The sequence below is a fragment of the Mycolicibacterium agri genome (assembly GCF_002553505.1).
In the GTDB taxonomy this organism is placed as follows: Bacteria; Actinomycetota; Actinomycetes; order Mycobacteriales; family Mycobacteriaceae; genus Mycobacterium; species Mycobacterium agri.
In genome coordinates, this window is sequence record NZ_PDCP01000003.1 from 1 (window position 1) to 115,071 (window position 115,071).

Below are 115,071 nucleotides of genomic sequence, written 5' to 3' on the forward strand. Positions count from 1 at the left end.
AGGCCGCCCAGCATCACAACCACTCACCTGCACCCACAAAGAACCTCAATCGAGCGCCAGGTGAAAGATCGAGGCTAGGCGGTCATTAACCTGAAGCGATGTCCGATCGCGTTCTCGTGCAGGTCGAAAACCACGTCGCCGTCGTCACCGTCAACGACCCGGATCGCCGCAACGCCGTCACCGCCGAAATCTCGGCGGCCCTGCGTGCCGCGGTCGACGCGGCCGAGGCCAACACCGACGTGCATGCCCTCATCGTCACCGGCGCGGGCAAGGCGTTCTGCGCAGGCGCGGACCTCTCGGCGTTGGGTGAGGCGACTGAGGACGGCCTTCGCACCATCTATGACGGCTTCCTCGCGGTGGCCAACTGCGCGCTGCCGACGATCGCTGCGGTCAACGGTGCCGCCGTCGGCGCCGGGCTCAACCTCGCGCTGGCCGCCGACGTGCGCATCGCCGGCCCCGCAGCGCTGTTCGACGCCCGCTTCCAGAAACTCGGCATTCATCCCGGCGGCGGGGCGACGTGGATGCTGCAGCGCGCTGTCGGCGTGCAGGCGGCCAGGGCCGCGCTGCTGTTCGGGATGCGTTTCGACGCCGAGGCCGCCGTGCGGCACGGGCTTGCCCTCGAAATCGCCGACGATCCGGTCGCGGCCGCCAAACAACTGGCCGCCGGACCTGCGGCCGCGCCGCGTGACGTCGTGCTCGCCACCAAGGCGTCCATGCGCGCCACCGCCAACCCCGGCGTGCTGGACGTCGACCAGCACCGCATCGCGGTCGACACCGAGCTGAAACCGCAAGCGGCTTCGATCCTTTCACCGGAGTTCGCCGAACGGTTAGCCGCAGCCAAGCGCAAATAGCTGCATGCCCGACGCCACCGGAGGAGTGTTCGCCCAACACACGGACATGACGATCGCGGGCGGCCCGGTGCGGGTCTACCGCTCCGGAGACCACGGCCCAGCCGTTTTGCTGCTGCACGGCGGCGCGCTGGACACCGCCGAAGGCGTATGGCGCAGCGTCGCACCGACGCTCGCGCGCGACTACCGCGTGTACGCCATCGACCTGCCGCGCCACGGCGCGAGCCGCCCGTGGCGCGGCAACCTCGACACCGACTTCTTCGACACACTGATCGCCGAGTTGCTCGACGCACTCAACCTGCCGCGAGTGGCGATCGTCGGCCTGTCACTCGGTGGCGGCATCGGCATCGGATTTGCGCTTAATCATCCCGACCGAGTCTCGGCCCTGGTCGTCATCGGCCCGGGCGGCATCGGCGCGAAACGCAGATTCCACTTCTTCACCTGGCTCGTCGTGCACACGCCCGGGCTGATGCGTCTGAGCGCGAAATATTACGCGCGCAGCCCGAAGAGACTGCGAAAGTCATTGGCGGACTCGCTGACTGCGGGCGCCGACACCCCCGGTTTCGACGCGATAGTCGCCTCGGCGATTGAGGAGGCGAAGGCCAAATCTCGGCACGGCGAGCGGGTGCTGGACGACTGGATGATCAACGCCGTCGGGCCGTTTCGGATGCGGCTGGACTACACACCAGAGGTGTCTCGGCTGCGTGTCCCCAGCCTGTGGCTGCGCGGTGAGCGCGATTCGCTTGTCAGCCATGCCGATCTCGCCGCCGCGGCGTCGGCAGCGCCCGGGAGCGAGCTGGCGACCATTCCCGGCGCAGGCCACATCGCGACCTATGACCGGCCTGACGAGGTCAGCCGACTGGTCGGCGACTTTCTCTCCCGCACGGTCGAGAACTAGCTGTCGAGCAGCGCCAACTCCGGCGCCTCGATGAGTCGACGCAGTTCGCCGAGGAACGCGGCGGCCTGCGCGCCGTCGGCGATGCGGTGGTCGAACGCACACGTCAGCGTCATCGTCGGACGCGCCACCACGTCGTCGCCGATGACCACCGGCCGCGGCTTCAACGATCCCATGCCCAGAATCGCCGCCTCGGGATAGTTGATGACGGGCACACCCTCGTCCAGTCCGAGCGCACCGAAATTCGACACGGTGAACGTAGAACCCTGCAGCTCGGCGGGTTTCACGGTGCCGGCTCGCGCCTCGTCGATCAGACGTGACACCGCTGCCGCCAGTTCCCGTGTCGTCATGTCCTGCGCGTTCTTCACCACCGGCACCAGCAGGCCACGCGGCGCCGCAACCCCGAAACCCAGGTGTACGGCGGAGTGGATGTGGATGTGCGGTTCGCCGGCGGTGTCCACCCACGTCGAGTTGAGCAACGGGTGGTGGGTCAGCGCGATCGTCAGCAGCCGAAGGGTGAGCACGAACGGCGTGATCGACGGCCCGTCCTGCCCGACCGATTCGCGCAGCAGGTCGCGAACCCGAAGCAGCTCCGAGCAGTCGACGACGACGCTGGCATGAGCATCGGGAATCTTGCTGCGCGACAATGTCATCCGCTGCGCCATCGTCGCCTGGACGCCGTGCACGCCGACGGTGTCGGAGGCCTGGCCCGGTTGCGCCGCGGCCGCGAGCACGTCGTCTCGGGTCACGATCCCGTCCGGCCCCGAACCCCGGGTGATGGCGGCCAGGTCGACGTTCAACTCGGCGGCGAGCTTGCGCACTTTCGGCTTGGCTCGCGGTCGAGTGCCGTCGGTCACCGACGCTCTCCTGCTGGTGTCCATGTCGTCGTCGGCGCCGTAGCCGACGAGCACCGGCCTGCGTCGCGCACCGTTCGGGCTTGCAGCTGCGGGCTCAGGCGCAGGCTCGGGCTCAGCTGTGGCCGCAAGCTCCGACGCAGGAACCGGTGAATCCGTCGCGATGCGTACCAGCACCGCCCCGACAGCAAGTGTTTCCCCTTCGGCGCCACCGAGTTCCACGATTTCTCCGGCGTAGGGACTGGGAATCTCCACCTGGGCCTTGTTGGTTTCCACCGTGCACAGCGTCTGGTTGAGTTCGACGCGGTCGCCCACCGCCACGCTCCAGCCGGTGATCGTCGCGTCCTCGAGCCCTTCACCGAGGTCTGGCACCAGGAAGTCCCGCGTGGTCGTCATGACCGCATGGCCTTCTCGACGCAGTCGAGCAGCCGGTCGACACCGGGCAGCCACAGTTTCTCAAGCCGGGCCGGCGGATACGGGGTGTCGAATCCGGTGGCCCGCAGGACCGGCGCCTCCAGGTCGTAGAACAGCTCCTCCTGAATGCGTGCCGCCAACTCGGCGCCGAATCCGAGTGTGCGTGCGCCCTCGTGCATGACGACGGCACGGCCGGTCTTGCGCACCGACGCCGCGACGGTGTCGAAGTCGAGCGGGTTGAGCGAGCGCAGATCGATGACCTCGAGATCCCACCCGTACTGGTCGGCTGCCAGATCGGCTGCGCTAAGGGCGGTTTGGACCAGTCCGCCGTAGGTGATCACGGTGGCGTCGTCGCCGAATCGACGGATCGCCGCGCGGCCGATCGGCAGCCCCGGCTCGCTGGTGTCGACGTCCTCCCGCGACCAGTACCGTCGCTTCGGCTCCAGGTAGACGACCGGGTCGCGGCTGGCGATCGAATGCCGCAGCAGCCAATATGCATCCGACGGTGTCGACGGCACGACCACCTTCAGGCCGGCGGTGTGCACCCAGTAGGTCTCGGTGGACTCCGAATGGTGTTCCACCGCACCGATTCCCCCGAACGACGGGATGCGGATGGTGACCGGCATGTCCACGTCGCCGTGCGTGCGCACCCGGTACTTCGCCAGATGGCTGACCATCTGGTCGAACGCCGGATAGGAGAACCCGTCGAACTGGATCTCGGGCACCGGCACGAAGCCGCGGATGGCGAACCCGATCGCGATGCCGATGATCGCCGACTCGGCCAGCGGGGTGTCGAAGCACCGCCCGTCGCCGAACGTTTCGGCCAACCCTTCTGTGACACGGAAGACGCCGCCGAGCTTGGCGACGTCTTCACCGAACACCAGGACCCGATCGTCGGCGGCCATCGCGTCGTGCAGCGCCCTGTTGATCGCTTGCACCATGGTGAGATTCGTCGTCGCTTGAACCGGCTTGAAGATGGACGGTTCGTGCGAGTCGTCCCCGTAGCCTGCCGGCCGTTCGATGAGTTGAGTCATGTCACGCCTCCTTCGCCATTTCGGCCAGCAGTTCGTCGCGCTGGGCTTGCAGTGTCGGCGTGATGTCCGCGTACACCGTGTCAAACAACTCGCCGACGTCCATGTCGGGCGTGTTGATGATCGCGTCGCGCAGTTCGGCACACAGCCGCGCCGAGCGCGATTGCACGCGGTGCTCCAGTCGATCGGTCCACACGTCGATGTGCTGGAGGTACTTGCGATAACGCGGAATCGGGTCCAGCGCCGCCCAGCGCTCGACCTCATCGTCCGACCGGTAGCGGGTGGGGTCGTCGGAGGTGGTGTGCGGGCCCAGCCGATAGGTGACGGCTTCGATCAGGGTCGGCCCGTCGCCCCGTCGCGCCCGCGCGGCGGCTTCCTCCATCACCGCGTAGCAGGCCAGCACATCGTTGCCGTCGACGCGGACACCGGGCATGCCGTAGCCGATTGCGCGGTGCGCGATCGACGGTCCCGCCTGCTGACGGCTCACCGGCACCGAGATCGCCCACTGGTTGTTCTGCACGAAGAACACGCACGGCGCCTTGTACACCGCCGCGAAATTCATCGCTTCGTGCGCGTCGCCCTCGCTCGTGGCGCCGTCGCCGAGATAGGCCACGGTGATCGAATCTTCGCCGAGCCGCTGCGCGGCCATCGCGGCCCCGACCGCGTGCAGACCGTGGGTTCCGATCGGGATGGCGATCGGCGCGACGCATTTCTCGGTGAAGCCGAGGCCGCCGTGCCAGCGGCCCCGCCACACGGCGCCCATCTGCGCCGGCGTGATGCCGCGCAGCAGGAAGGCGCCCATCTCACGGTATTGCGGAAACAGCCAGTCGGTCTTGCGCAGGCACGCGGTGGCGCCGATCTGGGCCGCCTCCTGGCCGCGACACGTGGCGAACAGCGCCAGCTCGCCCTGCCGCTGCAGGTTGACGAATTCGACGTCGAGCGCGCGGGTGACGGCCATCGACTCGAACAGCCAGGCCAGCGTCTCGGGGGGTAGATCTCGGCGGTATCTGGTCTCGGGGGTCGGCGTCCCGTCGGGGGCGACCAGTTGAATCGGCTCCAGCTCGACATCTTGGGCAGCTCGTGCCGACGTCAAGGGTGCCTGAACGGACCCTGCCATACCGCCTCCTAGGGCCACTGACGACGGATCGCGCCGTCAGACGACTGAGGTGCTCAGCACGGAGGCGATCAGAGCAAAACCCCTGGTGAGAGGCTGCCGGCTAGGTGCCAGGGTGAGGCGCTAGCTGGACGATGCGCTCTGCTCGCCGCAGCACTGGGGCATCCACCATTATGCCCTCGAATTGGAAGACGCCCCGCTGTTCGCGGGCGGCGGCCAGCACGTGTCGCGCCCATTCCACCTGGTCGGGGGTGGGTGCATAGCCCTCGCGGATGACGTTGACCTGCGACGGATGAATCGCGACCTTGGCGTCGAAGCCGACCGCGACCGCGTCGTCGACCTCGGCGCGCAGTCCGTCGAGGTCCTTGATGTCCAGATACACCGAGTCCAGCGCCATCCGGCCGTAAGCTTTGGCGGCCAGCAACGTCTGCGAACGGACATGTTTGGCGACGTCTCGGTAGCTGCCGTCGGCGTTGCGGTTGGCGGTGCCGCCGGTCGCCGCGAACAGGTCCTCGGCGCCCCACATCAGCGCCAGCGCGTTGTCGACGCGGGCCAACTCGTTGACGATCACTGCGCCCATCGGCGTTTCGATCAGTACCACGACGTCGAGCGGTGCGAGGTCGCGCACCTGCTGCGGGTCCTCCGTCTTCGCCAGCATCACGGTCGTGTATTTGGTCTTCGCCAGCGCCTCGAGATCGGGTTTGTGGTCGGCGGTGGTGGTGGGGTTGACGCGCACAACGGTGCGGTCGGGATCAAGCGGTATGTCGATCAGCGCCGCGCGGGCTGCGTCGCGGTCCTTGGCCGCCACCCCGTCCTCCAGGTCGAGGATCACGACATCGGCTGCGGCCGCGGCCTTTTCAAACCGTTCCGGGCGGTCGGCCGGGCAGAACAACCAGGCGGGACCGGTTTGCGTGATCGTCACTACGCCTCCTCCTGAGGTCGCTTGCGCACCATGGTTTTTCGCGACGCGGTCGCGACGATGTCGCCGTGCTGGTTGCGGCCCGTATGCGCGAAGGTGACGATGCCTTCGCCGGGGCGGCTCCTGGATTCGCGCTTGTCGAGCACCTCGGTTTCGGCGTAGAGCGTGTCGCCGTGGAAGAGCGGCTTCGGGAACGCGACCTCACCGAAGCCGAGGTTGCCGACGATCGTGCCCTGCGTCAGTTGCGTGACCGACAGCCCGACAAGCGTGGAGAGGGTGAACATCGAGTTCACCAGCCGCTGGTTGAACGGCGGCAGCGCGTCGGAGAACGCCGCATCGAGGTGCAGCGCCTGGGTGTTCATCGTCAGCGTGGTGAAGAAGACGTTATCGGCCTCGGTGATGGTGCGGCCGGGCCGGTGCTGGTAGAGCACTCCGGTCTCGAACTCCTCAAACCACAGCCCGCGTTGGACGACGACCTTCTTCTCGCTCAAAGCCCCGCCTCCCTGGCGATCAGCATCAGCTGCACTTCCGTTGTCCCTTCGCCGATTTCGAGGATCTTGCTGTCGCGGTAATGCCGCGCCACCGGATACTCGTTCATGAAGCCGTAGCCGCCGAACACCTGCGTGGCGTCGCGTGCATTGTCCATCGCGGCCTCGCTGGCGACCATCTTGGCGACCGCGGCGGCCTTCTTGAACGGCTTGCCCGCCAACATGAGTGCGGCCGCGTCGTAGTAAGCGGTGCGGGCCGCGTGTGCCCTGGCTTCCATTCGCGCGATCTTGAACGAGATCGCCTGATAGGTGCCGATCGCCGCGCCGAAGGCCTCGCGCTCCTTGGCGTAGCGGACGCACTCGTCGACGCAGCCCTGCGCGGCGCCGACCGACAGCGCCGCGATCGCGATGCGACCCTCGTCGAGGATGCGCAGGAAGTTCGCGTATCCGCGGCCGCGCTCGCCGAGCAGGTTCTCGGCGGGCACGCGCACGTCGTCGAAGCTCAGCGGATGGGTGTCCGACGCGTTCCAGCCGACCTTGTTGTAGGCGGGTTCTGCGGTGAAGCCTTCGATCGGCACCGGCACCAAAATGGCCGAGATCTCCTTTTTGCCGTCATGTTCCCCCGTCACCGCCGTCACCGTCACAAGCTTCGTGATGTCGGTACCCGAGTTGGTGATGAACTGCTTGCTGCCGTTGATCACCCAGTGATCGCCGTCGAGCTTGGCCGTGGTCCGTGTGGCGCCCGCGTCGGTACCACCGCCCGGCTCGGTGAGCCCGAACGCGCCGAGCGCCTTACCACTTGCCAACAGCGGCAACCATTCGCGCTTCTGGTCTTCGTTGCCGAACCGGTACACCGGCATCGCGCCCAGCGACACGCCGGCCTCGAGCGTGATGGCCACGCTCTGGTCCACCTTGCCGAGTTCTTCGAGCGCGAGGCACAGCGCGAAGTAGTCGCCGCCCATCCCGCCGTACTCCTCGGGGAATGGCAGGCCGAACAGGCCCATGTCGGCCATGCCCGCCACGACTTCGTAGGGGAACGAGTGCTCGGCGTCGTGCTTGGCCGCCACCGGGGCGACGACGCTCTGCGCGAAGTCCCGCACGGTCTTGGCCAGCTGCTGGTAGTGGTCGGGCAGCGTGCCGGTGGAGAGGAAATCGCTCATGACTGTTCTGCTTTCTCAGTGTCTGTCTTCTCGGTGGCTTTGATCCTGGCCAGCGGCTGGCCGACTTTGACCTGGTCGCCAACGGCGACAAGGAGTTCCACCACGCCGTCGACGGGCGCGGTGAGCGCGTGTTCCATCTTCATCGCCTCCACCGCGACGACGACGGCGCCGGTCTCGACGGTCGCGCCATCCTCGACGTTGACGGCGACAACCGATCCAGGCATCGGGCTGACCAGTTCGGCATCGCCGCTGTGCTCGTCGTCGGGGCGTACAGGCGCTTCCCGCACCGTGTCGATGGCCGCAGTGCGGCCCGCACGGGCCAGCCAGATGTGGCCGTCGGTGGCCGCGACGCGGTACTCGGTGCGAAGCCCGTCGAGTGTCACTGCCAGCCGATCGCCGTCCAAGCGGGCGGCGAGGATGCGCGGTGGTCCGTCTTCGACGACGGCGGTGGCGGCGCGCGGTGTGCCGGTCAGATGGACGTGGTCGGTTCGCTCGCCCGCGTGCAGCCGCACGGTCGTCGGCGCATGCGCTCCGATGCGCCAGCCCGTCGGCACATCCCACAGATTCGTGGGTGCCTGCGGCCAGCTGCGCAGCCATTTGTAGGCGGCAGCGGCGATGAGCTCCTCGTCGCCGGGCGCGGCGGGCGTGAAGTCGGCGGTACGGCGGTCAAGCAGTCCGGTATCGAGTTGTCCCGCAACCACATCCGGGTCGGCCAGCAGGAACCGGAGGAATTCGATGTTCGTCCCAACGCCGAGCACGGCGGTGTCGGACAGGGCGCGGTCGAGGGCTCTGAGCGCGGCGGGCCGGTCGTCGGCGTGGGCGATCACCTTGGCGAGCATCGGGTCGTAGTCGGTGCCGACGACGGTGCCCGGGGCCAGCCCGGAGTCGACGCGCACGCCGGGGCCCTGCGGCTCCACCAGATCGAGCACCTGGCCGCCGGTCGGTAGGAAGCCGTTGCCCGGGTCTTCGGCGTAGATGCGGGCTTCGATCGCGTGTCCGGTCAGGGTGACGTCGTCCTGGGCGATCGGCAGTTTCTCGCCCGCGGCGATGCGCACCTGCAACTCGACGAGGTCGACGCCGGTGACCATTTCGGTGACCGGATGCTCGACCTGCAGCCGGGTGTTCATCTCCATGAAGAAGAACTCGTCGGGCCGGTCGGCGGAGACGATGAACTCGACGGTGCCCGCACCGGTGTAGTCGACGCTGCGGGCGGTGTCGCGGGCCGCGGCGCCGATGCGGGCCCGCGTCTCCGCGTCCAGAAGAGGTGACGGCGCCTCTTCGATGACCTTCTGGTGGCGGCGCTGCAGGCTGCATTCGCGTTCGCCGAGGTGCACGACGTTGCCGTAGCCGTCGGCGAGCACCTGCACCTCGATGTGGCGCGGGTTGCGCACAAAGCGTTCGAGAAACAGCGTGTCGTCACCGAATGCGGCGCCGGCCTCGCGCCGCGCGCTGGTCAGCGCCGCCGCCAGCTCCGACGGCTCGTGCACGACCCGCATGCCTTTGCCGCCGCCGCCCGCCGACGGTTTCACCAGCACCGGGTAGCCGACGTCGCCGGCGCCTGCGATCAGGTCGTCATCGGTGAGGCCGGGGCGCGAGATGCCAGGTACGACCGGCACTCCGAATGCCGAGACGGCGGCCTTCGCGGCGATCTTGTCCCCCATCGTGCGTATCGCGGCAGCCGGTGGCCCGATGAACACGATGTCCGCCTTCTCCAGAGCATCGGCGAAATCGCTGTTCTCGGACAGGAATCCGTATCCGGGATGGACTGCCTGTGCGCCGGTACGGCGAGCAGCGTCGAGTATCGCGTCGATCGACAGATAGCTCTCCCGCGCAGGCGGGGGGCCGATTCGAACCGCGTCGTCGGCTTCGGCGACGTGGCGGGCGTCGGCGTCGGCGTCGCTGAACACGGCCACCGAGCGGATGCCCATCGCGCGCAGCGTGCGGATGACGCGCACGGCGATCTCGCCGCGGTTGGCGACCAGGACAGTGTGGAAAGTCATCGCATCACATCCGGAATACGCCGTAGGAGACCGGTTCCAGCGGCGCCTGCCCGACGATCGAAAGCGCCAGCCCGAGAACGGTCCTGGTGTCTGCGGGGTCGATCACGCCGTCGTCCCACAACCGCGCCGTCGAATAGTAGGGACTGCCCTGGCTCTCGTACTGGGCGCGGATCGGCGCCTTGAACTCTTCCTCCTCTTCGGGCGTCATCTCACTGCGCACGGTGGCCAGCACCGACGCGGCCTGCTCGCCGCCCATCACCGAGATCCTGGCATTCGGCCACATCCACAGGAACCGCGGCGAATACGCGCGCCCGCACATCGAGTAGTTGCCTGCGCCGTACGATCCGCCGATCACGACGGTCAGCTTCGGCACCCGAGCGCACGCGACGGCGGTCACCATCTTGGCGCCGTGCTTGGCGATGCCGCCCGCCTCGTAGTCGCGGCCGACCATGAAGCCCGAGATGTTCTGCAGGAACAGCAGCGGCGCCTCGCGCTTGTCGCACAGCTCGATGAAATGTGTTCCCTTGAGCGCGGATTCGCTGAACAGCACGCCGTTGTTGGCGATGATTCCCACCGGGTGGCCATGGATGCGGGCGAAGCCGGTCACCAGCGTTGACCCGTATTCGGCCTTGAACTCGGCGAATTCACCGCCGTCGACGATGCGGGTGATGACCTCGTGCACGTCGTAGGGCACCCGCGGGTCGAGCGGGACGACGTCGTACAGCTCGGTCTGGTCGGCCACCGCGTCGACCGTCGGCCGCACCTCCCAGGGCGGGTCGCGCCGCAGTCCGAGCGTCGAGACGATGCGCCGCACGATGCGCAGCGCGTCACGGTCGTCGTGCGCCAAATGGTCGGTGACCCCGGAGGTTTTGGAGTGCAGATCGCCGCCGCCGAGTTCTTCGGCGGTCACCACTTCCCCGGTCGCGGCCTTCACCAGCGGCGGGCCGCCGAGGAAAATGGTGCCCTGGTTGCGGACAATCACGGCTTCGTCGCTCATCGCGGGCACGTACGCGCCGCCCGCGGTGCACGAGCCGAGCACCGCAGCGATCTGGGCAATGCCCTTGGCGCTCATGGTCGCCTGGTTGTAGAAAATGCGCCCGAAATGGTCGCGGTCGGGAAAGACCTCGTCCTGCCGCGGCAGGAACGCGCCACCCGAGTCGACGAGGTAGATGCACGGCAGCCGGTTCTGCAGCGCGATCTCCTGCGCGCGCAGGTGCTTCTTGACCGTGATCGGGTAGTACGTACCGCCTTTCACAGTCGCGTCGTTGGCGACGATCATGCATTCGCGGCCCGACACCCGGCCGATGCCGGTGATGATCCCGGCGCCGGGGCATTCGTCGTCGTACATGCCGTTGGCGGCCAGCGGCGCCACTTCCAGAAACGGGCTGCCTGCGTCGAGTAATCCGTCGACGCGATCGCGGGGCAACAGCTTGCCGCGGCTGACATGGCGCTCGCGGGCCTTCGCGGACCCGCCGAGCGCGGCGGCGGCCATCTTCTCGCGCAGCGCCGCGACCAGCGCCTGATGCTGCTCGCGACTCGACTGCAACGCTGTTGTCATCGGTGCCGACCCATTCCGATTGAGTTAATGCCGACTAACTCATGGTATGTTAGTCACGATTAACCGAAATGTCCACCGTCCCGCAGGGGGTAGCGCGATGCCCGTTTCGGCCTCGGCGTCTGCGTCTTCACCGGCCGGAACCAACCGGTCGCGGGCCAAATCCGAGCGCCGCGACAAGCTCATCGCCGCGGCCGAACGGTTGATGGCCGAGCGGGGATTTCTGGCGGTGCGCCTTGAGGACATCGGCGCGGCGGTCGGCATCAGCGGACCCGCGATCTACCGCCACTTCCCCAACAAGGAAGCGCTGCTGGTCGAATTGCTGGTCGGAATCAGCACCCGCTTGCTGGCCGGCGCCAAGGCCGTCGTCGCCGAGGCGCCCGACGACGAAGCCGCCTTGGACGGGCTGATCGACTTCCATCTGGACTTCGCGCTCAACGAGTCCGACCTGATCCGCATCCAGGACCGCGATCTGGACCATCTGCCCGAGCCCGCGAAGCGACAGGTCCGCAAGGCGCAGCGGCAGTACGTGGAGATCTGGGTCGATGTCCTTCTGCGCCTCGACCGCGCCGACACCGAGGCCGATGCGCGCCTGATGGCGCACGCGGCGTTCGGGCTGTTGAACTCGACGCCGCACAGCGTGCGGCCGGGCACAGCCAAATCGGCCGGCCAAGGAAACTCGGGGTCGCGTGCGATCTTGCGAAAGATGACGATCGCGGCCCTGTCCTCGGCCGGCCGAAGCGGCGACTAGTGGACTAGGCGATCAGGCGCTAGTACCAATATCGTCGGCCGCCCACCGCGCGTCCCGTTGCGCCGAGGATCCAGAACACCGCGCCGATGACGATCAGCACGACGCCGATGTAGGTCAGGATTGAGATCCCGAAGAGGATCCCGAGGATTAACAAGATAACGCCAAGGATGATCATGGCTGACTCCATTCGATTATTGATATTCGGTTGTTGGTGGAAATGTGTTGAACCCGTGGGCTACTGGGCCTATTGGCTGGGTTCAGGCAAATTGCAGTTGGTCACCTTGGGGTTCACTCCTGCGTAGTTCAACGGTCCGGCAACGACCGTCAACGCGATGGTGCCCGCCGTGGCGCAATTGTTTGCCTCGCTTTTGAAGTAGTCGCGCTGATAAGCCGCCAAGACGCCGATCAGCAACCAGACCAACACAATTACGCCGAGAATTCCGCCACCACGCATGCTGGCCTCCTCCTGTTGTGCGCCGACTTGGCGCGCGAGGAGGTTTTACCCCGCAGATAATTTGAGTAAACGCATCGAACTGATCTTGAATGGTTCAGAACTTCGGCCCGCGGTCATGGCGTGGCGTTGAACGCCGTGGTGAGCCACTCGCTCATCGCCTTGAGCAGCACCGCGCGGTTCTCGCGTTTGTCGATCTCGTGGCCGTCGTCCTCGAACAGCAACTGCTCGACCGTGCGGCCAAGCGCCCGCAGCGCGTCGTACATCTGTTGCGACTCGCTCGGCGGGACGTTGGTGTCGTTGAGGCCGTGGACGAGCAGCAGCGGAGCGGTTATCGCGTGTGCGCGTAGCAGCGGCGACAGCTTGTCGAGCAGTTCGCGATCGCTCACCGGATGGCCGTATTTCGGGTAGGCGGCCTGTGCGATCCACGGCTCAGTGTTGCGGTACCAGGTGTTCAGGTCGCTCATGCCGCAGATGCTGATGCCCGCGGCGAACAACTGCGGATGAAATGCCAGCGCGGCCTGCGTCAGGTAGCCGCCGTAGGACCACCCGCAACAGGCGACGCGGTCGGCCCGCGCCAGGCCGCGCGACACCAGGAACAGCGCAGCGTCGGCGACGTCGTCGATCGCCGCGAACCGCTTCTCCCGGTCGTCGGCATGCATGAACGACCGGCCAAATCCGCCGGAGCCGCGAACATTTGGCAGGAACACCGTGATGCCGGCCTCCAGCAGCGCCGGGAAGAACTCGTTGTAGCCGGGACGGCCCTGACCCTCGGGGCCGCCGTGCAGGAACATCATCGCCCCGATCGACTTCACGTGCTTCGGCGGGCGGAACAGCCAGCCGGTGAACTCGAGACCGTCTCGAGCGGTGACGGTCTCCAGTGTCGGGGCGTCGGATACGGGCCCGCTGGAGGGTTCGCGGCCGATGCGCTCCCATTCGCGGCTTCTCGGGTCGACGAGTTCCACAGTGCGCGGGATGTCGGGGCTCTCCACGGTCATGGCCACCATCGATCCGCCTGCGCTGATGCTCAGCTCGCTGGCCACCATGCCTGGCAACGGAATCGGGTCGTGCAGCGTGTAGTCGGCGTACTCGAGAATCTGTAATTCGCTGGCGCCGTGCAGGTTCCACAGCATCGCCACCGTGGAGAGGTCGTCGCTGACGACGAACTCGTCGAGTTCGCAGTCCGGCCGCTCGGCCACCACTTGATAGGACACGCCGTCGGCCGTCATGGTCACCTCGAGCAGCCGGGCGTATTCCGCGCCGTTCTCGCTGCGGATCAGGGCGCGGACATAGCCCTCGGTGCTGTTGAGCCCGTAGGTCTTCGCGGGCTGATACAGCTCGAACGCCTCACCTTCCAGTCCCGCCCGCAGTCGGCGCGGACCGTGGTCGTCGAGAATCACCCCGGTGTCGGTCGTCGACCCCGGATCGTATGGCAGCAACGCTATTTCGGTCAGGCCGCGCAGCATGATCAGTTCGCGATAGCCGCGTGGGCCGACCCGGATCAGCGCCGCACCGGACCACGCGTCGACGAGCCGGCCGCCCGAGCGCCGGTCCAGGACCGTGGTGGTGCCGTCGGCCGGATTGATCAGACAAGAGCTGCCGACGCCGTCGTCTCCGGTGAGGATGGCCGCCACTTTCGTGCCGTCCCAACTGATCAGCTCGGCGGTGCCCTCCTGCGCCCCCGCGGGCCAGGAGTCGATCCGCCAGGCGAGGCGATCGTCGGGATCGGTCGTGACGATCCAGATCTGGCTGCGGCTGCCGCCCTCGGGAGCGACTTCGCAGGCCAGCCAGTGCCCGTCGGCGGAATGGAGCACCCGGTAGACCGGGCCGTCGACGGGCAACTCGACATCGCGCGACGAACTGGCCCGCCACCCGCGCAGGAACCGCTGAACCGCCCGCGGGTAGCCCCCCTCGTCGACGATGTGCGCGAACGCCGTCGCGTCCGGCGACAGCGACGCGCCGTACGTCGTGCGCACCGTCTGCGTCATCGTTATCAGCTTGCCACGCCTGCCCGGTTAAGCGATTCGCTTACGCGCTGGCGAAGGCCTCACGGGCAACACAGGTACCCTGCAGCCATGAGGTGGGTATGAGCAGTTCGCCCCGTGACGACGGCCCCGATCCGACCCGGCCCTTGAGTTCCAGCTATCCCGGATATTCGGATCCGGCGTATGCGGGTCAGGCGCCGTACGGACCGACATACCAGGCACCCCACGCGCCGCAGGGTGTCGATCCCACGCGTCAGCTGCCGCCGTATCCGCCCTATGGCTACGACCCGTACGCCACCGGCCAGTACGGGCCGTACCCGCAGGGCCAACCGCCGGAGGAGCCGCCGCCGCCGAAGTCGCCGCGGTGGCTGTGGGTGCTGGCCGGGTTGGCGGTGCTTCTCGTCGTCGGCCTGGTGATCGCCTTGGTGATCGCCAACAGCTCCAAGCAGGAGACGGTCGTGGCCCCCCCACCCATGCCGGAGCCGACGACCACGCGAACCACGCCGCCGACGACGTCGCTGCGGCCGTTGCCGCCGATCGTGCCGGTGCCGACCCCGAGCACGACCCCGCCGAGCACTCCGCCGCGGGAGACGGTCACGCCGGGCGCGACGGAGACCGTCGTCTACGAGGTGACCGGCAGCGGCAGGGCGATCAACATCACCTATGTCGACACCGGCAGCGTGCTGCAGACCGAGTTCAACGTGCTGCTGCCGTGGAGCAAGGAGGTGCGGCTGCCCAGCCCTGCCGAGGATTCCGCGAGCCTGATGATCGTCAACGTGGGCCGTCAGGTCAGCTGCTCGATCACGGTCAACGGCGTTGAGGTGCAGTCGAACACCGGCAACGGCCTGACCACCTGCACCGCGATGCGCTAACGGATTTGCGAGTAGCGCTCTGCCCTAGCGGACTGTAACCCGGTGTGGCGCATGGACCGCCGCCATGGCGATCAGCCCGACACCCAACACGACCATCAGACCACCCGTCCCCGCGCGCACCGCGCCGAACCAGTCGATGAACAGTGAGATCATCGCCGGCGCGAGGAAGGACACCGCGCGCCCTGTCGTGGTGTACAGACCGAACGCGACGCCCTCCTTGCCGTCCAGCGACATCCGCAGCATCAGCGTGCGCGCCGAGGACAGCGTCGGCCCGATGAACAGGCACAGCATCAGGCCGCACACCCAGAACGTGACGGGCCCGGACAGTGCCATCAGAACGCACCCGACGGTGATCAACGAGGCCAGCGAGCCGAGGATCACCGGCTTGGAGCCGAGCCGGTCGTCGATGAGGCCGCCGAACAGCGCGCCGAGCGCGGCGATGACACTGGCGCTGATGCCGAACAGGAGCACGTCGGCGTCGGAGATGCCGTAGACGCTGACACCCAACACGGCGCCGAAGGCGAAGATGCCCGCGAGGCCGTCGCGGAACACCGCGCTGGCGAGCAGGTAGTAGACGATGTTGCGGTCGCGATGCCACTCGGCGACGACTTCGCGCCACAGCTTCTTGTAGGCGCCGAAGAAGCCGACTGCTCGCCGCTCCCCCGGCTCAGGCTCTGGGTGCGGCACCGCGATGAACACCGGCAGCGCGAACAGCGTGAACCATGCGGCCGTCATCAGCATCGCGGCACGCACGTTTTGGCCGTCGGCGATCGACAGACCGAGCAGTCCGCGGGTGTCGCCGTCTCCGGAGATGAACATCACATAGACGATGAGCAGCAGCGTCACGGAGCCGAAATAGCCCATGCCCAAACCGAATCCGGACACGCGGCCCGACGTCGTCGGCGTGGACAGTCCCCGCAGCATGGCGTTGTAGGGCACGGTGGCCAGTTCGCTGCACGCGGCCGTGCACGCCAGCAGCACAAGGCCAGGCCACAGGTAGCGGTGGTCGTCGCGGATCAGGCTCATCGTTGAGGTGAGCAGCACCACCATGCCGGTGAGCACGGCGAGCACCCGGCGACGGCGCCATGGCGCGTCGACCCAGATGCCGGTGACGGGCGCCAGCAGCGCCACCACGAGCCCCGACAGCGCCAGTGCCCGGAACAGCCAGCTCTGCGGTGTGGTCGCGCTGGGCAGGTCGTCCCCGACGGTGCCGGTGAGGTAAACCGAGAAGACGAACGTCACGACGATCGCGTTGACACCGGTCGCGCCGACGTCCCACAGCGCCCAGGACAACACTTGCGACCGCCCAGCGGTGTGCCCCGGCGGCCGGGAAACGTCCATGGTCGCCCACGATATAGTCCGCGCATGCCAGTACCCGCTCCCAGCCCGGACGCCCGAGCAGTTGTCACAGGTGCTTCGCAGAACATCGGCGAGGCGCTGGCCACCGAGCTGGCCGCGCGGGGCCACCATCTGATCATCACCGCGCGCCGCGAGGATGTGCTGCGCGCGCTTGCCGACCGGCTCACCGAGAAGTACAGCGTGGCGGTCGAGGTGCGGCCGGTGGATCTGGCCGATCCGAGCGAACGCGGCAAGCTGGCCGACGAGCTGGCCGGGCGCAACATCTCGATCCTGTGCGCCAACGCGGGCACCGCGACGTTCGGTCCGGTGGCGAAGCTCGACCCGGCCGACGAGAAGGCGCAGGTACAGCTGAATGTGCTTGGCGTGCATGACCTTGTGCTCGCGGTACTGCCTGGGATGGTCGAGCGCGGGGCGGGCGGCATCCTGATTTCCGGTTCCGCAGCGGGCAATTCGCCGATCCCGAACAACGCGACCTATGCGGCGAGCAAGGCGTTCGTCAACACGTTCAGCGAGGCATTGCGCGGCGAGCTGAAGAGCGCCGGTGTGCACGTAACATTGCTAGCGCCTGGGCCGGTGCGCGAGACGCTGCCCGATGAGCACGAGCGCTCGCTGGTGGAGAAGGTGATTCCGGACTTCTTGTGGATCTCCACCGAGTACACCGCCAAGCATTCGCTGGATGCGTTGGAGCGCAACAAGATGCGGGTGGTACCCGGTGTCACGTCGAAGGCGATGTCGGTGGCCAGCGGGTACGCGCCGCGCGCGATCGTGACGCCGATCGTCGGCGCGGTGTACAAAAAGCTCGCCGGCGAATAACTTCCCCGCGAATACCCCTCCCGCGAATACCCCTCCGCGAGACGGAATCTACGCACGCCCTCACTCGCAGTTTTCCTGCGAGGATTCCGTTTCGCGGCGTTGTTCTAGCGCCGACGGCGTTGTTCTAGCGCCGACGGCGTTGTTCTAGCGCCGACGGCGTTGTTCTAGCGCCGCGGCGTTGTTCTAGCGCCGACGGCGACGTCGACGGCCGGTGCCGAAGATGCTGCGGGTGATCTCGCGGCCGATCACCGTGCCCGCCGATCGCATCGCGCTCTTGAACGCCGGGCTTTCCACCATCTTTTCGAAGAAGCCGGGCTCGGCATCCTTGGCGGCGACGGTGCCCCCAGCGCCGGCGCCCGGCAGGTCGACCGGCGGCGGAAGCGACGGGTCGGCAGGCGCCTCGGGCTCCGGCGGCGCCAGCCGGGCGTTCAGCCGCTCGTAGGCGCTTTCGCGGTCGACGGTCTGCCCGTACTCGGCCTGCAACGGGCTGGCCTGGGCGGCGGCCTTGATCGCGTCGGGCCCGATGGTGTCCATCAGCGAGCGCGGGGCCCGCATCCTGGTCCACGCGACGGGCGTCGGCGCGCCCTTCTCCGACAGCACGGTGACGATCGCCTCGCCGATGCCCAACGAGGTCAGCGCCGACTCCAGGTCGTACACATCGGTTTTCGGGTAGGTGCGGACGGTCTTCGACAGCGCCTTCTGGTCGTCGGGGGTGAACGCGCGCAGCGCATGCTGGATGCGCGCGCCAAGCTGGCTCAGCACGTCGTTGGGCACGTCGGTGGGCAGCTGGGTGCAGAAGAACACGCCGACGCCCTTGGACCGGATCAGCTTGACGGTCTGTTCGACCTGCTCCAGGAAGGCTTTGGAAGCGTCGTTGAACAGCAGATGGGCTTCGTCGAAGAAGAAGACGAGCTTGGGCTTGTCGACGTCGCCGACCTCGGGCAGCGACGTGAACAGGTCGGCCAGCACCCACATCAGGAACGTCGAGAACATCACCGGCCGGGCCGCTTGATCGCCGAGTTCCAGCAGGCTGATGATGCCGCGGCCCTGGTCATCGACGCGCAGCAGATCCTCGGGCTCGAGTTCGGGCTCGCCGAAGAAGGTGTCGGCGCCCTCGGCCTCGAGGTTGACCAGGGCGCGCAGGATGACCCCCGCCGTCGTCGGCGACACCGCACCGAGGGCCTTCAACTCGGGCTTGCCTTCGTCGCTTGTGAGGTACTGGATCACCGCGCGCAGGTCCTTGAGGTCGAGAAGCGACAGACCTTTCTGGTCGGCCCAGTGGAAGATCAGGCCGAGGGTGGATTCCTGAGTGGCGTTGAGCCCCAGCACTTTCGACAACAGGATGGGCCCGAAGCTGGAAACCGTGGCGCGCACCGGTACGCCGAGGCCGCCGGTGCCGAGTGACAGGAACTCGACGGGGAACGCGGTCGGCGTCCAGTCGTCACCGGTGTCGGTGGCCCGCTGTTGGATCTTGTCGCCCGCCTCGCCGGGCCGCGACAGCCCCGACAGGTCGCCCTTGACGTCGGCCATCAACACCGGCACGCCCGCGGCGGACAGTTGTTCGGCGATGAGCTGCAGCGACTTGGTCTTGCCGGTGCCGGTTGCGCCCGCGACGAGGCCGTGCCGGTTCACGGTGGCCAGCGGGATACGGACCTGGGCGGCGGGGTCGGCGGCGCCGTCGACGACGACGGTTCCGAGTTCGAGCGCCTGTCCCTCGACGGCGTATCCGGCGGCGATCTGCTGAGCTGGGGTTGCGGTCGACTCCGACGTCATGGGTCCAAACATTACTGCGGCGCCAGCGGCACAGCCGGGTGTGGTGAAGCCCCGCGCAGGCTGTGGGCCTACTGTTGATCGCTGTGCGCGACGAACTGGTGTGGATCGACTGCGAGATGACGGGCTTAGACCTCAAGACCGACCGGCTCATCGAGATTGCGGTGCTCGTCACCGACGCCGACCTCAATATCCTCGGCGAAGGCATCGACGTCGTCATCCACGCCCCCGACGAGGCGCTGTCCGGGATGATCGACGTCGTCGCAGAGATGCACAATCGATCCGGCCTGGTAGATGAGGTGCGGGCGTCGACGATCGACGTGTCCGCCGCCGAGCAGTTGGTGCTCGACTACATCCGCACCCACGTCAAGCAGGCGAAGACGGCGCCGCTGGCCGGGAATTCGATCGCCACCGACCGCGGTTTTATCGCACGGGACATGCCTGAGCTGGACGACTTCCTGCACTATCGGATGATCGACGTAAGCTCGATAAAGGAGCTGTGTCGACGCTGGTATCCGCGGATCTACTTCGGGCAGCCGGAAAAGGGGCTGGCGCACCGCGCGCTGGCCGACATCCACGAGTCGATCCGCGAACTCAAGTACTACCGCCGCACGGCGTTCGTGCCGCCGCCCGGGCCCTCGACCAGCGAGATCGCTGCGATCGCCGCCGAGTTGGGTCCGCCCCCGTCGAACGGCGAGGGAATGGATTCGGCTGCCGAGCGTCCGAGCGGCTAGTATCTACGACGCCGCTCCTGCGGCAATGGTGGCTGTAGTTCAGTTGGTAGAGCACCAGGTTGTGATCCTGGCTGTCGCGGGTTCGAGTCCCGTCAGCCACCCCGACAGGGCCGGAGGGTGATTCACCCTCCGGCCTTTATCTTGCGTCGAATCGCCTCCCCACCGCCGTCACGCCCCTACGCTCGGGGGACGATCAGCTCCGAGGGAGCGTGGGACGGATGAACCCGAGCAACCGACGCCGATCTCGGATGCCGCGCATCGCCGGGATCGCCACGTTTGCCACCTGCATGGCCATCGTCGCCGGGTGCGCGACGGCCCCGTCGACGACCGAGTCAACACCGGCCCTCAAGCCCATCGACCAGGCAGCGTTGCTGGCCGTCGTCGAGAAAGCGGCCAAAGACATGCTGGTGCCCGGCGCGGTCGTCATGATCCGGACGCCGCAGGGCACCCACACCGCAGCGGTCGGGACAACCGAGCTGGGCACGCAAACACCGCCGGACGCTGACACCCACTTCCGGATTGCCTCGAACTCCAAGACCATGATCGCAGCGTTGATCGTGCTTCTCGCCCAGGACGGCAATTTGACGTTCGAGGATCCGGTCGCGGCCTTCGTGCCCGATGTGCCCAATGGCACCGACGTCACGATCGCGGATCTGCTCACGATGCGCAGCGGGCTGTACAACTACACGAACGCACCGGAATTCGCGGCCGCCCTCGATGCAGATCCGGGCAAGGCGTGGACCCCGCAGGAGGTGTTGGCCATCGCCTTCGCCCACCCGCCTGATGACACCCCGAACACCACCTACGAGTACAGCAACACGAACTACGCGTTGCTCGGCCTGGTCGCGGAGAAGGCAGGCGGCCGTCCGCTGGGAGAGCAGCTGCACGATCGGCTTTTCAAACCGCTTGCGCTGCAGGAAACGTCGTTGCCCGCCGTCGACGACACGCAAATTCCGGCGCCGTACTCGCACGGCTATATGTACGGCGGCTCGGCGTTCGCGATGGTCGATGACCCCTATCCTGCCGACGTCAAGGCCGCGGCGCGGGCCGGGACGCTGGAGCCGACCGACTACACCCACCAAAACCCGTCCTACGCGCACGGCGCCGGCGGCGTGATCTCCACCGCAGACAACCTGACGACGTGGATGCGGGACTTGGTGTCGGGCAAGGTATTCGACGCCGACTTCCACCGGCAGTGGCTGGACAGCGTGCAGGCCGAAGACCCGCAGAATCTCGACGGCCAGAAGTACGGGTATGGCATCTCATATCAGCGGTTCAGTCCGACCGCCGCGATGTACTACCACGGCGGCGAGATGCCCGGCTTCAACTCCTTCATGGGCTACGACCCGGATAACGATGTGTCCGTCGTGATTTGGACCAACCTGACCATCTCGCCTCTCGACGACAAGACGACCGCGCAAGCACTGCTGCCGATCATTCTCGACGAGGTCTACACCGGGCTTTCGCTGGCGCCGTCGCCGACCACAACGAGGTGAGCCGGCGTCAGATGTTGGCGTTGCCCGCGCGCCACTGCTCCCACGGGATGTTCCAGTCGCCGAGGCCGTCGGTGCCCGGCAGGATCGAGCCCACCGTGTTCATCACCTCGACGATGTCGCCGCGCTTGGTGTTCTCGAAGAACCACCGAGCGTTGCTGGTGCTGACGTTGATGCACCCGTGGCTGACGTTGCTGTAGCCCTGGCTGCCGACCGACCACGGCGCGGCGTGCACATAGATGCCGCTGTAGGACATCTGGGTGGCGTAGTCCACCTCGGTGCGATATCCGTTGGGCGAGTTGGTCGGAACGCCGTAGGTGGACGAGTCCATCACCATGTGGCCGAAGCGGTCGCCGATGATGTAGATGCCGTTGTTGGTGGGCGTGCTGTTCTTGCCCATCGACACCGGCATGGTCTTGATTACCTCCCCGTTGCGGCGGACGGTCAGCGTCTTGGTGTTGTCGTCGACGGTGGTGATGACCGCGTCGCCGATGGTGAAGCGGGTCTTGACGTTGTCCTGGCCGAACAACCCGTCGCCGAGGTCCACGCCGTAGGTGTTGACTTCGACCTCCACGGTCGTGCCCGGTTTCCAGTATTCGGCTGGCCGCCAGCGGACCTCGCGGTTGCTGAGCCAATAGAACGCGCCTTCGACGGGCGGATCCGTCTTGACGGTGATCGCACGCTGCGCGGCCAACCGGTTCGGAATGTTCTCGTCGAAGCGGACCGCGACGGGCTGACCGATGCCGACGACCTCGCCGTCGTTGGGCAGCACGTACGGCATGGTCAGGTTTTCCGGCGAATGCGTCTCGAAGGTCAGCTGCTGGCTGGTGGCGCCGCCGAGGCCCAGCGACTGCGCGCGCAGCGTGTACTGGGTGTTGTAGTCCAGCGGTTCGGTGGTGTGCCACGTCAGCCCGTCGGGGCTGAGCTCGCCGGCGACCGGGACGCCCTCGTCGTCGTTGGTCATGGTGACCGCGCCGAGCACACCGGCCTCGGCGCTGACGGTCACCGGCTGGTCCACCGGCACGCCGACAGCGTCGTCCTTGACCGACGCCGTGAGCTTCGGCACAAGAAGGTCGCTGTAGGGAGTCCCCTTATCGGTGATGACCTCGGGCTGAGGCGGAGCCGAGTTACCACCGCAAGCGCTGAGGGCGAGGACCAACGCCGGGATCAGGGCGAAGGCCATCAACCAGGCACAAAGGCGACGCGGACGGGCCAGAGTCTTGACCTGCCACATACTTTGCTCCAACTTGCGACGAGTTTTCTAACCGGGACTTTGGCATTAGTCTAAGCGTTACTGGAGTCCTGCGGCGACCGCGCTGAGGGCGTCCTCAGCCGAGGGCGCACAAAAGTGATTTCACCCCGCGCGGCAGGGCCTGTTATTGTCGCCTACGCGCGCCGTTAGCTCAGTTGGTAGAGCAGCTGACTCTTAATCAGCGGGTCCGGGGTTCGAAACCCTGACGGCGCACCAACAAACCCCCAGCTCAAAGGGGGTTTTTCGCTATCTGGGCGCCCCGTCGGAGGCGACAACTGTACACACAGCTGTACACAACGCCGCGCCGTCCGCCGCCGGCCGACTCCCTGGGGCCATCGCGCTATCCCGTTGGGGCGCAGGCTGCGTGGCCGGTCGGGTGAACCTGTTCAGCGCCCACGCCAACGGCACCGTGACCGCCAGCGTCAGCCCGAACAGCACCGGCAGCGAACCAGAGAACATCGGCCACCCCAGGCCGCCGAACACCAGCGCCATCACCAGCACGTGCAGCAGGAAGATCTCGTAGGAGATCTCGCCCAGCCACACCATCGGCTTGCTGCTCAGCACTCGCTCGACCCACCCGCCGCGGCCGAGCACCAGCGGCGCCACGACCAACGTCGCAATGCAGCCGTAGAGCAGGTTCTTCGTCAACGGCTCCCACAGGCGGACCGGGCCCATCGTGACGGCGCCCGCGACGGGCGTACAGACGACCACGAAAAGCGCTACCGCCAAGGGCATCCCCGCGACCGCCGGCCACCGGACGTCCATCGACCGCAGCGTCGCCAGCATCATCCCGCCGGCGAACCAGCCGAGATGGGCTGGCAGCCACATCCCGGCCGAATTCGGCAGCCAGTCAGTGGTATTCACGACAATCAGCCACACCGGCGCGATCGCGGCGAGCGCGGCAAGGCCCAGCAGCAGACGCTTCGGTTGCCACTGGCCGCGGCAGTGCACGACCAGCAGGTAGTGGGCCAACAGCGGCAGCACTGCGTAGAACGACACCTCCACGGCCAGGCTCCATGTCTGCGAAAGCCCTTGGTGCAGATAGGTCACCAGATAGTTGTCGGTGTAGATCTGCGTCAGCGTGAGGTAGCGAACCAGGCCCGCCCAGCTTTGGCCGGGGTTGGGACCCGTCGAGTAGAACGCGTACACGCCGAAGGCGAGCGCGACCGTGACCAGATACGGCGGCATGATCCGGCGCAGCCGATGGCGCGCGTAGCGACCAATCACCGGCGCCGCCGTCGCGGCCGCCGCGGCCCGAGCCCACGGCCGGAACAACAGGAATCCGGAGAGCACGAAGAAGATTGCGACACCGATCTCGAGCCGCGCATAGGCCACTCCGATGAAGCCGTGGGTGAGCTTGCCGGTGGCGAACGCCGCGTGAGTGCCGAGCACCAGCAGCGCGGCCACGGCGCGCAGGCCCGTCAGCGACGCGATGCGGCCCCGATCAGGGGCGCGGTCGACGCGCGGGCTCTCCACGGCTGGGCTCGGTAACACCGGGCGAGTGTATGGGTTTGGTCATTGCAATCACTAAATTCCCGCTGAGCGGGGGCTGAGTGTGCCGCATCACACCTGTGTCACCAAGACGAAGGCCAAGAAGCACAGGTAGGCCAAGACCATCGCGCCGCCCTCGGCGCGACTGACCCGTCGGCCCGAGATGAAGATCGGGATGCACACCAGCGCGACGGCGACCATCACCGGGATATCGATGCGCACCAGGGCTGCGGGCAGCGCCAGCCCGTGGGCCGGGATCAGACACGTGACACCGAGGATCAGCAGCAGGTTGTAGATGCTGCTGCCGAGCAGGTTGCCGATGGCGATATCGCGCTCCTTGCGCAGCGTGGAGACGACGGTGGTCACCAGTTCCGGCGCCGAGGTGCCGATGGCCACGACGGTGAGACCGATGAAGGCGTCGGAGACGCCGAATCCGCGGGCCATGTCGACGGCGGCGTCGACGAGCCATTCCGCTCCGATCACCACGACGACGATGCCGCCCAGCGTCATTGCGACGTATCGTGTGACAGCGCGACGATCATCGGTTGTCCTGGGCTTGAAGCTGGTTGCCGCCAATTCGGTTGTGAATTGGGCGCTTTCGCGTCGAGCCGCCGCGACGAGCACGACGGTGTAGACAATCGCGCAGATCGCAAGGACGGCTCCGTCCCACCGGGACAGCACGCCGTCTGCGGCGAGTGCCCACAGCAGAAGCGCGGCCACCGCCATCACGGGTAGTTCGAAGCGCAGTGTGCGCAATTCGATGGCCAGCGGCAGCAGTAGCGCGCTGAGTCCGAGAACGAGCAACAGGTTGACGACGTTGGTGCCCGTGATGTTGCCAACGGCCAACGCGCCGTTGCCTTCTGCGGCCGACACGACACCGACGGCGAGTTCGGGCATGCTCGTGCCGATCGACACCACGGTGAGGCCGACGATGAGCTGGCTGATTCCGAGCCGCGCCGCGATCCAGGTCCCGCCCCGTACCATCACCTCCGCGCCGAGCACCAGGGCGGCGAGGCCGGCCGCGAACCAGGCAGCGCTTGTCAGCATCGCCGGCGCCTCTTTCGGTGGTTCGATCAAGTGCAGGTCTGCTGTCAGTAAAGCCTGGGCAAGGCGTGATGAGAGGCAAACCGCACTTCGAGCATGTCCGCCTGGCTGGTGCAGTTAACGAGAAGTATTCCATTTAGCAAATATTTTCTGCTTCGCCACAGTTATGATTTCCAGGCTGTTATTCGATTCACGCGGATGGCCTATGGCCTGGGTGGATCGATTCGCGCACGCCGCGCCAAGCCCAGCGCAAGTCTTCGGCAGCGAAGAGTAGTCGAATTGTCGGAGCTGGAAATTTTTCGGTGTTTGGACTCATTTACGCAGTTGAAAGCGTAACCTCTGCCGCGTCTGGCGAGGAGGAAGCGATGAGCGCTGCGAGCTATATCGGTCGTGTTGGTGGGTTGGCGGTGGCCCTGGGCGTGGGGACGGCGATCGTCACTGGACAGGGCGTGGCGTACGCGACGCCAGCCTCCGACGACGGAGGCACCAATGTTAGCTCCGAAGGCAACAGCGATGGAGGCGGTGCCACAAATAACACCGCCACGAATACCGCCACGAACACCACGCCGACGACCACGACCCCCGACAAGCGCGGTCCCGGCAAGATCGACATCAAACTTCCCCGCCTCGCCGATATCGTCGGGCGCCATCGCGCCGACGCCACAACGCCGGGCTCTGTCACGGCGACGTCGATCGTCAAACGGTTCTCGGATGCCACCAAGCGGGTGACCGACGCGCTCGAGGATATCGCCGCGGGCGGGTTGAACAATGTCTCAGTGCAATCGACGTCGCGCACGGAAAAGTCTTCGAATTCGCAAGAGCGCGTTGCGGCGAGGTCGGCTCGCACGACGAAAACCACTGAAGCGCCGACGGTTACCGAGACCACGCTTACCGAGACAAACAATCCGGTCGGAAAGACATCTGCGAACCGTCTTGAGTCGGCGCGCAATTGGCTGGCGTCACCGCAAGCGGCGGCTGGGCGCGCTGTCGAGACGATCAACCCGGTGCCACAGCCGACCAAATTGTGGACGCCACCACGGATCCTCGCTCCGTTCGGCACCATGCAGGCAGCACCGGATACGGCGCCGACGACAAGCACGTCGAGTTTGTTGACGGCGGTGCTCGACGTGGTCAGCCCGTTCGCCGGTAATTCGCCGGCATCGCCAGGAGTGGGCTCGCCGCTGTCGTGGGTGCTGGCCGGTGCGGCGCGCCGTGAGATCGGCATCGAATCGTTCACTCCGCAAGCGCTTTTGGCGCCGTCGACGAACTCGCTGACCTATGACCCGACGGTCACGCTGGTGAAGGGCGTGATCACCGGTGACAACAACGGGCCGACGGAGGGCGTGAACTACTTCGTGGTGAGCCAACCGTCCGGTGGTGGAAAGGTTTACGTCGATCCGCAGACCGGCGACTTCAGCTTCCTGCCCGACCTGTCGTCGGTGCAATCCGGCGGCACGGAGACGTTCAGCGTGGTCGTGGCGGAGACGACGCCGTTCACCTCCGCGATCACGGGCATCCCGGTGGTCGGCTCTCTTGCGTCTCAGGTCTTTGTGGTGCTGTATCAGATTCCGGTGGTCAACGTGGTGCTGTCGCCGATCATCGGGCGATCCCAGATCACCTCGGTACCCATCACGGTGAGCCAGTACGTGAAGGAGGGTCAGCCCGTCGCTTTCACTGTGATGGTGGAGTCGTTCGACGGCACGCTGATCAGTACCAACTACTTCCCGGCGACCAGGGTTGCCAGCGGTGATGCAGACGTCGCGCCGACGATTCTCAACGGTCCCGGCCTGGCGACCGCGGGCAACATCGACCCGACGGCGCCGAACACGGTCGACGGCCTGGTACCGGGAATCGACGCGCTGCGCGACGCCGGCTACAACGTCGTCACGTGGGATCCGCGAGGTGAATTCGCCTCCACGGGCAGGCTGGAACTCGATTCGCCCGAGTTCGAGGGTCAGGACGTCAAGGCCATCATCTCGTGGATTACCGACAATCCGCAGTACACACGCCCGGCGATGGAGACTGCCAACGACCCGTGGATCGGCATGGTCGGCGGCTCCTACGGCGGCGGGATCCAATTGGTCACCGCGGCGATCGACGACCGCGTCGACGTGATCGTGCCCGGCATCGCGTGGAACAAGTTGAACGACTCGCTATACCCGCACGAAGCGTTCAAGACGGCGTACTCGTCACTGCTGCTGCTGGGTCTGGTCACCGCTGGTGCCCGCATCAACCCGCAAATCTATGGGGGCATCATCACCGGCGCCGTGCTGGGCATCCTCACACCGGGTCAGCAGCAGCTGCTGGCACGCAGCGGACCGTGGGACCTCGTCGGCGGCATCGACATTCCGACGCTGTTCATCCAAGGCACCGTCGACGTGCTGTTCCCGTTGCAGCAGGCGCTGACCAACGCCGAGACCATCGGGCCGAATGCCGAAGTCAGCATGATCTGGTTCTGCGGCGGCCACGGGTTCTGCCTGACGCTGACCCCGGAGCAGCTCGCCGAGCAGAACGAACTCTTGCTCAACAACACGATCGCGTGGTTGAACAACACGCTTCCCGAGGCCGACGGGAATCCCTACGACGAGGTCGATGTGCCGAAGTTCCAGTTCGTCGACCAGAACGGAACGTGGTACACCGCAGACGTTCTGCCGATCGACAGCGCCTTCTACGCCGGTGGTACACCGATCGTCACCAACGGTTCAGGAGGCCTGCTCCCGATTGTGCCCCTGCTCGGAGGATCCGGACCGCAATCGGCTGTGTCACTTCCCTATTCACTTGGGCTCGGTTCGCAGGCGACGAATGCGATCAACGTTCCGCTCAACGACCCGACCACATCGGGTGTTCAGGTCGTCGGGGCGCCCCAGTTGACGATGACCTATTCCGGGATCGGGACCAGCAGACACGTCTACGCCCAAATCGTCGACAAGAAGACCGGATTGGTGGTCGGCAACATCGTCACTCCGCTTCCAGTCACCCTCGACGGCAGGACCCATACCCAGACGTATCAGATGGAAGACATCGTCTGGACCTACGGTGACACCGTGCCCGACGCAAGCGATCTGGAACTCCAGATCGTCAGCTCGGCCACCCCGTTCCTCAACTTCACCCAATACGGCTTCATCAACGTCTCAAGTGTGAGCGTTTCTCTACCGACACCCGGGCCGAACGTGGTTGAAGAGCTTGCGGACCCGTCCCAGCAGACAGTCACCGTCGCCGCCTAAGGGAGACCTCGTCACGGCGCCCGCAGCACGTCCACCTCGGTGGCGGTCGAGACGCGCTGCGGCGGGAATCCCGCGCGGTCACAGGTCTGTGCGACGGTGCTCGCCGAGTCGGCGGTGAAGACGGCGAACAACACCTCGTCCGTCGGTACAGATAACAGGTTGAGCAGTTGGACCCGTGAACCCTGAGCCGACATCGACACCGCAGAGTCCTTCAGCCGCGCCGCCGTGTCGTCGAGCGGTTCGTCGGTGACCGAGTGGTACCACTCGACGAGATAGCACGGCACCGGCACTGTCATTTCCTGAACGCTAAGCGCCTTGTCAGCGCGAAGAAATCGGGTGTTTCCCTATTCCTCCACGGTGAGGACTCGTCGCGAGGCCCTGCAAAGCCGATCAGAGCGGGCTGTCCGCCACAATGCCATCGGCGAATGGTTGCCAGCGGAACGTCCCAGGCAGCGACGCAAAGTGCATCTTCGAAAACGTCAATATGTGCTGATGCACACTGACTGACAGTTCGTCTATCCAGAAGACGAACTACCGGCGAGTAACGGACGCGTATCGAACAAGATCATAGGTCCTGGATAACCCCTGGAAAATGTAAATCTCATGCTAGTGTGCGATTAGCTGACGATGGTTGTGGGTACAACTGCACGGGTCGGGCGATGTGGAAGGGAGACTTAGCTGATGCTAGTGTTCCACTCCATGCTCTCGCCGAGAACCTCGCATCAGCCCGCCGAGCAGCATGTTGCTGTGCAGGCTGCCGACGCCTCCGTGCCGCTTCGGATCCGCAACTGCAACCGCCTCGGGCGCAGCGCCAATCCGCCCGGATTCTCGTTCTCTGAGTGGCTGAAGGAACGACGCCGTCGCTGAAAGTCCGCCGAAAGTCAATGAAAAGCCGTTGAAAACGGCTGATCACTGCCTTATCTTGCGCACCACCAGTACCAAAAGCAGGGCTCCGATGCCCGCCAGCGACATCGCCACGGCAGGCTTCTTCACGAAGCGGACCAGGCCGGACTTCACGTCGTCGGCAATCCTCTGTGGGTTGGCCCGCTCGGCGAGGGTATCCACCGTCAGGGCCAGCTGGTCGCGCGCCTGATCGATCTCCTGCTTGATGATCTCGGGATCACGATCCGCCACTGTCACCCTCCATCGTCACGTCCAGCCGGCCTGGTGTGCTTCTCGCGGCCGCACGTCGTCGGTGCGTCCGCGTCCGCGTCACCCTACCGAACTACCCTAGATCAGCCGGCGCCACCACCGACGCGCCGGTGCGAGAGAGAGGATCCCTGTGGCACAGACTGCGCGGCTTACGCCCGGCGACAAAGCGCCGGCGTTCAGCCTGCCCGACGCCGACGGCAAGACCGTGAAGTTGTCCGACTACAAGGGCCGCAAGGTCATCGTGTACTTCTACCCCGCCGCGTCGACGCCAGGCTGCACGAAGCAGGCCTGCGACTTCCGCGACAACCTCAGTGAGCTCAACGACGCCGGGCTCGACGTCATCGGCATCTCCCCCGACAAGCCCGAGAAGCTGGCCAAGTTCCGCGACAAGGAGAAGCTGACCTTCCCGTTGCTGTCCGACCCCGACCGCAAGGTCCTGACGGCTTGGGGCGCCTACGGAGACAAGACGATGTACGGCAAGACCGTGCAGGGCGTCATCCGGTCGACTTTCGTCGTCGACGAGGACGGCAAGATCGAGGTCGCGCAGTACAACGTCAAGGCCACCGGACACGTGGCCAAGCTGCGCCGCGACCTGTCGGTCTAGCGCTTCGCGTCGCCGAGGTTCGCCAGCAGCAGCGCCTCCGCCGTCGCGGCGCGCTCGAGCACGCCCAGGTGCAGGCTCTCGTTGATGCTGTGGGCCTGCGTTCCCGGATCCTCGACGCCGGTGACCAGAATCTTGGCCGACGGAAACGCCTCGGCGAACTCGGCGATGAACGGGATGGAGCCGCCCATCCCCATGTCCACCGGCTCGTTGCCCCACGCTTGGCGGAAGGCCGCGCGGGCGGCGTCATAGACCGGCCCGGTGGCGTCGATCGCGTAGGGCTGCCCGATGTCGCCCGGTGCGACGGTGACGTGCGCACCCCACGGCGCGTGCTTCTCGAGGTGACGGGTCAACGCCTCCAGATGGGCGCGGGCGTCGCCGCCGGGAGCCACCCGCATGCTGACCTTGGCCCGCGCCCGCGGGATCAACGTGTTCGACGACTGGGCGATGGGCGTGGTGTCGATGCCGATGACCGTGATCGCCGGCTTGGCCCAAAGTCGTTCCGGCACTGACCCGGAGCCGATCTCGGTGACTCCTTCGAGCATGCCGGACTCTTCACGTACCCGCTCGCGCGGATAGTCAACGTCGGCGGCGGTTGACTCGTGCAGACCCTCGACCGCGACGTTGCCGTCGTCGTCGTGGAGCGACGCCAGCAGACGCACCAACACGCTCAGCGCGTCGGGCACGACCCCGCCCCACAGCCCCGAATGCAGGCCGTGATCGAGCGTGGCCACCTCGACCACACAGTCGGCCAACCCGCGCAGCGACACCGTCAGCGCCGGGATTTCGGTGCTCCAGTTGTCGGAGTCGGCGATCACGATGACGTCGGCGGCGAGCGTGTCCTTGTGGGCGGCCAGCAAGCGTCCCAGCGACGGTGAACCCGACTCCTCCTCCCCTTCGACGAACACCGTCACACCGACCGGCGGCCGACCGTTGTGGGCCAAGAATGCCGCGAGATGCGTTGCGATGCCTGCCTTGTCGTCGGCACTCCCGCGGCCATACAGCCGACCCTCCCGCTCGGTCGGCTCGAACGGCGGCGACAGCCATTGGCTGTGATCGCCTTCGGGTTGCACGTCGTGATGGGCATAGAGCAGCACGGTGGGCGCGCCCGCAGGTGCCGGATGGCGAGCGATGACGGCCGGTGCGCCGCCTTCGCTGACGATCTGTATGTCATCGAAGCCCGCCTGCGACAACAGCTTTGCCACCGCTTCCGCGCTGCGCTGCACTTCCCCGCGACGCGCCGGGTCGGCCCACACCGATGGGATGCGCACCAGATCTTCCAGGTCACGCCGCACCGACGGCAGCACCTCGCGCACCCGCTGCACCAGATCGCTCATGCCGACGAGATTAGTCGTGCCCCCCCTTTTTTCCGGCGAGCGGGCGTGTCTGCGGCCGACACGCCGTACAAAATCGGGAGTTCGCGCACGCTCGCGGGATGCGAGTGCCAGTGCGATCGCGCCATCGTCCGGCATTGTCCTGCGGCAGTGTCGAGCGGCATCGTCGGGGCAGTGTCGGTGACGACAACTCTCGCATGCCAGCCCGCATCCCCGGCATGGGCCGCGAGCGTGCGCAAACGACGGCATTTGCACGGCGTGTCGCCTGCAGACACGCCCGCTCGCGCCAAATGGCACATGCCGAATGGCACATGCCGAATGCCAGATGCCGAATGGAAATAGTAAACAGGTCAGTCGGGGTCGCGGCCGAGGAGTTCGATCATCGACGTCGGCGGGTGCAGCATGTTCTCGGGGAACACCACGGTGATCGCATCCGCGGGGCAGGCCTGCTCGCACAACCCGCAATACCAACACTCGTCGGGGTACTTGATCACCGGCAGCGTCTGCGACCGGGGCTCCTTGTGAATGACATCGCCCGGGCAGACGTAGTCGCAGATCATGCACCGGATGCAGGTGTCGGGGTTGACGTGGATCGGGTTGTGCGGGGTCACGACGTCGCCCTCGGTGTTGGCAGTCAACTCGCAACGCTCCTCGCCCTCGGCGCAGGCCGGTCTTCGATGAGGTAATCGAACTCGATGTCGCCCTGCGGGTCCCGACGCAGCACGATCGCCTTCCGCCATGCCGCGTCGTCCGTTTCGGGGTGGTCGACGCGGCGATGGGCTGCACCCGACCGGCTCTCCGTACGGTGCAGCGCGGCCTCGGTCATGATCTCGGCGGCCAGCCTGATGTTCTTGGATTCGAGCGTGCGCATCAACGCGTGGAAGGAGTCCGCCTTGAGCTTGGGTTCCACCTCGGCCAGCGCCCGCAGCAGCGACAGGCCGCGCCGCATCCCCTTGTCCGTGCGCCGCATCCCCACATAGTCGGTGACGATGTGGCGGATCCGATTCTCGAAATCCTCCCAGTTCTCGCCGGACTCGGTGAGCAACGGCTGCTCCATGCGGGCCACGGCGTCGCCGACCGACGTGCGGTCCATCTCGACGTCGTCAGTGGCGATCAAGCGTTCGACGGCACCGCGACCGGCGATGGCGCCCATCGCCGCTGCGGCCGAGATCCCGCCGCTGACCATCGAGCAGTCGCCGGCGGCGAAGAGCCCGGTGATGTTGGATTCGCCGGACGTGTCGACGACCAGCCCGCTGCCGCGGAAGTACGATCCGCCGCGCCGAATCGACATCTCGGAGAGCCCGATCGGCAGCGGCTGCTTGCGAATGTCGATGCCGCGCTGCCGGAAGTAGCCCGGCAAGGTATAGCGGTCCACGCCCAGCGTGCGGACGAAGTTGTCGAGAGTCTCCTCCGGCAGATGTCGCAGATCGACGTAGAGGGGGTCGTTGCCGGCCAGCACCTCTTCGATGACGGCGTTGACCAAGATCGTCCGGCGCGCCTTCTCGCCGCGGGGGTCGTACTTGAACATGAACCGCTCGCCGTGGCGGTTGATGAAGTACGCGCCTTGGCCCGCATAGGAATTCGTGCCTTGCGTGGAGAAGCCCAGCGGGGTGAGCGTCGCCTCGACGAGCTCCATGTTGACCAGCTCGGCGCCGCGCCGGAAGGCCATCGCATGCCCGTCGCCGGTGTTGTACGGGAAATGCCAACTGTCAAAGGGCATTCCGGAGATGTTTCGGGAGATGCGATTGATGTCCCCCGTCGAGACGACGACCGTCTTCGCGCGGATCAGATAGCGCTCTCCGGTGCGGCAGTTGAAGCCCACAGCACCGGCCACGCGTTCACCCGTCCTGTCCGTGACCAGATCGGTGATCATCGTGCGCGGCAGGAACCGTGCGCCGTGGCCGATCGTGTAGCGGCCGAGGCGGTGCTTGAACTTGCTGCCGTCGAAGTTGAGGTGATACTCGCCAGGCAGACCGAAGGCGCGGGTCCGGAAGTACTTGCCGGTGGTCGGGTCCGTGAAATCGATGCCGATGTCGACGAGCCGCTCGAACACGCGCGGAAGCTCGTGTACGGCGCGTTCGGCCACGGCGAGATCGCTCAGGCCGTCGGTCAGCTTGGGCACGAACGACATCAGGTGCTGGGCGGTGTCCCACTCCTCGCCGGCGTTGAGCGGCGTCATGAACTGGTCGACGCCGCCGGCCACGCTTCCAGCCCGTTCGAGGAATCTCGCCTTGTCGGCGACGAGTACGTCGGCACCGGCATCGCGTGCGTGGATGGCCGCCAAACACCCGGCGACTCCGCCGCCGACGACGAGGACTTCGGCCTGCATCGGGGTCAACTCGGCGTCCGGCCACTCCAAGTGCTTCATTGGGCCTCCGCTCTGCAACAGAAAATGCAAACGTATGCATGAATAGTAAGTGCTCGGTTAAGTGGATGTCAACGCATCGGCGTGCAAACGAATGGATATAAGAGGTCACCTGATCAGCCGGGTCGACGCCCGCACCTGCAGTGACGTCGGCAGAAGCACCCGCGACGGTGGGGCATCCGGGTTGTCGAGCAGATTCAGCATCAGTCGTGCCGTCTCCCTGCCGATGTCGTACTTCGGCACATGGATGCTCGTCAGTGGTGGATTAAACTCATCGCACCAGCGGGATCCGTTGTATCCCACCACCGATACGTCTTTGGGCACCTCAAGGCCTTTCGCCCGCAGCGCGCGGTAACACCCGAGCGCGATCATGTCGCTCGGCGCGATGATCGCCGTGAAGTCGACATCGCGGGCCAGTAGTTCTGCCGTGGCCTCGGCGCCGTAATCCTTGGTGAACCACGGCGCGAACACGATCAACTCTTTATCGACGGTCTGGCCGAGCGTCTGCATCCACGCCAGGAAGTGTTGGTAGCGGTTGAATCCCGTCGAAGCCTCGAGGGCCGCGCCGACGAAAGCAATCCGCCGGTGCCCCTGCTCGACGAGGTGCTTGACGGAAAGGCCGATGCCCTGGTGATCGTCGGCCGCCACCATCGACATCGACGCATCGTCGACCGTACGGTTGACGAGCACAACCGGCACACCCGACTTCGAGAGCACATCCACGAGCGGATAGTCGCGGCGTGCTGTCGCCAGCACGAGTCCATCGACACGCCTCTGCATGAACACGTCGATGAGGTGCTTCTCGCGGCCCAGATCTTGATCCGTATTGCCCAAGATCATCACGTAGCCGCGATCGCGGAGGCCGTCCTCGATGCCGCGGACGATCGGCGGGAACAGCGGGTTCCCGAGATCCGGCACCAGCATGCCGATCGTCATCGACTTCTGGTCTTTGAGCCCGCGCGCGAAGGGGTTGGCGCGATACCCGAGAGCATCCGCGGCGGCCAGCACCCGCTTGAGCGTCTCGGGTTTGACCATCCGTTGGGTCTCCGGGCGCAGGGCCCTCGACACCGTCGAAATATCAAGTCCCGCAGCGCTTGCAACCTCGCGGATCGTCGGCGCGCGCGGTCGATCAGAGCCGGCCATGACGCTGCCTCCCTTCCCGGCGAGAGTTGGCCCCTGGCCGGGAGTCTAGGCCGTCGTCGCGGCGGAGCCTGCGGACACCGGGACCGAGGAGTCTACGGGCATTCTCGTCGACGATCCTGTCAAGCCCGGCCGAGCCCACATCGCCGGCGTTTCGGATGAATTCGACCGGCGCGGGATCGCCCATCTCGAACGGATAGTCGCTGCCCAGCACGATCTGACTGCCGCCGACGGCCGCGACCAGATGCGTCAGGGCCGCCGACGAATGCACCACCGTGTCGAAATACATGGTGCGCAGCCATTCGCTGGGCGGTGTCGTCAGGTTCGCGGCGGCGCCGCGTACGTCGTTGCGGTATGCGTGATCCCACCGGCCGACCTGATATGGCGCAAAACCGCCGCCGTGCACGAAACACAACCGCAGCCGACGATGACGCTCGACCACTCCCCCGAACATCAAATGTCCGATCGCTATTGTCGTCTCAGCCGGATTGCCCACCAGGTTGCCGAGGAAGTGCCGTTCGACCGCGCGGCCAGCCAGCGAGTGCAGCGGGTGCACCAGTAGGAAGCAGTCAAGGTCTTCGGCCATGCTCCACAACGGCGCGAAGGCCGGGTCGTCTAGATCGCGACCTGCGGGGCGCGTCGCGATCTCGGCCCCGACCATGCCCAGTTCTGCCACGCAGTAGCGGAGCTCCTCCGCTGCGGCGTGCGGGTCGCGCATCGGAAGATTGGCCAGTGCCAGGAACCGGTCGGGATGCTCGGCGACGAGCGCGGCCAGCGCCTCGTTGAACACCCGTGCAAACGTTGGGGCGATGTCGGCCGGGAACTCGCATGCCGACACCCCCATCCAGGTCGACAGAAGCTGGACGTCGACTCCCGCTCTGTCCATTGACTCGAGCCGCTTCTCGACGTCGTCGATCCCGGCGGGCAGGGCCTTGGGAGCGCGTGATCCGATGGCGAACCAGCATTTGTCACCGCGCCAGGAAGCGGTAGCCCCCAGCGATTTGCCGTCGCGCAGATCGAGTAGCAGGGCGCGCGGAACGCAATGCGCGTGCACGTCGAATGTGGTCACGATCTGCGCTCCCGGGCTAGCGATACGCATGAACATAAACCTTGTGGTTGACCAATACAAACGTTTGGATGTAGTTTCTCGACAAGCCTGAAGGAGGCAGCGCGTGAGCGGACCCTTGGTGGCAATCCTGGGCACCCGGTATCGGGACTTCGCGATCGAAGAGCGCGCGCTCGGCCCACTCGGTGCCACGATCGTGAGCGGTCCCGGAGGCACGCCCGAGGACATCGTCGACGTCGCCAAGACGGCGGATGTCGTACTCGCGGGCTCTCGGCCGCGCTTCGACGAAGCCGTGTTGGCGTCGCTCAATTGCACGGGAATCGTGCGCTACGGCGTGGGAACCGACTCCATCGACTTGGATGCCGCGCGCCGTTTGGGGATCGCGGTGGCACGCGTATCGGATTACGGCACCGAGGCGGTCGCCTTTCACACCGTTGCTGCCGCCGCAGCGTTGCTGCGGCGCATTCCCGACGCCGACCGCAGCATCCGCACCGGTAGCTGGGGCTTCGCCGACCTGCGCCCGCTACACCTTCCGAGCCATCTGACCGCCGGAGTCATCGGCTACGGCCGCATTGGCCGACAGGCCGCCGAATATCTTGTAGCATTGGGTTTTTCAGTCTGCGCGCATGACGAGTACGTCGAGATTCCGGCGGGCTCCGGTGTACAGGCGATGGGGCTCGACGACCTGCTCGCGGCCAGCGATGTCGTGTTGCTCCACGCTCCCGGCAACAAGGACGGCACACCGCTGCTTGATCGCAACCGGCTCGCGGCGATGCGGCCGGGCAGCGTGCTCGTCAATACGGCACGGGGTTCCCTCATCGACCTCGACGCGCTCGTCGACGGTCTGCGCGCGGGTCGCCCCGCGCGTGCCGCTCTCGATGTGTTCCCCACCGAGCCGCTCGACTTTGCGGTGTTCCAGGGCGTCGAGGATCGCGTCCTACTTACTCCTCACATGGCTTGGTACACAGAGGAATCGGAGGCAGACATGCGGCAGAAGGCCGCCGAGGAGGCGGTCCGGCTGTTGCGCGGGGAACCGTTGCGGGATCCCGTCGTCTCGCCTCAAGAACGGAAGGCACTGCGGTGAGTAATGATCTCGCGCGGATGACGAGCCGTGAGGCGGCAGCAGCCCTCGAGACGTCGAAAACGGTTGTGCTGCCGATCGGAAGCATCGAACAACACGGTCCTCATCTGCCGAACGGCACCGACATCATGGCCGCAGAGCTCATCGCCGAGGAGGTCGCGGCGCGGCTGGACGCCGTGTATACGCCGTTCTGCCCGTACGGCGTGACGCCGATCCACGCCGGCCATCCGGGGACCGTGACGTTGCGCCGCGAGACGTTCGAGGCGCTCCTGACCGACGTGTGCACGGAGCTGATCAAGGCAGGCGCCGAGACGGTCATCATGGTCAACTGGCACGAGGGAAACATCCCGTCGATGAATGCGGTGGCGACCGATCTTCAAGACCGTTACGGCGTCACATTCATTGCCGCACAAGCGTGTTACACCGCCGCCCGGTTGTACCGCGACGAGGGCGGCGAATTGACTCACGGCGGCGGAATCGAAACCCTTGCCGTCCTGGCATACGACGAGACCTTGGCGAAGACGGAACTGGTCGGCGAACCGACCCGTCCTCCCGGCGCCTTCGAGATGGACGAGATGCGGCGATCACCCGAGGTGTACGGGTTCATCACCGACGTCACCGAGTTGGCGGACGACGGCTGGTACGGCAACCCGCACTGGGCGACCGTCGACCGATCCAAGGACTTCACGCACGTGGTCGCGAGCGGTGTGCTCGCCGGTATCGAAGTCGTGATGAAGGCGCGTCGCATCCGCGCGAACAACCAACAGAAGGAGAGCCCATGACCGACAAAGTGCGACTCGCCCCCGTTGGCCTCGGAAGGTGGGCCCGCGTCCTCGCCCGCGGCGCGCAGCGTGGCGATACGGTGGAGCTCTACAGCTGCTTCAGCCGAGATGCGGCCAAGCGCGAGGCGTTTCAGCGCGAGTTCGGAATCGAGCGTGGTGCCGCCACCTACGAGGAATTGCTCGCCGACCCCATGATCGAAGGCGTCATCATCACCACCCCGAACGACACCCACAAAGACGTCATCATTCAGGCGCTCGAAGCAGGCAAGGCCGTCTACACCGACAAGCCGATCGCGCACACGCTCGAGGACGCCAATCGCATTGCGGCCGCGGTGCGTGACACGGGCGCCGTTTTCGCTGTCGGCCACAGCTCGCGTCGGCTGTCGGGCCATCGCGAGATGAAGCGGTGGATCACCGACGGCAGGCTGGGCGAGGTGTCGCTGGCCGAGGCGAACTTCTCCAACGAGCGCGGGCTTGAGCTCACTCCGCAGACCTGGCGCTACTACGCCGACAAGAGCCCGGGCGGCGCCTTCATCCAGCTCGGGGTGCACCACGCCGACACTTTGCAGTATCTGCTCGGCCCGGTGAAGAGCGTCACCGCGCACGCCCGCAAGCTCTACACGAAGTCCGAGGTTCCCGACGCGATCATGGCGATCCTCGAGTTCGAAAGCGGCGCGCTCGGCTACATCGGCACCGGATGGGCATCGCCGGGTGTGTACCGAATGAATCTGCTTGGGACCAAAGCGAATCTGATGTATGACCTGGACTTCACGCACTGGGACGAATCACATCTGGCCGATGACTGGTCGACACTGGAGTCACAGTACTACGGTGAGTCCGAGCGCCAGTCGGTCGACCTGCCGCGAACGGACATGTTCCGCGAACAGCTCGAGGAGTTCGGTCTGGCGGCTCGCGGTCAGGCGACCGTGGAGGTCGGAGCCGACGAAGCCGTTCGGGCATTGGCCGTCGTGAGGGCGGCGATCGAGTCGTCGAAACGCAATGGCGAAGCCGTTCCGCTGCAAGAGGTCATCGACAACGCGCAGGTGAGCCCCGCGGTGTCCTAGAACCTGACGGCTCGACGAAAGGCGCTAATGCCGGTAATTCCCGCCGACACACTGCACTTCCTCGACCTGCCGGGGCGGCTGTCCGCCGATCCCGTGCCCGACGGGTACGGGATGGGCTACAGCGTGCGGGTCGTACGGGTGCCTCCTGGCCCACGCAATCCGCATCGGCATCCCGCGACTGACGAGGTGACCTACATCGCGGAAGGCCGTGGGGTCGCCTGGGAGGACGACAAGGGCACAGAGGTCAAAGTTGGTGATCTGCTTGTCATTCCACGCGGCATCCCGCACGCCACGGTCGCGCACGGCGACACCGACCTCGTGCTGGTGTGCTTCTTCCCGGCGGGGGACCTGGCGTCGAACCTCGAGGAGTTGCCCGGTCCACTGCGCCGGTGAGTAGCGCCGTCAGACGGGATCGGCCATCGTCGTCGTCAGATCTCCCAAACCGGCGATGGACACCACGACGACGTCGCCGCCGCGCAGATACCGTGGCGGGCTCTGCGCCATTCCAACTCCCGGCGGCGTGCCCGTCGCGATGCAGTCGCCGGGCTCCAGCGTGATCGTCTGCGAGATGACGCTGATGAGTTCGGCTACGCCGAAGATCATTTCGCGGGTGTTGGAGTTCTGCACCACCTCGCCGTTGACCGTGCACGCGATGTCGATCTGCTGCGGGTCCGGCACTTCGTCGGCGGTGACGAGCGCCGGGCCCATCGGCAGGAACCCGTCGATGGCCTTGCCGCGTGTCCATTGGCCGCCGCTGCGCTGCAGATCGCGTGCCGACAGATCGTTGAGACACACGTATCCGGCCACGTGCGCAAGCGCACGATCGACCGGGACCGCGCGCGCCACCCGACCGATCACCACCCCGAGTTCGGCTTCCCAGTCCACCTCACTCGTCACGGCGGGAATCGGCACGGTCGCGCCGTCTCCGACAACGGAATTCGCGAACTTGGCAAACAGGATCGGCTCGGCCGGAATCGGCTTCCCGGTTTCGGCCGCATGATCGCGATAGTTCAGCCCGACGCAGATGATCTTCCCTGGCCTGGGAACCGGGGCCGTCAGATCGACGTCGTCGAGGCCGCATGGCGCGCCGTCGTGCGGCTTCTCCTCGCCCGAGAGATAGGCGAGGATATCCCGCCCCATCGGCACGAACTTGTCGTCCTCGACACGTCCGAAGCCATCACTATGCGACACCAGGTGCATGGCGTCCTTTCGGTTCTTTGAGGGCGCTGGCGACTATCCGGTGATGTTGCCGGGATCCGGCTTGAGACCGAGCTTTTCCTGGGCGGCCGTCAGGCAGCTGAAGTCGGCGTGTTCCTTCCAGTCGAACCCTTCTGGCACATTGCCGTTGTCGATCATGTCCTGATTCCACTGCTCGAAGGACTCCAACGACGAACCGCCGTCGAGCGCGAGCTGGTTGCTCATCTCTTGGGTCCATTCGTCGATCTCGGCCTGGCTCGGATCGAGTCCCCTGGCGCGAACGATCTCGAGTACCGCATCCCGATTGGCCGTGTGGTCAGGGCCCTCCGAGACGTATTGGAGCGCTTCGACGCGGCCCTCGATGTAGGCACAGACCTCGTCCTTATGATTTTCCAGGGTCTCTTCGCGGACAACCCACGTCTCCTGCGGCACTTCTTGGTATTTCTTCTCGATCATCTGGCCGCCGTTCTCGACGAGCGGGGCCTCGTGGCGAGGCTGCAGCACCGCGACGTCGATCTGACCGGCGAGCAGCGCGGTCAGCCGGTCATCGGAGCCGCCCGGAATCGATACGAAATCCATGGATTTGGGATCGACACCACGCTCTTCGAGCAGCTTCTCGGCCACCTTCACGTTGCGGTCGCCGATCGGACCGCCGCTGATCTTGAGGCCGGCGAGGTTGTTCGGGTCCACTCCCTCGCGCACCCCGAGCCACCAGGCCTCCGTGTCCTTGATGACACCGACGATTTTCAGCGGGACGCTGCCCTGTGCCATGGCGGCCCAGACGGCGTCGCTCTCGCCCTGCGCGATCCAAACGTCGCCGCCGGTCAATGCGGCCATGTACTCATCCGATGCGGTCACGTCGGCGGGTTCGGTGAATCCCAGTTCCGGCCAGTACTTCTCGTCGGCCACCATCCATGTCATCTGGTTCATGAAGTCGTCGTTGTCGTAGGACATCTTGACTTGCGTGAACTTCTCCTCACCCCCGCCGCCCTGGTCCGAGCTTCCGCAGCTCGTCAACGCGAGGCTCGCCACCGCGAGCGCCGACAACGCGCGCACTCCGTGTAGTTTCACTGATAAAACCTCCATGCCTTGAGTGTTCGAAGATGGACAACACAGGCTCGGGAGATCAACCCGTGCCTCAATTTCAGCCGGCTCAGTCCGGCTGCTTACGCCATTCCATGACCCTTCTTTCCAAGTACTGGGTGCTGCTGACCATGGCGACACAGAACAGAAGGAAGACGAGCAACATCGCGTACACCTGTGCGCTGTTGAAGGTCTTCTGGGCGAGCGTGATGATGTAGCCGATGCCGTTGGTGCCGGTGAACAGCTCACCGATGAACAGACCCAGCAGGCCTCGTGCGACACCCATCCGTATGCCCGTGGCGATGAACGGAACGGTGGACGGCATGACCACCGACTTGAACAACTGAAAGCGGCTGGCGCCGAACGATCGCGCCGCCCTCAGCAATGAGTTGTCGACCGTCTTGACACCTTCCATGACCACCACGAGGGTCGCCGGCACGGCCGACAAGACAATGATCGTGACGCGAGCCGTGTCGTTGATACCCACCCACAGCAGGATCAGCGGCATCAAGACAATGCGCGGCATCGTGTACAGCGCCCACACATACGTGCTCAATGCCCGGTCCAGCCAGGGGATCCCGCCGATGACCAGGCCGGCAGGAACCGCCATCGCGATGGAGATCACCATGCCGATCACGTAGACCGAAAGGCTGATCCCGAGGTTGTTCCACAGGATGCCTTCGCGGCTCATCTCGATCAGCTCACCGAACACGTCGGTGAAGCGCGGAAGAAACATCGACGGGATGCCGCTGTAGGTGGCGACGAGTTGCCAAATCACCAGGAACGTGGCGAGGTTCAGCAGGCCGAACACGATGCGTTGACGGCGAGTGAAGACCCGACGCGTCCGGCGGCGAGGCAGCGACCGACGGAATACGCCTGGCACAAGTGTGCGCCGCGGCAGCGCCACCGACGTCGTCATAGGACGACCTCCTCGCGCCAACGGCTCGCGAGCACTTCGAGATAGCGCGACGCCGACACCAACGCCAGGGCGATCGCAATCAGCAGGAAGATGAACGCGAATCCGCGAGCGGTGTCGAAGGTCCGCAGCGAGTCCCGAACCTCACCGCCGATGCACCCGCGAGTTCCGATGAGCAGTTCGACGGAAATCAAGCCGACAAAGCCTCTGGAGATTGCGTTGCGCACACCGCTCGCGATGAACGGCAATGTGCACGGCGCAATCACCTTGTAGAACACGGAGAGTCGGCCGCCGCCGAACGATCGCGCTGCTCGTACCAGGCCGGCGTCGACTGTCTGCACGCCGTCCTTGCAGCTGAGGCATAGCGGCACCGACGCGGACAGGACAACCATCAGGATGCGGGTCGTCTCGCTGAGCCCGGTCATCAGGATGAGCAACGGCGCGAACGCGACATTCGGAAGCGCGAAGAAGGCCCATAGGTGAGGCGACGTGATGAGATCGGCGACGGGTGACATGCCGATCGCGAGGCCGATCGGGATGGCCAACAACGCGAATGCCATGCCGATGGCGAGCGGTCCTGCGCTGCCGGCGATCGCCTCAGACACCGATCCGTCCTTGACGGCCTCGACGAAGGAATCCCACACCGCGCTCGGCCCGGGAAGGACGACGGGCGACGGGCTGAAGATCACGATGGCCAATTGCCAGATCGCAATCAGGGCAACCAGACTGACGAATCCGGGGAAACGCTTCTTGACCTGCTTCGCCAACCAGGACTGTTGGTTCTTGTTCGACGCTGTCGCTGCGCGGTTCGCAACCATGGTCGCCATGCTCAGCCTGCTTCGGGTCCGGGTTGGGTGAGCTGGTCCCAGATGTGCTCACGCATCTCTTGGAATTCCGCCAGTTTGCGGCTTTCCCGGCCACGTGGTCGCGGGATGCCCACCGTGATGATTTCGCGGATCCGGCCCGGACGGCTGGTCACGATGGCGATCCGGTCAGCCAACGTGATCGCCTCGTCGACGCTGTGGGTGATGAACAGGATGGCTTGGCCGGTCTCGGCGACGATTCGCGCCAGTTCGTCCTGCATGAGCTCGCGGGTCATCGCGTCCACGGCCGCGAACGGCTCGTCCATCAACAACAGCCGCGGCTCGGTGACCAAGGCTCGGGCCAGGCCGACGCGCTGTCGCATGCCTCCAGAAAGCTCTCGTGGATAGGCCTTTTCGAAGCCCGCAAGGCCGACCATCTTGATGTAGCGGGCGACCTTCTCCTTTGTTTCAGAGTTGACTCGTCCTTGAAGCTCAAGTCCGAAGCGGACGTTCGCCTCCGTGGTTCGCCACGGCATCAGCGCATAGTCCTGGAAGACCACCGCCCGATCGGTGTCGGGACCCGTGACGGGCTTGCCCATCACGCTGACTTCCCCGGCGACCGGAAACGTCAGGCCCGCGACCACATTGAGGAATGTGCTCTTGCCGCATCCGCTCGGACCGACGATCGCGACGAACTCGCCTTCGGCGATGTCGAGGCTGAAGTCTTCGAGCGCGATCAACGTGTCTTTCTCGCGCAGGCGGTCGTAGCTGACGGTGACGTTACGAGCTTCGACCGCGAGCCGGCGCTTGGTCAGCACCTCCGCTTCGGGGGATTTCACTTCGTGCTGCCCTTCGTCGAGGGTGGGATGTGATGGGGGTCTCATTGCAAACGTTTGGCCCTATCACACGGCCTGGCGACGCGACTGTCAAGAAAAAAACTCCGCATGATCGCAGCGGAGTGTCGTAACGAGAGCTGTGTATGAGAATGCGAGCGGGAAGTGTTGTCGCCGTGGCCTGACAGGGTAAACCGAGATCGCTGCAGGCCCATCGCTGGCGGCCTCCACGCGGACGTACTGGAGCACCATGGCGGTCTTGGCGCGCCAGGTCTTCGTTGACCTCGATCCACGCTTCCTACCTGTCTCCCCCGAAGTTGACTGCAAACGTTGGATTAAGCGCTGTTCGGTTTGGTGGCGGTGCTGCGTTGGGTCGGTTGGGTCGGCGCTTGGTCGACGCTGGGTTGGCGCCCGTCAGGCGCTCCGATAGAGCTTCGTCAGGGTGAATTCCCGATGGCCGAGGGACTCGGCGGCCGTCAGCCGCCCGTTGATCGTCCGCTCGATGATGTCCATTAGAACTTCCCCGGCCTCTTCGACCGATTGGCCGTCGGTGAGCATCGCCGAGCAGTCGACGTCGATGTGGTCGGGCATCGTTCTGGCGGTCTTCGGGTTGGCCGTGATCTTGACGACCGGCTGGACCGGGTTGCCGATCACATTGCCCTGTCCCGTCGGGAAGAGGTTGACGACTCCGCCTCCGGCCGCCATCAAGGTCACACACTCGGCGGCCGCCGACGAGGTGTCCATGAAATGCAGACCCGGCGTGGTGGGCGCTTCAGCCGGCGCGAGAGCACCGACGATCGGCGCCGTTCCGGTTTTGACGATGTTGCCCAGCGCCTTCTCCTCGATCGTCGACAACCCGCCGGCGATGTTGCCCTGCGTGGGTTGGGAGCCCAGCAGATTGGCACCCGTCGCTTCGATCATGTCGATGTAGCCGTCGTAGAACGACTGGAACCGGGCGCGCACTTCGTCGTTGATGCATCGTTCGGCGATGAGGTGCTCGCCGCCGGTGAGCTCGCTGGTCTCGCCGAAGATCATCGTGCCGCCCTCGGCGACCCACTTGTCGCTGACGTAGGCCGTGATCCTGCACGAGCCGAGGCCCGTCGTGGTGTCGGATTCGCCGTCCTTGGTCGTCAGCAGGATCTCGGACCGCTCGACCGGCTCGCGGACGATCTCGCTTGCGTCCTGCATGAACTGCTGGGTGACCCGGCCCGCCTGTTCGATGATCTTCAGGTCGCCGTGGCCCTCGATTGAGAAGCCCTCGACTGGCTTGCCGGTTTTGGCGATCCCTTCCACCACCCGCGCTGTCCAGTTCGGTTCGATCCCGATCACGACCACCGCCGCGGCGTTGGGGTTCGAGCCGATGCCGATCAGGGTTCGGAAGGTCAAGTCGAGGTCGTCGCCGAACTGCAGCCGCCCGAATGCGTGTGGCAGTGCGAGGGAGCCGGGAATGACGGACGCGATCGCTTCGGCGGCGGCATTCGACAGGTCGTCCACCGGAAGAACCACGACATGATTTCGCGTGCCGACCGATCCGTTCGGTCGGCGATATCCGGTCAGGCGACGCTGTTTTGCCACCGTGCACTCCTCACATTGTGGATATGGACGTAGTCGCCGGCTTTGATGTCGGCACTGGCGATGGCGATCCGGACGCCGTACTCGATGACGTCCTCGCCGGCGGCGATGTCGCGCAACGCGACTTTGTGGCCGAGCGGGATCTCGGCGTTGGACTCGACGTCGAGTGGCTGCGAGCCGTCGAGGAACACCACGTGACCGGTCCCTTTGGGTGCGTCCATGACTGCCACTGCGACGTGATCACCGCCGCGATGCGCAAGAAAAGTTGGTTTGGTCGCCATCGGCGAAGTACTCCATCTGGTTAGTGGTCTGACCTCTGCTTGCGGGACTCTATTACCGGCTGGGATTGTTGTCAATGACACAATTTGTCACGAGATGGCCTGAAATTGGCTGTGCATAACGCTTTTGGCGAAACCTGTGGATACACTCATGACCGAAGGTTGCGGCGGAAGTCGGTCGAGCTAGTGCGCAGAGGTCTGTCCACTTACCGATCTGGCCATCGCGTAGGCTTAGCCGCATGGGCACGCACGGGTGGGGAGTCGGATGAGCCCGGAGGAGACGCTCAAGGCGTGGAAGCCGCTTGGGCAGGGCACCCTCAACGGGCGCATCCGCTCAGAGATCCTGCGCGTGATGCAGGAGAACGGGCTCTCCCCTGGCGACCGACTTCCTTCAGAGCGGGAGTTGGCCGCGACGTTGAAGGTCAGCAGGCCGTCGGTGCGCGAAGCGGTTCGGTCGTTGCAGGCCGAGGGCCGGCTCGTCGTCAAGCACGGCCAGGGGGTGTTCGTCGCCGAGGCCTCCGCGCAGCGAGCGTTCCGCGAATCGATGGCGCAACTCGATGCGAGCCTCTCCGAGCTGTTCGCGATGCGGGAGGTGCTGGAAGTGCCTGCGGCCAGGTGGGCGGCGCAGCGGCAGGACACAGCCGGGCTGGCCGCCGTCAAGCAGGCGTTCATCGACCTCGACACGGCGGTTCATGAACAGCCGCGCGACTACGTCAAGCTTCAACACCTCGACGCGACGTTCCATCTGCGGATCGTGCAGGCGACGGGCAATCGACTGCTGGAGCAGACCCAAGGGGTTCTCAACGATCTGCTGATGACCGGTCTTCAGACGACCCTCGACATCGAAGGGCGACTCGAGAAATCACGCCTTGAGCATCACGCGATTCTGACCGCGCTGCTCGAAGGGGATTCGACCGCCGCGGCGCGCGCCGCGCAGACGCACGTGCGGAACGTGCGCAAAGCCGCCAACCGTCGGCTCGCCGAGGCGGCGGCGCGGTTGGACGCCCCCTAGGCAGGCCACGGCCTAGCCACGTCTCAGCGCGCGTCCCCGCCGCTGCGAGCGTGCGCAAACGACGGTTTCTTCACGGCGTGTCGCCTGCAGACACGCCCGCTCACGGGGAGAAGAGAAGAACTCGCGGGGACCCTCGCCGGGGGCTAGCGCTCTTCGAGGACCGCGACGGCCGCGGCGGTGTCCCCCTCGTGCGTGAGCGACAGGTGGATCGTCACCTTCTCGAGGTGCTCGGCGATCGCGCCGGTCAGGCGTACCCGCGGGCGGCCCCACATGTCGGTGATGACCTCGATGTCGCGGTGGATGCCCTCGGGCAGCACCGGCCGCTTGGAGAAGCGCGATCCCGACCACGCCTTGATGACGGCCTCCTTGGCCGCCCAGCGCGCCGCCAAGTGCCGCGCCGCCGACGAACTCTTGTCCGCGGCGTCGCGGCGCTCACCCGGTGTGAACGTCTCGGCGAACACAGTTCCCGGCCGATCGACCTGCTCTGCGAACTCCGGAATTGAGACCAGATCGATGCCCACGCCGACGATGCTCACGCTGCGAAGGTTATCGCACGTAGATGCCGTCTTCGCCGAGCCTCGACGCCGGGTCCAGCAGCATTTCGGCCTCCGCCTGATGCTCTTGGGCGTCATCGCCGATGCGGCGGTTACTCGGCGGCCGCTCGTAGAGCGGTTCGCCGCCCGCGATCGCCGAGATCAGCCGCCGCTGGCCTGCCACCAGTCGCTCGTTGGCCTTCGCCTCATAGGCCGCCCGCTGCTCGGGATCGAGCGCGGCGATGAACGCCTGCGGGTGAACCAGCGCGATCAGACCCGACACGTGACCGAAGCCCAGGCTGGTGATCAGGCCCGCCTTCAACGGGAACTTCTCCCCCAGCCGCAGCGTCTCACGCACCCACACGAAGTGCTCTGCGTTGGCCAACTCGTCGTCGACACAGTCCAGGCTGCGGTTGGGCGGAATCACCCCGTCGCGCAGCATCTGGCACATGCCCATCATCTGGAACACCGCGGCGCCGCCCTTGGCGTGACCCGTCAGGCTCTTCTGCGACACGATGAACAGAGGCGCCCCGTCGGACCGACCCATCGAATCGGCAAGCCGCTCATGCAGTTCCGTCTCGTTCGGGTCATTGGCCAACGTCGAGGTGTCGTGCTTGGAGATCACCGCGATGTCGTCGGGGCCGACGCCGAGCTTGGCCAGCGAGCGGGCCAGCTGCGAGTGCTTGCCGCCCTGGCCGGCGCTCAGCGCGCCCAGCCCGGGAGCCGGGATCGAGGTGTGCACGCCGTCGGCGAACGACTGCGCGTAGCCCACCACGGCCAGCACCGGCAGACCCATCTTCAGCGCAAGATCGCCGCGGGCCAGCAGAATCGTCCCGCCGCCCTGCGATTCGACGAAGCCCAACCGACGACGGTCGTTGGCCCGGGAGAACTTCGAGTCGCTGATGCCCTTGGCGCGCATCATCTCGGTGTCGGCGGTGGCCGCCATGTCACCGAAGCCGATGATCGCCTCCAGCGTCAGGTCGTCGAAGCCGCCCGCGATCACCAGTTCGGCCTTGCCGAGCCGGATCTTGTCGACGCCTTCCTCGACCGACACCGCAGCCGTCGCGCATGCGCCGACCGGGTGGATCATCGAGCCGTAGCTGCCGACGTAGGACTGGATCACATGCGCGGCAACAACATTCGGCAGGACTTCCTGCAGGATGTCGTTCGGCTTGTTCCGGCCGAGGAGGTTGCCGTGATACATGGTCTGCATCGACGTCATGCCGCCCATGCCGGTGCCCTGCGTGCTGGCCACCATGGCCGGGTGCACCCACCGCATCAACTCCGCCGGCGTGAAGCCCGCGGACAGGAACGCGTCGACGGTGGCGACGATGTTCCACACCGCGACACGGTCCAGCGAGGTGTTCATGTCCGGGCTGATGCCGTACACCGTCGGGTCGAACCCGGTGGGGATCTGACCGCCGACGGTCCGCGACAGCTTCGTCTTGCGCGGTACCCGAATCTCGGTGCCCGCCTTGCGGGTCACCTGCCAGTCGCTGCTGTCCGGAACCGGCGTTGCGATGGTGTGCTCCGGGTCGAACTGCACGAACGCGCGTGCGTCGGCCTCCGACGACACGACGAACGTGAAGTCCTTGTCCAGGAACACCGACACCAGAAGCGGTGAGGCGTGATCGGGGTCGATCGCGCCGTCGTCGACGAACTCGCGGATGCCGACCCGCTCCACGACCGCGTCGTGGTAGCGCTCCACCAACTCCGATTCGTCGACCAGTTCACCGGTTTCGGTGTCATACCAACCCGGCTTCGGGTCGTCCTCCCACTTGATCAGGCCGGTGGTCCACGCCAATTCGAGCACGCCGGCAGCCGAGAGCTCGTTGTCGACCTCCATCTCGAAGCGGGTCCGCGACGAGCCGTACGGGCCGAGTTCGGCGCCGCCGACGATCACCACCATGTCCGCGGGGTCGATGTCGAGGTTGTCCCACGCAGGCGGCGGCGCCGGGGTGTAGCCCCGTGGCGGCGACGGCAGCGCCGAGATGGTGGCCACCTGCTCGCCTTCGTCCTCGGCCGCCTCGGCGGTCATCTCCTCGCGAGCCTTGGCTGCCAGTTCCGACATGTCGATGTCGATATCGCCAAGTCCGCCAGTCAAATCGACCTTCAGCGGCTCCTGCGCTGCGGCCACCTTCGACTCGACACTGCACAGCTCCAGCAGCATCGACGCCATCTCGTCGGTCGAGTAGGTGGTGACACCCGCCTCCTCGACGGCGCTGACGATCGCGTCGTTGGCACCCATCAGGCCGGTGCCGCGGGTCCAGCCGATCAGCGCGTGCGCCAGGCTCACCCGCTGCGCCCACGACGACTCGGCCTTCCAGCGCGCCACCACGGCGTCGAGCGCGGACTTCGACTCGCCGTAGGCGCCGTCGCCACCGAACATGCCGCGGTTCGGCGACCCGGGCAGCACCACGTGCAGCCGCGAGGCGATGTCGCGCTCGGCACCGATGCGCGACAGGCCGCCGATGAGCCGCTGCACGGCCCACAGCAGAACCTTCATCTCCATCTCGGCCCGCGAGCCCGCCTCCGACAGGTCACCGGCCACGCGCGGCGCGGCGAACGGGAACAGCAGCGTAGGCGTCTGCGCGTCCTTGATGTGAATCGACTGCGGCCCAAGGCTCTCGGTCTGCTCGTTGCCGACCCACTCCACCAACGCGTCGATGTCGTTGTACGACGCCATGTTGGCGGGCACCACCCAAAGCGCCGCGTCGAAGCGGGCGTTGTCGCGGTACAGGTTGCGGTAGAACTCCAGCCTGCTGTCATCGAGCTTGGACGTCGTTGCGATGACAGTCGCACCGCCGTCGAGCAGCCCGGCGACCACCGATGCCGCGATCGACCCCTTGGAAGCGCCTGTCACGACGGCGATTTCGTCGCTGTAGCGACCCTTGCCCGGATTCTCGGCGCCTGCCGCGGCGCGGCCGAACAGCGAGGCGTGAACGTTGCGTCCCGCGGCCAGCGCCTTGCCCTGCCACCACGAGGCCTGCTTGCCGACGATGTGGCCCGCACCCTCGAACCGCTCCGAGAGCCGCTGCCAGTTGGCGTCGACCTCGTCGTCGTCCATCAGCCAGATCTTCACCAGATCCTCACGGGCGCTTGCCCAGCGGTCGTCGAACAGCACCGCCTTGCGACTGTCGAAGACCGGCGCCACCAAACGTGGCCAGTCCGAACCGAGTTCGGCCGTGACGAGGTCGATCAGCTCGGCGTCGGTGGCCGTCTCCGGCGCAGACACCGCGCTGTCGAGGCCCAACTGGTTGAGCACCAGCCGCGCCGCGTTGGCCAGCACGCCGTCGCGTCCGGTCACCTTCTCGGCGAACTCGTTGAGCGCCGCGGAGTCGACGACGCCGCCGCCCGCACCGCCGGCCGCCGACGGCAGCGAGACCGCGATGTTATGCCTGGCCGCCACCGACTGCACCGCGGCGTCGATGACTTTGTCCACGGCCGCGGCGTCGGCCAGCGCACCGTCGTGCAGGCCGCCGAGGGCGCCGCCGCGCACACTGGTGCCCTCGCGGGTGCCCAGCGCCACCTCGGCGGTGACGTGCTTGACCCAGCCGTCACCGAGCTGCCAGGTCTTCTTGACCCGCTCGGCGATGGCGGCGGGCCGCTTGCCCGACGGGCCGAGCACCGTCCGCAGCTGATCGTTGATCGCGTCGGAAAGCACTGGGCCGTAAGGCTTATACGTGCGGGCCAGCTTGCTCACCTGCGACTTGAGGCCGGCCAGATCGGCTTCGGCCGCACCGTCGATGGCGCCGAGGTCCAGCTCGGAACCCAGGTCGACGAGCAGCTGGTTCCGCCGCGACGACGCACCGTCGGTGATCGACTCGATCGAGTCCAGCGGCTCGATCTGATCGATGCGCATCTTCGCCGACAGCGCGATGAGCGCGAGCGTGGCATCGGCCGCGTCGAACGGAAGGTCGTCGGGCACAGGCGCACCCGGGGGTGCCGTCGGAGCGGGAGCCGGTGCAGGCGCAGCGGCCTCCGCCGCGGGTTCGGCCGCAGGCGCAGCCTCCGCCGCGGGCTCGTCGGCGATGTCCTCGGGCTCGGGATCGGTGTCGGTTGCGAACAACACCGCCGCGTCGCGCTCGGAGTTGAGCACCTCGACCGTGCTGTGCGAGTACTCGGGCAGCTTGAGCGTGTTGGTCGCCAGGCCCGCGACGGTCGGCGCCGACTTCACGCCGATCTCGACGAACCGCTCGACGCCCAGGCCACCGGCGGCCTCCTCGATGAACAGCAGATCCTGCGTCTCGATCCAACGCACCGGGCTGGCGAACTGCCACGCCAGCAGCTCGATGACGATCTTGCGGCACAGTTCCCGTGGCTTCTCGTTGCGCCACGTGTCGTAGTCGGCGAGCACCTCGTCGAGCGGCTCGGCGGGCACCAGGTCGCGGATCTCCTGGATGAAGTCGCGATCCAGGCTGAACGGCCGCGGCACCAGGTTGGGGATGTAACGGCCGATGATCAGCTCGGGATCCTTGTCCCGCGGCATGACCCGCTCCAGCGAGCGGCGGAAGTCGTCGACGCCGACGCGCAGCACCGACGAGTGGAACGGCACGTCGATGCCGGGCACCAGGATGAACGACCGTTTGCCGCCGGTGATCTGGCGACGCTTCTCGACCTCTTCCTCCAGCGCCTCCAGGCCCCGGACCGTGCCCGCGATGGCGTACTGCGAGCCGCGCAGGTTGAAGTTCACGATCTCCAGGAATTCTCCTGTGCGCTCGGAGATTCCGGCGACGAAGTCGACAACCTCGGAGTCGTCGAGGTCGATCTGCGACGGGCGGATGGCCGCCAGCCGGTAGTTGGACCGGCCGAACTCGTCGCGCGGCACGATGTCGTGCATCTTCGAGCCACGGTGGAACACCACCTCGAGCAGCGCCTCGAGTTCATAGACACCCGAAACGCATGCCAACGCGGTGTATTCGCCCACGGAATGGCCGCACGCAATGGCGCCCTCGACGAACGCGCCCTGCTCACGCATCTCGGCGACCTGCGCCGCGGCCACCGTCGCCATAGCGACCTGAGTGAACTGCGTCAGGTACAGCACGCCCTCGGGATGCTGATAGTGCACACCGCTGGCGATCAGGCTGGTCGGGTTGTCGCGCACCACGTGCAGCACCGAGAAGCCCAGCGTCTCGCGGGTGAACTTGTCGGCGGAGTCCCACACCTTGCGCGCGGCCTTGGACCGGGCACGCACCTCCATGCCCATGCCCTTGTGCTGAATTCCCTGACCCGGGAACGCATACACGGTCTTCGGCGCGGCCAACTGCGCCGTCGCCGACATCACCAGGTTGGACCCGACGCGCGCGGCGATCTCGAGAATCTCGGCGCCACGGTCGATTCCGACGCGGTCGACGCGGAAGTCGACCTCGTCGCCGGGCAGCACCATGCCCAGGAAGCGGGCGGTCCAGCCGACCAGCCTGGCCGGCGGAACGGCCTTGCCGTCGGTGGCGGTGACCACCTGCTGCGCGGCTGCCGACAGCCACATGCCGTGCACGATGGGCGATTTCAGGCCGGCCAGCAGCGCGGCACCGCGGTCGGTGTGGATCGGGTTGTGGTCACCGGAGACCACCGCGAATGCGCTCATGTCGGTCGGCGCGGTGACGGTGACGTCACGACGACGACGGCGCGGCGTGTCAGTCGCGTTGTCGGTCATCGCGCCACCCGCGCGCGGCGGGTCGGCGAGTTCGACGGCGCCGGTGCGGCCGCGGATCGCGAACCGCTCCTCCAGCTTGGCCAATTCGGTGCCGTCGGCGTCGGTGATCACGACGCTGACCGGAACCACACGGCCGACCTCGGTGTCGGTGGCCGCCGAAGCCGTTGCGGTGACGGTGACCTCGGCCGGCGTCTTCGGCATCGGCGCGAGCAGATGCGCGGCGTGATCCAGATGGACCAGGCTCAGCAGACCCTCGATGACCGGGAAGCCGTCCTCGGTGACGGCCGAACCGATGACCGCGAACACCGCGGGCCAGCACAGGCCCACCAGCGCATCGGGCACCATCTTCAGGCCGGGCGCCAGCGGCGCGCCGAACGTCGCGGTGACACCGGTGTGGTCGGCGACCTTCTCCGGATCCCATTCGACGACGATCTGCGCGGTGTTGTCCTGCACCGCAGGCAGTTTCGCCGGATCCGTCGCACCAGCGGCGATCGCCAGCACGGCACGCATCGCCTTCGAGGCGTCCTCGACGGTGACCACCGGCATGCCGCCGTCGACAGTGCATGTCGGCAGCGTGAAGCGGATCTGGATCCAGGTGCCCGAAAGCGGAACGCTCAGCGTGACGGTGCCGTCATCGGCGGCCTCCAGCCGTGCACCCGTGGAAGGGTGTGTCGCGCTGCGGTTTTCGTTGACCTGCCACTCGCCCGGCTCGCCGATACGGTGCACCGGGTTGATGGAGGTGCGGCCTGCCCACAGAACGTCGGGTGAGTCCAACACCACCGCCAACGGGCCCGTGGCGTCGGCGCGGGCCTGGCGCCGGCTGACGACGGCGACGGGCTCGACACCCGAGGCCAGCGCCTGGTCGATGGAGGCCTGCTCGAACCGGTCCAGCAACTCGCCGACGGGCTCGTCCATCCGGGTGATGCCCGCGACGGCCTGCGTGCCGGGGATGATGCACACCTGGTCGGCGTCGTAGCGCGCGTCGTGCGCCTGCCACAGCGAGTCGCTGCGCCACCAGCGCCGGACGTCCTTGTCGATGACCGGCACGAAGTTGACCGGCTTGCCCGGGGTCTTGCACAGCTGCACGAAGAACGGCACGTCGGCCGGGTGCAGCTTGATGCGCTCGGCGTCGGGGTAGCGGCCCAGCAGCGCGGTGATCGCCTGATCGGGCTTGTCCAGCAGGGCCTCGTCGGCGAACAACGTCTCGATCGGCCCAAAGTCCTTGGGGTGCAAGCGCGCCTCGGCACGCTTGAGCATCTCGGCGAACCGGTCGCGCCAGGTGTCGGCCAGCCACGGGCTGCCCGGCGACGCGGTGTCGGCGGTGCTGGTGCCGTCGCCGATGGCCAGTTCGACGTAGCGGCGCAGCCACTGCAGGTACGTCATCTCGCCGACGTCACCGAAGTACGGCTTGCAGGTCTTGGCCATCGCGGCGATGATCTCGTCGCGGCGCGCGGCGACCGCCTCGGCGTCACCGGCGACCTCGTCGAGCAGCCGACCGCAGCGCGAAGCCGCGTTGTCGATCTCGTGGATGTCGGCGCCGAGCTGGCTGCGGCTGGATGCCATGCCGCCCTGGGCTTTTCCGGCGCTGATCCAGTGGTCGGTGCCGGTGGTCTCGACGAGCATCCGCTTGACCGACGGCGATGTCGTCGCTTCCTTGGTCGCCATCGCCGCGGTGCCGACGAGGATGCCGTCGACCGGCATCAGCGGGAACCCGTAGGCCTGCGCCCAACGGCCCGACAGGTATTCGGCGGCCCGCTCCGGGGTGCCGATGCCGCCGCCGACGCAGACGGTGATGTTCGACCGCGACCGCACCTCGGAGTAGGTGGCCAGCAGAAGGTCGTCGAGGTCCTCCCAGGAGTGGTGACCGCCGGCGCGGCCGCCCTCAATGTGCATGATCACGGGCTTCGTCGGCACCTCGGCGGCGATGCGGATGACCGAGCGGATCTGCTCGACGGTGCCGGGCTTGAAAACGACATGGCTGATGCCGACGTCGTTGAGCTCGTCGATCAGCGCGACGGCCTCTTCGAGTTCGGGGATGCCCGCGCTGACGACGACGCCGTCGATCGGCGCACCGGACTGGCGCGCCTTCTGCACCAGCCGCTTGCCGCCGACCTGAAGCTTCCACAGATACGGGTCGAGGAACAGCGAGTTGAACTGCACGGCGCGGCCGGGCTCGAGCAGCTGGGTCAGCTCGGCGATGCGGTTCTCGAAGATCTCCTCGGTGACCTGCCCGCCGCCGGCCAGCTCGGCCCAGTGGCCGGCGTTCGCCGCAGCGGCGACGATCTTGGCGTCGACGGTCGTCGGGGTCATGCCCGCGAGCAGAATCGGCGACCGGCCGGTCAGCCGGGTGAACTTCGTCGACAGCTTCACCGAGCCGTCGGGCAGCGTGACGAGCGTCGGCGCGTAGCTCGACCACGGCTTGGCCACCTCGGGCACCGCGCCGACCGTGAACAGGTTGCGCTGCCCGCCGCGGGTGGCCGCAGGCACGATGCCGACGCCGAGGCCGCGGATGACCGGCGCCGTCAGCCGGGTCAGGATGTCGCCGGGGCCCAGATCGAGGATCCAGCGGGCGCCGGCCTCGTGCAGGGCGTTGATCTCGCCGACCCAGTCGACGCGGCGCACCAAGATGGCCTCGGCCATCTCACGGGCCAGCGCGACGTCCAGGCCGACGGCACCGGCCCAGTTGCCGACCATGTCGATCGCGTCGGACAGCCGCGGGGTGTGGAAGCCGACCTCGACCTGCACGGGGTCGAAGACCGGACTGAAGACCGCGCCGCCGCGAATCTTGTTCTTTCGCTCGGCCTCTTCCTTCTCGGCGATCTGCTGGCAGTACAGCTCGAAGCGCGACAGCTGCTCAGGCGTGCCGGTGATGACGACCGAGCGCCTGCCGTTGCGGATGGACAGCACCGGAGGCAGCACGGTGCGAACGTCTTGGGCGAACTCATCGAGGAGCGCCGCGATGCGGTCGGGGTCGGCGTTGGTCACCGACACCATCGGCGGCCGGTCGCCGAGTGCGGCGATGCCGCGCCGGCGGGCCACCAGCGTGCCCGCGGTGCCGATCAACTGCGCGAGCGCCAGCAGCTCGACGTCCTTGGCGCCCTTGGCTGCCAACGCCTCGACCGCCAGCACGCCCTGGGAGTGGCCTGCCGTGGCGACAGGCGGGGTGGCGACCAGATCCATGCCCTGGCGGGCCAGCGCGCGCACAGCGGCGATCTGGGTGAGCAGAACACCGGGCACCGACACTGCGGCCGACGTCAGGTTCTTGGCCGACGGCACGTCCTCCTCGGCGGCCAGCGCGCGGACCCACTGCATCGGCTTGAAGCCGATCGGACGCACCACGATCAGCTCGCGCGCGATGGGTTCCAGCAGTAGCTCGGCCTCACCGACGAGCGTCGACAGTTCGGCCTCGATACCGGCCGAGGACACCAACTCCTCGAGGGTCTCCAGCCAGGCGCTGCCCTGGCCGCCGAAGGCGACGGCGTAGGGCTCACCTGCGGTCAGACGATCGACGAGGGCGTGACTGGTGTGGGGCGCTCCGGATTCGTCGTCGCGGCCGGTGGACACCCTGTCATGTTCATTGATCGTCACGTCTCGTAATCTCCTCAGTGCTGCTCATCGCGCGTATCGCTGGTCGTCTCGTGGCGTGTGGGCTGTCGTCTCGGGGGAGGTCACCCCGCTCCCCTGCGGGGTACCTACGATTCGGCGTCGAATCCCGAATGGCTTCGGGCCCCTCGGGTGGGCCGCCCGACGGACACTCCAGCCGTACTAAGAGTGTCATAAGAACGAGGGTGATTTTTCCGCCCAAAATGGTTACTGGCGAGTTCTACGCTCGGGTAACCGTGCGTTGGGTAACACCCCGCTTAAAGCGGGCCGAACCCTTCCATGACAAACGTCCTGCATGCACGTGGTTACGGTCGAGTAAGTACAACAGCGCAGATCAAGGCATGACTGTTATCAAATCGTTATCTAAGAATTTGGTCTCATCTTCGTCTGTCGCGCCGCCGGCTCGCAGTCGACAGCGCGACGATATTTGTCTCTTCGCGGCCGTCGACCGTCCGAAAAAGTTTGCTGGCAAGACTTACTGATCGGTAAGGTTTAGTCCCACTGGCCGAACCGCGGCTTGAGAATGTGGTTGATGTCGACCCCGACGCCGCCGACGCTGCGCTTGTCGATTTCGACCTGATGCAGATGCGCGGCAGGGTGCGCGGCCCCCTTCGGGGACCCCCAGTTGTGCTGCCAGAAGTACGAACCGAGGCCGTCCTGGATCGCCCACTCGATGGTTTTCGAGTTCGCGTAGACGCCGACGCGCTGATGGCCGAGCACCGCTTCCCAACCCTTCAGGTACGGCGCAACTTGCTGCTTGTACTGCTCAAATGTGGGGTCGTCGTCGATCGAGGCGTAGATCGGCGCGCCGTAGGAACCGCCCGCGGCGACATGTAGCTGCCATCCTCGCTTGGCGTGCTTGATGCCTGCGTCGTAGCCGCCCAGCCAGTCGGCGGTGTCTTGCTTCCCGTACTGGTAGCAGGAGACGATCTTCAACCCGTTCTGGTAGAGATCGCGGGCCTCGGCGAGTTGGATCGGCTTGCCCAGCATCCACGCGCCACCCGGCCGGCGGTCCGAGACGTAGCGGATAGCTCCGTGTGCCCCGGCGGCACGGATGTCGGCGGCCTTGATGACGCCTGCGGCATAGTCGAGCAGGACGCCCAGCGGGGCGGCCGTCGCCCTTGGCGGCGGCACCACCGATGCGGCCGCCAGCACCGCCGGGGCCGCGGCCGCGTACTTCAGCACTGTGCGCCGGGACACCGACCAAGGGGCCGAATCGCGCGCGGACACGTGCCACAGGGTACGACAAGAACCCCAGTTTTCACGTCAACGCCACTGGTCACACTTGTATCAATATTCACACCACCCGCGCACGTGGGGGCCGCGGGGTGCGCGCAGAATCGGCCGGGTGACGTTGACCCTCGAGCCCTTCCGCATCGCGATACCCGACGCCGACCTCGCCGACCTGAAGACCAGGCTGGCCGCCACCCGCTGGCCCGAGCAGTTGCCGGGACCACCGTGGCAGCGCGGCGTGCCCGTCGACTATCTGCGCGCGCTCGCCGAGTACTGGGCCGACGGCTTCGACTGGCGCGCGCAGGAAGCGGAACTCAACTCCTACCCGCAGTACCGCACGCAAATCGACGGCCAGACCGTGCATTTCCTGCACGTCGAATCGCCCGAACCGCACGCGCGTCCGCTGATCCTGCTGCACGGCTGGCCGGGTTCGGTCGTCGAGTTCCTCGACATCATCGGCCCGCTGAGTGATCCGCGCGCCCACGGCCTCGACCCCGCCCAGGCGTTCCACCTCGTCATCCCGTCGCTGGTCGGCTACGGCTTCTCCACTCCGCTGTCCGGGCCGGGCTGGACAGCGACCCGCATCGCTGCGGCCTTCACCGAACTGATGGCGGGGCTTGGCTACTCGCGCTACTGCGTGCAGGGCGGCGACTACGGCTCCTTCATCGGGCCGGTGATGGGCAGCCTGGCCCGCGACCGCGTGATCGGCGTGCACGTCAACGCGCCGGCGTTCGGTTTCATGCCGGGCAGAAACCTGCCCGACGACGAGTACGCCGCGTTGACCGAATCCGAACGCCGCCACGTGGCGAAGGGTCGCGAGTGGGGCGCCGAGAAGACGGGCTATTTCAAGGTGCAGGGCACCCGGCCGCAGACCCTCAGCTACGGCCTGACCGATTCGCCCGTCGGCCAATTGGCGTGGATCGTCGAGAAATTCAAGGAGTGGACCGACGGCGCCGAGGAGCTGCCCGAGGACGCGGTGCCGCGCGACCGCCTGCTCGCCAACGTCTCGGTGTACTGGTTCACCGGCACGGCAGGCTCGTCGGCCAATCTCTACTACGAGACGACGCACAACCGCGCGCTGCCGGAGCCATCGGATGTGCCGACCGGTGTCGCGCTGTTCGCCGAGGACGCGGCCATCCGGCGCTACGCCGAGCGAAACCACAACATCGTGCATTGGAGCGAGTTCGACTGTGGCGGGCATTTCGCCGCGATGGAGACGCCGAAGCTCCTCGTCGACGACATCCGCGCGTTCTTCGCGACCGTCACCTGATTCGCGATTTCGGCGCGCAAACGTGCGCTGAGCGCCGTTTAGCGCGCCGAAATCACTCATTGGTCTGCGGGCGGACGGCGGAATCCGTACGATCTGCCAGTGCCCCCAGGGATGGCCAGCGCCCAGCGCCTAGATTCTGGTGCCGCCGTTGAAGATCCGCAGATCGAATTGATCGGTGTGCGTAAGGAGTTCGGCGACACCACGCGAAGCGGAATGGGCCGCGCCCACACGGTCGTCGCCGTCGAGGGCGCCGACCTCTCCGTGGCCGACGGTGAGCTATTCGCGATCCTGGGGCCCTCCGGTTCGGGCAAGACGACGGTGCTGCGCATGATCGCCGGCTTCGAGCAGCCGACGGTGGGCACCATCCGCCTCGCCGGAGTGGACGTCACCGCGCTGCCCGCCCGCAGGCGCGACGTCAACACCGTCTTCCAGGAATACGCGCTGTTTCCCCACATGACCGTTGCGCAGAACGTCGAGTACGGGCTGAGGGTCAAGGGCGTACCGCGTGACGAACGCCGCCGCCGCACCGCCGACGCGCTCGACATGGTGCGGTTGAGCGGTGAGGCGGCGCGCAAGCCGGCCCAACTGTCGGGCGGTCAGCGCCAGCGCGTCGCCTTGGCCCGAGCCCTGGTTGGTCGACCGCGGGTGCTGCTGCTCGACGAGCCTTTGGGCGCACTGGATCTCAAGTTGCGCGAGCAGATGCAGATCGAGCTCAAGGAGATTCAGCGCGAACTCGGCATCACCTTCGTCATCGTCACCCACGATCAGGACGAGGCGCTGACACTGTGCGATCGGCTCGCGGTGTTCAACGCGGGCCGCATCGAGCAGGTCGGCCGCGCCCGCGACGTCTACGAGAATCCGGCCAACCGTTTCGTCGCCGATTTCGTCGGAACCTCCAATGTGCTCGACGGTGCGACGGCCGAGGCGCTCGTCGGCAGGGCCGGGACATTCGTCGTGCGACCGGAGCGCATCGCGGTCCTGGCTCGCGGCACCGGTTCGGGGCCCGGCGTCCACACGGTCGACGCGACCGTCATGGAAACCATCTACGCCGGCCCCACCACCAAGATCGCGGCCGCCACCACTCAAGGCACCACGCTGACCGCCACCGTTCTCACGGCCAGCGCCTCGCTGCCTGCCGACCTGCAGCACGGCGCCCCAATCACGCTGGCGTGGCCCGAAAATGCGCTTCATCAACTGTCAACCGAGGAGTCGCCATGAAACCCGCCATCACCCGCATTGGACTGGTCCTGGCCGCATGTTCTGCGCTGATGGTCGCCTGCTCGAGCGCGGAGGATTCCACTGCAGGCGAGGCGCCGCCAAAGATGGAGCCGCTGAGTGAAGTCGGGAACGGCGAGGGCGAACTGAACCTCATCGCTTGGGCCGGCTACGCCGAAGACGGCTCCAACGACAAGACCGTGGACTGGGTGACGCCGTTCGAGAAGGAAACCGGCTGTCAGGTAAACGTCAAGCTGGGCAACACATCCGACGAGATGGTGCAACTGATGCGCACCGGGCAGTACGACGGGGTGTCGGCGTCCGGTGATGCGACGCTGCGGCTCATCTACGCCGGCGATGTCGCACCGGTGAACACCGACCTGGTGCCCAACTACGCCACCATCTCCGATTTCCTCAAGGACAAGGCGTGGAACTCGGTCGACGGGCAGATGTACGGCATCCCGCACGGTTGGGGCGCAAACCTGCTGATGTACAACATCGATGTGGTGCGCGACGCGCCGAATTCGTGGGGCGCGGTGTTCGACGACGCCGACAAGCACAAAGGCAAGGTGACCGCCTACGACTCCCCTATCTACATCGCCGACGCGGCGCTGTATCTGATGAAGACCAAACCGGAACTGGGCATCAAGGATCCGTATGCGCTGACACCCGAACAGCTCGACGCCGCAACCGAATTGCTCATGAAGCAGCGCGAGAACGTCGGCGACTACTGGTCGGACTACACCAAAGAGGTACAGGCGTTCGAGTCCGGCACCTCGGTCATCGGCACCACCTGGCAGGTCATCGCGAACCTGATCGGCGCCGACAACAAGGTTCAGGTCAACACCGTGTTGCCGAAAGAGGGCGCCACCGGATGGTCTGACACATGGATGATTTCGTCGAAGGCGGCACATCCCAACTGCATGTACAAGTGGATGAACTGGATCACCTCGCCGGAGGTCAATGCTCAGGTGGCCGAGTACTTCGGTGAGGCGCCGGCGCAGACGAAGGCTTGCGAGCACACCACGCAGAAGGACTTCTGCGACATATTCCACGCCACCGATGCCGATTACGCCGCCCAGATCTACTACTGGACAACGCCACAGAAGCAATGCGTGGACGGCAGCGGTGACAACTGCACGACCTACGACGAGTGGGTCACCAAGTGGCAGCAGATCAAGGGATAACGCAGGCCGCCTCGATCCCAGTGTCGGTGCGGCGGCGGATCGGCTTGACCCTCCTGCTGCTTCCGCCGATGGCCTGGCTCGTCGTGGCGTATCTGGGTTCACTTGCGGTGCTGCTGGTTTCGGCGTTCTGGAGCACCAACACTTTCACCGGCGCGGTGGTGCACCGCTTCACCACCCACAATGTGGTCAAGGCGTTCACCGATGCGGTGTTCCGGGTGACGACGCTGCGCACCATTGGGGTGGCCCTGCTGGTGACGGTCATTTGCATCGTGCTCGCGGTGCCGCTCGCCCTGTACATGGCCAAGCTGGCCACACCGCGGGTGCGCCTGCTGCTGGTGATCGCGGTGACCACCCCGCTGTGGGCCAGCTATCTGGTCAAGGCCTACGCCTGGCGGATGCTGCTCTCACCGGAGGGCCCGCTGGCCTGGGTCGGCGGCTACACGCCTGGATATGGACTCGCGGCGACGGTGATCACGCTGAGCTATCTGTGGCTGCCGTACATGGTCATCCCGGTGTTCGCCGCGTTCGACCGAGTGCCCGACTCTCTCATCGACGCGAGTTCCGACCTCGGCGCCTCCGATTTTTCGACATTGCGAATGGTGTTGGTGCCGTTGGTGTTTCCCGGTATTGCGGCGGGTTCGATTTTCACGTTCTCCTTGTCGCTGGGCGACTACATCGCGGTGACCATCGTCGGCGGCAAGACGCAACTGCTGGGTAACGTGATCTACGGCCAGCTGGTGACCGCTAACAACCAGCCGCTCGCCGCCGCGCTGTCGATCATCCCGCTGGCGGCAATCATCTTGTATCTGTTGGCGATGCGCCGCACCGGCGCGCTGGAGAACGTCTGATGAGCTCCGGCGGCATCAGGCGCATGCTACGGGCGTGGACCGCGCTGATACTGCTGTTCCTCTACGCACCCCTGGCGCTGGTTCTCGTCAACGCGTTCAACTCGTCGCGCACCTTCGCCTTTCCGCCGACCGGCTTCACGACGCAGTGGTGGGTGACCGCATGGAACAGCGAGGGCATGTGGAAGTCGTTGGCCAACTCGGTCGTGGTGGGGCTCGGCGCGACCGCGATCGCGTTGGTGCTCGGCACCATGGCGGCGTTCGCGGTGCAGCGATACGCGTTCTTCGGCCGCGAGGTGGTCAACCTGCTCATCGTGCTGCCGATCACGTTGCCCGGCATCGTCACCGGCATCGCGCTGAATGCGACATTCACGTCCGCGCTTGGCATCACGTTGGGCATGGCGACGGTGATCATCGGCCATGCCACGTTCTGCATTGTCATCGTCTTCAACAACACTCAGGCCCGGTTGCGCCGGCTCGGCGCCAGCCTGGAGGACGCCTCCGAAGACCTCGGCGCGTCACCATGGCAGACCTTCCGATTCGTGACGTTCCCGATGATGCGCGGCGCGCTTGTCGCAGGGGCGATCCTGGCGTTTGCGCTGAGCTTCGACGAGATCGTGGTGACGACATTCACCGCGGGCCCGACCGTGCAGACGTTGCCGATCTGGATCTTCGGCAACCTGTTTCGCCCCAACCAGGCGCCCGTCATCAACGTGGTGGCGGCGGCGCTGACCCTGGTGGCGGTGATCCCGGTCTGGTTGGCCCAGCGGTTCGGCGGCGACCCGGCGACCACGCGGGTATGACGCGGGCGAATCAAACGGAGTCGAGGTCGCGCAGGCGCCCCGATGCCATGTGCCCTCGCATGGATTTCGCCAGTTGATGCGTGACGACGGCGACGCCGAGGTCTCGGTAGTCCCGGACCAACCTGGCCACCTCGTCCGTCTCGCCGTCCTTCGGCACATAGCCGGGTCCGTAGCGGGCGGCGACGGCTTCCTCCAGGGCGGCCACGAGCATGGCCGCCAGTTCATCGACCGACCCGGCGGCCGACTCGAAAACCCGAAGGATCATCCGGACGTCGCGCAGGTGATCCGTCGACCGCACGACGATCTCGGCCATCGCCGGGTCGGTCAGCGTGACAGTGTCGTCGACGACTTCGGCCAATCCATAGGACACGAGCCGCCTGACCTCATCGGAGTCGACGTCGACCTTCAGGACAGCGGCGCGCGGTTCAGCGGAGGCCTCGGGCGCCTGCCGACCCAGGATCGCCTGTTGAATGCCCAGGATGGCGGCCAGGTCGTGGCCTTCCCGCATCCGCTCGAAGAACTCGGCGATGTGCGCGGAGGTGTAGCCCTTGCGCAGCAGCTGGGTGATCGTGTTGAGCTGCGAAAGGTGGTAGTCGTCGTAGTACGCGGTGCGGCCCTGCCGTCGAGGCGGATCGAGTAGGCCGCGTTCCCGGTATGCACGGATGTTGCGTGGGCTGACCCCAGAGATTCGCGCGAGATCGTCGAGTCGGTACTCAGCCACCCTGGCGCACCCGGCCTCGACGTCGGGACCAACCGTTCATGCCGCCACTCTAATACCGAACCGCCAAATTTGAGCGAATTGTGCACAGGTGTCAAAAAAGCACATCGGCGGCACTCGTTAAATGGCTCACCAGGTGATATACCAATTATGTGACGTAACTCACAACACACGTTGATGGTTTCAGCCAACTTCTGTCCGTCGTCGGCAGTATTCCCGCCAGGCGGGTGAGTGATCTCACCGGTAAAGAATTGGCGCACCGGACGCTTGCTGGGCAACCATGGATTGCGAGTCCTTTGTCCCCTTCGAATGTGAGAGGTTTCCGCGTGCGTCCCTGGATCGTTTGGGCCACCGGACTCTTGGCATACATCGTCGCCGTCCTCGACCGCACCACGCTGGGGGTATCGGGCCTGCAGGCCGCCGACCGGTTTGCTGCCAGCCCCGGGGTGCTGTCGTCGTTCGTGGTGCTGCAGATCGTCGTGTACGCCGGCGCGCAGGTTCCCGCAGGCTTGCTGCTGGACCGCTTCGGCTCCAAGAAACTGATCATCTCTGGCGCGGCACTGATGGCGGCAGGCCAGCTGACCCTGGCGTTCACCGAGTCGCTGCCCGCCGCGATCGCGGCCCGCGCCGTGGTGGGACTCGGCGATGCCGTGACGTTCATCTCGGTGCTACGGCTGGTGCCGCACTGGTTCCGGTCCGACCAGGTCCCGCTGGTGACGCAGCTGACCGGCATCTGCGGCCAACTCGGGCAGGTGCTGTCTGCGGTGCCCTTCCTTGCGCTGCTCGCCGGAAAGGGTTGGACGACGGCGTATCTGGCGGTGGTCTCCCTCGGCGTCATATCCATCGCGCTGACCCTTGCCTTGGTGAAGAACACGCCGAACGGCACGGTGTCCGATCCGCCGGCGATGTCGGTCGGCGAAGTATGGGCCAGTGTGAAAGCGGTTTGGCTGCGCCCCGGCACCCGGCTCGGCTTCTTCACGCACATGGGCACCCAGTTTTCGGTGACGGTGTTCGCGTTGATGTGGGGCCTGCCCTATCTGACCGTCGGCCAAGGGCTCTCGGTGCATGTCGCGGGCTCGCTGTTGAGCCTGTCGGTGATCACCGCGATCGCGGCGGGCATTCTGATCGGGATCTTCACCGGTCGCAAGCCGCACCGGAGGTCGCGGTTGGTACTGGCGATCGTCGCGAGCAATGCCGCGGTGTGGACGGTGGTGCTGGCGCTGCCGTCGGCCGCACCGCTGTGGTTGTTGACGCTGTTGGTCGTCGTCATCTCGGTGGGCGGCCCCGGTTCGATGGTGGGTTTCGATTTCGCGCGCACCTTCAACCCGAGCACCACTCTCGGCACCGCCCAAGGCATGGTCAACATGGGCGGCTTCTTGGCCTCGCTGTTGGTGATGCAGGCCATGGGCATGGTCATCGGCGCCGTCGGCGGCTACTCGTTCGAGTCTTTCCGGCTGGCGTGGACGGTCCAATACGCCGTCTGGGCGCTGGCCACGGTCGGCATCCTGATCACCCGGCGCAAGGCCCGCAGGGTGCTGGCGGAGGAACGAAACCTTCTGGAAGGCTTCGAGCCTCATCCCGAGGCCTATCGCGATCAACCGCGGCCGCAGCCCGAACCGAACCCGCAGCCGCACCCACAAGCGGAGGAGCCCGCCGCGGCGCGTTAGGCCGCTACCTGCTACGGCTCGTCGACCTCCGGTTGGCCTTCTTGATCGCGTTCACCAACTGCTGCTTGGTCATCGTCGAACGGCCCGAAATATCAAGGCGCCGGGCGATATCCATAAGGTGAGCCTTCGATGCGTTGGCGTCGACGCCCTCGGCGCTCTTGCCCTTGGGGTCGGGGCCGCCACTGCGGGCCCTGCTGTCGGACGGGCCCTTGCTGCTCTTCGGCTCCCAGTGGTCGCCAACTTTCTCGAAGCTGTGCTTGAGCGCGCTGTAGGCCACGCGATGCGCACGCTGGCCCTCACCGTATTCCTTGACGGCCGCATCGTGGGCCTTCGCGAATGTCCGTTGCGCCTTGGCGGACGACTTCTGAAGTGTGCTCGGCAACTCGCTCTTCTTGGCACTGCCCCGAGATGTCGTCTTCGGCATGGCATGCTCCCTTGTGGTCAACTCGGCTATCCGAAACGCCGCCGACGTCACGAAATTCCGACGGCTAGCAGATGGGCTTACCCGAGGGGAGCCAGCCTAAACGTCTATGGCCCGGTCACGACCGCGCCGATGACCGAGAAGTTCGTAGCCGAGGACGACGATGGCCGGGGCCAGCATGACGATCAGGAGCGCGTTGGCCATCGACATGCCACGCCCGACCAGCAGCACGGCGAGAACCAACACCGCCATGGCCAGCGCGACGAGCGTCAGATGTGACACATCTTGTGTGCGCAGCGACAGATGCAGCACGTAAACCGTCGCGATATAGACCGCCACCGGAACCGCTACCGCCGAGACGGTCGCTGCCGCGCTGAGTTCCGAGTGGTGCTCGACGTAGTAGGCGGCCGCATGCAACCCCGCCCCGGTCGCGACGATCGAACCGTACAAGACGATGTGCAGATAGCCGAATCGGAAGGACAAGTCGCGGCGGGCATGCAGCAATTCCGCCTGCGGGACGATGAAATACACCCACCACATCGCGAACGTCAGACCAGTTCCGGAGACCGCTACCAGAACAGCGCCCACGCTCCAGCCTTGCGCAGAGACGATGGCCGACAACGAGGCGACGGTGCCGACCACGCCCTCACCGAGCGCGATGATCGTCAGCAGCGAATAGCGTTCGGCGATGTGATGCGCGTGCCACGGCGTGCCGCCCATGCGCCGCTCGGCGAGCAACGGCCCCGACAGCTCCAACGCCACTAAGAGACCCGCCCACAGAAACGTCGTCGCGATCGACGTGCTCACCGGGATCATCGCGATCCAGCCGATCTGCGCGACGGTGACGACGGTCGCGTAGGTCAGGCATGCCGGGCGTCGCTGCGGGTCCTGCTTGGCAGCGCGTAACCACTGCGCCACCAGTGCAATTCGCATCACCACGTAACCTGCGACCATCACCTGGTTGTCTACGTGTCCACCCTCGGCCATCGAGGAGTACATCGCCGGCAACCCGAGCGCAAGGATGATGACGCCGACCATCTGCAGCATCGTCAGCAGGCGATAGACCCAGTCGTCGGTGTCGTAGGCCGAGGCGAACCAGCTGAAGTTGATCCACGCCCAGCAGATGGCAAAGGTCGCGAAAACGAACGCCGCCAACCCCGCGGACACGTGGTCTTCGGCGAGCAGATGCGCGAACTCCGAGGCAGCGATGCCGAATCCGATCACGAACGTCAGGTCGAACAACAACTCCAAAGGGGTGGCGACCCGGTGTGGTTCGTGGGGATCGCGCCCCGACATGCGGCGAATGCGATGCGCCTGGAGTCGGCCGGGTGGCTGCGCTTGCACATCACTCATGACCTGCAGAGTGTGCCCAGTCACCGCAGCACTGTCCAGGTGCCGGAGCACCCACGCGGGGCCGCATCAAGCGAAAAAAGAAGTAGTCGACTACGCATGCCGTCGCACCGCCCGGTTCGCATGATCAACCGCAGATGCACTCACGGCGGAAGGCGGCGGCGATGTCAGAACAGTTCGTGATCACGATGCTGGGCGGATTTGCGGTGCACCGTGACAACCAGGCCCTGGATCTGCCGCCGTCATGCCAGCGCCTGGTCGCGCTGACCGCGTTGAAACGGCGCCCGATACCCCGCAGCTTTGTGTGCCGCACGCTCTGGCCGACCACACGCCCCGAGGCGGCGTCGGCGCGGCTGCGCACCACGCTGTGGCGGCTGCGGCCGCTGGGCGCCGAAGCGTTGGTGACCGTCACACCGCAGGCGCTCGTACTGGCCGAGGAGGTCCGCGTGGACTGGTATGAGGCCGTCGACTTGATCGGGCAGCTGCTCGGACATTGCTCGCCCGGCGACCTCGACCACGACGTGACCTCTGAGCTGCTTCCCCTGCTCAGCGCGGGTGCGCTGCTGGACGGGTGGACCGATACCTGGACCGAGCACGCCCGCGCCACCTACCGCGAACTGCGCATGGACGCTCTCGACGAGATCATGAGCGCGTACGCGCAACAGAGCGCGCAACACAGGTAGTGGGCTACGCATGCGTGTCGCTGTGAACGATTCGTAGTCTTTCATCGTCCAATAGACAGAGGACCGAAAAGCCGACGGATGGAAGAGAGCATGAACGCCCTACTCGTGACCGGTTCGAGCCTGGCGGCCATGGTCGCCGCGTTCGGCGTGCACGAGCTGCAGGCGCGGCTCGAGCGCTGGGACTACGAGCGCCACGCAGAGGACTGACTCGCGCAGTCGGTGAATTCGCCGACTGCGGAACCTTTTTCGGCAACCTCTTTCGCCTACACGGTATTCTCGGACGCGCTGATTCACGTTTCGGTGGGCAACGTCACCGCACGTGAGGCGCGTTCGATCCGCCCGCCGAACCCGCCCGAGCCTGGCGATGACTGGCGATATCCCGAGCCCGAGATCTGGACGGTACCCCACGCCATGGTTTACAGAGTGAACTAGATTTGTCAGCTATGGACGGCTATGCCTACGACACCGCACTGTTGATTCTGCGCGTATGCCTCGGCCTCACCATGGCGGCACACGGCTACAACAAGTTCTTCGGCGGCGGCCGGATACCCGGCACCGCGGCATGGTTCGACAGCATCGGCATGAAGCCGGGCACATTGCACGCCCGCATCGCGGCTACCGTCGAGATGGCGGCCGGCCTCGGCCTGGCGGTCGGCCTGCTGACCCCGATTCCCGCGGCCGGGTTCGTCGCGCTGATGCTGGTGGCGGCGTGGACGGTGCACCGGCCCAACGGCTTTTTCATCGTCAAGGAGGGCTGGGAGTACAACCTGGTGTTGGCGGTCAGCGCCGTCGGTTTGGCCACGCTGGGGGCGGGCCGCTTCAGCCTGGACTGGTTGATCTTCGGGCACAACTGGTTCGACGGCTGGGCGGGCCTGCTGATCTCCCTGGGCCTCGGGCTGGCGGGCGGCATCGGCCAGCTGCTGATCTTCTACCGTCCGCCGCAGCGGACCGAGACTAAATGACCTGACCGCCGACGATAGTTGTGGCGACCATGTCCGACGCCAGCGTCAATACATTCGCGCCGGGCTTCAGCACGATCAGGTCACCGGGCTGACCCGCCTCGACGGTGCGCGGCTCCGCCGGCCGGTCGGGGTGCCCGAGAAACAGCCGCAGCGCCACTTCGGGCGCGATGCACTCGTCGGCGCCGATGACCTCTCCCCCGGCGGTGGCGCGGTTTACCGCCGCGCGCATGGCGGCCCACGGGTCCATCGCGCCGAAGGGCGCATCGGTGCTGCCCGCCATGGGGAGGCCGGCCCGCAGCAGTGACGCCACCCGCCACAGGTGGGAATGTTCGTCGGCGGGCACGTCGCGCAGATAGTGCTCGCCGCGTTCGGTGACGAAGTTGGGCTGGGTGACGACGGTGACGCCGGCGTCGAGCAGGTCACCGATCATGTCGTCGGGCACCACGGCGGCATGCTCGATGCGATCGCCGGGATGACGGCCCGCCGACCGCAACGCGGCGAGCGCGACCACCAATTGCATGCGGGTCACGCAATGCAGCGCGACGGGAATGCCGTCGGCGTGCTGGTCGACGATCCAGTCGGTGAGCTCGTCGACATCGAGACGGTCGTCGTGCAGGATCCGCTTGCCCGGCGCGAGAAAGTGCAGGCGCTGCGGGATCTCACCGCGCCGGTGAGCCACCGACAGCATCGCGACGTCGTTGGCGGACAGATCCGGAGTGGCGTCGGTGACGCCGGTGACGCCGAAGCCGGAAAGCTGGCCCGTGACTTCCGCGAGCGCTGTCTCGCGGCGCGGCAACGCATTCGCCCAGTCGTCGAAGCTGTGCAACCTGCCGTCCGGGTGATCGACGAGGCCGACGGCGTTCAGCGCCGCCGAGTTCAGAATCCACATCGCTCCGCTGCGGTGCTGAACCCGCACCGGAACGTCGGCGATCAGGGCGTCGAGCTGGCCGCGGTCGAGTTCGCCCGCCACCGACGCGTGGTACCCGACGGCGCGGATCCATCCGTCCTGGCCAGGCTGCGCGTTGCGCAACGCTTGTGCCAGTTGCTCTTTCGTGCGCACGTGGGGCGGACCCGCGGCGACGGAGTCGAGCGCGGCGGCCATCGCGCGCAGGTGCAGGTGATGGTCGTGCAGGCCGGGCAGCACCGCGCCGCCGTCCGCGTCGATGATGCGCTCGTCTGCCGACGGCTCCAGGTGGTCGGCGATTTCGACGATGCGGTCCTCCACCCGAACGTCGGCGATGCGCCCTTCGGGTACCGTGCCGCGGCGGATCAGCATGGCGCCAACCTGTCCTGCACCAGATCGCGCACCCGTGCGTTGTCGGCGCCCAGTTCCGCAGCGGGTCTCGACGGTGGCCCCGGAACCTTCGGTGGCTCAACGTCTTCGGGCACTGGGGACGGCGCAGCACCGGCAGCGGCGTAGTAAGCGGCGACTTCAGCCAGGGCGACGTCGATGATCTCGCCGCCGCCGCGCTGCAGCGCTTCGAGCACGGATTGCGCCGCTGTCAACCCGGTCAGCGGGTCGGCGACGGCGTCACCCACGAACGCCGGGCCCGCGCCGACGAGGCCTCCCGCGACCGCGGCGTCGTCGCCGAACGCTACGCGCTGCGCCCGCTCCCCCTCGGGGCCATAGCCGGTGATACGCAACCACACTCGGCCGGGGCGGGCGGGAAGCTGTTCTGCGCCGAGGCCGCGGCGGGCCAGCGCGGTGGGGCGGGAGCTTTCGATCACCACGTCGGCAGCTTCCAGGAGACGGCGCAGTTCGGGGTCATCGAAATCGGTGGCGTAGGACAACTTCGACGCGTTCATCCAGTCGTAGAACCGCCGATCGCCCAGCCGGGTGCCGTCGGGCCGTTCGCGGCTTTCCACTTTGACGACGGTCGCTCCTGCCGCGGCGAGCAGGTGGCCGCACAACGGGCCCGCCCACATCGACGACAGATCGGCGACCAGCAGGTGCGACAACGGGCGCGCCGCACGCGGTCCGCGCAGCCTGAATCGTGGCGGAACAGCAGATGTTTCACTGAGTTTCGCAGCGGGCAGATCCAGCAATCGGGCCCGCCCGACGAACTCGGCCGTGTCGCGTAAGGCCGCCTCGATTTCCAGTTCCGCCCATACGTCGGCGGGTTGGTCGGCCGACTCCAGAAGCGCGGGGACGGCTGCGACATCGTCGGCGCGCGACAACGTCAGAGCACACCAGCCGTCCCGGGTGGCCAGAAGACGTGTCGCGCCTCCCGCGGAGATCCGGCCCGCCGGCGCGATGCCGAGCATCGCCGCGCGTCCGGTCAGGATCTCGTCGGCGTCGACAGTCAGGGCGCCGCCCAGATCGGCGGCGGCGCGGCCGATCCGATCGGTCACCTGCCGCGCCGACGCGAGCACCGCGTCAGGGATGCCCAGCGAGCCCATCACCACATTGTCCATCGAACTATCCCGGAACTATCCCGCCTCGATCGCGTCGATCAGACCCCACCCGAGGGCGGTGGCCGCGTCGATGGTGCGGCCGGACAACACCAGATACGCGGTGCGCCAGCGGCCGATGCGGCGCGTCACGCTGACCGTGCCGCCGGCGCCCGGAAGCAAGCCCAGGCCGAGTTCGGGTAGGCCGAATACCGAACTCTGTTGCGCCTCAACCCATCCGCAGAAAGCCGCCATCTCCAAGCCGCTGCCGAGTACCTGGCCGTGCGCCTGTGCGCGACAGCGGTCACCCAGCCGGGCCGTCAGCTCGTCGAGCACGAGGGCGGGGCTGTGCCGCACCCGCGCGATGTGCGCGCTGGCCGGGTCCGCGAACGACCCGAATTCAGCCAGGTCACCGCCGCTGCAGAACGACGGGCCGTTGCCGGCCAGGATCACCTGGTCGATCGACGGGTCCACTCGGGCGACCTCGAGCGCCTCCAGCAGTGCGGCCCGGGCGTCGGTCGAGAACGCGTTGTGGCGCGTCGGCCGATTGAACCGGACGACCAGGGTGTCGCCGTCGCGGTCGGCCAGCACCGGGTCGGGCAGTTCGGGGACGGTGGCCGGGCCTCGCTGCTCTAGCCAGGCGGCAAACTCCGCGCCCGACTGCAGCGTCGAATACGCCAATGACTCGGTGATCACCCCGGCCAGCGCGGGCCCTGCCGGGTCGATCGCGCGCAGCACGTGATCACAGACAGAGGCGGCCTGCGGCCACATCTCGAAGCGGGCAGCCAGTTCGGCGGTCGCGGCCGCGACGGAGTCGACGGTCACGACGCGACGGTCGGCGACGACGTCCTCGCTCAGGGTGAGGGTTGCCGCCTCGACCCACGGCTGCGCGGCCGGTGCGGCGATGTCGGCCGCGGATCCGACCGCGATGCACACACCGAGCGGCGCTGGTGAGCCGGTCGGCGGATCGCCGAGGTCAACGACGCGCACGGCCCCGCACGGCTACACCGGATCGAACGACGAGATCAGCCAGCCGCCGTCGATCTTCTGCAGGGTGACCCGCACCGCGCTGTTGACGAAGCTCGCATCGGGCCGGTCCTTGCTCTGGGTGGTCTGGTTGATGAAGACCAGGACCACCGCCCTGTCCGGCTCGATCTCGGACAGTGCGGCGCGCACCACGGCGGCCTGGGTCTTCACCTCCTTCTCCTTGGCGGCGGGCGCGACGATCTGCTCGGTGAACTGCGTGTAGTAGGACAGGAAGCTGCCGGTGAGTTTGCTTTTCGCAGTCGCGAAATCCTTGTCGAGGCTCTCCGGCGAATACGACAACAACGCGACCGTGCCGTCGGATGCGGCCTTGACCGCGGCGTCGCCGGCGGCGTCGTCGGTCTGGCGGTCGGGTTGGTATACGAAGAAGAACATCCACGACGTCAGGCCGATGGCCGCGACGAGCGCCACCGCCAGCGTGACCGCCGCCCAGTGCTGGCGGGCACCGCGCTTCAACCGCGCGAGGAACGCGCGCTTCGGCTTCGCCGGCCGAGCGGTCTTCTCGATCGCTTCGGCCTCAACCCCCGTCGACTCGCCGTCGGACGCGTCCCCGGGTTCTTGGACATCGCCGGTTTCTTTGACGTCCTTGGCGTCCTGCTCTGCGGTCACGGTACGAACTCCACTTTCGACAACTTAAGCTGTCCGCCGTCACGCGCCAGGTTCACGCTGAGCCGCCACGCGCGCGGTTCCTGATTGGCGCCTGCGGCGTTGGTGACGCGGGAGGTGGCCGCGACGATGACCGTCGCGGTGTCCTCGGTCATTGACTCGACTGCCGTTGAGGTCACGTTGGTTTCGGTGACGGCTTTCGATTCGTTGGCCACCCGGACGAAATCCTCGGCGGTGGCTTCGAAGTCGGTTTTGAACTGACCGGTCGAGCTGTCGATGATGCGCTGCACGTCTTCCTTGGCGTGGTTGTAGTCCAGCGACATCAACGTCACCACGCCCTGGCGCGCGGCGGCCTCGAACTCCGCCCTGCGATCCTGCTCGGCCTGCGCTTGCCGGTGAAACCAGTACATGTAGGCGCAGCCGGCGAGCAGCGCGCCGATGATGAGGACCGTCAGCGTGCCGGCGACGCCCTTCCATGTGGGCAGCGGGATGCGGATGCCACGCCGTTGCGGGCCGTCCTTCTCCTTCGCGGGCTCCTCGACGGTGGCCGGGACAGTGTCGTCGGCGGTGTCCACATCGTCGTCGGCACGTTCGCCGTCGGTGTTCTCGTCTTGACCGTCGGTCGTCTCGTCGTCTCCGACGACGGCAGTCTCGTCGTCTCCGACGATGGCGTCCTCGTCGGGCTTCTCCGCCCCGTTGGTCTTGATCGCCGCACCGTTCTTGCCGGCCTCGGCTTCCCTGCGCAGCCGCAGGGCGCGAGCCCGGGCTCGGGCGGCCGCGGCGATCGCCTCGGCTTCGGCGGCCTCGGCTTCGGCCTGCTCCGCCAGCGTGAGTGCGTCGACGTCTGCCGAGCCGGTCTCGACGGTGTCGTCGACGTGGTCGCCGTTCAATTCCGGCGGAGTCTGCTTCCGAAACCGCATGCAACCTCCTGTCCGGTAAGCACTTTGCTCAATGAGAATGACATTTTCGATTTTTGGGTGTCGCCGCGACGATACATGATGGGTAAACGTGCTGAAATTATGCTTATTCTGCGGAAACGCTATTTACGGGCTGTGCCTGCATCTAGCGCTGGCTAATGGTCAACTGGTCCTTCATTACTTTGCCTGTCGCGTTCAGCGGCAGTTCGTCCAGAAACTCTACGTATCGCGGCACCTTGAAACCAGCCATCCGCTCCCGGCTCCACGCGATCAGGTCCTCCGCGGTGAGCCCGGCCCGCTGTCCGTCCCTGAGGACGACGAACGCCTTGCCGACCTGTCCGAGCCGTTCGTCGGGCACACCGATGACCGCGGCCTGCGCGATCGCGGGGTGCTCGAGCAGGAAACCCTCGATCTCGGCGGGATAGGCGTTGAAACCGCCGACGATGAACATGTCCTTCTTGCGGCCGACGATGACCAGCCTGCCCGCGTCGGTGAAGTGGCCGAGGTCGCCGGTGTGCAGCCAGCCGTCGGTGTCGATGGCCTCCGCGGTGGCCGCCGGATCGTCGAAGTACCCCTGCATGACGGTGTAGCCCCGCACCAACACCTCGCCGTCGTCGGCGATGCGCACCTCGACTCCGTCGCACGGCACACCCGCCGTCGTGGCGATGTCTTCGAAGGAATCGCCCGGCCGCGACAGCGTCACCGTTCCCGCCTCAGTCAAGCCGTACCCGGTCGCCAGCGTCGAGAACGGCAGCTCCTCGTGTACCCGCCGGATCAACTCGACGGGGATGTCCGCCGCGCCGGTCACCCCTGCCCGCAGCGTGACGAGCCTGGTCTTGTCCTCGACACCCAGCAGCGAGTGATACAGCGTCGGCGGCCCCGGCAGCATCGTGATGCGTTCGGTCTCAACAAGATCGACGATGCGGTCGACATCGAAAACCTTCACCGGCACCATCGTGGCCCCGCGGGTGAACGAGGCGATCAGCCCCGCCTTGAACCCGAACGTGTGGAAGTACGGGTTGACTTGCAGATAGCGGTCGCCCTCGCGCAGGTCGGCCAGTTCGCACCACTCCGCATACAAGCGCAGATTCTGGCGGTGGTTCATCATCACGCCTTTGGGCCTGCCCGTGGTGCCCGACGTGTAGATGACATCGGAGATGTCGCTGCCGCTGACATCGACCGCGAAAGGACCCCCACTGGAAAGGAATTCGCACTTCAGGTCGATCACCGACACCCCGGCCGGCAGTGACTCGGGCAAGGTGTAGTCCTGGCCGAGGAAACCCTTCTCGACCAACACCGCCTTGGCGCCGCTGCGGCCGATTATGTCGGCGGCCTCCTCCGTTTTGAACCGGGTGTTGACCGGAACGAGGATACCGCCCGCGGTGAGCAGACCGAACGCCGCGAAGATCCATTCCGCGCTGTTGGGCGCCCATATCGCGACGCGGTCACCCTTGACGATGCCGAGGTCTCGGAAAGCCCCTGCGGCGCAACGGATTCGCTGCACCACCTCGGCGAAGGACAAGCGCAGCGGACCATCGACGACTGCTTCCGCATCGCCGAACCGGTCCGCTGCGCTCAAGACCATCTCGGGGATGGTCTGCCACCGTTCCTGGTAAGTGTAGGTCACACCGTGACGAGGCAGCCCAGGTTGCCGCCCATGATCTTCGCCTGATCCTCGACCGAAAGGTGCTCGAGTGCAGTCACATAGTGCGTCGGCTCCGCCAAGCCCTCCGGGTGCGGCCAGTCCGAGCCGTAGAGCACCTGCTCCACGCCGATCAGGTTGATCAGGTCGTCGATGCCCTCCTCGTAGAAGGGGCTGACGTAGATGCGGTTCTTGATCTCCTCGACCGGGTTGCCCAGGAAGGCCTCGGGAGCCTTCTTGTACACCTCGGCCATGGAGTCCAACAGCGGGAACATCCACTTCGAGCCCGCCTCGACGATGCCGACCTTCAGCTTCGGGAAGCGGAACAGCGCGCCGTGAATCACCCACGAGGCCACCGCATCCTGGATCGGACGCCACTCGTTGAGGATCGACATCGCGTTGGTCTGGAACGGCAGCATCTCCTGAGCGACACCGTCCCACTCCGAGGTGTATCGCGAGTAGCCGCTGTCGGAGGAGTGCATGCCGACGAAGACGTCGTGATGAACGACGCGCTCCCAGAACGGATCGAACTCCGGCAGCGCGAACGACCGCGGGCCGCGGAAGCCGGGCACCGGCGCGGGCCGGATTAGGATCGCGCGGGCACCGCGCGCCACGCACCACTCCAGCTCCTCGATCGCCTTCTCGACGATCGGCAGCGTGATGACCGGTGTGGTGAAGATGCGGTTCTTGTAGTTGAAGCCCCACACCTCGTCCAGCCACTGGTTCAGCGAGTGGATGAGGACGTGGATGGCGAGCGGATCGTCGCGCAACCGTTCCTCGATCAGGCTGGCCAGCGTCGGGAACATTAGCGAGCGGTCGACACCCAGCTGGTCCATCAGCTCCAGGCGCGGAGCCGGCTCGAAGAACGCTGGGATGGAGCGCATCGGCTCGCCGAAGAGCTCACGCTTGCTCTTGCCCTCCGGATTGCCGAACTTGAAGTACTCCTCCCACGCGCCCGGCTTGGCGACCACCGAGAACGTCGGGTTGGGGATGTAATTGCTGATCTGGCCGCGGATGGCGATCTTGGTGCGGCCGTTGACCTCGACGTACTGGACGACGTCCTTGTACTCCTTGGGCAGGTACTTGGTCATCGCCTCCGGCGGTTCATAGAGGTGGTTGTCGGCGTCGAACAGCGGAAACGGTATGTCGACGCGATGCGACAGTTGACCCATGAAACACTCCCTTTCGTATCGAGAGAATCCTATTCTCACTTTCGGCAAGCTGCAATGTCCCGCCTCACCAGAAACTTCTGCACCTTGCCGCTGGCGGTGCGGGGAAAGTCCCGACCGTCGGGGACCTCGTGGAGTTCCTCCGGCCACTTCTGCCTGGCCACGCCGGCCTTCTCGAACTGCGCGTGCACCTCGGGCATGGTCGGCATCGTCTTGCCTGGCTTGATGCGCAGCACCGCCGCTGCGTGCTCTCCCAGTCGCGGGTCCGGCGCGGACACCACCACGGCCTCGGCGACGGCCGGCATCGCGAGCAGCACCTCCTCGACCTCCAGCGCGCTGATGTTCTCGCCGCCGCGGATGATGACGTCGGCCTTGCGGTCGGTGATGGTCAGGTAGCCGTCTTCGTCGAGCACGCCGACATCGCCGGTGTGATACCAGCCGTCGTCGTCGAATGCCTTGGCGGTCAAGGTGTCATCGGTGTAGCCGAGACACAGATCGGGCCCGCGGCTGTAGATCTCGCCGTCGGGACCGAGGCGAATCTCCACGCCGGGGCGCGGGTTGCCGTCGGTGTAGAGCCGCTTGTCCTCCGGCGCGTCGCGGCTGGACCCCGTGATCGACGGATGCTCGCTGCTGCCGTAGGACCGGAACACGAAGATTCCCATGTCGGCCAGTCGGCGGGTGACCGCCGCGGGCACCGTAGATCCGCCCAGCCCAACGGTTTTGAAGTGCGCCATATGCCCGGGCGTGCAGTCGGGATGGTCCAGCAGGCTGGTGACGAAATACGGCGGCCCGCCGCCGACCGACAGCCCGTCGGTCTCGATGAGCTCGAGCACCTTGCCGGGATCCCACACATCGCACAGGTCGATCGGCGCGCCTTCGAGAACCGGGATCAAAAACGCGCCGAGCATGCCGATGAAATGCCCGACCGGGGTGGCGGTCAGCTGCCTGCCGCGGTCGGGCGGGTAGTTCGCCAGCAGCTGGCGGGTTTCGCAGCCGAGGGTCTGGTGGCTGTGCACGACGCCCTTGGGGTCACTCGTGGTACCCGAGGTGAACGCGATCAGCGCGGGGCTCGCGGGGTCGGCGGCGATGGTGCCCGACAGCGGCTCGTCGTCGAGCAGGTCGTCGAAGTTGTCACCGACCAGGCCAACGATCGGCACGTCGGCGCACAGGTCGGGCTGAAACCGCATCCGGCCGAACTCCTCGGCGGTGATGAACACCGTGGGTTTGGCGGTTCCCATGATGTGGCTCAACTCTTTTCGGCCGTAGAAGTGCACGATCGGCACGACCACCGCGCCGAGGAAGGCCGACGCCCAGAACGCCGCGGCGGCCTCCATCCAGTTGGGCAGCTGCAGCGCCACCACGTCCCCGGGCCCGACCCCGCGGTGGCGCAGGCCCGCGGCCAGCCGTCGCGCGTGCAGTTCGACGTCGGCGAACGTGCCCGCGTACGGCCGCACCGCCGAATGCACCCAGAAACCGGTGTCCGGGTTGGCCTGCAGGCCGGTCGCGACCATTTCGCCGATCGTCTCGGGCCGCCACCAGCCCTCTTCCTCGTAGCGTTTGGTCAGCTCCACCGGGATTTTTCGCATCGCGCGCCGCGGCACCTCCAATCGGTCGTGATGCTATTCTCCGATACAGAGAATGCCAATACCGCAGACGGAGAACGCTGGATGGTCGACCTGGAGTTGGACGACGGTCTTGCGGTCATCACGATCGACCGCCCGCACGCCCGCAACGCCATCTCGCTGGAGACGATGGACCAGTTCGACAAGGCACTCGACGGGGCCGACGGGGCGGCCGCGCTCGTCATCACCGGCGCGGGTGATCGCGCCTTCGTCTCGGGTGGCGACCTGAAGGAACTCAGCGCGCTGCGGACCGAACGCGACGCCGGAGCCATGGCGTGGCGGATGCGGTCGATCTGCGATCGCGTCGCCGGCTTCCCCGGCCCGACGGTCGCGGCGTTGAACGGGCATGCCCTCGGCGGCGGCGCGGAGGTGGCGGTGGCCGCCGACATCCGACTGGCCGCCGACGACATCAAGATCGGCTTCAATCAGGTGGCACTGGAGATCATGCCAGCATGGGGCGGCGCCGAGCGCCTCGTCGAAATCGTCGGCTACAGCAGGGCATTGTTGCTGGCGGGCACCGGCATGATCCTCGACGCGCAGCAGGCCCACCGCAGCGGCCTCATCGATCACGTCATTCCGCGCGAGGCGTTCACCGAGCAGTGGCGAAAGATCGCCAAGGCGTTGGCGAACCGGCCCGCGGGCGAGATCAAGCGCGTCATGCGCGGCGTCACCACCACCGAGGCCGTCGCGGCGTTCGCGCGGCTGTGGGTCGCCGACGAGCACTGGGCCGCGGCCGACAAGGTGATGAAGCGCGGCAAGTGATCGACTAGCCGCCGAGTTCCCGGATCGGTGCGCTGCCATCCCATTCGGCCGCGGCGTCATGGGTGAACACCGCGTTGGCCGCCGTCGCGTCGGTCAGTTCAGAGATCTCGACGACGGCCGCGGGCCCGTCGGGGATCTCCAGGTAGGCGAAGCGGACACCGTAGTTCTCGCCGCCTGACCACACCACCGGCCAGCCCGCGTTCTCGACTGACCGCATCGTCTCGTCAAAGTCTGTTGTCCAGTAGGCGATCTGGTGAAATCCGGGGCCGTGCGCGCTGAGGAACTCGGTGAAGATGCTCGGCGTGTCGTCGCGCTGGCCGATCAGTTCGATCTGCATCTCGCCGCTGTTGGACCACGCCACCGACAAGGTGGTCTCGCACGGTTCGCCGCGGTAGCGCGCCTGCATCGGCAGGCTGCGCATGACGAACCACGGCCCGACGCCGAGCGCAACCCATGTCGCCATCGCACGATCGATATCGGTTACCACATAACCGATTTGGCGGATCGGCCCGGGTAGCGCGGTCATGACGCCGTCGGGTGGACGACGATGCGCGGCGGGCCTTGCCCCTTGCGCACCTGATCGATGGCATCGGGCACCTCGTCGAGACCGATGGTCGCGCCGATGCTCGGTGACGGATCCAGTCGGCCGTCGACCACCGCCTCAAGCGTGCCGTACCAGTCCTGCGGATGCGGTCCGCCGCCGAATTGGATGGTCATGCCCTTATGTGTGGCAGCGGTGCAGTCGATCGTGCCCGCGTCGTACCACCCGCCTGCGGCATATACCCGGGCCAGGAATTCGCATTGGTCGACGGTACTCTGCAACAGGCCGTTCTTGCCGACACATTCGAAGATGACCTGTGTGGTCTGGAACTTGTTGGCCGCGAAAGTTTCTCGCCACACCTCGTAGGGGTCGTGCGAGGACGGGTTGACTGTCACGTCGGCACCGAACGTGGCGGCATAGGACAGCCGGTCGTCGCTGTAGTCACTCACCACGATCGGGTTGATGCCGCGCGAGCGCAGCGCCGCCACGGTCGACAGGCCGATCGCGCCCGCGCCGATGACCAGCGGCAGCTCGCCCGGTTTGATCCCCGAGCAGCGGACGTAAAACTCGCCCACCGCGAACGCGTCGACGAGAGCGACGGAGTCGTCGGGGACACCGTCGGGCACCCGGCGCGCCATCATCTCCGACACCAGCATCAGTTCGCCGAATGCGCCCGGCACGTCGGGATTGTGGCCGATGATGAGCGGCTGCTCACCGTGGCGAATCATGATCGGCAGGCTCGTCACGCGTGCGCCGATCGGGATGTCACCCGAGCAGCCCGGCCCGTGGCCGACCACCTCACCGACGAATTCGTGGCCCATGACGGTGTCGCGGTCGGCGTCCCACACGAAGCGGTCGGCGGAGTTCGGGTGGTCCATGTAGTGCACATCGGATGCGCAGATGGCTGCGGACAGCGGCCTGATCAACAACTCGCCGGGGCCGGGCACCGGATCGGCCGTCTCGCGCACCTCGAGCTTTCCGCTGCGCAGCACCACTGCTCGCATCAGCCCGCCGTCCGTTGCTCGGCGGCGAAGTCGGCCGACGCCCGTCGTCGGTGTCTCCGCGCGAAATCGTCTGTCATGAGGGCACTCCCCCGCTCAGGATGCGCGGGGTGTGGGTGACCCGGCGGCGGATCCGCCAGCCGTCGGCGCCACGGACCAGTTCGTCGTCATAGTGGCCGACGGCGTCGACCCACGCCGCGTTGTCGCCGGGGGTGATCATGAGCACCGCGTGCACGTAGGTGCGTGCGGTCGCGGTGTCGCCGCCTTCATCGACGGCGATGACGAAGTTCGACAACCGGTGATACGTCGGTCCCATCGGGTTGTGGATCTGCGCGAACAGTTCGGTGAATGCGTCGGGATCGGCGAAGTGGCCGACATCGCCGTAGTCGAGGTCGACCTCGTCGGTCCAGCAGCTGCGGAACAGCGGCCAGTCCCTCGAGTCGATCCCGGTGGCGTAGCGGATGAGCACCTCGGTGATCTGCGCCTTATCGGCATCCACGCAGGCAGGCTAGCATGGGTTCTCTCTAGACGAGAATGTCATTTCCGATTAATGTCAATCGGGTGTCGACTTCGCAGAAGGCGCTCGCGCCCGAGATCTCCACATGGCCCGATGAGAACCCGCAGTTGATCGGCAGTCGTTGCGGCGCCTGCGGTGCCACCACGTTCCCCGTCCAGCAGCGCTGCCCGAAATGCAGCGCCGCCGAGATGGCCGAGGTGAAGCTGCCCCGACGCGGCACGCTGGTGGCGTGGACGACGCAGGGCTTCCCGCCCGGCCCGCCGTACAAGGGCCCCACGGGTAAGGACTTCGTCCCGTTCGGCGTCGGACTCGTGCAGCTCGATGACGTTATCCGCGTCGAGGGCCGGCTCACCGAGAACGACCCGGAGAAGCTCAGATTCGGCATGGACGTCGAGCTGACCATGGTGCCGTTCACCACTGACGGCGAAGGCAACGAGCTGATCACGTTCGCCTTCCAACCGGTCTAGGGAGGACTAGCTATGACAAACGACGTCGCGATCATCGGGGTGGGGCTACATCCCTTCGGCCGGTTCGACAAGACTGCGATGGAGATGGGCGCCGAGGCCACTGCCGCTGCACTGGCCGACGCGGGTGTCGAGTGGAAGGACATCCAGTTCGGCTTCGGCGGAAGCTATGAGGTGTCCAACCCCGACGCGGTGACCCGGCTCGTCGGGCTCACCGGCATCACGTTCACCAACGTCTTCAACGCCTGCGCGACCGCGGCGTCGGCGATCCAGCAGACCGCCGACACCATCCGGCTGGGCAAGTACGACATCGGCATCGCGATCGGGCTGGACAAGCATCCCCGCGGCGCGTTCACCGACGATCCGGCCAAGCTGGCGCTGCCCCAGTGGTACGCGGAGAACGGGCAGTTCGTCACGACGAAGTTCTTCGGGATGAAGGCCAACCACTACATCAACAAGCACGGCATCTCGCAGGAGACCCTCGCCAAGGTCGCGGCGAAGAACTACCGCAACGGCGCGTTGAACCCGAACGCATTCCGCCGCAAACCGATTCCCGAGGACGAGATTCTCAACTCCACCGTGCTGAACTACCCGCTGACGCAGTACATGTTCTGCGCGCCCGACGAAGGCGCCGCGGCGGTGATCATGTGCCGCGGTGACATCGCGCACCGGTTCACCGACAAGCCCGTGTATGTGCGAGCCACCGAGATCCGCACCCGGCGCTACGGCGCCTACGAGGTGCACGCGACTTCCGCTCCGCTGGAAGAGGATTCGTCGCCGACGGTGTACGCCGCGCGGGCGGCGTACGAGGCCGCGGGCATCGGACCTGAGGACGTCGACGTGGCCCAGCTGCAGGACACCGACGCCGGAGCCGAGGTCATCCACATGGCCGAGACCGGGTTGTGCGCCGACGGCGAGCAGGAGAAGCTGCTGGCTGACGGCGCCACCGAGATCGGCGGCACGTTGCCGATCAACACCGACGGCGGGCTGATCGCCAACGGCGAACCGATCGGCGCGTCGGGGCTGCGGCAGGTGCACGAGCTGGTGCGCCAGCTGCGCGGCGAGGCCGGTGAGCGGCAGGTGCCGGGCGAGCCGAAGGTCGGCCTGGCGCAGGTGTACGGCGCTCCGGGGACCGCGTCGGCGACGCTGCTGTCGGTCTAGCGGCGCGGGCGAGGTCGTGCCAGCCGTCCGTCTCGAAAAGCAGAGCCGCACAACAGAACTCCTGTCGCTGCACGTCGTCGGCAACGAGGCCGCGTTCCTAGCGCCGCTGACCGTCGCGTTCTGGAGCGCGACCCAGCATTGATCCACGCTTGCCGATCGGCTACTGTCGCGGATAGCCGATCGGCTAGCTAGCCCGAAGGAGAGAGTCGATGCAGATTCTTGCCGAGGCCGAGGACCTGCCGAAGACTGCCAACATCAAAACCCAGTTGATCAGCCTGTGGACGGTGCCGACGTTCGGCCTGGCGCTGCTGATCGCCTTCCTGGCCTTCCCGGGCTTCTTCCCGCCGATGTCGCCGAGCATGACGGCCGAACAGGTCGCGGCCTTCTACTCCGAAAACCGTGGCATGGTCTGGTTTTCCATGATCACGTTCAACATCTGCGGCATGATGCTGCTGCCATTGTTCATGGTGATCGTCGTGCAGATGAAGCGGATGGCGACCCAGAGCCACGTCTTCGCGTACTGCTATCTGACGGCGGCGGTCAGCGGCGCCACGCTGTTCGCGCTCGCCGACATCTTCTTTTTGGTCGCCGCGTTCCGCCCGGGCCGCGACCCGCAGTTGGTGATGCTGCTCAACGACATGGCCTGGGTCATCTTCGTCGCTCCGGTCGGCGCACTGGTCGCGATGAACCTGCTGCTGGCCGCGGCAATCCATTTCGACAAGGGTCCGAACCCGGTGTTCCCGCGTTGGGTCAGCTGGTATGCGCTGGCGACCGCCTTCGCGATGGCTCCCGCCGTCGGCGCGGCCGTCTTCACGTCCGGCCCGCTGGCCTGGGACGGGGCGGTGTCGTTCTGGCTGCGCAACGGTTCGTTCGCGCTCTACGTGCTGGTGATGTTCTTCGTGCTGCGCGGTGTGCTGCGCCGCCAGGCGGTGGCCGAAGGCGTGGCGGCGTGAGCACGGTCTCCACTGAAAAGTCCGAAAAGCACTCCGGCGCAGTCACCGTCGAGTCCGCGCGGCCGCCGCGGGCGGGCAAGCGCGATGTGTGGATCGTCTACTGGATCGTGCCCGCCTTCTACACGGCGTTCGGCATCATCTTCTTTGCGCTGGCACGGGTGATGCCGCCGCCGCGGCCCGACGTGACGACCGGCCAGATGGTGGACTTCTTCCATCAACACTCCGTCACGATCAAGATCGGCTTCGCACTGCTGGTGCTGATCGTCGGCGGGGCGGGCGTGGCCAACGGCATCGTGCTGTACCACATCAAGCGCATGACGGTCGGATCCGTTCTCGGCTATGCCTACATGGGATCCCTTGCGGTGGGCGCACTTCCGGGCTGCCTGCTGGTGGCGTTCTGCTTCCTCGTCGCGGTTTACCGCCCGGATCGCGATCCAGAACTGCTCGCGCTGCTCTACGACCTCGGATTGCTGTCCTACGTCGGATCGCTGGGCTGCTTCACCACCGCGTGGATCGCGTTCGCGATCGCCATCCTCTACGACAAGAACCAGATCTTCCCGAGATGGTTTGCCTACGTGACCATCTGGCAGATCGTCACCGAGATCATGGCCATCCCGGTGTTCATCTCCAAGGCGGGCCCGTTCGCGTGGAACGGATCGATCGCGTTCTGGGAGGGCACCGTGATCTTCGGCATCTGGATCTCGTCGCTGATCGTTCTGCTCAAGAAGGCCAACGAACTTCAACCCCCCGACGAGGCGCCCCTGCCATGACCGACCTGGACACCGCGGCACCCGTCAAGGCCACCGACCGCGCCGCACACCTGCCCGGCGAGGCCGCCATGTGGGTGATGGTGCTCGGCGACCTCGTGTTCTTCGGCGCCTACTTCGTCATCTTCATGATCCACCGCGCGATGGCGCCGGGGCTGTATCTGCAGTCGCAGCAGCACCTCAATCTGACCGTCGGCGTGGTGAATACCCTTGTGCTGCTGACCAGTTCGTGGTTCGTCGCCCGCAGCGTGGTGGCGGCACGAGACGGTGACCACGACGCTGCGCTCCGGCTGATTTACCTGGGCGGCGCGTGCGGCGTGGTGTTCGCCGTGATCAAGGCCTACGAGTGGGCGACCAAGGTGGGCGCCGGTGTCACCCTGCCCAGCAACGAGTTCTTCCTCTTCTACTACATGCTCACCGGCGTGCACCTGTTCCACGTCGGCCTCGGCCTGCTGATCCTGGGCGTCGTGGTACGCGAACTGCGCAACCCGCGCAAACGCCGGTTGTCGATGGTCGAATCGGGCGCCATCTACTGGCACATGGTCGACCTGTTGTGGATCGTCATTTTCGCGCTGCTCTACGTGATGAGGTGAACCGATGACCGCGACCGCGGCCCCGCGGGGCCGATCGTCCACCAGGGCCATCACCTACGCGTGGGTGGTCCTGTCGGCCATCACCGTGCTGTCGTGGTGGCTGGCGCCAGGGCAACACCCGGAGCGTCCCGTCGACCCCAGCGTGCCGATCACCGTCGCGGTGGTGGTGCTCGGCTTCATCAAGGGCCGGATGATCATCGCCTACTTCATGGAGGTGCGCACCGCGCCGCGGTGGCTGAAGATCGCCACCGACGCGTGGCTGTTCGTGCTGTGGGCGGCGATCCTGGCGATCTACCTGTACTAAGCCTCCCTTCCATACCCGCGAGCGCGCAGCCTTGTACAGAATGTTGGCCCAAACCGTACAAGGGTGAGCGCTGGCGGGAGGTTTTGGATAAGTCTCCGCGGGCCAAGTACCGTCAAGGCCAATGAATGATTCGGTATTCACCGTGAAAATCTTGTTCTAAAATTCGGAAATGATGTTTCCGGCCCGGTTGCTGACTGCGACGGCGGCGTTGACCATGCTCATCGGGGTCGCAGCCGTGGCACAGCCGGTGGCGCGGGCGAATCCCGAACCGCCGCCCGGGCCGCCGCTGCGACACGTGCAGTACACGGTGTTCGCCGAACAGCCCCACACCGCCGAGATCTACTACCGCGACACCGACCCGCCGAACTGGGGCGAGTACAGCCACAACCCGTACCTCTACACGCCCAACGTCGAAGCCGAGGTCGGCCCCGGCAAGCAGTGGAACCTCGAGGTCTGGCTCGCCGACCCGGACCAGTGGGCGATGGTCGTGGCAGGCATTGAGTCGGACTCGACGCAGACTCCGAACCTGCACTGCGTGCTGGCAGTCGACGGCGTGGTGGTCAAGACCGCCCAAGGCCCCAAGGGGGCGCTCTGCTCGATTCGTCCCTGGTAGGGCGGTCAGGCCCGCGCGCTCGTCACGGCATCATCGGTGGCGAGGGGTTCCCCTTCGAGCTGGCGCAGCCAGGCCTCGACGAACTCCAGCGTCTCGGCGTGCCCGCTGGACATGCCCAGCGCCGTCTCCATCACCAACACGCGCGACAGGCTGGTGGCGAACACCGCCCACACGACGGGCGGCACTTCCGAGGTGTCGATGCCGTAGCGCGCCAGCACCTCGGCGATGGCCTGGCGCTCCCGCTCGCGGAACATCTCGCCGTAGCGCGCGAACTCCGCCCGCAGCTCGTCCCGATGCCGGGCCAGCGCCATGAACTCGACGGTGAACGCGGTGATGCGCGGATCCGAGCTGTAACGCCACAGCGCCCACAGCGGCTGCGGCTGCTTGAGCGCCTGCGCCTGGGCCTCCAGCCCCTGTTCGGCGCGCCGCCGGAACACCGCCAGGTACAGCTCGCCCATCGTGCGGAAGTAGTAGTGCACCAGCTGCGGCTTGAGGCCGGCTTTCTCGGCGACGCGCCGCGACGTCACCGCCGCATAGCCCTCTTCGAGCATCAACCGCTCGGCGGCATCGAGCAGCACCGTCCGATTCTTCGCGTCCGGCGCTCCGATCCTGCGCTCCGCCATCGTGTCTTGCCTTCCCGCCTCGCCTCTTTCGAGTTGTCTTCCCGGGTGCCGTTAGCCGGGTCTTCCCGGCTCCGACCAGGTGTACTGCCCGGAACGCCGATCGTAAACGGCGCGCGGGCCGGTCGCCTTGACCCTGACCTTAGCGCCATGCTAAGCAAGTGCTCAGCATATTTCGTCGTTCGACACAATCAACCCGTTCCGGCCCGGGAGGCACGCAACCGATGACCACAGACTTCGATTCGGTCGACTACTTCACCGACCCGTCGCTCGTGCCCGACCCGCACCCCTACTTCGACCATCTTCGGGCCAAGAACCCGACCTGCTGCCCGATCAACAACGGCGTGCTGGCCGTGACGGGCTGGGAGGCCGCCAACGCGGTCTACAAGGACACGGAGAACTTCTCGTCGTGTGTGGCGGTCGCAGGCCCGTTCACCCCGATTCCGTTCACACCCGAGGGCGACGACATCACGGCTCAGCTCGAGGAGCATCGCACCGCGATCCCGATGTACGAGCACATGGTCACGATGGACCCGCCGTACCACACCGATGCGCGCTCGCTGCTGAGCCGGCTGTTGACGCCCAAGCGGCTCAAGGAGAACGAGGACTTCATGTGGCGGCTGGCCGACCGTCACATCGACGAGTTCATCGACGACGGCAGGTGCGAATTCCTCGCCTCCTACGCGCGCCCGTTCTCGCTTCTGGTGGTGGCCGACCTGCTCGGGGTGCCCGAAGAGGATCACGAGGAGTTCCGCGAGGCGTTCGGCGTGCAGCGGCCGGGCACCAACATCGGCGGGCTGGACCACGAGCCCATCGCCGCCAACCCGCTGGAGTGGGCCGACGAGAAGTTCGTGCACTACATCGAGGACCGCCGCAAGAACCCGCGCGACGACGTCCTCACCGGGCTGGCCACCGCGCTGTACCCGGACGGCTCGACGCCCGACGTGGTCGACGTGGTGCGCACCGCGACCTTCCTGTTCGGCGCCGGCCAGGAGACCACCGCCAAGCTGCTGAGCGCGGCGCTGCGAGTGCTCGGCGACCGTCCCGACATTCAGCAGCAGCTGCGGCAGGACCGCAGCCTGATCCCGGTGTTCATCGAGGAGTGCCTGCGGATGGACAGCCCGGTCAAGAGCGTGTTCCGAATGGCCCGCAAGACCACGGCGCTGGGTGACACGCCCGTGCCCGCGGGCACCACGGTGATGGTCAGCCCCGGTGCGGCCAACCGGGACCCGAACCGCTTCGACGATCCCCACGAGTTCCAGCTCGACCGCAAGAACGTCCGCGAGCACATCGCGTTCAGCCGCGGCATCCACTCCTGCCCGGGCGCGCCGCTGGCCCGCGTCGAGGGTCGGGTCAGCATCGAGCGGCTCCTGGATCGCTTGGGCGACATCACGATTGACGAGAAGAAGCACGGCCCGGCCGGCGCGCGGTCGTACACCTACGAGCCGACATTCATCCTGCGCGGGCTGACCGAGATCAACATCAAGTTCACCCCGATCACATAGTGGTCGGGGTCGAGATCAGGTGTCGCCGCGCTCCCAGCGGGTGAATCCGTTCCTGGAGACACAGGTGAGAAAAAGCCCGTCGGGTGCCTGGGCCACGTCGCCGTCCTGGGCGCTGCAGATGTCGCCCTCGTTTTTGACGCCGTGCATCTCCGGCGAGCGGAACCAGCGCGGCTCGTATCGTCGCGGCGAACCGCAGAAGACCAGCCGACCCCAGTCGGTGACCCCGAATGCGTAATAGGTGGTGTTGTCGCAATAGGACCCGAGCACGACGCCCGGGCGGATACCGGGTGTGCAGTCGGGATAGTTGCATTCGGGTTGGGCGGCCGCTGGCGGCGCAGCCATCAGGAGGCCCGCAGTGACCACCCCGGCGAGCACCGTGACGATAGATCGCACGGCTGCATTCTCACACATCGCGGTAATCAAATTCTCTCTTTCGGAGAGCATTACTCCCGAGGACGTTAGGCTTGCAGCATGCGCGCAGTAGGTGTCATCGGCGGCGTCGCGGCGACGGTTATGACCGTGCTCGGAAGCTTAGGCGTTGCGCCGCAGGCGCACGCCTCGAATTACGGGGTCGAACTGAACGGGACGTGGAAGGTCATGTCCAACGGTCAGTGGGCCAAGACCAACTCGGTCTTCATCGACCAGAAGACCGACATCCAGATCTGGAACATCACGTCCAGCTGCGTGAGCCCCATCGAATGCACCGGCACGGTGACCAGCGACAAGGGTTGGACTGCCCCGATCAACCTGGTGAAGGTCTACTGGATTCTTAACCGCGAGATACCGGATTGGGCGCCGTGCCCCGACGGCACCTTCGCGCACGGCCGTCAGAAGTTCACCGTCTGGGGCATCAACCCCGCGCTCAACGAGCGCGACCTGTTCATCACGGACCTGCTCGCCGGCCGCAATATCACCGAGACCGACAGCGGCGCCTGCGGCAGAAACCAGCCCATCGACATCGAATTGCCGGTCCGGATGGAACGCATCGCCTAACGCCACAGCCGCCAACCCCGCACCCTCACCTCATCCCCCGCGAGACGGAATCCTCGCAGCCGATGTGCGAGTGGGTGCCTGCGTAGATTCCGCCTCGCGGCAGAGCGGCAACGCGCGTTCGCGCTCCGGCCGGGTCGGTGATCTCGCAGGCGATGCGCGCCTAACGCCGCACAACTCGGACGGCTGTCAGGTCGGTAGAAGGTCCTTCCACGACTTCGGCGCACCGTTCGCACCCAGGTTCTTCACCTGCTGCAGCTGGCCATCGGGTGTCATGTACTCCCCGGTGTTCGGGTCGTACTGCGCGAACGCGACCGACGGTCCGCCGGCTTGTCCAGAAGCGTTGCCGCCGAACGCGCTTGGCGCCGCAGGCACGGGACCGTCGGCAGGCGGCGGGGCCTGCGGGATCGGTGCCCCGTTGATCGAATTGCCGGGTGGCGGCGGGGCCACCGCGTCGGCGGCGGGCGCAGGTCCCGGAAGCGGACCCGCAGGCGCGGCACCGGGTGGTGGAGCACCAGGTGGCGGCGCACCGGGCGGCGGTGGCGCCCCTGGCGGTGGCGGTGTCCCCTCGACTGGTGCGTAGATGCGCTCGTTGAAGTCGACGCGGTCATCAAGCGGGATGCCCTGCGCGACGAGGTTCGGATCGAACGGGTACGCCCCGAGGAGATGCTGGCGCATCGCCGTCGGTTGGAAGCCCTTCGGGTCGTTGCAGAGTTCGACCGTCGGCGCCCTCTTGCCCGGATGCGCCATGCACGGGTAGTTGCGGGCACCGCGGACGGCGATCGGCGAATCCTGCGGCAGCTTGCAGTACAGGCCGTCCGGTGTGTCGACGATTTCCTCATCGGCCGGGTTGCGCCACTGCGACGGTGGCAGGAATCCGACCGTGCACGGCGGCGGATCGTTGACCGTCAGCGCGAAGTCACCCGACGGCAGGCCAGTCGGGTTGTTCTTCGGGAGACCGAACGATTGCTGCGCGGCGATGATGCCGGGGAAGATCACCAGCAGCTGTTCCAGCGACGGGTTGTAGGTGACCAGGATCTGGCTGATCGTGGTGAGGTTCGCCAGCAGAATCGGAAGCGTCGGCTTCACATCGTTCAGCAGCGACGAAACCTCCTGCGCGAAGCCGGGTCCGCGCTGCAGGATCCTGCGGATCTCCGGATCGTTCTGCACCAGCTGCGCGGTCACCCCGGACAGGCTGCGCGCCCAGGTGCGAATCTGATCGGCGGTCTCTGCCTGCGAATCCAGCAGCGGGCCACTGTCATCGATCAGTGAGCGGAGCTGATCGGAGACGCCGTTGGCGTCCTTGGTCACCGTCGACGCCGAATCGAGCAGCGACTGAAATTCCGGACCCGCCCCGTTGAACGCCGTGTACGACTCGTCGAGCAACTCGGAGAGTCTGCCCTCAGGGATGCTGTCGACCAGCGCGCTGACCTGATCGAGCACCGGGCCGACCGCCTGCGGGATCGTCGCGTTCTCCTTGGCGATGACCGAGCCGTCCTTCAGGTACGGGCCGGAGTCGGTGCGCGGCCGCAGGTCGACGTACTGCTCGCCGACGGCCGATACGCTGCGCACTTCGGCCTGCAGGTCGGCGGGGATCTTCGGCGAGGTGTCGAGCGTCAGCGTCGCTTCGGCCCCATCCTCGGTGAGCTTGACGTCGGTGACCTTGCCGACCTGCACACCGCGGTAGGTCACGTTGGCGAACTCGTAAAGGCCGCCCGCGGCGGGCAGTTCGAGCTTGACGTTGATGCGGCCGAGACCGATCAGGGTCGGCACCTGCATGTAGGTGAACAGCATCACCGCCACGCCGATGATCGACGCGATCGTGAAGATGATCAGCTGGTTTCGGACGAAGCGCGTCAGCATCAGCCACCGCCTCCCGGCGTCGGAGGCACCCCGGGGGGCGCAGGTGCGGGCGCGGGCTCCGCCGGTGCGGCGGGTGGTGCGTCTGCGCCGTAGGGTCCGGCAAAGATCGGCGACGCCGGGCCTGCCTGCGTCTGCAGCATCTGTGGCGCCGTTGGCGGCGGGGCGACCGGCAGCACCGGTCCCGGAATCGGGGGTGGTGCCCCGTCGGGTGACGGCGGCGGCGGAGGCAGCGCCTCGTCCGGCGGCGGCGCCACACCCACCGAGATCGGGTTGTACGAGTAGGTCAGGTAATACGGATCACCCGGCGCCGGAATGAGTTTGGCGTTCTCGTCGCCCCACCGCGTGCCGAGCAGCATCGTCTTCTTCAGCCGCGGATAGGTGAGGTCGAAGATCGCGGTCAGGTTGATGTAGTCGCCGCGGGTGATGGTGTCGGCGAAGCCGGGGCCGTACGGGAACGCCGTCGCCCAGATCAGCGCGGAGCTCAGGTCGGGACCGATGTCGACGAGCGCCTTGAGGGCGGGTTCGAGATTCTTCAGGTCGGTCACCAGATCGTCGCCGGCGTCGTTGACGACCCCTGTCGCGGTGTCGCTGAACTCCCCAAGCCGCTGCAGCGCCGTGGTCAACGTCGGGCGTTCCTTGATCAGTACGTCGATGGCCGGCGGCACCTCCTTGAGCGCGCGGTCGATGACGTCGCGCTGACCGGCGAACGTGGCCGCCACCCGGTTCAACTGCTTGATGGACTCGATGATGTTGTCACGCTGTGCATCCAGCTCCCCGACGAAATTGTCCAGCCGGGTGAGCAGCTCGCGGATCTCGGGCTCGCGGCCCGACACAGCGGAGCTGAAGTTGTGGATGATGTCACCGATCTGGCCCAGTCCGCCCCCGTTCACGACGGCCGACAGCGACGACAGCGTCTGCTCGGTGGTCGGATAGGTAGACGACCGGTTCAGCGGGATGGTGGCCCCCGGTTCCAGTCTGCCGGTGGGCTTTTCACCCAATGGCGGGTTGAGCGCCAGATGCATCGAGCCGAGCAGGCTGGTCTGGCCGACGGACGCGACCACGTTTGCGGGCACCGACACGTCGGGTTTGAGCGAGATCTCGACGTCGGCGTGCCAGTTGTCGACGGTCATCTTGCCGACGCTGCCGACCACGACATCGTTGATCATCACCGGCGAATTCGATTCCAGCGTCGCGACATTGGGCAGCTCGACGTGATACGTCACGGCGTCCGGCCCGCGTCCCACCGCGCCGGGAAGCGGCAGCGAGTTCAATCCTTGGAACGAGCAGCCGGTCAGCGTCAACGCCGCGCAGGACCCGGCTGCGGCCAGTGCCTTCATTCTGCGGTTCACGGTTGCGGCGCCCCTTCCGCTGGTAACAGGGGTGCGTTGGGATCCGGCGGCGGTGGCGGGGCGCCCGTCTGGGGAAGCAACATGTCCTCGACGGACGACCCTTGGGCGGGAAGGTTCGTAATGATATGCGGCTCGGATAGCGGCGGCGCGTTGGGAATCAACGCCGGCGACGGTATCGCGGCCCGTTCGTCGCCGGGTGGCATGTGAATGCCCTGCCAGGTGTTGGGCGGGCCGTTCCAGCCCGGCGGCGGCGGAACGTCACCCGCGCCGGTGTACGCGGACACCGACGGCGGCGGTTCGGGCGGGTCGCCCGGCCCTGCCCCACCGGGCGCGAGCTTCGGGTCGGTATAGATGATGCGGTCAGGGTTGATCGCAGGCCGCAGGTAGGCGTTGATCGGGAGCGGCAGGCCGTTGAAGTTCAACAGCCGCAACGCCGGACCGAGATACTGCGCGCACAGTTTCGCCGTCTCCGGCGCGGTGACGTTCTCGACCGCGCCGATCATGCCGCAGATCACCTGCACCGGATTCGAGAAGTTCACCAGCGAGAACGCCCCGGTCACCGAACCGCCGTTCGGGTAGTAGATGTTGTTGAAGTTCGCGATGGCGTTGGGCGTGATGTGAAGAACGTTCTCGAACGCCAGTTTGTGGTCGACGAGGATCTGGGTGAGGTTGGTCAACCGCTGCACCTGCTCGGCGGTTTGGTTCCTGGTGCCGGAGACGAAACGCTCAACCTCGTTGATCGCGACCGACAGGTTGGACACCGCGGCGTCCAGATCCGATCTGCTGTCGTTGAGAACACTGCTCAAAGTCGCCAAGCGGTTCTCGAACATCACGATCTGCTCCTTGCTGTCGCGCAGCGCGGAGACGAATATCTGCAGGTTCTTGATGATGTCGACGATGTTGCCGCTACCTTCGGCGAAAACCCGTGCCACACCAGACAATTGCGACAGCGTTTCACGCAGCTTCTCGGCGTTTCCGTCACCCAGCGCGTTGGCCGCGCTGTCGATGAACCGCGCGACGGAGGTGTCCGACACCCCGCCTTCGGCGCCTTCCTTGGGGCCCAATTCCGTTGCCAGTCTCATCAACTGGGTCTTCACCTCGTCCCACTCGACGGGGACGGCGGTGCGATTGCTGGGAATCACCCCACCGTCACCCATGGTGGGGCCGTCGCCGTTGCGGTAGGCGGGCGTCAGTTGGACATACCGCGCAGCGACCAGATTCTGCGCCACGATCACGGCCTTGGCGTCGGCGGGGATGGGCACATCGCGATCGACCTTGAGGATCATCTTGGTCTGCGTGCCCTCGGGCTGGATCGACTCGATCCGCCCGACCTTCACACCCGACACCCGGATCTCGTCGCCGGGATAGATGCCGGTAGCCGTAGGGAAGTAAGCGGTGATCGTCTTCGGCCCGAAGAACGTCTGGCGCACCAGGTACCCGGCGCCGGCGACGAGGGCGACCGCCAATGCTACGGCCGCGACGGTGACCAGCCGCTTACGGTTGGGGTTCACCGGGGTCTCCATCGTTGGGTAGGTCTCCAGGTTGCGGAATGCCGTTGACGGGGAACGGTATCTCGGCGCGTGGTCCGGCGTTGTCGGGCGGCTGGCCCGCATTCACGCCACGGCGGAACCCAAAGGCGTAGTCCAGGAACGGCTGCAGGATCTGGCCGAACGCGAGGTTCGGTACGAACGCGTTGTAGTAGGCGCCGTTGGCGACGATCTCGCCTTGGGTCAGATAGTATTTCGCGGCGCCGGGCAGCATCTTCGCCAGATTGTCGCGGTTCTTCTCCAGCATCGCAGACACGTCGTTGAGCCGCTCCAACGTCGGCGCGAGTTCTGCTTCGTTGTCGGCGACCAGCGCGGTGAGTTCCTTCGACACCGCCGAAGTGGCCGACAGCAGGCTGGTGATCGCCTGCCTGCGCTCGTTGAGCACCGCGAGCAGGTCGTTCGAGTTGAGGATCAGCGCGTTGACCTTTTCGGTTCTCTCCGAAAGGATCCCGGTGACATCGCCCGCCGTCTTGAACAGCTGGGCCAGGCTCTCGTTGCGGCTGTTGAGCGACCGCGACAGCCGCGAGACGCCGTCGAATGTCGGACCCAATTGCGGGGAGATCCGGTCGAGCGTCTCGGCCAGCGTGTCCAGCGACTGGTTCAGCGCCTGAGTGTCCGTGCCCGCCGTGTTGGCGGTCAGTTCGTCGATCGCGTCGGTCAACGAATACGGCGACGACGTCCGAGTGACCGGGATGACGGTGTTGGGCGAGAGCGTGCCGCCGCCCGCCGACTCGAGCGCCAGCACCCGTTCGCCGAGCAGGGTCCCGGTGCGGATGTGCGCGGTGGTCTCCGAGCCCAGCGCATACCTGCCGTCGATGGTGAAACCCACCAGCGCGTCGCCATTTTCGAGCTTCACCGAGGACACCGAACCGACCTTGATGCCGGACACCGTGACGTCATTGCCGACGGCGATCCCGCCCGCCTCGGTGAACAACGCCTGATACCGCAGCGAAGTCGCCCACTGCACCAGACGCTCGGGCTGTAGGCCGATCGCGATGACGAGGACGCACAGGACGACACCGATGATGCCGGCCCTGATGAGCGAAGATCCGCGGTACTTCTGCATCTATTCTTCCCTGCACCTTCCGCCCTCTTGCTTGATCCACGGGAAGACCACCGTCCGACCCTCGAGATCGCTGGCCCGGAACGTGACCGCGCAGATGTAGTACGGGAAGAAGGCGCCGTAGGACCCCACCCGCGCGAGCTTTTTGTAGATGCCGGGCAGTCGTTGCAGGGTCGCGTCGACTCGGTCCTTGTCGTTCTGCAGTATGGGGGCGAGCTTGTTCAACTGGTCGATGTTGCCCGACAGCGGCGGCCGCGCCTGGCCGAGCAGATGGGCCAGCGATGTCGTGCCGTTGTTCAGAGATTCGATCGCCGTGCCGATCGGGTCGCGGTCCTCCGAGAGTCCAGCGACCAGAGTCTCCAGTTTGTCGATCGAGGCCGCCAGGTCCTCGCCGTCGCGGGAGAGGGTGTCCAGCGTGGTCTGCAGTTCGTCGATCAACTGCTCGACGACCTGGTTGTTGTCGGCAAGTGAATTCGTGAACGACGACGACTTGGAGAACAGCGACTCCAGTGTTCCGCCCTGGCCCTGCAGGATCTGGACAAGCGATGACGTCAGCGCGTTGACGTCCTGTGGATTCAGGCCCTGGATAACGGGTTTCAGCCCGCCCAGCAGCAGGTCGAGATCCAGCGCGGGTGCGGTCCGGTCCATCGGTATCTGCGATCCTGCGGGCAGGATCCTCGTCGAGTTCGCCGGCGAGTCAACGAGTTCCAGGTAGCGATCGCCGACCAGATTCAGATAGCGGATGGCCGCCTTCGTCCCCGTCGTCAGCTTGATGTTGCGGTCGGTGTTGAACTTGACCAGAACCTTGCGGTCCGGCTGCAGGGAGACATCGCCGACGGTGCCGACGCGAATGCCGGCGATGCGCACCGAGTCACCCGGCTTCAGCCGCGACGCGTCGGCGAAGATCGCCGAATATCCGTTCGTGGAGCCGGTTCTCGTCTCCCCGAACACCATGAACAGGAACGCGGTCAACACGACCATCACCAGTCCGAAGACGGTGAACTTGATGAGCGTGCTGGTCGAGCGCGTCATCCGGGCTGTCCAATCTGCATCGTGTTGCGCGGCGGGCCGGCCAACGGGCCGAACAGCCAGTTCTTCAGCGCATCGGAGTTCAGCAGGATGCCCTGGTTGCCGTAGCGGGCCGGGTTGGATCCGACGTCGCCCGCGATGAACGGCGGCACGAAGTTCGCGGGCAGGTCGGGCAGGCCGAGCTCCTCGCAGTAGTTGGCCCCGCCGCTCTTGGCGGCGACCTTCGGCAGGTCAACCGGATACCGGTACCGTTCGACACCCAGTGTCAGGCCGGCGCTGACGAGGATCGACGAGTACTGCGGCGGTGACTTCGCGAACGGCACCAGGCCACCGATACCGCAGCGCAGCGAGTCGTGGTAGGTGGCGAGCACGCCGGTGGTCGGCACCAGCAGCTGCGCCACATCGGTGAGCCCCTGCCGGTTGGCGCCGAGAACCTCGTTGCCGAGCTGACCCAAACCGGCTGCGCTGATGAGGAATTCGTCGAGGTTGCGCTGCTCTTCGACGATCGAGTTACTGACGTCGGTGGTGTTCTGCACCGTCGACATGAGATCCGGCGCGGCGTCGGCATACGCGGTGAACGCAGGCACCGACGCCTCGATGTCGTGGGACAGATTCGGCAGGCTCGGCTCGATCTTGCCCAACAGTTCGTTGAAGTCGACCAGCGTCTGGCCGATCTGCTCGCCGCGGCCGTTGAACGCGGTGGCGATTGCGCCGAGCGTCTCGTTCAGCTTCGCCGGGTCGATCTTGTCCAGCACCGTCACCAGTCGCTGGAACACGGTGTTGATCTCGACGGTCAGGTGCTGGCTCTGGATCACCTGCCCGGGCCGCAGCTTCTCGGGCGACGGGTCGGGCGGCGCGTTCAACTGCACGAACTTCGCGCCGAACACCGTGTTCGAGGTGATGTCGACTCCGACGTTGGACGGTATGAGCTTCATCTGCTTCGGGTCCATGGCCAGGTGCAGAACCGCGGTTCCGTCGGGACGCTCTTGAATGTCGGCGACCCGGCCGACCTGAACGCCGCGCATCTTCACCTTGGCGTCCTTGTCCATGACCAGGCCGGCGCGATCCGAGATGACCGTCACCGGAAGGGATTCGGTGAATCCGCCGCGGAACAGGGTAACGGCCAGCGCGATGACCAACCCGAGCGCGACGACGAGGCCCAACCCCGCCAACGGTCGCACGGCATTGCTGTTCATCGGCTCTTGTCTCCCCTACCCGGACAGGTTGAAGTTGCCGTTGGAGCCATAAATCGACAGCGACACCAGAAGCGTCACCGACACCACCACGACCAGTGAGGTGCGCACCGCGTTGCCCACCGCCACCCCCACCCCGGAGGGGCCACCGCTGGCGAAATAGCCGTAGTAGGTGTGGATCAACAGGATCGTGATCGCCATCAAGACCGCCTGCAGAAACGACCACAACAGATCGATCGGGTTGAGGAAGGTGTCGAAATAGTGGTCATACAGACCGCCGGACTGACCGAACAACACCACCGTGGTGAACTGGCTGGCCACAAACGACAAGATCACCGCGATCGAATACAGCGGGGTGATCGCGATCATCCCCGCCACAATGCGGGTCGACACCAGATACTGCACCGGCCGAATCGCCATCGACTCCAGCGCATCGATCTCCTCATTGATGCGCATCGCACCCAACTGCGCGGTCACCCCGGCCCCGAAGGTGGCCGCCAACCCGATACCGGCCACCACCGGCGCCGAGATCCGCACATTGATAAACGCCGCCAAAAACCCGGTCAACGCCTCGATACCGATGTTGCCCAGCGAGCTGTAGCCCTGCACCGCCAACGTGCCCCCCGCCGCCAGGGTCAAAAACCCGACGATCACCACGGTGCCGCCGATCATCGCCAACGTGCCCGCACCCATCGAGATCTCGGCGATCAACCGGATGATCTCCTTGCGGAAATGCATCGCCGCATGCGGTGTGCCGCCCAACGCTTTTCCATAGAACAGCACCTGATCGCCGATCTTGGAAAAAAAATCGACCGGTCGCGCCAGCTCCCGAAACACCCGCGGATAGGTCGCTCTCAAAGCCATCGCGCCCAGCCCGCCTAACCCGTGGTCATCCGGATGCCGATCGCGGTCACGATGACATTGATCACGAACAACGCCATAAACGCATACACCACCGTCTCGTTCACCGCGTTGCCCACGGCCTTGGCGCCCCCACCGGTAATCGTCAACCCCCGATAACACGCCACCAACCCGGCGATCAAACCGAACAACGCCGCCTTCACACACGAGATGATCACCTCGGGAATGCCGGTCAACAACGTGATCCCCGCCGCGAACGCCCCCGGATTGACATCCTGAATGAACACCGAAAACGAATAACCACCCAGGATCCCGATGATCACCACCAAACTGTTCAACAACAACGCCACCAACCCCGACGCCAAAAACCGCGGAGTCACCAACCGCTGCACCGGATTGATGCCCAGCACTTCCATCGCGTCGATCTCCTCGCGGATGGTGCGCGACCCCAAATCCGCACACATCGCCGTCGACCCCGCACCCGCCACAATCAACACCGTCACCAACGGCCCGATCTGAGTCACCGCACCAAACGCCGCACCCGCCCCCGACAAATCCGCCGCACCCAACTCACGCAACAAAATGTTCAGCGTGAAACTCACCAACACCGTGAACGGAATCGCCACCAACAACGTCGGCGCCAACGACACCCGCGAAATGAACCAACACTGCTCCAAAAACTCCCGCCACTGAAACGGCCGATGAAAGACAAACCCCACCGCATCCCTGCTCATCGCAAACAACCCACCCACAGCCTGCATCGGCCCAGACAAGCTCTTGCTGAGCGTGATACCGGGGGACCATCTATCTGCCATAGGCGACGGGTCCTTCCAGGATGGTGACTGCCGAGACCGCGGTGGGCCCGCCGAGATTGTGGGCCAAGCCAATTCGGGCGCCGTCGACCTGATTGACGGCTTCGCCGCGTAGCTGGGCTAAAAGCTCGACGCATTGGGCGACACCGGTCGCCCCCGGCGGATGGCCCTTGGCCTTCAATCCGCCGCTGGTGTTCACGGGCAGTCCGCCGCCGATCGTGGTGTCCTCCGCTTCCAACAGCTTGTAGGCCCCGAATCGCTCGGCGAAGCCCAGATCTTCATAGCTGATCAACTCGATACCGGTGAAAAAATCATGAACTTCCGCGACGTCGACGTCGGACGGCGTCATCCCCGCCATGCCGAAGGCTTGCTTGGCGGCGCGCACCGTCGCGGTGAAGGTCGTCATGTCGGGCTTGTGTTGATGCATCACCGAGTCCAGACCGAGGCCGACGCCGCGGACCCACACGGGCCGGTCGGTGAACCGGTCGACGACATCCTCGGCGGCCAGCACGAGCGCGGCCGCGCCGTCGCTCTGCGGCGCGCAGTCGTAGAGCCGGAACGGTGTCACCACGGTCGGCGCCGCCAGCGCCCGCTCCATCGTGATCTCGAAGCGCAGCCGGGCCTTCGGGTTGTTCACCCCGTGCCGGTGGTTCTTCACCGCGATCATCGCCAGGTGCTGTTCGGTCGCCGGGGACTCGTGCAGGTACCGCCGAACGTGCAGGGCGAAGCCGGCCGGCGCCACCACCCCGAGCGGGAAGTCCCACGCCATGTCGCGGGCCATCGGCTCCCACTCCCAGAGCATGTCCTTGGAGGTGGTGTCGCGAAGCTTGTCGGCGCCCATCACGAGGGCGACGTCGATCGCGCCGGACGCCACACCGAACAAGGCGTTGCGGACGGCGTCGTTTCCGGTGGCGCACGAGTTCTCCACCCGGGTGACGGGCAGGTCGGGCAGCCCGAGGGTGTCGGCCAGGATCCCCGACGGGAAGCCGTCGGCGGTTCCCATTGCGCCGAACCACGCCGCCTGAAGATCGGACTTCTGCAGGCCCTTGTCGACACTGGCGGCGCACTCGGCGAACGCCATCGGCAGCAGATCTTTGATGCCGAGCGCGAAGTGCTCGCCGAACGGCGTCATTCCGGCGCCGACGATCGCCACGTTCCTCATGCCACGAACCCCGCCCCCGGCATGGCCCCGCCAGTCATGCCGCGGCCTCCGGCTCGAACGCATAGCCGTAGTCGGGCACACCCGACCGGACCGCGACTCTGCGCAGCGCCAGCCGACCGCGGTCCCCGATGCCGACGGTGCCCGGCTGTGCCCCGGTAACCTTCACTAACGCGCGAACCCCCACATCGTCCAATTCGACGATCACCAACGAATACGGCGTGCGCAGCCCTGGCACCGGGATGTGCACCGTCGTCTCGGTGTAGACAGTCCCGGTCCGCGGTAGCGGCACCAATTCGTATTGGGTGGCAAGGCTACCGTCATCGCCCACTCCGTATCGCGGCGGGAAGTCCAACTGACCCGAATCAGCGAAATGCCCTGCCTCCCAACGCACCTTGGCTTCGAAGGCGCGCTCGTAGGCGGCCAGCGAGATCGGGATCTCGGCGTCGGCGACGTAGCTGCCCTCGGGGGCGGGCCGCGCGACGGGCTCGCGACGGCGGATCGGCGCGCTGCCGCCGGCAACCGTGATGCCGGACAGGGTGGCCTGCTCGGCGGCGACCAGCGGCCCGGTGACCCCTCGCTCACACATCCCGGCCAGCGCAAACAGGCCCGAGCTGGCACCGAGGGTGGGCAGCGTGGGCGGGTTTCCCCGGCACAGGTCGGCAGCGCGCCGGTGATCCACACCGGCCACCGCCATCGGGGTGTCCAGCCACGCCGCCTCGAGCGAGGCGATCAGGCCCCGCTCGTGCAGCAGCCGCGGGTCGCCGTAGTCGTGCACGTCGCCGGTCGCGTTGCGGGTGCGGACGGGCAGGCTGCGCACGACGCGCGCCGCGGTGCGGATGTGCAGCCCGTGGTCGGCGGTGATGATGGCCGCCGCGCCTGCGGGATCGATGTCAGCGCCGATGATCATCGTTCTCGACCGCGCCGAACTGACCGCGTCCAAGGTGGCGGGCGCGCCGCCCAGCCGCTCGACCACCTCGAGTTCCGGGTCGAGACCGAGCCCGGCCAGCAGCACTGCGGCGTTGCTGCTCTCCAGCAGCGGCATGTCACGGCTGACCAGCACCACCCGTTCGACCGCGCCGCCGAGACTCAGCGCAGCCCGGCCGGCTTCCACGGCGAGGGTGATCGCGTCCTCGTCGTCACCGGCCACCCGGTGCTGGGGGGTTCCCCAGCACGGCAGGTATGTGCCGATCGAAGCGACGTAGGGCATGAGGTCCTTCGCGGTCTAGGTGACGGCGCCGGCCGTCTTGAGCTCGATGATGCGGTCCCAGTCCAGGCCGAGTTCCAGCAAGATCTCGTCAGTTTGCTCGGCGAACGCCGGCGCCGGTCCGGATTGCGGAGCGGTGACATCGAACTGCACCGGATTCGCCACCAATTCGAGTTCGCCGGCCCGCACCAGATATTCGTTGGCGCGGATTTGCGCATCCTCGACGGCCTGCAGCGTGTCCTGCACCGGCGCCCACGGGCCCAGCAGCGTCGCGAAGCGCTCCTTCCACTCGGCCAGCGGCCGCTTCGACATCGCCTCGGTGAGGATCTCGGTCGCGACCGCGGTGTTCTCCGCGATGGCTTCGCCGGTGGCGAACCGCGGATCGTCGGCGAGCTCGTCGAGGTCCATGTGCTTGCACACGTCGGCCCAGAACTTCGTTGGCTGCATCATCACGAACGAGATGTAGCGGTCGTCGGCCGTCGGATACAGCCCGACGAGCGGGTTGATCGGCGAGCCGTGCACCCCCGGCGGGAACGCCTCCATGCGCTCGCCGAGGTGTTTGGTCAGCGCCACGGTGTGCCCCAGCGACCAGAAGCCGCTGCCGAGCAGCGAGACGTCCACGATCGACGGTTCGCCGGTGCGCTCCCGCTTGAACAGGGCGGCGGCGATGCCCCCGGCGAGGTTGGTGCCGCTGATGGTGTCGCCGTAGGCGGGGCCCGGCGGGCCGATCATGCCGGGCATGTCCGGCGGGGTGATGGTGCGTGCGGTGCCGGCCCGGCACCAGAACGCGGTCATGTCGTAGCCACCCTTGACGGCCTCGGCGCCGCGGGGGCCCAGTGCGCTGCCCCTGGCGTAGATGATCTTCGGGTTGATCGCCCGGATGTCGTCGACGTCGATGCCGAACTTCTCCCGGTGCGCGGGCAGGAAGCTGGTCAGAAAGACGTCGCTGCGCCGGGCGAGTTCGTAGAGCACTTCCTTGCCTTCGGGCACTGACATGTCCAGCCCGATGCTGCGCTTGTTGCGGTTGGCGTGCTCGATGTTGGGATTCGGGTCGCCCTCGACGCGCAGCAGCCCGGTCTGGCGCAGCCCGCGCTGCGGGTCGCCGGTCACGGCGTGCTCGACCTTGATGACGTCGGCGCCCCATTCGGTCAGCACCGCGCCGGCCGACGGCACGAAGCCGTACATCGCAACTTCCAGTACGCGGATCCCGTCCAGCGGCGCGCTCATGCCGGCACCACCGTCGCGAATGTCTTGCGCTCCAAGAACTCCTCCAGCCCTGCGGTTCCCATTTCCCTGCCGATACCGGACTGCTTGAAGCCGCCGAACGGGCAGTCCGGGCCGAAATACATGCCGCCGTTGATGGACAGGGTGCCGGTGCGGATGCGGCGGGCCACCGCGACGGCGCGGTCCTCGCTGCCGAACACCGCGCCCGACAGCCCGTAGATCGAGTTGTTGGCGATCCGCACGGCATCGTCGTCGTCGTCGTAGGCGATGACCACGAGCACCGGGCCGAACGCCTCCTCCTGGGCGATCTCACTGTCCGGGTCAACGCTGGTGAGCAGCGTCGGCGTATAGAAGAAGCCCGGGTCGATCTTCTCGCCGCCGGTGACCAGCGTCGCGCCCGCCGCGATGGCGCGCCGGACCAGGCCGTCGACCTTGTCGCGCTGCTTGCGGCTGTTCAGTGGGCCCATATAGATGCCGTTGTCGGCGGGATTGCCGTACGTCACCAGCCCGAAGTTGTTCTTGACCTTCTCGACGATCTCGTCGTGGTGCTTGCGCGGCACCAGCAGACGCGTGGTGATCGCGCATCCCTGGCCTGCGTGGCTGGCCACGGCAAACGCGGTGAACAGCGCGGCCGTGTCGAAGTCGCCGTCGTCGAGCACGATCGCCGCCGACTTGCCGCCGAGTTCGAGGAAGACCTTCTTGCAGGTCTGGCTGGCTGCGGCCATGATCGCCCGGCCGGTCGGGGTGGATCCGGTGAACGTGATCATGTCGACGTCGGGGCTGGTGGTAAGCGCGACACCGACGTCGGGGTCGGCGCCGCTCAACACGTTGACGACACCGGCGGGGATGTCGGTGTGGTTGGCGATCAGCTCGCCGAGCGCCAGCGTGATCAGCGGCGTATCGGGCGCGCCTTTCAACACCACCGTGCAGCCGGCCGCCAGTGCGGGCGCCAGCTTGGCCAGCGCCAGCTGCGTCAGATAGTTGTAGGCGATGATCGCCGCCACCACCCCGGCGGCTTCCTTCTCCACCCATCGGTGGTGGGTCATGCCGTGGCTCTCGCTGTTGCCGAGGTCCTCGCTCAGCGGATAGGTCTTCAACAGCTGCGCGTAGTAGTCGACGATGCCGATGGGCGCGTCGAGCTGGGCACCGGCGCACATTGCCGGCGTGGCGCCCACCTCGGCGATGGTCAGCTCGGCCAGTTCGTCGCGGTGCTCGATCAGCACCCGGTGCAACTGTTCCAGGCAGCGGATCCGCAGTGGTGTGTCGGTCGCCCAGCCGGTGGTGTCGAAGGCGCGCCGCGCCGCGGCGACCGCGGCTTCGGCATCGGCCACCGACGCGTCGGGGGCGTAGCCGACGATCTCCTCGGTGGCCGGGTTGAGGGATGCGAACGTCCGCGGCGTCTCGACCAGAGCACCGTCGATCAGCATCCGCCGATCGGCGGGCCGCTGCGGTGACTCCGATGCGGCAGAGGGCGCTCCACCCGAGATCGTCGACGCCTCCGTCATCCACCCTCCTAGCAAAGTTCAGTGTGATGGAAACTTCATTCTCATCTTCGGCGAATCATACATTCGTACGATGAGAACTCAAGAAAATGAAGATGGCCTAGTCATGTGGCCTGATGACGGCGTTGGCGGAAATTTCGATGCGACAATTCGAGACGATTTGTCTTGCGATACCGAAGACTGCGAGAGTACGGTTCTCATATTCGGAAGGAAGATTCTTGATGGTTGAGGCCGCGCTGTGAAGACCGCCGTCGTCACCGGAGGCGGCTCGGGGATCGGCCGCGCCGTCGCGAACCGACTGCGCGCCGACGGCTATCACGTGGCGACCCTCGACGTCGTCGCGTCCGACGAGGCCTACGCCCACACCGCCAACGTCACCGACCGCGCCGCCGTCGACGCGGCGATGGCGGCCGTGCGGGAACAGTTCGGGCCGATCACCATCCTGGTCAACGCGGCGGGCATGGAACGCTTCAAGCGGTTCACCGACCTGACATTCGACGACTTTCAACGCGTCATCGACGTCAACCTCAACGGTGTCTTCCACTGCATCCAGGCGGTGCTGCCGGACATGATCGACGCCGGGTGGGGACGCATCGTCAACATCTCGTCCTCCAGCGCGCACTCCGGCCAGCCCTATATGTCGGCCTATGTAGCGGCCAAGTCGGCGGTCAACGGGCTGACCAAGTCGCTGGCGCTGGAGTACGGGCCGATGGGCATCACGGTCAACGCGGTGCCGCCCGGCTTCATCGACACCCCGATGCTGCGCAAGTCCGAGGAGCGCGGCCGACTCGGGGGGACCATCGCCGACCACATCGCCCGCACCCCGGTGCGCCGGGTCGGCAAGCCCGAGGACATCGCCGCGGCGTGCGCCTTCCTGATCTCCGAGGAGGCCGGCTACATCACCGGCCAGATCCTCGGCGTCAACGGCGGCCGCAACACCTGACAGATTCCGGACTGGGAGGACTTGGAGGACAGAAGTGAAGGTTTTCGTCGACTCGGAACGCTGCCAGGGCCACACGCTGTGCGCCATGATCGCGCCGGACTCGTTCGAGCTCAACGACATCGACGGCACGTCGTCGCCGGTCAGCGAAGTCGTCGCACCGGATCAGGAGGATGCCGTGCGCGAGGCTGTTCAGTCCTGCCCCGAGCAGGCCATCTCGATCGAGGAATTGAGGGGAACGTCTGTTGAGCATCGATGACACGGTCGCCGACAGCGACCGCAGAAAACCCCGGTACCACTTCGACCGGCACACACCGCAATACCGGCTGCAGTTCGAGAAGATCACCGAGGAGATGCACGCCCGCTGCCCGGTGGCGTGGACGGACACCTACGACGGCCACTGGGTGGCCGCGGGCAGCAAGGAGGTGTTCGAGCTCGCCCGCTGCCCCGCGGTATCCAACCACCACGACATCAGCGGGGAGACCCCGTACAAGGGCATCACGATCCCAAAAGCCAGCCGTGCCACCGTCGTTCGCGGCGGAATCCTGGAGATGGACGAGCCCGAGCACAGCATCTACCGCGGCGCGCTGAACCCCTACCTGTCCCCTGCCGCGGTGAAGCGCTGGGCGCCGTTCGTCGACGAGATCACCAGGGCGGCGATCGACGAGCACATCGAGTCGGGGCGCATCGACTTCGTCGACGACCTCGCCAACGTCGTGCCCGCGGTGCTGACGCTGGCGATGATGGGCATCGACCTCAAGAAGTGGAGGGTCTACAGCGAACCCACACACGCGTCGGTCTACACCCCGGAGCATTCGCCCGAGCGCGAGAAGATCAACGAGCAGCACCGCGAAATGGGTATCGACATCATCAACAACATGATGGAGATCCGGGAGAACCCGCGCCCAGGCCTGGTGAACGCGCTGCTGCAGTTGCGGATCGACGGCGAACCGGCGCCGGACCTGGAGATCCTCGGCAACCTGGGCCTGATCATCGGCGGCGGCTTCGACACCACCACCGCGCTGACCGCGCACGCGCTGGAGTGGCTCGGCGAACACCCCGACGAACGCGAGCGGCTCAGCCGGGAGCGCGCCACGCTGCTGGACCCCGCCACCGAAGAGTTTCTGCGCTACTTCACGCCCGCCCCCGGCGACGGCCGCACGTTCTCCGACGACTTCGAGTTCGAAGGCACCCGGTTCAAAGAAGGTGAGCGGCTGTGGATTTCGTGGGCGATGGCCAACCGCGACCCGGCCGTCTTCAAGGATCCGCACCAGATCGTCTTGGACCGCAAAGGCAACCGCCACTTCAGCTTCGGCATCGGTGTGCACCGCTGCGTCGGCTCCAACGTCGCGCGCACGGTGTTCAAATCCATGCTGACCGCGGTGTTGGACCGCATGCCGGACTATGTGTGCGATCCCGAGGGCACCGTGCACTACGAGACCATCGGCGTCATCCAGGGCATGCAGCATCTGCCCGCGACCTTCACACCGGGCCCGCGGCTGGGCCCCGGCCTGGACGAGACGCTGGAGAAGTTGCAGCGGATCTGCAATGAGCAGGAGTTGGCGCGTCCGATCACCGAACGCAAGGAAGCCGCCGTCATCGACTGAAACGGCATGGTTTGATAGGCAGCCAAGTACGGGTCGGGGCGAGAGGAGAGGGGACGATCATGAAGCCCCTGAAGGCGGTGAAGGCTCTAGTGGCCGCGGCCGTGTTTGCCGTCACCGCGGCGATGCTCGCGCCGCCGCCGGCCAGCGGGATGATGATCCTCGGTAATTACGACGTCCTCACAAACCGCTACGACCTGGCCTCGTGGGCGTGGATGGTTTCGGCGTGCATTCCGGAGAAGACGCTGGACTGCGTCGACGTCAGCGCGATAGCCCGACGCAAGTACTACTACGAGTACGGCGGCAAGGCGCATCTCGACGGCGACACCTACACCTTGGTCGTCGACGTGCCCGATGGACTGCGTTGCCCGCTGGGGCAGATGCTGCCCACCCGCGACACCTACACCTGGAATCAGGTCAGCCTGGCCGGCGAGATCCATTCGGAATACCAGGTCGGCTGCTTCGGCGGCCCGCCGGGTACGCAGTTCTGGACCTTCGCCCTCCGCCGCTTGTAGGTTTTCCCCGCGAGCACCATTCCCCGCGAGCACCATTCCCCGCGAGCCCCATTCCCCGCGAGCGTGCGTGTCTGAAGGCGACACGCCGTGAAATTACGGGAGTTTGCGCACGCTCAGTAGCCGGGCGGCGGTACGAACCCGCCGAGCAACTCTTCGATCGAACGGCCCACTGCGAGCGTCGTGTGGTCCTCCAGATGCGGGCCGACGATCTGAATCCCCACGGGCAGGCCGGATTCCGTGCGGCCGACGGGCACGACGGTCGCGGGCAGATGCGTCAACGTCGCCAACGCCATCCAGGCCATCAGGTCGTTGTACGGCCGGGTTTCGCCGTTCACCTCGATCACCCGCTCGTAAAACGGCTCGCTGTGGTCGTGCGGGATCGCGGCCACCATCGCCACCGGAATCAACAGCGCATCCACGTCGGTGAAGAATTCGGCCATTAACGCGCGCAGCTGCTCGCGTTTCTCGTTGGCGAACAACCAATCTCGGTGCCGCTGGGTCGCGAAGCGGGCCGTGCGGGCCAGCGGTCGGTCGTCGCTTTCGGGCAGGGATTCGGCGAGTTTGGCCATGCTGTCGAACGAGCGCTGCGAGATCGTCGACAGCAGGATCGGATACAGCAGCTGCTGATACAGCCGCATCACATCGGGCAGCGCGACGGCCGGACGCGCGTCGACGATGCGCGCGCCTCCCTCCCGCAACGTGCCGGCCGCGGTCTCGAGCGCGGCCGCCACCTCGGCGTCGACGGGATAGGCCGGGTCGTCGAGCCAGAGCGCCAGCCGCAGCTCGCGCAGCGCGGTGGCGCGAGCCGGCGGAAGCTCCAGCCGCCAGGCGATCGCGTCGAGGCCGGCCGGGCCTGCCAGCACGCCGAGCGCCAGCTCGAGGTCCGCGACGTCGCGCGCCAGCGGGCCGACGACGGACAGGTCGGTCACGGTCTGCGTGCCCGGCGCCGGCGGCATATGCCCGGTCTGCGGCACAATGCCCCAGCTCGACTTGTGGCCGTACACCCCGCACCAGCTCGACGGGAAGCGGATGGAGCCGCCGATGTCGCTGCCCAGCTCAAGCGCGGTCATGCCCGCGGCGACGGCGGCCGCGGCGCCACCGGACGATCCACCGGGTGTGCGCGCGGTGTCCCACGGGTTGTTGGTGGTGCCGAAGATCGTGTTGTAGGTCTGCCAGTCCCCCGCCAGCATCGGGGTGTTGGTCTTGCCGAAGATCACCGCACCCGCATCGCGCAGCCGCCGCACCGCTTCCGCGTCGCGCTCAGGCACGTGGTCCCAGGCGGGCAGCCCGCACGTGGTGCGCATGCCCGCGGTCTGGTAGGTGTCCTTGATGGTCATCGGCACGCCGTGCAGTGGACCGGTCTGCTCGCCGCGGGCCAGCGCCCCGTCGGCCGCGTCGGCGGCACGACGCGCACCGTCGGGATCCAGCGTCACCACGGCGTTCAGGGCCGGGTTCAGCGCGTCGACACGAGCGAGGTAGTGCTCCAGCAATTCGCGGCTGGAGATCTCGCGACGACGGATGGCTTCCGCCAGCGCATGCGCAGGCCGTAAACCGATGTCAGCCATGCGAACCGCCCTTCTATTAAGCAATGAGTACAAACAGCCCGAACTCATTCCGGCGCTGAAAGACTGACCCTGTGAAGTCAGCGCCGGTTTCTACCCTATGCTGCGGCCAATCCGCGACCGCGCGCCGCGGTACTTCAACGCCTTCGATGGCCCCGTCAACCACAAAGGCTCGAGATACGAGGGAGACAGATATGCCTGATTACGACTACGAAGAATTGAAAAAGGAAGCCGAGCAGTACATCCGCTTCGAGAAGGACAAGAAGAACCGCATCGCCTACATCACGTTCAATCGGCCTGAGGCCCAAAACTCGACCACGCTGGGCATGCGGCAGAACTACGCCGATCTGATCCACAAGTGCAACGTCGACGACGACGTGAAGGTGGTCGTGATCCGCGGCGAGGGCGAGGATTTCGGCAGCGGCGGTGATCTGCCCGAACAACGCGACATGCTGGAGAACCCCGGCATGCCGCTGTTGCACGAGTTGGCCATCAACGACGACGACGTGAAATATCCGCCTGGCGGTTCGTATCGCTATCTGTCGACGGTCACCGACTTCTACGCCAAGGCGCGCGCGGGCAACCGGCCGCTGCAGGAGCTGCGCAAGATCAGCATCGTCGAGGCCAAGGGTTACTGCTACGGCTGGCATTTCTACCAGGCGGGTGACGCGGACCTGGTGGTCTCCTCCGACGACGCGCTGTTCGGGCATCCGGCATTCCGCTACGTCGGCTGGGGCCCGCGGCTGTGGTGGTGGGCCGAGACTATGGGGTTGCGCAAGTTCTCCGAAATGCTCTTCACCGGAAGGCCGTTCAGCGCAAAGGAGATGTACGAGTGCGGCTTCCTCAACAGCGTCGTGCCACGCGACAAGCTCGAGGAGGAGACGCAGAAGTACGCGCTGGCATGCTCGAAGTCCAGGCCGACCGACACGGTCGCAGTGCAGAAGACCTTCCTCGAGCTCTACAAGCAGCACAAGGGCGAGTACTTCGGCAGCCTGCTCACCGGCATGGTGGAAGGGATGCTGCCGCTGATCCAGAACGACCAGGGCAACGAGGTCGACCTGACCGAGGGCACGTTCGGCAAGGGCCTGAACAACGTCGTGAAGGACAACGACATGAACTTCCCGCCCGAATGGCGCCTCAGCCGCTCGGGCCGCAACAAGCCGTGACGCACAAGCCCTGACACACAAGCGATCTATTGACTGCCGAACGTGCATCCTCTGCGAAAATCCGCACCGAATATCGCAAGGGTTGCACGTTCGGCGCGCTCAGCGCCGGGGCATGCCCAGCACCTGGGTGGCGATGATGTTGCGCTGAATCTCCGACGTGCCGCCTGCGATCGTGCCGCCGAAGCTGCGGGCGTAGCGCTCGAACCAGCTGGCGAAGTAATGGTCGAGGTTCATGTGCGCGTAGGGCCCCGTCATGCCCGGATGGATCAGCCCGTCGGGGCCGGCCGCCGTCAGCGCGTTCTCAAACGCCTGCCGCTCCGCTTCTGACCCGAACAGTTTCAGCACCGAGACCGACGCGGTGTCCATCTCGCCGCGCGCCGCCTTGGCCAGCGCCGCAGATCCCATGGCGCGCAACGCGATGTAGTCCATGATGGTCGTCGCGTACTGGTCGCGCTGCAGTTCACCGCGCGGCCGGAAGTCGGCGATCATGTTGTCGATCCGGTCGGCGAACCCGAGCCACATCATCGTGCGCTCGTGGCCCAGCGACCCGTTGGCCACACCCCAGCCGCCGTTGAGCGGGCCGACGAGGTTCTCGGCCGGCACCCGCGCGTCGGTGAAGAAAACCTCGTTGAAGTCCTTGCTGTCCTGCCCGCACAGATCGGCGAAGGGGCGGCACGCCACGCCTGGCGTGTCGGTGGGGATGATCAGCGCGCTGATTCCCTTGTGCTTGGGCGCATCCGGGTCGGTTCGCACGAAGGTCAGCAGGAAGTCGGCGTCATGGGCGCCCGACGTCCACACCTTCTGGCCGTTGACGACGAAGTGATCGCCCTCGAGCACCGCGCGGGTGCGCAGCGACGCCAGGTCGGAGCCCGCGCTGGGCTCGCTCATCCCCAGCGACGCGGTCATCTCCGCGCGCAGCACCGGTACCGCCCAGCGGTGCTTCTGCTCGTCGGAGCCGAACGAGATCAGCGACGCGGCAACGATATTGACGCCCTGCGGGTTGAAGCTGTGGTAGATGCGGCGGCGGCACAGCTCGTCGAGGTGGACGAACTGCTGCAGCACGGTCGCGTTGCGTCCGCCGAACTCCGGCGGCTGGGCGGGCAGCAACCAGCCGTTGTCGAACAGCAGCCGCTGCCAGTCGCGGGCCCACTGCGGCATGTGCGACACCGACTTCGGCCGCTCCAGCGTCGCCGCCTCGGGCGGCAGATGTTCGTCGAGGAACGCCGAGAACTCGGCGCGGAATTTCTCGACGTCGGAATCAAAAGTCAGCTGCATTGAATTCCTCCGCGATGATCGCGCGATGTTCGGCGGCACCGCCGAGCATCAGCTCGCCCGCCTTGGCCCGCTTGAGGGCGAACTGCAGATCGTTCTCCCACGTAAATCCCATGGCGCCGAACAGTTGCAGGCCGTGCCGGAACACCAGCGCCTGGCACTCGCCCGCCGAGGCCTTGGCCATCGCCGCGGCCAGGCGCCGCCGCGGGTCGTCGGCCGAAATCGTCAGCGCCGCAAAGTAAGACAGCGCACGCGCGCGCTCGATGGCGACGTGCATATCGACGGCCTTGTGCTGCACGGCCTGAAAAGAACCGATCGCTACGCCGAATTGCTGACGCTGCTTGACGTGCTCGAGCACCAGATCGAGAATGCGCTGGCAGGCGCCCACCGTGGTGACGGCCATTCCGGTGAGCGCCAGATGGCGCGCCTTCTCGGCATCAGAGTGCAGTCGCTCGGTGTCGGCCAACCGCACACCGGCGAACGACACGTCGGCGACATGCAGCACCGGGTCGAACACCTGGCTGCGTCGCACCGTCACCGCGGACGCGTCGACGAGGAAGACCCCGGCGTCGGTCACGACGGCGAGCCGTTGCGCCCGGTCGGCGTCGAGAACATGTGCGGCCGTCCCGTCGAGCACCCAGCCCTCGGCGTCACGGTAGGCGGTGATGCCGTCGTAGACGGCCGCACCCGCCTGCCGTGGGTCGAAGCGGTCGCCGGCCAGCGGCGCGAACTGCGTCAGCGTCGCGAGAAACGGCGTCGGGTCGGTGGCCCGGCCCAGTTCTTCGAGGACGATGGCGAGCTCGACGGCGTTCTCGGGGTCGGTCAGCTCGGTCCAGCCCGCGTCGATGTAGGACTGCCACAGCGGCGCGGGGTCCACGCCCTTTTCGGCGACCTCACGGACCAGCGACGGCGGACACTGCTTGCCGACCGCGTCGCGCACGGTGTCCTGCCAGAGACGCTGATCTGCGTCGAACTCGAGAAGCATCCGGCCTCCTGGTGCGATTGCCCGTCCGGACGAGAATAACATTCTCCTTAGATGTCGTAATTGTTCTCCTAAAGCGACTACCCCGTTTCGCCACGCGCCCACCCCGCACGTCACCTGCGCACACTCTGACCTGCGCAGAGGTAAGCGTTCCGCTTGAGAACCCAATTCTTGCCATTGAAGAACTTGGCTTTACACTGGCACTATGTCCGGCGTCGACGGGGTGACAGCGGAGGCCATCAGTGACCGAACTTTCTGACGGAGCAGCGGCGGAGGCGACGCCCCTGATCGACGCCAGCGTGCACATCTTCGCGAAGTCGAACAAGGACCTGCGCAAGAACTTCATGCGGGAGCCCTACCGCAGCCGCGGCTTCCCCGACTACGAGATGGACTGGTACGGCGCACCCGGCGGCGAGTACGCGAAGGGCACAGCGGGCCCCGACGGTCAGTACCCGGGCTCCGACCCGGACATCGTCGGGGGTCATCTGTTCGAGCAGCGCGGCGTCGACATCGCGGTCCTGCACCCGATGACCCGCGGCATCATGCCGGACCGCCACCTCGGAACCGCGATCGCGGCCGCCCACAACGAAATGCTGGTGACGCGCTGGCTCGACGAGAGCTCGTACGCCGACCGCTTCCGCGGCACCATCCGGGTCAACCCCGACGACATCGCGGGCTCATTGCGCGAGATCGAGAAGTACAAGGACCATCCGCGCGTCGTGCAGATCGGCGTGCCGCTGCAGTCGCGCGAGGTGTACGGCAAGCCGCAGTTCTGGCCACTATGGGAGGCCGCGGTCGACGCCGGGCTGCCGGTGGCCGTGCACATCGAGGTGGGCGCAGGGATTCAGTTCGCGCCGACGCCGTCGGGTGTGCCGAGAACCTATGAGCAGTACGTCAGCTTCATGGCGCTGAACTACCTGTATCACCTGATGAACATGATCGCCGAGGGTGTGTTCGAACGGATGCCCGACCTCAAGTTCGTCTGGGCCGACGGCGCCGCCGATCTGCTGACGCCGTTCATCTGGCGCATGGACTGCTTCGGGCGCCCACACCTCGAACAGACGCCGTGGGCGCCGAAGATGCCCAGCGACTACCTGCCCGGGCACGTCTTCTTCGTGCAGGGCGCGATGGACGGTCCGGGCGACGTCGACTTCGCCGGCGAGTGGTTGGCGTTCACCGGCAAGGACGACATGGTGATGTACGGCTCCAGCTACCCGCACTGGCAGCTCAACGAGTTGACGGCGCCGAGCGCGTACACCCCCGAACAGCGCGAGAAGTTGTGCTGGCGCAACGCCGCGCAGCTTTACGGCATAGACGTCGGTGCTGCGATCGGCGCACAGTAGAAGCAGGCTTCGAGCAAGGGAAGATCGAGATGACATCAACTATCACGACGAGCGCGGAGCGCAAACCGGCGGCCGAGCATATCCCCGTGCGATGCGTCGACTCCGACGTCCACCCCGTACCGCGCAGCGGCGAGCTGACGCAGTACATCCCCGAGCCCTGGCGCAGTAAGTACTTCCTCACCCGCAAGGTCGGTGAGCAGATCTATTACGACGCGCCCGATTACGCGCATGCCTACGCGATGCGCGTGGACACCTTCCCCGCCGACGGCCAGTTCCCGGGCAGCGACCCCGATCTGGCGTTCAAACAGCTGATCATGGAGGCCGGTGCGGACATCGCGATCCTCGAGCCCGCCGCATATCCGGCCCGCATGCGCGAACCCAACCATGCGATGAACTGCGCGTTGAACGACTGGCAGGCCAATCACTGGCTGGACAGCCACAACAATTGGCACCAGCGGTGGCGCGGATCGATCTGCGTGGCGATCGAGGAGCCCGAGAGCGCCGCACGTGAGATCGAGCGCTGGGCCGGCCACCCTTACATGGCGCAGATCCTGATCAAGGCCGAGCCGCGCCCGTCATGGGGCGACCCGAAATACGACCCGGTCTGGGCGGCGGCCACCAAGCACGACATCACCGTCAGCTGCCACCTGTCGCGCAGCCACCACGAGGAGCTGCCGATCCCGCCGGTCGGATTCCCCAGCTACAACCACGATTTCATGGTCACCTACTCGCTGCTGGCGGCCAACCAGGTGATGAGCCTGATCTTCGACGGCGTATTCGACCGCTTCCCGACACTGCGAATTGTGTTGGTCGAACACGCCTTCACCTGGATCCTGCCGCTGATGTGGCGGATGGACGCCATCTACGAGGCCCGCAAGTCCTGGGTGGACATCAAACGCAAACCTTCGGAATACGTCAAAGATCACATCAAGTTCACCACCCAGCCGCTGGACTACCCCGAGGACAAAACGGAACTCACCCGCGCGTTCGAGTGGATGGAATGCGAGAAGATCCTGTTGTTCTCGTCGGATTACCCGCACTGGACCTTCGACGACCCGCGCTGGCTGGTCAAACATCTACCCGAACATGCCCGTGAGGCCGTGATGTTCCGCAACGGCATCGCGACCTACCACCTTCCCGAAACAGTCCCGGCCCTCGAGGGCCAAGTACGGGTGTTCTAGAGAATTGGCAAAGAACACGGAACCGCCTCGGCTGGCGCAGGGGCGCGAGCACGTCGTAGCCACCGTCGACGAAATTCCGCCCGGCACACACAAAGTCGTGCCGATCGGACGCCACGGCGTCGGGGTGTACAACGCCAACGGCACCTTCTACGCGATCGCGAACTACTGCCCTCACGAAGGCGGGCCGCTGTGCTCCGGCCGGGCCCGTGGACGCACGGTGGTCGACGAGAACGTCCCCGGCGACGCCGTCATGGTCCGCGACCTCGAGTTCATCTACTGCCCCTGGCACCAATGGGGATTCGAGCTCGCGACCGGCACCACGGCGGTCAAACCCGAGTGGAGCATTCGCACCTACCCGGTGCGGGTGGTCGGCAACGAGGTACTGGTGCAAGCATGACCACTTCCACACAGACCGAAGGGGCCGGGCCCAAGCTCAAGCGCGGCGAGAAGACCTTCGAGTACAACGGCGGCAACGTCGTATACGAGATCCTGGGCAAGGAAGGCGATTTCATCGCTCTGACGCCCGGCGGACGATTCAGCAAGGACATCGAGGGGCTGCGTCCGCTGGCCAAGAAG

Annotated in this window: 106 protein-coding genes and 2 tRNA genes (1 of these 108 only partly in view); 44 read left to right on the plus strand and 64 right to left on the minus strand. The window is 66.3% G+C overall.

Features of this window, described 5'->3' with window-relative positions:
* Nucleotides 1–98 precede the first annotated feature (98 nt).
* A complete protein-coding gene (locus CQY20_RS02250; RefSeq protein ID WP_097938039.1) occupies nt 99–851 on the plus strand; it encodes an enoyl-CoA hydratase in 753 nt (250 codons plus the stop codon).
* Between the two features lie 4 nt (nt 852–855).
* The gene (locus CQY20_RS02255) at nt 856–1,746 is read left to right on the plus strand and encodes an alpha/beta fold hydrolase (protein ID WP_097938040.1); all 891 of its coding nucleotides are present in this window, start codon (nt 856–858) and stop codon (nt 1,744–1,746) included.
* Here CQY20_RS02255 and CQY20_RS02260 read toward each other — a convergent pair.
* From CQY20_RS02260 to CQY20_RS02295, 8 genes are all read right to left on the minus strand, one after another.
* Nucleotides 1,743–2,993, minus strand: a complete 1,251-nt coding sequence (locus tag CQY20_RS02260; RefSeq protein ID WP_097938041.1) for a dihydrolipoamide acetyltransferase family protein — start codon at nt 2,991–2,993, stop codon at nt 1,743–1,745. The genes CQY20_RS02255 and CQY20_RS02260 overlap by 4 nt on opposite strands.
* Entirely contained in the window at nt 2,990–4,045 is a 1,056-nt protein-coding gene (locus tag CQY20_RS02265) for an alpha-ketoacid dehydrogenase subunit beta (RefSeq protein ID WP_097938042.1), read from the minus strand. Before CQY20_RS02265 ends, CQY20_RS02260 begins: the two co-directional genes overlap by 4 nt.
* A gap of 1 nt (nt 4,046) precedes the next feature.
* On the minus strand, nt 4,047–5,159 hold the full coding sequence (pdhA, locus tag CQY20_RS02270) for a pyruvate dehydrogenase (acetyl-transferring) E1 component subunit alpha (RefSeq protein WP_097938043.1): 1,113 nt from the start codon (nt 5,157–5,159) through the stop codon (nt 4,047–4,049).
* Between the two features lie 100 nt (nt 5,160–5,259).
* Nucleotides 5,260–6,078: an HpcH/HpaI aldolase/citrate lyase family protein gene (locus CQY20_RS02275; RefSeq protein ID WP_097938044.1), complete on the minus strand. Its 819-nt coding sequence runs from the start codon at nt 6,076–6,078 to the stop codon at nt 5,260–5,262.
* Nucleotides 6,078–6,566, minus strand: a complete 489-nt coding sequence (locus CQY20_RS02280) for a MaoC family dehydratase (protein ID WP_097938045.1) — start codon at nt 6,564–6,566, stop codon at nt 6,078–6,080. Before CQY20_RS02280 ends, CQY20_RS02275 begins: the two co-directional genes overlap by 1 nt.
* On the minus strand, nt 6,563–7,723 hold the full coding sequence (locus CQY20_RS02285; protein ID WP_097938046.1) for an acyl-CoA dehydrogenase family protein: 1,161 nt from the start codon (nt 7,721–7,723) through the stop codon (nt 6,563–6,565). Before CQY20_RS02285 ends, CQY20_RS02280 begins: the two co-directional genes overlap by 4 nt.
* Nucleotides 7,720–9,723: an acetyl-CoA carboxylase biotin carboxylase subunit gene (locus CQY20_RS02290; RefSeq protein WP_097938047.1), complete on the minus strand. Its 2,004-nt coding sequence runs from the start codon at nt 9,721–9,723 to the stop codon at nt 7,720–7,722. The genes CQY20_RS02285 and CQY20_RS02290 overlap by 4 nt, the downstream gene beginning before the upstream one ends.
* Before the next feature lie 4 nt (nt 9,724–9,727).
* Nucleotides 9,728–11,281 carry a carboxyl transferase domain-containing protein gene (locus tag CQY20_RS02295; RefSeq protein WP_163700653.1) on the minus strand — a complete coding sequence of 518 codons (1,554 nt, stop codon included), beginning with the start codon at nt 11,279–11,281 and terminating at the stop codon, nt 9,728–9,730.
* Between the two features lie 97 nt (nt 11,282–11,378).
* Here CQY20_RS02295 and CQY20_RS02300 point away from each other — a divergent pair, with 97 nt between their 5' ends.
* Nucleotides 11,379–12,029, plus strand: coding sequence for an SACE_7040 family transcriptional regulator (locus CQY20_RS02300; protein WP_097938048.1), 651 nt, complete (start codon nt 11,379–11,381; stop codon nt 12,027–12,029).
* 19 nt (nt 12,030–12,048) lie between these two features.
* Here the strand turns inward: CQY20_RS02300 and CQY20_RS34740 are convergent, their stop codons facing one another.
* The 3 genes from CQY20_RS34740 to CQY20_RS02315 all read right to left on the minus strand — a co-directional run bounded on the left by CQY20_RS34740 (nt 12,049) and on the right by CQY20_RS02315 (nt 14,468).
* Nucleotides 12,049–12,204 (minus strand): DUF6131 family protein, encoded by a 156-nt coding sequence (locus CQY20_RS34740; RefSeq protein WP_097938219.1) that lies wholly within the window; start codon nt 12,202–12,204, stop codon nt 12,049–12,051.
* A 69-nt stretch (nt 12,205–12,273) separates the two neighbouring features.
* The gene (locus CQY20_RS02310) at nt 12,274–12,483 is read right to left on the minus strand and encodes a hypothetical protein (RefSeq protein ID WP_097938049.1); all 210 of its coding nucleotides are present in this window, start codon (nt 12,481–12,483) and stop codon (nt 12,274–12,276) included.
* 113 nt (nt 12,484–12,596) lie between these two features.
* Nucleotides 12,597–14,468 carry an alpha/beta hydrolase family protein gene (locus tag CQY20_RS02315; RefSeq protein WP_097938050.1) on the minus strand — a complete coding sequence of 624 codons (1,872 nt, stop codon included), beginning with the start codon at nt 14,466–14,468 and terminating at the stop codon, nt 12,597–12,599.
* Between the two features lie 98 nt (nt 14,469–14,566).
* Between CQY20_RS02315 and CQY20_RS02320 the strand changes: the two genes are divergently transcribed.
* Nucleotides 14,567–15,337, plus strand: coding sequence for an MmpS family transport accessory protein (locus CQY20_RS02320; RefSeq protein WP_097938051.1), 771 nt, complete (start codon nt 14,567–14,569; stop codon nt 15,335–15,337).
* 24 nt (nt 15,338–15,361) lie between these two features.
* Here CQY20_RS02320 and CQY20_RS02325 read toward each other — a convergent pair whose 3' ends face one another.
* Nucleotides 15,362–16,678 (minus strand): MFS transporter, encoded by a 1,317-nt coding sequence (locus tag CQY20_RS02325; protein WP_097938052.1) that lies wholly within the window; start codon nt 16,676–16,678, stop codon nt 15,362–15,364.
* Nucleotides 16,679–16,702: 24 nt separating this feature from the next.
* Between CQY20_RS02325 and cmrA the strand changes: the two genes are divergently transcribed.
* Nucleotides 16,703–17,509: a mycolate reductase gene (cmrA, locus tag CQY20_RS02330; protein WP_097938053.1), complete on the plus strand. Its 807-nt coding sequence runs from the start codon at nt 16,703–16,705 to the stop codon at nt 17,507–17,509.
* A 183-nt stretch (nt 17,510–17,692) separates the two neighbouring features.
* On the opposite strand, the gene CQY20_RS02335 is transcribed toward cmrA, so the two are convergent.
* Nucleotides 17,693–19,282, minus strand: coding sequence for a helicase HerA-like domain-containing protein (locus CQY20_RS02335; protein WP_097938054.1), 1,590 nt, complete (start codon nt 19,280–19,282; stop codon nt 17,693–17,695).
* A gap of 83 nt (nt 19,283–19,365) precedes the next feature.
* Between CQY20_RS02335 and orn the strand changes: the two genes are divergently transcribed.
* The 3 genes from orn to CQY20_RS02350 all read left to right on the plus strand — a co-directional run bounded on the left by orn (nt 19,366) and on the right by CQY20_RS02350 (nt 21,509).
* On the plus strand, nt 19,366–20,013 hold the full coding sequence (orn, locus tag CQY20_RS02340; RefSeq protein ID WP_163700656.1) for an oligoribonuclease: 648 nt from the start codon (nt 19,366–19,368) through the stop codon (nt 20,011–20,013).
* 28 nt (nt 20,014–20,041) lie between these two features.
* Nucleotides 20,042–20,114 (plus strand) — tRNA-His (locus CQY20_RS02345).
* A 186-nt stretch (nt 20,115–20,300) separates the two neighbouring features.
* Nucleotides 20,301–21,509 (plus strand): serine hydrolase domain-containing protein, encoded by a 1,209-nt coding sequence (locus CQY20_RS02350; protein ID WP_234816077.1) that lies wholly within the window; start codon nt 20,301–20,303, stop codon nt 21,507–21,509.
* A 7-nt stretch (nt 21,510–21,516) separates the two neighbouring features.
* On the opposite strand, the gene CQY20_RS02355 is transcribed toward CQY20_RS02350, so the two are convergent.
* Nucleotides 21,517–22,740 (minus strand): L,D-transpeptidase, encoded by a 1,224-nt coding sequence (locus CQY20_RS02355; RefSeq protein WP_097938057.1) that lies wholly within the window; start codon nt 22,738–22,740, stop codon nt 21,517–21,519.
* A gap of 158 nt (nt 22,741–22,898) precedes the next feature.
* Between CQY20_RS02355 and CQY20_RS02360 the strand changes: the two genes are divergently transcribed.
* Nucleotides 22,899–22,974 (plus strand) — tRNA-Lys (locus CQY20_RS02360).
* 30 nt (nt 22,975–23,004) lie between these two features.
* Here CQY20_RS02360 and CQY20_RS02365 read toward each other — a convergent pair.
* Nucleotides 23,005–24,252 carry an acyltransferase family protein gene (locus tag CQY20_RS02365; protein WP_234816065.1) on the minus strand — a complete coding sequence of 416 codons (1,248 nt, stop codon included), beginning with the start codon at nt 24,250–24,252 and terminating at the stop codon, nt 23,005–23,007.
* Between the two features lie 69 nt (nt 24,253–24,321).
* Complete coding sequence (locus CQY20_RS02370; RefSeq protein WP_097938059.1) at nt 24,322–25,296, minus strand: calcium/sodium antiporter; 975 nt, start codon at nt 25,294–25,296, stop codon at nt 24,322–24,324.
* Between the two features lie 362 nt (nt 25,297–25,658).
* On the opposite strand from CQY20_RS02370, the gene CQY20_RS02375 reads away from it, so the two are divergent.
* The gene (locus tag CQY20_RS02375; RefSeq protein WP_097938060.1) at nt 25,659–28,517 is read left to right on the plus strand and encodes a CocE/NonD family hydrolase; all 2,859 of its coding nucleotides are present in this window, start codon (nt 25,659–25,661) and stop codon (nt 28,515–28,517) included.
* An 11-nt stretch (nt 28,518–28,528) separates the two neighbouring features.
* Here the strand turns inward: CQY20_RS02375 and CQY20_RS02380 are convergent, their stop codons facing one another.
* On the minus strand, nt 28,529–28,813 hold the full coding sequence (locus tag CQY20_RS02380; RefSeq protein WP_097938061.1) for a hypothetical protein: 285 nt from the start codon (nt 28,811–28,813) through the stop codon (nt 28,529–28,531).
* Between the two features lie 613 nt (nt 28,814–29,426).
* Nucleotides 29,427–29,651, minus strand: coding sequence for a DUF3618 domain-containing protein (locus CQY20_RS02385; RefSeq protein WP_097938062.1), 225 nt, complete (start codon nt 29,649–29,651; stop codon nt 29,427–29,429).
* Nucleotides 29,652–29,799: 148 nt separating this feature from the next.
* On the opposite strand from CQY20_RS02385, the gene bcp reads away from it, so the two are divergent.
* Nucleotides 29,800–30,273: a thioredoxin-dependent thiol peroxidase gene (gene bcp, locus CQY20_RS02390; protein WP_097938063.1), complete on the plus strand. Its 474-nt coding sequence runs from the start codon at nt 29,800–29,802 to the stop codon at nt 30,271–30,273.
* Here bcp and CQY20_RS02395 read toward each other — a convergent pair.
* From CQY20_RS02395 to CQY20_RS02415, 5 genes are all read right to left on the minus strand, one after another.
* Nucleotides 30,270–31,607 carry a dipeptidase gene (locus CQY20_RS02395; RefSeq protein ID WP_097938064.1) on the minus strand — a complete coding sequence of 446 codons (1,338 nt, stop codon included), beginning with the start codon at nt 31,605–31,607 and terminating at the stop codon, nt 30,270–30,272. The genes bcp and CQY20_RS02395 overlap by 4 nt on opposite strands.
* 347 nt (nt 31,608–31,954) lie before the next feature.
* On the minus strand, nt 31,955–32,242 hold the full coding sequence (locus tag CQY20_RS02400; protein WP_163700659.1) for a 4Fe-4S dicluster domain-containing protein: 288 nt from the start codon (nt 32,240–32,242) through the stop codon (nt 31,955–31,957).
* Complete coding sequence (locus CQY20_RS02405; protein WP_097938066.1) at nt 32,239–33,972, minus strand: FAD-dependent oxidoreductase; 1,734 nt, start codon at nt 33,970–33,972, stop codon at nt 32,239–32,241. The genes CQY20_RS02400 and CQY20_RS02405 overlap by 4 nt, the downstream gene beginning before the upstream one ends.
* Before the next feature lie 105 nt (nt 33,973–34,077).
* Nucleotides 34,078–35,112: a LacI family DNA-binding transcriptional regulator gene (locus CQY20_RS02410; RefSeq protein WP_097938067.1), complete on the minus strand. Its 1,035-nt coding sequence runs from the start codon at nt 35,110–35,112 to the stop codon at nt 34,078–34,080.
* Nucleotides 35,099–36,208, minus strand: a complete 1,110-nt coding sequence (locus CQY20_RS02415) for an amidohydrolase family protein (RefSeq protein WP_163700662.1) — start codon at nt 36,206–36,208, stop codon at nt 35,099–35,101. Before CQY20_RS02415 ends, CQY20_RS02410 begins: the two co-directional genes overlap by 14 nt.
* A gap of 73 nt (nt 36,209–36,281) precedes the next feature.
* Here CQY20_RS02415 and CQY20_RS02420 point away from each other — a divergent pair, with 73 nt between their 5' ends.
* The 4 genes from CQY20_RS02420 to CQY20_RS02435 are packed head-to-tail and all read left to right on the plus strand — an operon-like array spanning nt 36,282 to nt 39,495.
* The gene (locus tag CQY20_RS02420; RefSeq protein WP_097938068.1) at nt 36,282–37,259 is read left to right on the plus strand and encodes a C-terminal binding protein; all 978 of its coding nucleotides are present in this window, start codon (nt 36,282–36,284) and stop codon (nt 37,257–37,259) included.
* Nucleotides 37,256–38,038: a creatininase family protein gene (locus CQY20_RS02425; RefSeq protein ID WP_097938069.1), complete on the plus strand. Its 783-nt coding sequence runs from the start codon at nt 37,256–37,258 to the stop codon at nt 38,036–38,038. The genes CQY20_RS02420 and CQY20_RS02425 overlap by 4 nt, the downstream gene beginning before the upstream one ends.
* Nucleotides 38,035–39,102, plus strand: coding sequence for a Gfo/Idh/MocA family protein (locus tag CQY20_RS02430; RefSeq protein WP_097938070.1), 1,068 nt, complete (start codon nt 38,035–38,037; stop codon nt 39,100–39,102). Before CQY20_RS02425 ends, CQY20_RS02430 begins: the two co-directional genes overlap by 4 nt.
* A gap of 27 nt (nt 39,103–39,129) precedes the next feature.
* A complete protein-coding gene (locus tag CQY20_RS02435) occupies nt 39,130–39,495 on the plus strand; it encodes a cupin domain-containing protein (RefSeq protein ID WP_097938071.1) in 366 nt (121 codons plus the stop codon).
* Nucleotides 39,496–39,504: 9 nt separating this feature from the next.
* On the opposite strand, the gene CQY20_RS02440 is transcribed toward CQY20_RS02435, so the two are convergent.
* From CQY20_RS02440 to CQY20_RS02470, 7 genes are all read right to left on the minus strand, one after another.
* Nucleotides 39,505–40,293, minus strand: coding sequence for a fumarylacetoacetate hydrolase family protein (locus tag CQY20_RS02440; protein ID WP_207767239.1), 789 nt, complete (start codon nt 40,291–40,293; stop codon nt 39,505–39,507).
* A 42-nt stretch (nt 40,294–40,335) separates the two neighbouring features.
* Nucleotides 40,336–41,370 carry an ABC transporter substrate-binding protein gene (locus CQY20_RS02445; protein WP_163700665.1) on the minus strand — a complete coding sequence of 345 codons (1,035 nt, stop codon included), beginning with the start codon at nt 41,368–41,370 and terminating at the stop codon, nt 40,336–40,338.
* 82 nt (nt 41,371–41,452) lie between these two features.
* Nucleotides 41,453–42,301, minus strand: coding sequence for an ABC transporter permease (locus tag CQY20_RS02450; RefSeq protein ID WP_097938074.1), 849 nt, complete (start codon nt 42,299–42,301; stop codon nt 41,453–41,455).
* The gene (locus CQY20_RS02455; RefSeq protein WP_097938075.1) at nt 42,298–43,125 is read right to left on the minus strand and encodes an ABC transporter permease; all 828 of its coding nucleotides are present in this window, start codon (nt 43,123–43,125) and stop codon (nt 42,298–42,300) included. Before CQY20_RS02455 ends, CQY20_RS02450 begins: the two co-directional genes overlap by 4 nt.
* A gap of 2 nt (nt 43,126–43,127) precedes the next feature.
* Nucleotides 43,128–43,985, minus strand: coding sequence for an ABC transporter ATP-binding protein (locus tag CQY20_RS02460; RefSeq protein WP_097938076.1), 858 nt, complete (start codon nt 43,983–43,985; stop codon nt 43,128–43,130).
* Between the two features lie 363 nt (nt 43,986–44,348).
* Nucleotides 44,349–45,509 (minus strand): UxaA family hydrolase, encoded by a 1,161-nt coding sequence (locus CQY20_RS02465; protein ID WP_097938077.1) that lies wholly within the window; start codon nt 45,507–45,509, stop codon nt 44,349–44,351.
* Complete coding sequence (locus tag CQY20_RS02470; RefSeq protein WP_234816066.1) at nt 45,488–45,727, minus strand: UxaA family hydrolase; 240 nt, start codon at nt 45,725–45,727, stop codon at nt 45,488–45,490. Before CQY20_RS02470 ends, CQY20_RS02465 begins: the two co-directional genes overlap by 22 nt.
* A 322-nt stretch (nt 45,728–46,049) precedes the next feature.
* Between CQY20_RS02470 and CQY20_RS02475 the strand changes: the two genes are divergently transcribed.
* Nucleotides 46,050–46,796, plus strand: a complete 747-nt coding sequence (locus CQY20_RS02475) for a FadR/GntR family transcriptional regulator (RefSeq protein ID WP_097938079.1) — start codon at nt 46,050–46,052, stop codon at nt 46,794–46,796.
* A gap of 143 nt (nt 46,797–46,939) precedes the next feature.
* On the opposite strand, the gene acpS is transcribed toward CQY20_RS02475, so the two are convergent.
* The 3 genes from acpS to CQY20_RS02490 form a co-directional block, all read right to left on the minus strand.
* Entirely contained in the window at nt 46,940–47,332 is a 393-nt protein-coding gene (gene acpS, locus CQY20_RS02480; RefSeq protein WP_097938080.1) for a holo-ACP synthase AcpS, read from the minus strand.
* A gap of 10 nt (nt 47,333–47,342) precedes the next feature.
* The gene (locus CQY20_RS02485) at nt 47,343–56,570 is read right to left on the minus strand and encodes a type I polyketide synthase (protein WP_097938081.1); all 9,228 of its coding nucleotides are present in this window, start codon (nt 56,568–56,570) and stop codon (nt 47,343–47,345) included.
* 507 nt (nt 56,571–57,077) lie between these two features.
* Nucleotides 57,078–57,815, minus strand: a complete 738-nt coding sequence (locus CQY20_RS02490) for a DUF1906 domain-containing protein (protein WP_234816067.1) — start codon at nt 57,813–57,815, stop codon at nt 57,078–57,080.
* 118 nt (nt 57,816–57,933) lie between these two features.
* Between CQY20_RS02490 and CQY20_RS02495 the strand changes: the two genes are divergently transcribed.
* From CQY20_RS02495 to CQY20_RS02515, 5 genes are all read left to right on the plus strand, one after another.
* Complete coding sequence (locus CQY20_RS02495; protein WP_097938083.1) at nt 57,934–59,088, plus strand: epoxide hydrolase family protein; 1,155 nt, start codon at nt 57,934–57,936, stop codon at nt 59,086–59,088.
* Nucleotides 59,089–59,199: 111 nt separating this feature from the next.
* Nucleotides 59,200–60,306: an ABC transporter ATP-binding protein gene (locus CQY20_RS02500; RefSeq protein ID WP_097938084.1), complete on the plus strand. Its 1,107-nt coding sequence runs from the start codon at nt 59,200–59,202 to the stop codon at nt 60,304–60,306.
* On the plus strand, nt 60,303–61,490 hold the full coding sequence (locus CQY20_RS02505; protein WP_097938085.1) for an ABC transporter substrate-binding protein: 1,188 nt from the start codon (nt 60,303–60,305) through the stop codon (nt 61,488–61,490). The genes CQY20_RS02500 and CQY20_RS02505 overlap by 4 nt, the downstream gene beginning before the upstream one ends.
* On the plus strand, nt 61,469–62,338 hold the full coding sequence (locus CQY20_RS02510) for an ABC transporter permease (protein ID WP_234816068.1): 870 nt from the start codon (nt 61,469–61,471) through the stop codon (nt 62,336–62,338). The genes CQY20_RS02505 and CQY20_RS02510 overlap by 22 nt, the downstream gene beginning before the upstream one ends.
* Nucleotides 62,338–63,138: an ABC transporter permease gene (locus CQY20_RS02515; RefSeq protein WP_097938086.1), complete on the plus strand. Its 801-nt coding sequence runs from the start codon at nt 62,338–62,340 to the stop codon at nt 63,136–63,138. The genes CQY20_RS02510 and CQY20_RS02515 overlap by 1 nt, the downstream gene beginning before the upstream one ends.
* A 10-nt stretch (nt 63,139–63,148) precedes the next feature.
* On the opposite strand, the gene CQY20_RS02520 is transcribed toward CQY20_RS02515, so the two are convergent.
* The gene (locus CQY20_RS02520) at nt 63,149–63,859 is read right to left on the minus strand and encodes a MerR family transcriptional regulator (protein WP_097938087.1); all 711 of its coding nucleotides are present in this window, start codon (nt 63,857–63,859) and stop codon (nt 63,149–63,151) included.
* Nucleotides 63,860–64,182: 323 nt separating this feature from the next.
* Between CQY20_RS02520 and CQY20_RS02525 the strand changes: the two genes are divergently transcribed.
* A complete protein-coding gene (locus tag CQY20_RS02525) occupies nt 64,183–65,523 on the plus strand; it encodes an MFS transporter (RefSeq protein WP_097938088.1) in 1,341 nt (446 codons plus the stop codon).
* A 4-nt stretch (nt 65,524–65,527) separates the two neighbouring features.
* On the opposite strand, the gene CQY20_RS02530 is transcribed toward CQY20_RS02525, so the two are convergent.
* A complete protein-coding gene (locus tag CQY20_RS02530) occupies nt 65,528–65,947 on the minus strand; it encodes a ChaB family protein (RefSeq protein ID WP_097938222.1) in 420 nt (139 codons plus the stop codon).
* Between the two features lie 96 nt (nt 65,948–66,043).
* Nucleotides 66,044–67,297 carry a low temperature requirement protein A gene (locus CQY20_RS02535; RefSeq protein ID WP_097938223.1) on the minus strand — a complete coding sequence of 418 codons (1,254 nt, stop codon included), beginning with the start codon at nt 67,295–67,297 and terminating at the stop codon, nt 66,044–66,046.
* 161 nt (nt 67,298–67,458) lie between these two features.
* Here CQY20_RS02535 and CQY20_RS02540 point away from each other — a divergent pair, with 161 nt between their 5' ends.
* Complete coding sequence (locus CQY20_RS02540; protein WP_097938089.1) at nt 67,459–67,977, plus strand: AfsR/SARP family transcriptional regulator; 519 nt, start codon at nt 67,459–67,461, stop codon at nt 67,975–67,977.
* 443 nt (nt 67,978–68,420) lie between these two features.
* A complete protein-coding gene (locus CQY20_RS02550) occupies nt 68,421–68,939 on the plus strand; it encodes a DoxX family protein (RefSeq protein WP_097938091.1) in 519 nt (172 codons plus the stop codon).
* Here the strand turns inward: CQY20_RS02550 and CQY20_RS02555 are convergent.
* The 8 genes from CQY20_RS02555 to CQY20_RS02590 form a co-directional block, all read right to left on the minus strand.
* Entirely contained in the window at nt 68,932–70,215 is a 1,284-nt protein-coding gene (locus tag CQY20_RS02555) for an amidohydrolase family protein (protein WP_097938092.1), read from the minus strand. The two genes, CQY20_RS02550 and CQY20_RS02555, sit on opposite strands and share 8 nt — an antisense overlap.
* Nucleotides 70,209–71,354 carry a CoA transferase gene (locus CQY20_RS02560; protein ID WP_234816069.1) on the minus strand — a complete coding sequence of 382 codons (1,146 nt, stop codon included), beginning with the start codon at nt 71,352–71,354 and terminating at the stop codon, nt 70,209–70,211. Before CQY20_RS02560 ends, CQY20_RS02555 begins: the two co-directional genes overlap by 7 nt.
* 15 nt (nt 71,355–71,369) lie before the next feature.
* Nucleotides 71,370–72,320 carry an enoyl-CoA hydratase/isomerase family protein gene (locus tag CQY20_RS02565; protein ID WP_097938093.1) on the minus strand — a complete coding sequence of 317 codons (951 nt, stop codon included), beginning with the start codon at nt 72,318–72,320 and terminating at the stop codon, nt 71,370–71,372.
* A gap of 12 nt (nt 72,321–72,332) precedes the next feature.
* Nucleotides 72,333–72,983 carry a hypothetical protein gene (locus CQY20_RS02570; protein WP_097938094.1) on the minus strand — a complete coding sequence of 217 codons (651 nt, stop codon included), beginning with the start codon at nt 72,981–72,983 and terminating at the stop codon, nt 72,333–72,335.
* Nucleotides 72,980–73,900, minus strand: coding sequence for an Rv1363c family protein (locus tag CQY20_RS02575; protein WP_097938095.1), 921 nt, complete (start codon nt 73,898–73,900; stop codon nt 72,980–72,982). The genes CQY20_RS02570 and CQY20_RS02575 overlap by 4 nt, the downstream gene beginning before the upstream one ends.
* Nucleotides 73,901–74,042: 142 nt before the next feature.
* Nucleotides 74,043–75,524, minus strand: coding sequence for a FadD3 family acyl-CoA ligase (locus tag CQY20_RS02580; RefSeq protein WP_272938790.1), 1,482 nt, complete (start codon nt 75,522–75,524; stop codon nt 74,043–74,045).
* Nucleotides 75,521–76,711 (minus strand): amidohydrolase family protein, encoded by a 1,191-nt coding sequence (locus CQY20_RS02585; RefSeq protein WP_097938096.1) that lies wholly within the window; start codon nt 76,709–76,711, stop codon nt 75,521–75,523. Before CQY20_RS02585 ends, CQY20_RS02580 begins: the two co-directional genes overlap by 4 nt.
* Nucleotides 76,712–76,746: 35 nt before the next feature.
* On the minus strand, nt 76,747–78,294 hold the full coding sequence (locus CQY20_RS02590) for an AMP-binding protein (protein ID WP_097938226.1): 1,548 nt from the start codon (nt 78,292–78,294) through the stop codon (nt 76,747–76,749).
* 81 nt (nt 78,295–78,375) lie between these two features.
* Here CQY20_RS02590 and CQY20_RS02595 point away from each other — a divergent pair, with 81 nt between their 5' ends.
* Nucleotides 78,376–79,092, plus strand: coding sequence for an enoyl-CoA hydratase/isomerase family protein (locus CQY20_RS02595; RefSeq protein ID WP_097938227.1), 717 nt, complete (start codon nt 78,376–78,378; stop codon nt 79,090–79,092).
* Between the two features lie 4 nt (nt 79,093–79,096).
* Here CQY20_RS02595 and CQY20_RS02600 read toward each other — a convergent pair whose 3' ends face one another.
* The 3 genes from CQY20_RS02600 to CQY20_RS02610 form a co-directional block, all read right to left on the minus strand.
* Complete coding sequence (locus CQY20_RS02600) at nt 79,097–79,618, minus strand: VOC family protein (RefSeq protein ID WP_097938097.1); 522 nt, start codon at nt 79,616–79,618, stop codon at nt 79,097–79,099.
* Nucleotides 79,615–80,637 carry a zinc-binding dehydrogenase gene (locus CQY20_RS02605; protein ID WP_174814666.1) on the minus strand — a complete coding sequence of 341 codons (1,023 nt, stop codon included), beginning with the start codon at nt 80,635–80,637 and terminating at the stop codon, nt 79,615–79,617. Before CQY20_RS02605 ends, CQY20_RS02600 begins: the two co-directional genes overlap by 4 nt.
* Before the next feature lie 73 nt (nt 80,638–80,710).
* Nucleotides 80,711–81,133: a nuclear transport factor 2 family protein gene (locus tag CQY20_RS02610; RefSeq protein WP_097938099.1), complete on the minus strand. Its 423-nt coding sequence runs from the start codon at nt 81,131–81,133 to the stop codon at nt 80,711–80,713.
* A gap of 35 nt (nt 81,134–81,168) precedes the next feature.
* Between CQY20_RS02610 and CQY20_RS02615 the strand changes: the two genes are divergently transcribed.
* The 8 genes from CQY20_RS02615 (at nt 81,169) to CQY20_RS02645 (ending at nt 86,006) form a co-directional block, all read left to right on the plus strand.
* On the plus strand, nt 81,169–81,618 hold the full coding sequence (locus tag CQY20_RS02615) for a Zn-ribbon domain-containing OB-fold protein (RefSeq protein WP_097938100.1): 450 nt from the start codon (nt 81,169–81,171) through the stop codon (nt 81,616–81,618).
* A 12-nt stretch (nt 81,619–81,630) separates the two neighbouring features.
* On the plus strand, nt 81,631–82,776 hold the full coding sequence (locus CQY20_RS02620; RefSeq protein WP_097938101.1) for a thiolase family protein: 1,146 nt from the start codon (nt 81,631–81,633) through the stop codon (nt 82,774–82,776).
* Between the two features lie 16 nt (nt 82,777–82,792).
* Nucleotides 82,793–82,918 carry a hypothetical protein gene (locus CQY20_RS35885; protein WP_272938791.1) on the plus strand — a complete coding sequence of 42 codons (126 nt, stop codon included), beginning with the start codon at nt 82,793–82,795 and terminating at the stop codon, nt 82,916–82,918.
* Nucleotides 82,919–82,985: 67 nt separating this feature from the next.
* Nucleotides 82,986–83,729, plus strand: a complete 744-nt coding sequence (locus tag CQY20_RS02625; RefSeq protein ID WP_097938102.1) for a hypothetical protein — start codon at nt 82,986–82,988, stop codon at nt 83,727–83,729.
* Entirely contained in the window at nt 83,726–84,499 is a 774-nt protein-coding gene (locus CQY20_RS02630) for a hypothetical protein (protein ID WP_165789236.1), read from the plus strand. Before CQY20_RS02625 ends, CQY20_RS02630 begins: the two co-directional genes overlap by 4 nt.
* On the plus strand, nt 84,496–85,089 hold the full coding sequence (locus tag CQY20_RS02635) for a cytochrome c oxidase subunit 3 family protein (protein WP_097938103.1): 594 nt from the start codon (nt 84,496–84,498) through the stop codon (nt 85,087–85,089). The genes CQY20_RS02630 and CQY20_RS02635 overlap by 4 nt, the downstream gene beginning before the upstream one ends.
* A 4-nt stretch (nt 85,090–85,093) precedes the next feature.
* Nucleotides 85,094–85,393: a cytochrome C oxidase subunit IV family protein gene (locus tag CQY20_RS02640; RefSeq protein ID WP_097938104.1), complete on the plus strand. Its 300-nt coding sequence runs from the start codon at nt 85,094–85,096 to the stop codon at nt 85,391–85,393.
* A 169-nt stretch (nt 85,394–85,562) separates the two neighbouring features.
* Complete coding sequence (locus CQY20_RS02645) at nt 85,563–86,006, plus strand: Rv2576c family protein (protein ID WP_371871010.1); 444 nt, start codon at nt 85,563–85,565, stop codon at nt 86,004–86,006.
* Nucleotides 86,007–86,011: 5 nt separating this feature from the next.
* Here the strand turns inward: CQY20_RS02645 and CQY20_RS02650 are convergent, their stop codons facing one another.
* The gene (locus tag CQY20_RS02650) at nt 86,012–86,629 is read right to left on the minus strand and encodes a TetR/AcrR family transcriptional regulator (protein ID WP_097938105.1); all 618 of its coding nucleotides are present in this window, start codon (nt 86,627–86,629) and stop codon (nt 86,012–86,014) included.
* A gap of 221 nt (nt 86,630–86,850) precedes the next feature.
* Here CQY20_RS02650 and CQY20_RS02655 point away from each other — a divergent pair, with 221 nt between their 5' ends.
* Nucleotides 86,851–88,131, plus strand: a complete 1,281-nt coding sequence (locus CQY20_RS02655) for a cytochrome P450 (RefSeq protein ID WP_097938106.1) — start codon at nt 86,851–86,853, stop codon at nt 88,129–88,131.
* 15 nt (nt 88,132–88,146) lie between these two features.
* On the opposite strand, the gene CQY20_RS02660 is transcribed toward CQY20_RS02655, so the two are convergent.
* Nucleotides 88,147–88,524, minus strand: coding sequence for a hypothetical protein (locus CQY20_RS02660; RefSeq protein WP_097938107.1), 378 nt, complete (start codon nt 88,522–88,524; stop codon nt 88,147–88,149).
* A 78-nt stretch (nt 88,525–88,602) separates the two neighbouring features.
* Between CQY20_RS02660 and CQY20_RS02665 the strand changes: the two genes are divergently transcribed.
* Nucleotides 88,603–89,124 carry an Rv2253/PknI dimerization domain-containing protein gene (locus CQY20_RS02665; RefSeq protein ID WP_165789237.1) on the plus strand — a complete coding sequence of 174 codons (522 nt, stop codon included), beginning with the start codon at nt 88,603–88,605 and terminating at the stop codon, nt 89,122–89,124.
* A gap of 186 nt (nt 89,125–89,310) precedes the next feature.
* Here CQY20_RS02665 and CQY20_RS02670 read toward each other — a convergent pair whose 3' ends face one another.
* From CQY20_RS02670 to CQY20_RS02725, 12 genes are read right to left on the minus strand one after another with little or no spacing between them, the layout of a single operon-like run.
* Nucleotides 89,311–90,984, minus strand: a complete 1,674-nt coding sequence (locus CQY20_RS02670) for an MCE family protein (protein WP_097938108.1) — start codon at nt 90,982–90,984, stop codon at nt 89,311–89,313.
* Nucleotides 90,984–92,321 carry an MCE family protein gene (locus CQY20_RS02675; RefSeq protein ID WP_097938109.1) on the minus strand — a complete coding sequence of 446 codons (1,338 nt, stop codon included), beginning with the start codon at nt 92,319–92,321 and terminating at the stop codon, nt 90,984–90,986. The genes CQY20_RS02670 and CQY20_RS02675 overlap by 1 nt, the downstream gene beginning before the upstream one ends.
* An 8-nt stretch (nt 92,322–92,329) precedes the next feature.
* Nucleotides 92,330–93,844, minus strand: coding sequence for an MCE family protein (locus CQY20_RS02680; RefSeq protein WP_097938230.1), 1,515 nt, complete (start codon nt 93,842–93,844; stop codon nt 92,330–92,332).
* Nucleotides 93,828–94,946 carry an MCE family protein gene (locus tag CQY20_RS02685; protein ID WP_097938110.1) on the minus strand — a complete coding sequence of 373 codons (1,119 nt, stop codon included), beginning with the start codon at nt 94,944–94,946 and terminating at the stop codon, nt 93,828–93,830. The genes CQY20_RS02680 and CQY20_RS02685 overlap by 17 nt, the downstream gene beginning before the upstream one ends.
* Complete coding sequence (locus tag CQY20_RS02690) at nt 94,947–95,975, minus strand: MCE family protein (protein ID WP_097938111.1); 1,029 nt, start codon at nt 95,973–95,975, stop codon at nt 94,947–94,949.
* Nucleotides 95,972–97,168, minus strand: coding sequence for an MCE family protein (locus CQY20_RS02695; protein WP_097938112.1), 1,197 nt, complete (start codon nt 97,166–97,168; stop codon nt 95,972–95,974). Before CQY20_RS02695 ends, CQY20_RS02690 begins: the two co-directional genes overlap by 4 nt.
* Before the next feature lie 15 nt (nt 97,169–97,183).
* Nucleotides 97,184–98,029 carry an MlaE family ABC transporter permease gene (locus CQY20_RS02700; RefSeq protein WP_097938113.1) on the minus strand — a complete coding sequence of 282 codons (846 nt, stop codon included), beginning with the start codon at nt 98,027–98,029 and terminating at the stop codon, nt 97,184–97,186.
* 14 nt (nt 98,030–98,043) lie between these two features.
* Nucleotides 98,044–98,841: an MlaE family ABC transporter permease gene (locus CQY20_RS02705; protein ID WP_097938114.1), complete on the minus strand. Its 798-nt coding sequence runs from the start codon at nt 98,839–98,841 to the stop codon at nt 98,044–98,046.
* Nucleotides 98,831–100,000: a thiolase C-terminal domain-containing protein gene (locus CQY20_RS02710; RefSeq protein ID WP_097938115.1), complete on the minus strand. Its 1,170-nt coding sequence runs from the start codon at nt 99,998–100,000 to the stop codon at nt 98,831–98,833. The genes CQY20_RS02705 and CQY20_RS02710 overlap by 11 nt, the downstream gene beginning before the upstream one ends.
* Nucleotides 100,001–100,034: 34 nt before the next feature.
* Nucleotides 100,035–101,207, minus strand: a complete 1,173-nt coding sequence (locus tag CQY20_RS02715; RefSeq protein ID WP_097938116.1) for an OB-fold domain-containing protein — start codon at nt 101,205–101,207, stop codon at nt 100,035–100,037.
* A gap of 15 nt (nt 101,208–101,222) precedes the next feature.
* Entirely contained in the window at nt 101,223–102,431 is a 1,209-nt protein-coding gene (locus CQY20_RS02720; protein WP_097938117.1) for a CaiB/BaiF CoA transferase family protein, read from the minus strand.
* Nucleotides 102,428–103,933, minus strand: coding sequence for an aldehyde dehydrogenase family protein (locus CQY20_RS02725; protein ID WP_097938118.1), 1,506 nt, complete (start codon nt 103,931–103,933; stop codon nt 102,428–102,430). Before CQY20_RS02725 ends, CQY20_RS02720 begins: the two co-directional genes overlap by 4 nt.
* Before the next feature lie 235 nt (nt 103,934–104,168).
* On the opposite strand from CQY20_RS02725, the gene CQY20_RS02730 reads away from it, so the two are divergent.
* The 4 genes from CQY20_RS02730 to CQY20_RS02745 all read left to right on the plus strand — a co-directional run bounded on the left by CQY20_RS02730 (nt 104,169) and on the right by CQY20_RS02745 (nt 106,989).
* A complete protein-coding gene (locus tag CQY20_RS02730; RefSeq protein ID WP_097938119.1) occupies nt 104,169–104,873 on the plus strand; it encodes an SDR family NAD(P)-dependent oxidoreductase in 705 nt (234 codons plus the stop codon).
* Between the two features lie 34 nt (nt 104,874–104,907).
* Nucleotides 104,908–105,129: a ferredoxin gene (locus CQY20_RS02735; protein WP_097938120.1), complete on the plus strand. Its 222-nt coding sequence runs from the start codon at nt 104,908–104,910 to the stop codon at nt 105,127–105,129.
* Entirely contained in the window at nt 105,116–106,477 is a 1,362-nt protein-coding gene (locus CQY20_RS02740; RefSeq protein WP_163700673.1) for a cytochrome P450, read from the plus strand. The genes CQY20_RS02735 and CQY20_RS02740 overlap by 14 nt, the downstream gene beginning before the upstream one ends.
* A gap of 68 nt (nt 106,478–106,545) precedes the next feature.
* Nucleotides 106,546–106,989, plus strand: a complete 444-nt coding sequence (locus CQY20_RS02745) for a hypothetical protein (RefSeq protein WP_371871096.1) — start codon at nt 106,546–106,548, stop codon at nt 106,987–106,989.
* A gap of 113 nt (nt 106,990–107,102) precedes the next feature.
* Here the strand turns inward: CQY20_RS02745 and CQY20_RS02750 are convergent, their stop codons facing one another.
* Entirely contained in the window at nt 107,103–108,554 is a 1,452-nt protein-coding gene (locus CQY20_RS02750) for an amidase (protein ID WP_097938122.1), read from the minus strand.
* Nucleotides 108,555–108,745: 191 nt separating this feature from the next.
* Here CQY20_RS02750 and CQY20_RS02755 point away from each other — a divergent pair, with 191 nt between their 5' ends.
* Entirely contained in the window at nt 108,746–109,717 is a 972-nt protein-coding gene (locus tag CQY20_RS02755) for an enoyl-CoA hydratase/isomerase family protein (protein WP_097938123.1), read from the plus strand.
* A gap of 99 nt (nt 109,718–109,816) precedes the next feature.
* On the opposite strand, the gene CQY20_RS02760 is transcribed toward CQY20_RS02755, so the two are convergent.
* Both CQY20_RS02760 and CQY20_RS02765 read right to left on the minus strand, forming a co-directional pair.
* The gene (locus CQY20_RS02760) at nt 109,817–110,992 is read right to left on the minus strand and encodes an acyl-CoA dehydrogenase family protein (RefSeq protein ID WP_097938124.1); all 1,176 of its coding nucleotides are present in this window, start codon (nt 110,990–110,992) and stop codon (nt 109,817–109,819) included.
* Nucleotides 110,976–111,974 (minus strand): acyl-CoA dehydrogenase family protein, encoded by a 999-nt coding sequence (locus CQY20_RS02765; protein WP_097938125.1) that lies wholly within the window; start codon nt 111,972–111,974, stop codon nt 110,976–110,978. The genes CQY20_RS02760 and CQY20_RS02765 overlap by 17 nt, the downstream gene beginning before the upstream one ends.
* A gap of 239 nt (nt 111,975–112,213) precedes the next feature.
* Here CQY20_RS02765 and CQY20_RS02770 point away from each other — a divergent pair, with 239 nt between their 5' ends.
* The 4 genes in view from CQY20_RS02770 to CQY20_RS02785 are tightly spaced (at most 29 nt apart) and all read left to right on the plus strand, a layout consistent with a single transcriptional unit that may run on beyond the window.
* Nucleotides 112,214–113,314: an amidohydrolase family protein gene (locus tag CQY20_RS02770; RefSeq protein ID WP_097938126.1), complete on the plus strand. Its 1,101-nt coding sequence runs from the start codon at nt 112,214–112,216 to the stop codon at nt 113,312–113,314.
* A 29-nt stretch (nt 113,315–113,343) separates the two neighbouring features.
* On the plus strand, nt 113,344–114,495 hold the full coding sequence (locus CQY20_RS02775) for an amidohydrolase family protein (protein ID WP_097938127.1): 1,152 nt from the start codon (nt 113,344–113,346) through the stop codon (nt 114,493–114,495).
* Between the two features lie 4 nt (nt 114,496–114,499).
* Nucleotides 114,500–114,892: a Rieske (2Fe-2S) protein gene (locus CQY20_RS02780; RefSeq protein WP_097938128.1), complete on the plus strand. Its 393-nt coding sequence runs from the start codon at nt 114,500–114,502 to the stop codon at nt 114,890–114,892.
* Nucleotides 114,889–115,071, plus strand: the 5' portion of a protein-coding gene (locus tag CQY20_RS02785; RefSeq protein WP_097938129.1) for an alpha/beta fold hydrolase. 738 nt of this gene lie beyond the right edge of the window; only the first 183 of its 921 coding nucleotides appear in the window; it begins with the start codon at nt 114,889–114,891; its stop codon lies beyond the right edge, outside the window. The genes CQY20_RS02780 and CQY20_RS02785 overlap by 4 nt, the downstream gene beginning before the upstream one ends.

Coding starts and splice junctions, on each gene's coding strand:
- CQY20_RS02750 (WP_097938122.1), bottom strand. CDS start 108,554: ATGGCTGACATCGGTTTACGGCCTGCGCATGCGCTGGCGGAAGCCATC.
- CQY20_RS02600 (WP_097938097.1), bottom strand. CDS start 79,618: ATGACCGCGCTACCCGGGCCGATCCGCCAAATCGGTTATGTGGTAACC.
- CQY20_RS02775 (WP_097938127.1), top strand. CDS start 113,344: ATGACATCAACTATCACGACGAGCGCGGAGCGCAAACCGGCGGCCGAG.
- CQY20_RS02290 (WP_097938047.1), bottom strand. CDS start 9,723: ATGACTTTCCACACTGTCCTGGTCGCCAACCGCGGCGAGATCGCCGTG.
- CQY20_RS02470 (WP_234816066.1), bottom strand. CDS start 45,727: ATGGACGCACCCAAAGGGACCGGTCACGTGGTGTTCCTCGACGGCTCG.
- CQY20_RS02640 (WP_097938104.1), top strand. CDS start 85,094: ATGACCGCGACCGCGGCCCCGCGGGGCCGATCGTCCACCAGGGCCATC.
- CQY20_RS02350 (WP_234816077.1), top strand. CDS start 20,301: ATGGCCATCGTCGCCGGGTGCGCGACGGCCCCGTCGACGACCGAGTCA.
- CQY20_RS02335 (WP_097938054.1), bottom strand. CDS start 19,282: ATGACGTCGGAGTCGACCGCAACCCCAGCTCAGCAGATCGCCGCCGGA.
- CQY20_RS02690 (WP_097938111.1), bottom strand. CDS start 95,975: ATGACGCGCTCGACCAGCACGCTCATCAAGTTCACCGTCTTCGGACTG.
- CQY20_RS02590 (WP_097938226.1), bottom strand. CDS start 78,294: ATGCGAAAAATCCCGGTGGAGCTGACCAAACGCTACGAGGAAGAGGGC.
- CQY20_RS02530 (WP_097938222.1), bottom strand. CDS start 65,947: ATGCCGAAGACGACATCTCGGGGCAGTGCCAAGAAGAGCGAGTTGCCG.
- CQY20_RS02410 (WP_097938067.1), bottom strand. CDS start 35,112: ATGGCCGGCTCTGATCGACCGCGCGCGCCGACGATCCGCGAGGTTGCA.
- CQY20_RS02650 (WP_097938105.1), bottom strand. CDS start 86,629: ATGGCGGAGCGCAGGATCGGAGCGCCGGACGCGAAGAATCGGACGGTG.
- CQY20_RS02675 (WP_097938109.1), bottom strand. CDS start 92,321: ATGAAGGCACTGGCCGCAGCCGGGTCCTGCGCGGCGTTGACGCTGACC.
- CQY20_RS02380 (WP_097938061.1), bottom strand. CDS start 28,813: ATGACAGTGCCGGTGCCGTGCTATCTCGTCGAGTGGTACCACTCGGTC.
- CQY20_RS02355 (WP_097938057.1), bottom strand. CDS start 22,740: ATGTGGCAGGTCAAGACTCTGGCCCGTCCGCGTCGCCTTTGTGCCTGG.
- CQY20_RS02625 (WP_097938102.1), top strand. CDS start 82,986: ATGCAGATTCTTGCCGAGGCCGAGGACCTGCCGAAGACTGCCAACATC.
- cmrA (WP_097938053.1), top strand. CDS start 16,703: ATGCCAGTACCCGCTCCCAGCCCGGACGCCCGAGCAGTTGTCACAGGT.
- CQY20_RS02635 (WP_097938103.1), top strand. CDS start 84,496: ATGACCGACCTGGACACCGCGGCACCCGTCAAGGCCACCGACCGCGCC.
- CQY20_RS02515 (WP_097938086.1), top strand. CDS start 62,338: ATGAGCTCCGGCGGCATCAGGCGCATGCTACGGGCGTGGACCGCGCTG.
- CQY20_RS02710 (WP_097938115.1), bottom strand. CDS start 100,000: ATGAGGAACGTGGCGATCGTCGGCGCCGGAATGACGCCGTTCGGCGAG.
- CQY20_RS02755 (WP_097938123.1), top strand. CDS start 108,746: ATGCCTGATTACGACTACGAAGAATTGAAAAAGGAAGCCGAGCAGTAC.
- CQY20_RS02255 (WP_097938040.1), top strand. CDS start 856: ATGCCCGACGCCACCGGAGGAGTGTTCGCCCAACACACGGACATGACG.
- CQY20_RS02405 (WP_097938066.1), bottom strand. CDS start 33,972: ATGAAGCACTTGGAGTGGCCGGACGCCGAGTTGACCCCGATGCAGGCC.
- CQY20_RS02700 (WP_097938113.1), bottom strand. CDS start 98,029: ATGGCTTTGAGAGCGACCTATCCGCGGGTGTTTCGGGAGCTGGCGCGA.
- CQY20_RS02300 (WP_097938048.1), top strand. CDS start 11,379: ATGCCCGTTTCGGCCTCGGCGTCTGCGTCTTCACCGGCCGGAACCAAC.
- CQY20_RS02620 (WP_097938101.1), top strand. CDS start 81,631: ATGACAAACGACGTCGCGATCATCGGGGTGGGGCTACATCCCTTCGGC.
- CQY20_RS02575 (WP_097938095.1), bottom strand. CDS start 73,900: ATGCGGTTTCGGAAGCAGACTCCGCCGGAATTGAACGGCGACCACGTC.
- CQY20_RS02505 (WP_097938085.1), top strand. CDS start 60,303: ATGAAACCCGCCATCACCCGCATTGGACTGGTCCTGGCCGCATGTTCT.
- CQY20_RS02615 (WP_097938100.1), top strand. CDS start 81,169: ATGTCATTTCCGATTAATGTCAATCGGGTGTCGACTTCGCAGAAGGCG.
- CQY20_RS02460 (WP_097938076.1), bottom strand. CDS start 43,985: ATGAGACCCCCATCACATCCCACCCTCGACGAAGGGCAGCACGAAGTG.
- CQY20_RS02585 (WP_097938096.1), bottom strand. CDS start 76,711: ATGGGTCAACTGTCGCATCGCGTCGACATACCGTTTCCGCTGTTCGAC.
- CQY20_RS02435 (WP_097938071.1), top strand. CDS start 39,130: ATGCCGGTAATTCCCGCCGACACACTGCACTTCCTCGACCTGCCGGGG.
- CQY20_RS02320 (WP_097938051.1), top strand. CDS start 14,567: ATGAGCAGTTCGCCCCGTGACGACGGCCCCGATCCGACCCGGCCCTTG.
- CQY20_RS02705 (WP_097938114.1), bottom strand. CDS start 98,841: ATGGCAGATAGATGGTCCCCCGGTATCACGCTCAGCAAGAGCTTGTCT.
- CQY20_RS02695 (WP_097938112.1), bottom strand. CDS start 97,168: ATGAACAGCAATGCCGTGCGACCGTTGGCGGGGTTGGGCCTCGTCGTC.
- CQY20_RS02475 (WP_097938079.1), top strand. CDS start 46,050: ATGAGCCCGGAGGAGACGCTCAAGGCGTGGAAGCCGCTTGGGCAGGGC.
- pdhA (WP_097938043.1), bottom strand. CDS start 5,159: ATGGCAGGGTCCGTTCAGGCACCCTTGACGTCGGCACGAGCTGCCCAA.
- CQY20_RS02375 (WP_097938060.1), top strand. CDS start 25,659: ATGAGCGCTGCGAGCTATATCGGTCGTGTTGGTGGGTTGGCGGTGGCC.
- CQY20_RS02310 (WP_097938049.1), bottom strand. CDS start 12,483: ATGCGTGGTGGCGGAATTCTCGGCGTAATTGTGTTGGTCTGGTTGCTG.
- CQY20_RS02260 (WP_097938041.1), bottom strand. CDS start 2,993: ATGACGACCACGCGGGACTTCCTGGTGCCAGACCTCGGTGAAGGGCTC.
- CQY20_RS02250 (WP_097938039.1), top strand. CDS start 99: ATGTCCGATCGCGTTCTCGTGCAGGTCGAAAACCACGTCGCCGTCGTC.
- CQY20_RS02595 (WP_097938227.1), top strand. CDS start 78,376: ATGGTCGACCTGGAGTTGGACGACGGTCTTGCGGTCATCACGATCGAC.
- CQY20_RS02665 (WP_165789237.1), top strand. CDS start 88,603: ATGCGCGCAGTAGGTGTCATCGGCGGCGTCGCGGCGACGGTTATGACC.
- CQY20_RS02285 (WP_097938046.1), bottom strand. CDS start 7,723: ATGAGCGATTTCCTCTCCACCGGCACGCTGCCCGACCACTACCAGCAG.
- CQY20_RS02765 (WP_097938125.1), bottom strand. CDS start 111,974: ATGCTTCTCGAGTTCGACGCAGATCAGCGTCTCTGGCAGGACACCGTG.
- CQY20_RS02540 (WP_097938089.1), top strand. CDS start 67,459: ATGTCAGAACAGTTCGTGATCACGATGCTGGGCGGATTTGCGGTGCAC.
- CQY20_RS34740 (WP_097938219.1), bottom strand. CDS start 12,204: ATGATCATCCTTGGCGTTATCTTGTTAATCCTCGGGATCCTCTTCGGG.
- CQY20_RS02550 (WP_097938091.1), top strand. CDS start 68,421: ATGGACGGCTATGCCTACGACACCGCACTGTTGATTCTGCGCGTATGC.
- CQY20_RS02455 (WP_097938075.1), bottom strand. CDS start 43,125: ATGGCGACCATGGTTGCGAACCGCGCAGCGACAGCGTCGAACAAGAAC.
- CQY20_RS02415 (WP_163700662.1), bottom strand. CDS start 36,208: ATGCGTATCGCTAGCCCGGGAGCGCAGATCGTGACCACATTCGACGTG.
- CQY20_RS02555 (WP_097938092.1), bottom strand. CDS start 70,215: ATGCTGATCCGCCGCGGCACGGTACCCGAAGGGCGCATCGCCGACGTT.
- CQY20_RS02720 (WP_097938117.1), bottom strand. CDS start 102,431: ATGAGCGCGCCGCTGGACGGGATCCGCGTACTGGAAGTTGCGATGTAC.
- CQY20_RS02450 (WP_097938074.1), bottom strand. CDS start 42,301: ATGACGACGTCGGTGGCGCTGCCGCGGCGCACACTTGTGCCAGGCGTA.
- CQY20_RS02315 (WP_097938050.1), bottom strand. CDS start 14,468: ATGACGCAGACGGTGCGCACGACGTACGGCGCGTCGCTGTCGCCGGAC.
- CQY20_RS02670 (WP_097938108.1), bottom strand. CDS start 90,984: ATGCTGACGCGCTTCGTCCGAAACCAGCTGATCATCTTCACGATCGCG.
- CQY20_RS02265 (WP_097938042.1), bottom strand. CDS start 4,045: ATGACTCAACTCATCGAACGGCCGGCAGGCTACGGGGACGACTCGCAC.
- CQY20_RS02500 (WP_097938084.1), top strand. CDS start 59,200: ATGGCCAGCGCCCAGCGCCTAGATTCTGGTGCCGCCGTTGAAGATCCG.
- CQY20_RS02370 (WP_097938059.1), bottom strand. CDS start 25,296: ATGCTGACAAGCGCTGCCTGGTTCGCGGCCGGCCTCGCCGCCCTGGTG.
- CQY20_RS02760 (WP_097938124.1), bottom strand. CDS start 110,992: ATGCAGCTGACTTTTGATTCCGACGTCGAGAAATTCCGCGCCGAGTTC.
- CQY20_RS02715 (WP_097938116.1), bottom strand. CDS start 101,207: ATGCCCTACGTCGCTTCGATCGGCACATACCTGCCGTGCTGGGGAACC.
- CQY20_RS02560 (WP_234816069.1), bottom strand. CDS start 71,354: ATGGACAATGTGGTGATGGGCTCGCTGGGCATCCCTGACGCGGTGCTC.
- CQY20_RS02325 (WP_097938052.1), bottom strand. CDS start 16,678: ATGGACGTTTCCCGGCCGCCGGGGCACACCGCTGGGCGGTCGCAAGTG.
- CQY20_RS02535 (WP_097938223.1), bottom strand. CDS start 67,297: ATGAGTGATGTGCAAGCGCAGCCACCCGGCCGACTCCAGGCGCATCGC.
- CQY20_RS02430 (WP_097938070.1), top strand. CDS start 38,035: ATGACCGACAAAGTGCGACTCGCCCCCGTTGGCCTCGGAAGGTGGGCC.
- CQY20_RS02605 (WP_174814666.1), bottom strand. CDS start 80,637: ATGCGAGCAGTGGTGCTGCGCAGCGGAAAGCTCGAGGTGCGCGAGACG.
- CQY20_RS02725 (WP_097938118.1), bottom strand. CDS start 103,933: ATGACGGAGGCGTCGACGATCTCGGGTGGAGCGCCCTCTGCCGCATCG.
- CQY20_RS02395 (WP_097938064.1), bottom strand. CDS start 31,607: ATGAGCGATCTGGTGCAGCGGGTGCGCGAGGTGCTGCCGTCGGTGCGG.
- CQY20_RS02685 (WP_097938110.1), bottom strand. CDS start 94,946: ATGCAGAAGTACCGCGGATCTTCGCTCATCAGGGCCGGCATCATCGGT.
- CQY20_RS02295 (WP_163700653.1), bottom strand. CDS start 11,281: ATGACAACAGCGTTGCAGTCGAGTCGCGAGCAGCATCAGGCGCTGGTC.
- CQY20_RS02645 (WP_371871010.1), top strand. CDS start 85,563: ATGATGTTTCCGGCCCGGTTGCTGACTGCGACGGCGGCGTTGACCATG.
- CQY20_RS02655 (WP_097938106.1), top strand. CDS start 86,851: ATGACCACAGACTTCGATTCGGTCGACTACTTCACCGACCCGTCGCTC.